The 115,343-nt window shown below is 44.9% G+C and carries 114 protein-coding genes, 2 tRNA genes and 2 pseudogenes (2 of these 118 cut by a window edge); 71 read left to right on the plus strand and 47 right to left on the minus strand.

The window, feature by feature from the left end; genetic code table 11:
- The 10 genes from ccoO to ttcA all read left to right on the plus strand — a co-directional run.
- A protein-coding gene (ccoO, locus tag F0265_RS15175) for a cytochrome-c oxidase, cbb3-type subunit II (protein WP_006962259.1) crosses the window boundary here: on the plus strand, positions 1-560 show its 3' portion. 61 nt of this gene lie to the left of the window's left edge; the window shows 560 of its 621 coding nt (coding positions 62-621); its start codon lies beyond the left edge, outside the window; the stop codon is at positions 558-560.
- Between the two features lie 15 nt (positions 561-575).
- Entirely contained in the window at positions 576-752 is a 177-nt protein-coding gene (locus F0265_RS15180) for a CcoQ/FixQ family Cbb3-type cytochrome c oxidase assembly chaperone (RefSeq protein WP_019275490.1), read from the plus strand.
- On the plus strand, positions 749-1,729 hold the full coding sequence (gene ccoP / locus F0265_RS15185; RefSeq protein WP_006962261.1) for a cytochrome-c oxidase, cbb3-type subunit III: 981 nt from the start codon (positions 749-751) through the stop codon (positions 1,727-1,729). Before F0265_RS15180 ends, ccoP begins: the two co-directional genes overlap by 4 nt.
- A gap of 90 nt (positions 1,730-1,819) precedes the next feature.
- A complete protein-coding gene (locus F0265_RS15190; RefSeq protein WP_171749529.1) occupies positions 1,820-2,299 on the plus strand; it encodes a FixH family protein in 480 nt (159 codons plus the stop codon).
- A gap of 9 nt (positions 2,300-2,308) precedes the next feature.
- Entirely contained in the window at positions 2,309-4,681 is a 2,373-nt protein-coding gene (locus F0265_RS15195) for a heavy metal translocating P-type ATPase (protein WP_171749530.1), read from the plus strand.
- A gap of 1 nt (position 4,682) precedes the next feature.
- The gene (gene ccoS, locus F0265_RS15200) at positions 4,683-4,847 is read left to right on the plus strand and encodes a cbb3-type cytochrome oxidase assembly protein CcoS (protein WP_006962265.1); all 165 of its coding nucleotides are present in this window, start codon (positions 4,683-4,685) and stop codon (positions 4,845-4,847) included.
- Positions 4,844-5,515 (plus strand): sulfite exporter TauE/SafE family protein, encoded by a 672-nt coding sequence (locus tag F0265_RS15205; RefSeq protein WP_065740080.1) that lies wholly within the window; start codon positions 4,844-4,846, stop codon positions 5,513-5,515. Before ccoS ends, F0265_RS15205 begins: the two co-directional genes overlap by 4 nt.
- A gap of 91 nt (positions 5,516-5,606) precedes the next feature.
- Positions 5,607-6,356, plus strand: coding sequence for an FNR family transcription factor (locus F0265_RS15210; protein ID WP_006962268.1), 750 nt, complete (start codon positions 5,607-5,609; stop codon positions 6,354-6,356).
- 129 nt (positions 6,357-6,485) lie between these two features.
- Complete coding sequence (uspE, locus tag F0265_RS15215; RefSeq protein ID WP_006962270.1) at positions 6,486-7,433, plus strand: universal stress protein UspE; 948 nt, start codon at positions 6,486-6,488, stop codon at positions 7,431-7,433.
- Positions 7,434-7,570: 137 nt separating this feature from the next.
- A complete protein-coding gene (gene ttcA, locus F0265_RS15220) occupies positions 7,571-8,503 on the plus strand; it encodes a tRNA 2-thiocytidine(32) synthetase TtcA (RefSeq protein WP_006962272.1) in 933 nt (310 codons plus the stop codon).
- A 61-nt stretch (positions 8,504-8,564) separates the two neighbouring features.
- On the opposite strand, the gene F0265_RS15225 is transcribed toward ttcA, so the two are convergent.
- Genes F0265_RS15225 through F0265_RS15235 form a run of 3 tightly spaced genes read right to left on the minus strand, consistent with a single transcriptional unit; the run spans position 8,565 to position 10,875 of the window.
- Positions 8,565-9,224, minus strand: coding sequence for a DUF2987 domain-containing protein (locus F0265_RS15225; protein ID WP_171749531.1), 660 nt, complete (start codon positions 9,222-9,224; stop codon positions 8,565-8,567).
- Positions 9,225-9,236: 12 nt separating this feature from the next.
- On the minus strand, positions 9,237-10,079 hold the full coding sequence (locus F0265_RS15230) for a glucosaminidase domain-containing protein (RefSeq protein ID WP_171749742.1): 843 nt from the start codon (positions 10,077-10,079) through the stop codon (positions 9,237-9,239).
- On the minus strand, positions 10,072-10,875 hold the full coding sequence (locus F0265_RS15235) for a hypothetical protein (RefSeq protein ID WP_171749532.1): 804 nt from the start codon (positions 10,873-10,875) through the stop codon (positions 10,072-10,074). Before F0265_RS15235 ends, F0265_RS15230 begins: the two co-directional genes overlap by 8 nt.
- Before the next feature lie 366 nt (positions 10,876-11,241).
- Here F0265_RS15235 and potA point away from each other — a divergent pair, with 366 nt between their 5' ends.
- From potA to F0265_RS15265, 6 genes are all read left to right on the plus strand, one after another.
- A complete protein-coding gene (potA, locus tag F0265_RS15240) occupies positions 11,242-12,375 on the plus strand; it encodes a spermidine/putrescine ABC transporter ATP-binding protein PotA (RefSeq protein WP_171749743.1) in 1,134 nt (377 codons plus the stop codon).
- Positions 12,356-13,216, plus strand: coding sequence for a spermidine/putrescine ABC transporter permease PotB (potB, locus tag F0265_RS15245; RefSeq protein ID WP_006962283.1), 861 nt, complete (start codon positions 12,356-12,358; stop codon positions 13,214-13,216). The genes potA and potB overlap by 20 nt, the downstream gene beginning before the upstream one ends.
- Positions 13,216-13,986 (plus strand): spermidine/putrescine ABC transporter permease PotC, encoded by a 771-nt coding sequence (potC, locus tag F0265_RS15250; protein ID WP_006962284.1) that lies wholly within the window; start codon positions 13,216-13,218, stop codon positions 13,984-13,986. Before potB ends, potC begins: the two co-directional genes overlap by 1 nt.
- Before the next feature lie 122 nt (positions 13,987-14,108).
- A complete protein-coding gene (locus tag F0265_RS15255) occupies positions 14,109-15,143 on the plus strand; it encodes an extracellular solute-binding protein (RefSeq protein ID WP_171749533.1) in 1,035 nt (344 codons plus the stop codon).
- Positions 15,144-15,316: 173 nt separating this feature from the next.
- Positions 15,317-16,354 (plus strand): extracellular solute-binding protein, encoded by a 1,038-nt coding sequence (locus F0265_RS15260; RefSeq protein ID WP_171749534.1) that lies wholly within the window; start codon positions 15,317-15,319, stop codon positions 16,352-16,354.
- Positions 16,355-16,434: 80 nt separating this feature from the next.
- Positions 16,435-17,229 (plus strand): GGDEF domain-containing protein, encoded by a 795-nt coding sequence (locus F0265_RS15265; protein WP_171749535.1) that lies wholly within the window; start codon positions 16,435-16,437, stop codon positions 17,227-17,229.
- A gap of 1 nt (position 17,230) precedes the next feature.
- Here F0265_RS15265 and cobB read toward each other — a convergent pair whose 3' ends face one another.
- From cobB to F0265_RS15315, 10 genes are all read right to left on the minus strand, one after another.
- Positions 17,231-17,968, minus strand: a complete 738-nt coding sequence (gene cobB / locus F0265_RS15270; RefSeq protein WP_171749536.1) for a Sir2 family NAD+-dependent deacetylase — start codon at positions 17,966-17,968, stop codon at positions 17,231-17,233.
- A gap of 214 nt (positions 17,969-18,182) precedes the next feature.
- Positions 18,183-18,599, minus strand: coding sequence for a hypothetical protein (locus F0265_RS15275; protein ID WP_021457232.1), 417 nt, complete (start codon positions 18,597-18,599; stop codon positions 18,183-18,185).
- Positions 18,583-19,629, minus strand: a complete 1,047-nt coding sequence (locus F0265_RS15280) for a formate dehydrogenase subunit gamma (protein ID WP_171749537.1) — start codon at positions 19,627-19,629, stop codon at positions 18,583-18,585. The genes F0265_RS15275 and F0265_RS15280 overlap by 17 nt, the downstream gene beginning before the upstream one ends.
- 14 nt (positions 19,630-19,643) lie before the next feature.
- The gene (gene fdh3B / locus F0265_RS15285; protein WP_006962293.1) at positions 19,644-20,252 is read right to left on the minus strand and encodes a formate dehydrogenase FDH3 subunit beta; all 609 of its coding nucleotides are present in this window, start codon (positions 20,250-20,252) and stop codon (positions 19,644-19,646) included.
- Between the two features lie 11 nt (positions 20,253-20,263).
- Positions 20,264-23,119 (minus strand): formate dehydrogenase subunit alpha, encoded by a 2,856-nt coding sequence (locus tag F0265_RS15290; protein WP_171749538.1) that lies wholly within the window; start codon positions 23,117-23,119, stop codon positions 20,264-20,266.
- 11 nt (positions 23,120-23,130) lie between these two features.
- A complete protein-coding gene (locus F0265_RS15295; protein ID WP_065740056.1) occupies positions 23,131-23,331 on the minus strand; it encodes a twin-arginine translocation signal domain-containing protein in 201 nt (66 codons plus the stop codon).
- Positions 23,332-23,391: 60 nt separating this feature from the next.
- The gene (locus F0265_RS15300) at positions 23,392-24,030 is read right to left on the minus strand and encodes a molecular chaperone TorD family protein (RefSeq protein ID WP_171749539.1); all 639 of its coding nucleotides are present in this window, start codon (positions 24,028-24,030) and stop codon (positions 23,392-23,394) included.
- A gap of 3 nt (positions 24,031-24,033) precedes the next feature.
- A complete protein-coding gene (locus tag F0265_RS15305; RefSeq protein WP_171749540.1) occupies positions 24,034-25,695 on the minus strand; it encodes a 4Fe-4S binding protein in 1,662 nt (553 codons plus the stop codon).
- Positions 25,696-25,877: 182 nt separating this feature from the next.
- Positions 25,878-26,357, minus strand: coding sequence for a DUF3306 domain-containing protein (locus F0265_RS15310; RefSeq protein WP_171749541.1), 480 nt, complete (start codon positions 26,355-26,357; stop codon positions 25,878-25,880).
- Entirely contained in the window at positions 26,347-26,811 is a 465-nt protein-coding gene (locus F0265_RS15315; protein WP_171749542.1) for a DUF3305 domain-containing protein, read from the minus strand. The genes F0265_RS15310 and F0265_RS15315 overlap by 11 nt, the downstream gene beginning before the upstream one ends.
- A gap of 181 nt (positions 26,812-26,992) precedes the next feature.
- On the opposite strand from F0265_RS15315, the gene fdhD reads away from it, so the two are divergent.
- Positions 26,993-27,772 carry a formate dehydrogenase accessory sulfurtransferase FdhD gene (gene fdhD, locus F0265_RS15320; RefSeq protein WP_171749744.1) on the plus strand — a complete coding sequence of 260 codons (780 nt, stop codon included), beginning with the start codon at positions 26,993-26,995 and terminating at the stop codon, positions 27,770-27,772.
- A gap of 129 nt (positions 27,773-27,901) precedes the next feature.
- Complete coding sequence (locus tag F0265_RS15325) at positions 27,902-29,791, plus strand: methyl-accepting chemotaxis protein (RefSeq protein ID WP_171749543.1); 1,890 nt, start codon at positions 27,902-27,904, stop codon at positions 29,789-29,791.
- A gap of 94 nt (positions 29,792-29,885) precedes the next feature.
- On the opposite strand, the gene F0265_RS15330 is transcribed toward F0265_RS15325, so the two are convergent.
- Positions 29,886-30,347, minus strand: coding sequence for a hypothetical protein (locus tag F0265_RS15330; RefSeq protein ID WP_171749544.1), 462 nt, complete (start codon positions 30,345-30,347; stop codon positions 29,886-29,888).
- A 163-nt stretch (positions 30,348-30,510) separates the two neighbouring features.
- Here F0265_RS15330 and F0265_RS15335 point away from each other — a divergent pair, with 163 nt between their 5' ends.
- Positions 30,511-31,401, plus strand: a complete 891-nt coding sequence (locus tag F0265_RS15335) for a LysR family transcriptional regulator (protein ID WP_171749545.1) — start codon at positions 30,511-30,513, stop codon at positions 31,399-31,401.
- Between the two features lie 39 nt (positions 31,402-31,440).
- On the opposite strand, the gene F0265_RS15340 is transcribed toward F0265_RS15335, so the two are convergent.
- Positions 31,441-31,992 (minus strand): cytochrome b, encoded by a 552-nt coding sequence (locus F0265_RS15340; RefSeq protein WP_171749546.1) that lies wholly within the window; start codon positions 31,990-31,992, stop codon positions 31,441-31,443.
- A gap of 430 nt (positions 31,993-32,422) precedes the next feature.
- On the opposite strand from F0265_RS15340, the gene F0265_RS15345 reads away from it, so the two are divergent.
- Positions 32,423-34,348, plus strand: a complete 1,926-nt coding sequence (locus tag F0265_RS15345) for a sialidase family protein (RefSeq protein ID WP_171749547.1) — start codon at positions 32,423-32,425, stop codon at positions 34,346-34,348.
- A 60-nt stretch (positions 34,349-34,408) separates the two neighbouring features.
- On the opposite strand, the gene F0265_RS15350 is transcribed toward F0265_RS15345, so the two are convergent.
- Positions 34,409-35,011 carry a short chain dehydrogenase gene (locus tag F0265_RS15350; protein ID WP_171749548.1) on the minus strand — a complete coding sequence of 201 codons (603 nt, stop codon included), beginning with the start codon at positions 35,009-35,011 and terminating at the stop codon, positions 34,409-34,411.
- A gap of 136 nt (positions 35,012-35,147) precedes the next feature.
- On the opposite strand from F0265_RS15350, the gene F0265_RS15355 reads away from it, so the two are divergent.
- From F0265_RS15355 to F0265_RS15370, 4 genes are all read left to right on the plus strand, one after another.
- Complete coding sequence (locus F0265_RS15355) at positions 35,148-36,029, plus strand: LysR family transcriptional regulator (protein ID WP_171749549.1); 882 nt, start codon at positions 35,148-35,150, stop codon at positions 36,027-36,029.
- Positions 36,030-36,233: 204 nt separating this feature from the next.
- On the plus strand, positions 36,234-36,758 hold the full coding sequence (locus F0265_RS15360; protein ID WP_171749550.1) for a hypothetical protein: 525 nt from the start codon (positions 36,234-36,236) through the stop codon (positions 36,756-36,758).
- Between the two features lie 182 nt (positions 36,759-36,940).
- Positions 36,941-37,513, plus strand: a complete 573-nt coding sequence (locus F0265_RS15365; RefSeq protein WP_171749551.1) for a YceI family protein — start codon at positions 36,941-36,943, stop codon at positions 37,511-37,513.
- Positions 37,514-37,661: 148 nt separating this feature from the next.
- Positions 37,662-38,483, plus strand: a complete 822-nt coding sequence (locus F0265_RS15370; protein WP_171749552.1) for an alpha/beta hydrolase — start codon at positions 37,662-37,664, stop codon at positions 38,481-38,483.
- On the opposite strand, the gene F0265_RS15375 is transcribed toward F0265_RS15370, so the two are convergent.
- Positions 38,452-39,357 (minus strand): LysR family transcriptional regulator, encoded by a 906-nt coding sequence (locus F0265_RS15375; protein WP_171749553.1) that lies wholly within the window; start codon positions 39,355-39,357, stop codon positions 38,452-38,454. The two genes, F0265_RS15370 and F0265_RS15375, sit on opposite strands and share 32 nt — an antisense overlap.
- Before the next feature lie 110 nt (positions 39,358-39,467).
- Here F0265_RS15375 and F0265_RS15380 point away from each other — a divergent pair, with 110 nt between their 5' ends.
- The gene (locus tag F0265_RS15380) at positions 39,468-40,337 is read left to right on the plus strand and encodes an MBL fold metallo-hydrolase (protein ID WP_171749554.1); all 870 of its coding nucleotides are present in this window, start codon (positions 39,468-39,470) and stop codon (positions 40,335-40,337) included.
- Between the two features lie 110 nt (positions 40,338-40,447).
- Here the strand turns inward: F0265_RS15380 and F0265_RS15385 are convergent, their stop codons facing one another.
- Positions 40,448-41,317, minus strand: a complete 870-nt coding sequence (locus F0265_RS15385) for a LysR substrate-binding domain-containing protein (protein ID WP_171749555.1) — start codon at positions 41,315-41,317, stop codon at positions 40,448-40,450.
- A gap of 106 nt (positions 41,318-41,423) precedes the next feature.
- Here F0265_RS15385 and F0265_RS15390 point away from each other — a divergent pair, with 106 nt between their 5' ends.
- Positions 41,424-42,137 (plus strand): AzlC family ABC transporter permease, encoded by a 714-nt coding sequence (locus F0265_RS15390; RefSeq protein WP_171749556.1) that lies wholly within the window; start codon positions 41,424-41,426, stop codon positions 42,135-42,137.
- Positions 42,127-42,435, plus strand: a complete 309-nt coding sequence (locus F0265_RS15395) for an AzlD domain-containing protein (protein WP_171749557.1) — start codon at positions 42,127-42,129, stop codon at positions 42,433-42,435. The genes F0265_RS15390 and F0265_RS15395 overlap by 11 nt, the downstream gene beginning before the upstream one ends.
- 48 nt (positions 42,436-42,483) lie before the next feature.
- Here the strand turns inward: F0265_RS15395 and F0265_RS15400 are convergent, their stop codons facing one another.
- The 7 genes from F0265_RS15400 to F0265_RS15430 form a co-directional block, all read right to left on the minus strand.
- Entirely contained in the window at positions 42,484-43,059 is a 576-nt protein-coding gene (locus F0265_RS15400) for a hypothetical protein (RefSeq protein WP_171749558.1), read from the minus strand.
- A gap of 2 nt (positions 43,060-43,061) precedes the next feature.
- Positions 43,062-44,639 carry an FAD-binding protein gene (locus tag F0265_RS15405; RefSeq protein ID WP_171749559.1) on the minus strand — a complete coding sequence of 526 codons (1,578 nt, stop codon included), beginning with the start codon at positions 44,637-44,639 and terminating at the stop codon, positions 43,062-43,064.
- 271 nt (positions 44,640-44,910) lie between these two features.
- On the minus strand, positions 44,911-46,392 hold the full coding sequence (locus tag F0265_RS15410; RefSeq protein WP_171749560.1) for an FMN-binding glutamate synthase family protein: 1,482 nt from the start codon (positions 46,390-46,392) through the stop codon (positions 44,911-44,913).
- Between the two features lie 114 nt (positions 46,393-46,506).
- Entirely contained in the window at positions 46,507-46,725 is a 219-nt protein-coding gene (locus F0265_RS24715) for a Lar family restriction alleviation protein (RefSeq protein WP_064487415.1), read from the minus strand.
- A gap of 13 nt (positions 46,726-46,738) precedes the next feature.
- Positions 46,739-47,278 (minus strand): winged helix-turn-helix domain-containing protein, encoded by a 540-nt coding sequence (locus tag F0265_RS15420; protein ID WP_171749561.1) that lies wholly within the window; start codon positions 47,276-47,278, stop codon positions 46,739-46,741.
- Between the two features lie 71 nt (positions 47,279-47,349).
- Complete coding sequence (locus F0265_RS15425; protein ID WP_171749562.1) at positions 47,350-50,415, minus strand: efflux RND transporter permease subunit; 3,066 nt, start codon at positions 50,413-50,415, stop codon at positions 47,350-47,352.
- 2 nt (positions 50,416-50,417) lie between these two features.
- Entirely contained in the window at positions 50,418-51,563 is a 1,146-nt protein-coding gene (locus F0265_RS15430) for an efflux RND transporter periplasmic adaptor subunit (RefSeq protein ID WP_171749563.1), read from the minus strand.
- 304 nt (positions 51,564-51,867) lie between these two features.
- Here F0265_RS15430 and F0265_RS15435 point away from each other — a divergent pair, with 304 nt between their 5' ends.
- The 3 genes from F0265_RS15435 (at position 51,868) to F0265_RS15445 (ending at position 54,459) form a co-directional block, all read left to right on the plus strand.
- A complete protein-coding gene (locus F0265_RS15435) occupies positions 51,868-52,614 on the plus strand; it encodes a TetR/AcrR family transcriptional regulator (RefSeq protein ID WP_043008128.1) in 747 nt (248 codons plus the stop codon).
- A gap of 318 nt (positions 52,615-52,932) precedes the next feature.
- On the plus strand, positions 52,933-53,700 hold the full coding sequence (locus F0265_RS15440; RefSeq protein WP_171749564.1) for an SDR family oxidoreductase: 768 nt from the start codon (positions 52,933-52,935) through the stop codon (positions 53,698-53,700).
- Positions 53,701-53,880: 180 nt separating this feature from the next.
- Positions 53,881-54,459: an isochorismatase family cysteine hydrolase gene (locus F0265_RS15445; RefSeq protein ID WP_171749565.1), complete on the plus strand. Its 579-nt coding sequence runs from the start codon at positions 53,881-53,883 to the stop codon at positions 54,457-54,459.
- Between the two features lie 97 nt (positions 54,460-54,556).
- Here the strand turns inward: F0265_RS15445 and F0265_RS15450 are convergent, their stop codons facing one another.
- Together F0265_RS15450 and F0265_RS15455 are read right to left on the minus strand one after the other, a co-directional pair.
- Positions 54,557-54,814, minus strand: coding sequence for a hypothetical protein (locus tag F0265_RS15450; RefSeq protein WP_065740036.1), 258 nt, complete (start codon positions 54,812-54,814; stop codon positions 54,557-54,559).
- Positions 54,815-55,075: 261 nt separating this feature from the next.
- Complete coding sequence (locus F0265_RS15455) at positions 55,076-56,668, minus strand: ABC-F family ATPase (RefSeq protein WP_171749566.1); 1,593 nt, start codon at positions 56,666-56,668, stop codon at positions 55,076-55,078.
- Positions 56,669-57,323: 655 nt separating this feature from the next.
- Here F0265_RS15455 and F0265_RS15460 point away from each other — a divergent pair.
- From F0265_RS15460 to F0265_RS15470, 3 genes are all read left to right on the plus strand, one after another.
- On the plus strand, positions 57,324-57,647 hold the full coding sequence (locus F0265_RS15460; protein ID WP_171749567.1) for a hypothetical protein: 324 nt from the start codon (positions 57,324-57,326) through the stop codon (positions 57,645-57,647).
- Between the two features lie 160 nt (positions 57,648-57,807).
- Positions 57,808-58,128, plus strand: a complete 321-nt coding sequence (locus tag F0265_RS15465; RefSeq protein WP_171749568.1) for a hypothetical protein — start codon at positions 57,808-57,810, stop codon at positions 58,126-58,128.
- Positions 58,129-58,188: 60 nt separating this feature from the next.
- On the plus strand, positions 58,189-58,434 hold the full coding sequence (locus F0265_RS15470; protein WP_171749569.1) for a hypothetical protein: 246 nt from the start codon (positions 58,189-58,191) through the stop codon (positions 58,432-58,434).
- A gap of 219 nt (positions 58,435-58,653) precedes the next feature.
- Here the strand turns inward: F0265_RS15470 and F0265_RS15475 are convergent, their stop codons facing one another.
- Entirely contained in the window at positions 58,654-60,048 is a 1,395-nt protein-coding gene (locus tag F0265_RS15475) for a BspA family leucine-rich repeat surface protein (RefSeq protein WP_171749570.1), read from the minus strand.
- 73 nt (positions 60,049-60,121) lie between these two features.
- Positions 60,122-60,363, minus strand: a pseudogene (locus F0265_RS15480) (ATP-binding cassette domain-containing protein); the annotation flags it as partial.
- A 428-nt stretch (positions 60,364-60,791) separates the two neighbouring features.
- Between F0265_RS15480 and F0265_RS15485 the strand changes: the two are divergent.
- Both F0265_RS15485 and F0265_RS15490 read left to right on the plus strand, forming a co-directional pair.
- Positions 60,792-61,493: a hypothetical protein gene (locus F0265_RS15485; RefSeq protein ID WP_171749571.1), complete on the plus strand. Its 702-nt coding sequence runs from the start codon at positions 60,792-60,794 to the stop codon at positions 61,491-61,493.
- A 6-nt stretch (positions 61,494-61,499) separates the two neighbouring features.
- Positions 61,500-62,269 (plus strand): annotated as a pseudogene (locus tag F0265_RS15490) (helix-turn-helix domain-containing protein); the annotation flags it as partial.
- Positions 62,270-62,292: 23 nt separating this feature from the next.
- Here F0265_RS15490 and F0265_RS15495 read toward each other — a convergent pair.
- The 6 genes from F0265_RS15495 to F0265_RS15520 form a co-directional block, all read right to left on the minus strand.
- A complete protein-coding gene (locus tag F0265_RS15495; RefSeq protein WP_171749572.1) occupies positions 62,293-63,036 on the minus strand; it encodes a hypothetical protein in 744 nt (247 codons plus the stop codon).
- Positions 63,021-63,542, minus strand: coding sequence for a sigma-70 family RNA polymerase sigma factor (locus F0265_RS15500; RefSeq protein WP_021457547.1), 522 nt, complete (start codon positions 63,540-63,542; stop codon positions 63,021-63,023). Before F0265_RS15500 ends, F0265_RS15495 begins: the two co-directional genes overlap by 16 nt.
- 7 nt (positions 63,543-63,549) lie before the next feature.
- Entirely contained in the window at positions 63,550-64,266 is a 717-nt protein-coding gene (locus F0265_RS15505; RefSeq protein WP_171749573.1) for a hypothetical protein, read from the minus strand.
- A 14-nt stretch (positions 64,267-64,280) separates the two neighbouring features.
- The gene (locus tag F0265_RS15510) at positions 64,281-65,078 is read right to left on the minus strand and encodes a substrate-binding domain-containing protein (protein WP_171749574.1); all 798 of its coding nucleotides are present in this window, start codon (positions 65,076-65,078) and stop codon (positions 64,281-64,283) included.
- Between the two features lie 132 nt (positions 65,079-65,210).
- Positions 65,211-67,238 carry a cache domain-containing protein gene (locus F0265_RS15515; protein WP_171749575.1) on the minus strand — a complete coding sequence of 676 codons (2,028 nt, stop codon included), beginning with the start codon at positions 67,236-67,238 and terminating at the stop codon, positions 65,211-65,213.
- Positions 67,228-68,676: a sigma-54 dependent transcriptional regulator gene (locus tag F0265_RS15520; RefSeq protein WP_171749576.1), complete on the minus strand. Its 1,449-nt coding sequence runs from the start codon at positions 68,674-68,676 to the stop codon at positions 67,228-67,230. The genes F0265_RS15515 and F0265_RS15520 overlap by 11 nt, the downstream gene beginning before the upstream one ends.
- Before the next feature lie 247 nt (positions 68,677-68,923).
- Here F0265_RS15520 and F0265_RS15525 point away from each other — a divergent pair, with 247 nt between their 5' ends.
- From F0265_RS15525 to F0265_RS15565, 9 genes are all read left to right on the plus strand, one after another.
- The gene (locus F0265_RS15525) at positions 68,924-69,742 is read left to right on the plus strand and encodes a substrate-binding domain-containing protein (RefSeq protein ID WP_171749577.1); all 819 of its coding nucleotides are present in this window, start codon (positions 68,924-68,926) and stop codon (positions 69,740-69,742) included.
- A gap of 6 nt (positions 69,743-69,748) precedes the next feature.
- On the plus strand, positions 69,749-70,447 hold the full coding sequence (locus F0265_RS15530; RefSeq protein WP_171749745.1) for an ABC transporter permease: 699 nt from the start codon (positions 69,749-69,751) through the stop codon (positions 70,445-70,447).
- A gap of 9 nt (positions 70,448-70,456) precedes the next feature.
- Entirely contained in the window at positions 70,457-71,173 is a 717-nt protein-coding gene (locus F0265_RS15535; RefSeq protein ID WP_171749578.1) for an energy-coupling factor ABC transporter ATP-binding protein, read from the plus strand.
- Positions 71,151-71,738, plus strand: coding sequence for a molybdenum cofactor guanylyltransferase MobA (gene mobA, locus F0265_RS15540; protein ID WP_006962328.1), 588 nt, complete (start codon positions 71,151-71,153; stop codon positions 71,736-71,738). The genes F0265_RS15535 and mobA overlap by 23 nt, the downstream gene beginning before the upstream one ends.
- Entirely contained in the window at positions 71,735-73,510 is a 1,776-nt protein-coding gene (locus tag F0265_RS15545; RefSeq protein WP_171749579.1) for a bifunctional molybdopterin-guanine dinucleotide biosynthesis adaptor protein MobB/molybdopterin molybdotransferase MoeA, read from the plus strand. The genes mobA and F0265_RS15545 overlap by 4 nt, the downstream gene beginning before the upstream one ends.
- A 51-nt stretch (positions 73,511-73,561) precedes the next feature.
- Positions 73,562-73,828: a DUF2960 family protein gene (locus tag F0265_RS15550; protein ID WP_171749580.1), complete on the plus strand. Its 267-nt coding sequence runs from the start codon at positions 73,562-73,564 to the stop codon at positions 73,826-73,828.
- 403 nt (positions 73,829-74,231) lie between these two features.
- Positions 74,232-74,774, plus strand: coding sequence for a TadE family protein (locus tag F0265_RS15555; RefSeq protein ID WP_095560197.1), 543 nt, complete (start codon positions 74,232-74,234; stop codon positions 74,772-74,774).
- Between the two features lie 3 nt (positions 74,775-74,777).
- Positions 74,778-75,326, plus strand: a complete 549-nt coding sequence (locus F0265_RS15560; protein WP_171749581.1) for a TadE/TadG family type IV pilus assembly protein — start codon at positions 74,778-74,780, stop codon at positions 75,324-75,326.
- Positions 75,327-75,337: 11 nt separating this feature from the next.
- Positions 75,338-76,729, plus strand: a complete 1,392-nt coding sequence (locus tag F0265_RS15565; RefSeq protein ID WP_171749582.1) for a vWA domain-containing protein — start codon at positions 75,338-75,340, stop codon at positions 76,727-76,729.
- Positions 76,730-76,741: 12 nt separating this feature from the next.
- Here the strand turns inward: F0265_RS15565 and F0265_RS15570 are convergent, their stop codons facing one another.
- From F0265_RS15570 to F0265_RS15580, 3 genes are all read right to left on the minus strand, one after another.
- Positions 76,742-77,215, minus strand: a complete 474-nt coding sequence (locus F0265_RS15570) for a GNAT family N-acetyltransferase (RefSeq protein ID WP_171749746.1) — start codon at positions 77,213-77,215, stop codon at positions 76,742-76,744.
- Between the two features lie 62 nt (positions 77,216-77,277).
- The gene (gene nagK, locus F0265_RS15575) at positions 77,278-78,186 is read right to left on the minus strand and encodes an N-acetylglucosamine kinase (RefSeq protein WP_171749583.1); all 909 of its coding nucleotides are present in this window, start codon (positions 78,184-78,186) and stop codon (positions 77,278-77,280) included.
- 142 nt (positions 78,187-78,328) lie between these two features.
- Positions 78,329-79,069, minus strand: a complete 741-nt coding sequence (locus F0265_RS15580) for a tRNA-uridine aminocarboxypropyltransferase (protein WP_171749747.1) — start codon at positions 79,067-79,069, stop codon at positions 78,329-78,331.
- 84 nt (positions 79,070-79,153) lie between these two features.
- Between F0265_RS15580 and F0265_RS15585 the strand changes: the two genes are divergently transcribed.
- Positions 79,154-79,942, plus strand: a complete 789-nt coding sequence (locus F0265_RS15585; RefSeq protein ID WP_171749584.1) for a sterol desaturase family protein — start codon at positions 79,154-79,156, stop codon at positions 79,940-79,942.
- A 102-nt stretch (positions 79,943-80,044) separates the two neighbouring features.
- Positions 80,045-80,782: a transporter substrate-binding domain-containing protein gene (locus tag F0265_RS15590; protein ID WP_171749585.1), complete on the plus strand. Its 738-nt coding sequence runs from the start codon at positions 80,045-80,047 to the stop codon at positions 80,780-80,782.
- A 24-nt stretch (positions 80,783-80,806) separates the two neighbouring features.
- Here the strand turns inward: F0265_RS15590 and F0265_RS15595 are convergent, their stop codons facing one another.
- A complete protein-coding gene (locus tag F0265_RS15595) occupies positions 80,807-82,840 on the minus strand; it encodes a methyl-accepting chemotaxis protein (protein ID WP_171749586.1) in 2,034 nt (677 codons plus the stop codon).
- Positions 82,841-82,935: 95 nt separating this feature from the next.
- Here F0265_RS15595 and F0265_RS15600 point away from each other — a divergent pair, with 95 nt between their 5' ends.
- Positions 82,936-83,448, plus strand: coding sequence for an NlpC/P60 family protein (locus F0265_RS15600; protein WP_171749587.1), 513 nt, complete (start codon positions 82,936-82,938; stop codon positions 83,446-83,448).
- Between the two features lie 2 nt (positions 83,449-83,450).
- Here the strand turns inward: F0265_RS15600 and F0265_RS15605 are convergent, their stop codons facing one another.
- Entirely contained in the window at positions 83,451-83,795 is a 345-nt protein-coding gene (locus F0265_RS15605; protein ID WP_171749748.1) for a DUF3802 family protein, read from the minus strand.
- A 354-nt stretch (positions 83,796-84,149) separates the two neighbouring features.
- Here F0265_RS15605 and F0265_RS15610 point away from each other — a divergent pair, with 354 nt between their 5' ends.
- Positions 84,150-85,016, plus strand: a complete 867-nt coding sequence (locus F0265_RS15610) for a fructosamine kinase family protein (protein WP_171749588.1) — start codon at positions 84,150-84,152, stop codon at positions 85,014-85,016.
- A gap of 283 nt (positions 85,017-85,299) precedes the next feature.
- Positions 85,300-85,503: a CPXCG motif-containing cysteine-rich protein gene (locus tag F0265_RS15615; RefSeq protein WP_171749589.1), complete on the plus strand. Its 204-nt coding sequence runs from the start codon at positions 85,300-85,302 to the stop codon at positions 85,501-85,503.
- 36 nt (positions 85,504-85,539) lie between these two features.
- Here F0265_RS15615 and F0265_RS15620 read toward each other — a convergent pair whose 3' ends face one another.
- On the minus strand, positions 85,540-86,154 hold the full coding sequence (locus F0265_RS15620) for a riboflavin synthase subunit alpha (protein WP_171749590.1): 615 nt from the start codon (positions 86,152-86,154) through the stop codon (positions 85,540-85,542).
- Between the two features lie 176 nt (positions 86,155-86,330).
- Between F0265_RS15620 and F0265_RS15625 the strand changes: the two genes are divergently transcribed.
- Entirely contained in the window at positions 86,331-87,701 is a 1,371-nt protein-coding gene (locus F0265_RS15625) for an MATE family efflux transporter (RefSeq protein ID WP_045984677.1), read from the plus strand.
- An 87-nt stretch (positions 87,702-87,788) separates the two neighbouring features.
- A complete protein-coding gene (locus tag F0265_RS15630; RefSeq protein ID WP_253809484.1) occupies positions 87,789-88,784 on the plus strand; it encodes a DUF3080 domain-containing protein in 996 nt (331 codons plus the stop codon).
- Here F0265_RS15630 and F0265_RS15635 read toward each other — a convergent pair.
- Entirely contained in the window at positions 88,774-89,631 is an 858-nt protein-coding gene (locus tag F0265_RS15635) for a DNA ligase (protein ID WP_171749591.1), read from the minus strand. The two genes, F0265_RS15630 and F0265_RS15635, sit on opposite strands and share 11 nt — an antisense overlap.
- Positions 89,632-89,921: 290 nt before the next feature.
- Here F0265_RS15635 and F0265_RS15640 point away from each other — a divergent pair, with 290 nt between their 5' ends.
- The 20 genes from F0265_RS15640 (at position 89,922) to F0265_RS15735 (ending at position 111,665) form a co-directional block, all read left to right on the plus strand.
- The gene (locus F0265_RS15640; RefSeq protein ID WP_171749592.1) at positions 89,922-90,239 is read left to right on the plus strand and encodes an STAS domain-containing protein; all 318 of its coding nucleotides are present in this window, start codon (positions 89,922-89,924) and stop codon (positions 90,237-90,239) included.
- A gap of 41 nt (positions 90,240-90,280) precedes the next feature.
- The gene (locus F0265_RS15645; RefSeq protein ID WP_006962354.1) at positions 90,281-91,120 is read left to right on the plus strand and encodes an OmpA family protein; all 840 of its coding nucleotides are present in this window, start codon (positions 90,281-90,283) and stop codon (positions 91,118-91,120) included.
- Positions 91,095-93,200 (plus strand): SLBB domain-containing protein, encoded by a 2,106-nt coding sequence (locus tag F0265_RS15650; RefSeq protein ID WP_171749593.1) that lies wholly within the window; start codon positions 91,095-91,097, stop codon positions 93,198-93,200. The genes F0265_RS15645 and F0265_RS15650 overlap by 26 nt, the downstream gene beginning before the upstream one ends.
- Positions 93,200-93,895 carry a chromosome partitioning ATPase gene (locus tag F0265_RS15655; protein ID WP_006962356.1) on the plus strand — a complete coding sequence of 232 codons (696 nt, stop codon included), beginning with the start codon at positions 93,200-93,202 and terminating at the stop codon, positions 93,893-93,895. Before F0265_RS15650 ends, F0265_RS15655 begins: the two co-directional genes overlap by 1 nt.
- 9 nt (positions 93,896-93,904) lie before the next feature.
- Complete coding sequence (locus F0265_RS15660; protein ID WP_171749594.1) at positions 93,905-94,705, plus strand: phosphate/phosphite/phosphonate ABC transporter substrate-binding protein; 801 nt, start codon at positions 93,905-93,907, stop codon at positions 94,703-94,705.
- 22 nt (positions 94,706-94,727) lie between these two features.
- Positions 94,728-97,028, plus strand: a complete 2,301-nt coding sequence (locus F0265_RS15665) for a response regulator (RefSeq protein ID WP_171749595.1) — start codon at positions 94,728-94,730, stop codon at positions 97,026-97,028.
- Positions 97,029-97,049: 21 nt separating this feature from the next.
- Positions 97,050-98,537, plus strand: a complete 1,488-nt coding sequence (locus F0265_RS15670) for a sigma-54 dependent transcriptional regulator (protein WP_171749596.1) — start codon at positions 97,050-97,052, stop codon at positions 98,535-98,537.
- Positions 98,515-99,582, plus strand: a complete 1,068-nt coding sequence (locus F0265_RS15675; protein WP_171749597.1) for a glycosyltransferase family 4 protein — start codon at positions 98,515-98,517, stop codon at positions 99,580-99,582. The genes F0265_RS15670 and F0265_RS15675 overlap by 23 nt, the downstream gene beginning before the upstream one ends.
- Before the next feature lie 99 nt (positions 99,583-99,681).
- A complete protein-coding gene (locus F0265_RS15680; RefSeq protein WP_171749598.1) occupies positions 99,682-100,884 on the plus strand; it encodes a glycosyltransferase in 1,203 nt (400 codons plus the stop codon).
- Positions 100,877-102,073 carry a glycosyltransferase gene (locus F0265_RS15685; RefSeq protein ID WP_171749599.1) on the plus strand — a complete coding sequence of 399 codons (1,197 nt, stop codon included), beginning with the start codon at positions 100,877-100,879 and terminating at the stop codon, positions 102,071-102,073. The genes F0265_RS15680 and F0265_RS15685 overlap by 8 nt, the downstream gene beginning before the upstream one ends.
- 10 nt (positions 102,074-102,083) lie before the next feature.
- A complete protein-coding gene (locus F0265_RS15690; RefSeq protein WP_171749600.1) occupies positions 102,084-103,535 on the plus strand; it encodes a lipopolysaccharide biosynthesis protein in 1,452 nt (483 codons plus the stop codon).
- Positions 103,532-104,923: an O-antigen ligase family protein gene (locus F0265_RS15695; RefSeq protein WP_171749601.1), complete on the plus strand. Its 1,392-nt coding sequence runs from the start codon at positions 103,532-103,534 to the stop codon at positions 104,921-104,923. Before F0265_RS15690 ends, F0265_RS15695 begins: the two co-directional genes overlap by 4 nt.
- Positions 104,924-105,003: 80 nt before the next feature.
- Positions 105,004-105,729 carry an acyltransferase gene (locus tag F0265_RS15700; protein WP_006962366.1) on the plus strand — a complete coding sequence of 242 codons (726 nt, stop codon included), beginning with the start codon at positions 105,004-105,006 and terminating at the stop codon, positions 105,727-105,729.
- Positions 105,729-106,844: a glycosyltransferase gene (locus F0265_RS15705; RefSeq protein WP_171749602.1), complete on the plus strand. Its 1,116-nt coding sequence runs from the start codon at positions 105,729-105,731 to the stop codon at positions 106,842-106,844. The genes F0265_RS15700 and F0265_RS15705 overlap by 1 nt, the downstream gene beginning before the upstream one ends.
- Positions 106,841-108,277, plus strand: coding sequence for a chain-length determining protein (locus tag F0265_RS15710; protein WP_171749603.1), 1,437 nt, complete (start codon positions 106,841-106,843; stop codon positions 108,275-108,277). The genes F0265_RS15705 and F0265_RS15710 overlap by 4 nt, the downstream gene beginning before the upstream one ends.
- 118 nt (positions 108,278-108,395) lie before the next feature.
- A complete protein-coding gene (locus F0265_RS15715; RefSeq protein ID WP_171749604.1) occupies positions 108,396-109,487 on the plus strand; it encodes a glycosyltransferase in 1,092 nt (363 codons plus the stop codon).
- Positions 109,484-110,668: a glycosyltransferase family 2 protein gene (locus tag F0265_RS15720; RefSeq protein WP_171749605.1), complete on the plus strand. Its 1,185-nt coding sequence runs from the start codon at positions 109,484-109,486 to the stop codon at positions 110,666-110,668. The genes F0265_RS15715 and F0265_RS15720 overlap by 4 nt, the downstream gene beginning before the upstream one ends.
- Positions 110,669-110,681: 13 nt before the next feature.
- Positions 110,682-111,320, plus strand: a complete 639-nt coding sequence (locus F0265_RS15725) for a sugar transferase (protein WP_038159104.1) — start codon at positions 110,682-110,684, stop codon at positions 111,318-111,320.
- 158 nt (positions 111,321-111,478) lie between these two features.
- Positions 111,479-111,555: transfer RNA gene (locus F0265_RS15730), tRNA-Val, on the plus strand.
- A gap of 33 nt (positions 111,556-111,588) precedes the next feature.
- Positions 111,589-111,665: transfer RNA gene (locus F0265_RS15735), tRNA-Val, on the plus strand.
- Between the two features lie 70 nt (positions 111,666-111,735).
- Here the strand turns inward: F0265_RS15735 and F0265_RS15740 are convergent.
- From F0265_RS15740 to F0265_RS15760, 5 genes are all read right to left on the minus strand, one after another.
- Positions 111,736-111,954: a hypothetical protein gene (locus F0265_RS15740; RefSeq protein WP_171749489.1), complete on the minus strand. Its 219-nt coding sequence runs from the start codon at positions 111,952-111,954 to the stop codon at positions 111,736-111,738.
- Positions 111,955-112,095: 141 nt separating this feature from the next.
- On the minus strand, positions 112,096-112,566 hold the full coding sequence (locus F0265_RS15745) for a DUF2127 domain-containing protein (RefSeq protein ID WP_006962373.1): 471 nt from the start codon (positions 112,564-112,566) through the stop codon (positions 112,096-112,098).
- Between the two features lie 171 nt (positions 112,567-112,737).
- Positions 112,738-113,532 (minus strand): NPP1 family protein, encoded by a 795-nt coding sequence (locus F0265_RS15750; RefSeq protein WP_171749606.1) that lies wholly within the window; start codon positions 113,530-113,532, stop codon positions 112,738-112,740.
- Positions 113,533-113,755: 223 nt separating this feature from the next.
- Complete coding sequence (locus tag F0265_RS15755) at positions 113,756-115,048, minus strand: lysine N(6)-hydroxylase/L-ornithine N(5)-oxygenase family protein (RefSeq protein ID WP_171749607.1); 1,293 nt, start codon at positions 115,046-115,048, stop codon at positions 113,756-113,758.
- Between the two features lie 75 nt (positions 115,049-115,123).
- A protein-coding gene (locus F0265_RS15760; protein WP_171749608.1) for a GNAT family N-acetyltransferase crosses the window boundary here: on the minus strand, positions 115,124-115,343 show its end. It continues 749 nt past the right edge of the window; only the last 220 of its 969 coding nucleotides appear in the window; its start codon lies beyond the right edge, outside the window; it ends in the stop codon at positions 115,124-115,126.

Consider the following 115,343-nt stretch of genomic DNA (forward strand, 5'->3'; position numbering starts at 1 on the left):
TTCTTATTGTTTTTGCAATTAGCTTGGGTGCTCTTGTAGAGATCACCCCGCTTATTTTCCAAAAACAAACCACTGAGCCTGTTGACAACCTACGCCCATATACAGCTCTTGAGCTGGAAGGTCGTGATGTTTACATCCGTGAAGGTTGTAACGTATGTCATAGCCAGATGATTCGTCCATTCCGTTCTGAAACTGAGCGTTACGGTCACTACTCTGTTGCTGGTGAAAGTGTTTGGGAACACCCATTCCTATGGGGTTCTAAGCGTACTGGTCCAGACCTAGCACGCGTTGGTGGTCGTTACTCTGATGAGTGGCACCGCGTTCACCTAATTGATCCGCGTGAGCTTGTTCCTGAGTCAAACATGCCTGGTTTCCCATGGCTGGCTGACAATGTTCTTGATGGTAAGAACACAGAGAAGAAGTTAACAATCTTCCGCGATCAGTTTGGCGTTCCATACACTGATGAGCAAATCGCAAACGCGTCTAAAGATGTAGAAGGTAAAACTGAGATGGATGCCATCATCGCTTACCTTCAGTCTCTTGGTCACGCAATGAAGTAATAAAGGGGTGAAATTATGGATATCGGTACTATTCATGGTATTTGGACCATAGTGCTTTTCGTGTGCTTTATAGGTGTAGTTTGGTGGGCCTACGGCAAGAGCCGTAAATCTCGCTTTGATGAAGCTGCGAACCTTGTTTTTGCCGATGAAGAGCAAACGCCCTCAAAAGAACAAGGAGTGACTAAGCAATGACTACATTTTGGAGTCTTTGGATAATCATCATCACAGTCGGTACACTGGTCGGCTGTGCTGCACTACTGTTTTGGTGCCTTAAAGATAAAATGGGCGTTGAAGAAGGTGCAGATATGGGTCACGAATACGATGGTATTCGTGAGCTAAACAACCCACTGCCAAAGTGGTGGACGTATCTGTTTGTGAGTACATTCGTATTTGCAGCAGTTTACTTCACACTTTATCCAGGTATGGGTAGTTTCAAAGGCGTACTTGGTTGGCAGAGTTCTGACCAACTGGTAACAACGCTTGAGGAATCAAAAGCATCTATCGCTAGAGCTCAAGAGAACAAAGAACTTGTGCAATACGCGAAAGAGCTAGACGATGCAGAAACTTACTTCGGTGAAGCTTTCAAGCGTCTAGCATATGTTGATGGTTCTTCTGAACTACGCCCTATTCCAGAAATTGCCGCTGATGAAGAAGCAGTAAAAGTAGGTCAACGTTTGTTCCTACAGAACTGTTCTCAGTGTCACGGCTCTGATGCTCGTGGTCAGAGAGGTTTCCCTAACCTAACTGATGATGCATGGCTGTACGGCGGTGAGCCTGAAGCAATCGTAACGACTGTAATGCAAGGTCGTATCGGTCAGATGCCTGCATGGAAAGATGCGCTAGGCGAACAAGGCGTTAAAGAAGTGGTTAGCTACACGCTAAGCCTTTCTGGACGTTCTGTTAACGCACGTGAAGCCGAAGCTGGTAAGGCTCGCTTCGTTGTGTGTGCTGCGTGTCACGGTACTGATGGTAAGGGTAACCCTGCTGTTGGTGCACCAGACCTGACCGATCAGGACTGGTTATTCGGCGGTTCACGCGCTGACGTAACTGAAACTGTAATGAATGGCCGTTCTGGTGTAATGCCAGCATGGAAGGACATTCTGGGCGAAGATAAAGTCCAACTTGTTTCAGCTTATGTCTGGAGCTTAAGCAACTCGGATAATAAGTAACATTTCAATAACGGCCCCTTTTGAAGGGGCCGTCTTTCCTTTACAGTTAAAGCCCTAATTTTTATTTAATTTTTTATTGAGAACTTTTGTATGGAAAAGCCTTGGTATAAGCAGTTTTGGCCCTGGTTTATACTCTCCTTAACGGTTGGAGTGTCTATATTAACTTTGGTTCGAGTCGCAATACTTACCAACCACTCAATTCACTTAGTGACTGAGGATTATTATAAAAAAGGTAAAGGTATTAACGTCGACATCACTAGAGTCAAAGTGACGAAAGAGTTAGGCCTTGATGCTACAGTTCGTTCCGAAGGTGACACTGTGGTGATTCAATTTGAAAAAGGCCAGTTAGAGCACTACCCTGCGATCACCGCTATGTTTGCTCACCGAACCCTTCCTGACCATGATTTCACAAAGCTTGTGACATCAGACGCTAGTGGTCAGTACCGACTTAAGCTTGATAACGAACTGCAAGGTCCATGGTTTATTGAGCTAACCCCACATGACGAGAAATGGCTAATCCAAGGCCGTGTAGAGTTCCCAGCATCGTCAGCAGTACAACTAACCAATTAAGAAACGTCTATGTGTAAATCCTGTTATCACTGCGGTGAAGATGTACCAGCCAACACGGATTTCAAAGTCGAAATTTTGGGTGACATACGCGATATGTGTTGTCCTGGCTGTGAAACGGTAGCTCAAACTATCGTCGATAGTGGATTGGTCTCCTACTACCAGTATCGAACAGCCCCTGCAGAAAAAGCGGATTTAGTGCCTGAACAACTTCAGGCACTGATTCATTATGACAACGAAGAAGTCCAATCTGAGTTTGTTAGAAACGCCGAAGACAAAGCCGAAGTGACCTTGTCACTAGAAGGCGTTTCTTGTGCCGCGTGTGCGTGGTTGATAGAGAAGCAAGTCTCAACTCGTACTGGCGTTCTCTCTATTCGAGTCAATACCACGACAAACCGTGCAATTCTGGCATGGGATAAAACCCAAACTAAACTCAGCGAACTGCTCTCTAGCATTCATCAGCTCGGTTACAAAGCTGCGCCGTTTGAAGCAGACAAACAAGAAGCCGCTTATCATGAATCCATGAAGCAATACCTTTATCGACTAGGTATTGCTGGCTTAGCAACAATGCAAGTCATGATGCTGGCTGTCGCACTTTACCTTGAAGTATTTGGTGACTTGGAGCCTGAGTTTAAAAGCTACTTTCGCTGGGTGAGTTTAATCTTCGCAACGCCGGTGATGCTTTACTCTGCCCTTCCATTCTACCTCAATGCATGGCGTAGTATTCGCAGCCGAACGCTGGGCATGGATGTTCCCGTCTCATTGGCAATGATCTTTGCTTACTTTGCCAGTTTGGTAGCAACAGTCACCGAGCAGGGTGAAGTCTTCTTTGAATCCATCTCTATGTTTGCGTTCTTCCTCCTCGTAGGTCGTTTTCTTGAGATGCGTGCTCGACGCAAAGCTGCCGCTGCCAGCGGTAACTTGCTCAAGCTCATCCCCGCCATTGCGACTAAGTTAGATGGCGATCAGGTTCCAGTTAAAACGCTTAAACTCGGTGACCAAATTCGCGTTCTTCCGGGCGAGCATGTTCCTGCAGACGGGAAGATCATCAAAGGACGTGTCCATATTGATGAGTCCATGTTAACTGGCGAGTCGGTGCCGGTAGTCAAGAATGTCGATGACTACGTATATGCTGGCACATTAAATGGTGAAGAGTCGTTCGAGCTAGAAGTGACTTCAACTAAAGCCGACTCGATGATTTCCAACATTGTCCGCTTACAAGACGAAGCGCAGTTGTCGAAGCCGAAAATCGCTCAAATTGCAGATGTTGTCGCTCGTTACTTTGTGGCGATTATTTTAGTAATTGCAGCAGGTACGTGGTTTTTCTGGCACCAGACTAAGCCAGATGACGCATTTTGGATCATGCTTTCAGTCTTAGTGGCTACCTGCCCTTGTGCGTTATCTCTAGCAACACCAACAGCATTAACCTGTGCTACCTCTCGAATGGGTAACCTAGGCATTCTTCTCCGTAAAGGGCACGTATTCGAAACACTCTGTAAGATTAACCACCTTATCGTTGATAAGACTGGCACGCTGACGCATGGCGACATCGTGATCAGCGAAGTAAATACCTTCTCTGATACCTCAAAAGAAGAAGCCTTAGCAATTGCAGCCTCACTGGAATCCCACGCAAACCACCCAATCGCGAGAGCTTTTAAGTCATATCAAAGCTTGGAAGTTCAGGTAAATGATGTAGAAAACATTATTGGCTCTGGCATTCAAGGTACTTACCAAGGCCAAAGCGTTAAGATCGGCAGTGCAAGCTTCATTTTGGGTGAGCAAGCACAAGCGGAACCTAATTCCGTGTATCTGTCCTTAGATGGCCAACATGTCGCTACCTTCACTTACCAAGACCCAATTCGAGCAGAATCTAAAACATTCATTGAACGCTTTAAGCAGGCGGGTATCAAGGTCACTTTGCTCACTGGTGACTCCCAATCTAACGCAGACGTCGTTGCCAAAGAGATCGGTATTGAGACAGTGGTTGCAGGTGCCAAACCTCAAGACAAACTGGAATACCTGCAAAACGTCGACGACAGCGATGTGACCATGATGATTGGAGATGGAATCAACGACGCCCCTACTCTCGCGGGTGCACATCTATCTGTCGCGATGGGTGGCGGTGCTGATGTGGCTAAAGCGTCTGCTGATATGGTTCTACTTGGCGATCAATTAGACCGTATTCTTGAAGCTCGTAAGCTCGCTCTGCAAACACGTAAGGTTATTCGTGAAAACCTCGCTTGGTCTCTCGGCTACAACGTTTTGATCTTGCCATTAGCCGTCGCAGGATTTGTTGCACCTTATTTTGCGGTTGTTGGTATGTCTGCGAGCTCAATTATTGTAGTATCTAACTCTCTACGCTTGCTCAAAGAACAAGGTAAATAAGATGGAAAGCCTTTATATTCTTATCCCAATCGCTATCGTTTTGGTCTGTGTCGCCATTGCAATCTTCCTCTGGGCAGTAAAAAGCGATCAGTTTGAGGATTTAGAGCGTCAGGGTCACAATATTTTGTTCGATGAAGATGAGAAAAACGAGAGCAAAACTAAATGACTCCAGACTGGTTAGGTGCCTTGCTGATCGGCGTTATCGGCGCGGGGCACTGTATGGGGATGTGTGGAGGCATTGCCTCCATGCTTACCATGGGGCAAGCCAATAGCTCGAAGTTGGTTCCTGTCTTCTACAACCTCGGTAGACTTATAAGTTATGCCATCATTGGTGCCATCGTCGGTGGTGCTATCTCTTCTATCGCTGAAGTCAGCACAATGAATAATGCGTTAACATGGTTAAGGCTAGGTGCCGCTGTGTTCATGATTCTATTGGCTTTCTATATCGGTCGATGGTGGCAGGGGCTGCTTTATGTTGAGAAGATTGGTCAGAAACTGTGGAAGTTCATCTCTCCAGCAGGTAAATCCTTACTGCCATTAAAATCCCCGCTCCATGCTCTTCCTTTTGGCTTTATCTGGGGCTGGTTACCGTGTGGGTTAGTGTACTCAACGTTAACTTGGTCTGCGGTATCTGGAAGTGCGTTAAATGGTGCTTTGATCATGTTGGCGTTTGGTGCAGGTACTCTACCTGCGATGCTGCTTATGGGCTTCGGCGCAACATATTTACACAAGCTGCAACAATCAACGATATTTCGTAACTTTGGGGCGTTATTGATCTTATCTTACGGGATCTACACTGCTTACGGTGCGGTAACTATATTGTCATTAACATGATATACCCCTGTTTTTCTACGGTTTTTTTAGCTACCCTTTAGTATTAATGAGTGCTAAAATATTGATGTATATCAAATCGTGAAAGGTTGTTATGATTTCTGAAAAGCCTGCAACAAAACGCATCCAATCCGGCGGATGTGCTATTCACTGTCAAGACTGTAGTATCAGCCAACTGTGTATTCCATTTACACTGAATGAGTCTGAACTTGACCAATTAGATCAGATTATTGAACGCAAAAAGCCAATCCAAAAAGGACAAGAGCTTTTTAAAGCGGGCGATGATCTTAAGTCTTTATACGCGATTCGTTCTGGCACAATCAAAAGCTACACCATCACAGAACAAGGTGACGAGCAAATTACCGCTTTCCACTTAGCTGGTGATTTGGTTGGTTTTGATGCCATTACTGGCGACCTACACCCAAGTTTTGCGCAAGCACTTGAAACTTCGATGGTGTGCGAAATCCCATACGAAATCTTAGATGACCTTTCAGGTAAAATGCCTAAACTTCGTCAGCAAATAATGCGTTTGATGAGTAACGAAATCAAAGGCGACCAAGAAATGATCCTGCTGCTATCTAAGAAGAATGCAGAAGAGCGCTTGGCGGCATTCCTATACAACCTGTCAACTCGATTCTCTCAACGCGGCTTCAGCCCTCGTGAGTTCCGTTTAACTATGACGCGTGGTGACATTGGTAACTACTTAGGTTTAACGGTTGAAACCATTTCTCGTTTGCTAGGTCGTTTCCAGAAATCAGAAATCCTCAGTGTTAAGGGCAAGTACATCACGATTCTTGATCATGATACCCTTATGGAACTGGCTGGCGTTTCAACAGAATCGTAATAACTTCAATGACGTAGCTCAAAACTGAGCTACGTCATACTTTTTTCACCTTCCTCACTGTTTTTCTAAAAATCTTCATCTAGCTAGGCTACATTAATCATATAACTCTCCCACTCCTAAGGAGTTACTATGAGTATCTATAACAAAATACTAGTTGTTGCTGACATCAATAAAGATGAACAACCCGCTTTAGCCCGTGCCATGCAGCTCGCTGCGAAAAGTCGTTCTCGTAGTCATGTGACTTTCTTCCTATCCATCTACGACTTTTCTTATGACATGACCTCAATGCTGTCTATCGATGAGCGTGACGCAATGCGGCGTGGTGTCATTGGCCAACGTGAGCAATGGATGCAAAACGTGGCTAAGCCCTACATTAACGAAGACATTGATTTTGAAGTAAAAGTCGTGTGGCACAATCGCCCGTATGAAGCCATCGTCGCTGAGACATTCGCAGGTAGCCATGACATTGTGATCAAGGGCACGCGTAAGCACGATGTTCTCGAGTCAGTGATTTTCACGCCGACTGACTGGCACTTACTCCGTAAATGCCCTTGTCCGGTGTTATTGGTGAAAAATGCAGATTGGCCTGAAGATGCCAGTATTCTCGCCTCTGTCCATGTAGGCTCTGAAAACGACACCCACTTAGGCTTAAACGACAGCATGGTCGAACAGCTCAAGAGCCTCACAGAACGCCTAGGTGCCCAACCCTATCTGGTTAACGCCTACCCTGTGACTCCTGCGAATATCACAATTGAACTGCCTGAGTTCGATCCGACAACCTATAGCGATGCCGTACGCGGCCATCACCTAACCGCAATGAAAGCGCTGCGCCAAAAGCATGGTTACGACGAGCAACAAACTATTGTTGAGCAAGGACTACCTGAAGACGTCATTCCTGAATCCGCTGAAAAGCTTAATGCAGCAATGGTTATCGTCGGAACAACTGGTCGAACAGGCTTGTCTGCTGTGTTTATCGGTAATACCGCAGAACACGTCATTGATAAAATCAACTGTGACGTTCTGGCTCTGAAACCTAAAGGCTATATCAGCCCATTAGACCCTAAAACAGCGGTATAACTTAGGACTTCGAATCCCCTCAAGGTAACTTGGGGGGATTTTTTATTGTCTTCTATTATTAGAACTGGCATCTGACTCATTTATCCGTATTATACGCACTTCATTTTGGTTTCATGATTGATTAAGACTGCAAGCGAATGACTGAGCAAACTCAAGAGCTAACAAAAGCTCAACAATACAACTTCAACAAGTTACAAAAGCGTATTCGTCGTAATACAGGCCAAGCGATTCAAGACTTCAACATGATTGAAGAAGGCGATCGCATCATGGTGTGTCTGTCTGGCGGTAAAGACAGCTTTACTATGCTTGATATTCTGATGAGTTTGCAAAAAAGCGCGCCGATTAACTTCTCGCTAATTGCAGTTAATCTAGACCAAAAACAGCCGGGGTTTCCAGGCCATATTCTTCCTGAATACCTAGAATCTTTAGGTGTTGAATACAAAATTGTAGAGGAAGATACTTACTCGATTGTTCAGGACAAGATCCCTGAAGGTAAGACGACTTGTTCTCTATGTTCTCGCCTGCGTCGCGGCATTCTATACCGCACCGCGAATGAACTAGGTGCCACTAAGATTGCTCTAGGTCACCACCGTGACGATATTTTGGAAACACTGTTCCTAAACATGTTCCACGGCGGAAAGATGAAAGGCATGCCACCTAAACTGGTCTCTGATAACGGTGAACACGTTGTTATTCGTCCACTTGCCTACTGTCGTGAAAAAGACATCATTAAGTTCTCCGACATGCGTGGTTACCCTATCATTCCATGTAACCTTTGTGGCTCTCAGCCAAACTTGCAGCGTCAGAATATCAAACAAATGCTAAACGACTGGGATAAACGCTTCCCAGGCCGCATTGAAAGTATGTTCCGTGCAATGCAAAACGTTGTTCCAAGTCACTTAGCGGACCATGAGCTTTTTGATTTTAAATCGATCGACAAAGACTCTGGTGTTATTAACGGCGGCGATATCGGTTTCGACAAAGAAGAAATGCCAAAGCAGCCTATTGTTGACGAAGATATGGTTCAGGAATTTGATCCTAGCTTACAACTTGATGTCACCAACATCTAAACGCATTTAGAATTAAAAAAGGGTCGCAGCAGCGACCCTTTTTGCATAAACACCCAGCGGATTAGTCCGCTTTAGGTAGGTAAGGCAGAACACGTGCTGTTTCTTGAGGCAGTGTCATCGTACCGCCTTCACCGATATCTGATAGTGCGACCTGCACTTTTCCATCAACGATGTCTTTGCTCGAACCGTTAGAGAATTCTACTTTTGAATTCAATTTATTAGCAAACTCAAGTGTCACCCCTTCTACATCTGGAGTAAACCAGCTTGCAAACATGCCACCCAAATCTTCAAGCATGGCCTGCATTTGCGGCATCAGCTTTTCTACATCAGCGTACGCGATCTCACCGTTAAAGGGTTCTTTCGTCATCACAACCATAGAGAAGTCACATCGCTGATCCATTGGCGTTTGAACAAAAACAAGTGGGTTAGCTGATTTAAGGTTGTTGTCCAGTGGAACAATCAATTCATGGTATGGCGAAGATTTCAGCTCTTCATAGTGTTCTTCTTTTTCCATCCACGCTTTCTCAATAACACAGTTTTGCTTTGTATCTGCATTAAGGAAGAAGAAACCAACTTTGACATCTTCATGCCCTTCTTTCACATTCTGCTTCATATGAGTGAAGAGCTTTGAATAGGTAAACATGTATTCTTGAGCAGAGACAGGTAACGCCGCAGCAGAAGTCACCGCGGCAGTTAAAAGGGCTAACGATAATTTTTTCATTGAATGTAATACTTATTTTTTAGTAAGGGTGTCTTCCCAGAACGCCTGATTGTGCCTGATCATTGCTTGTAAGTCCTTGACGTATGCCTCACCTCGCTCAGAGTATTTCAGCAGACCATTGGTCAACGCAATAGCAGCATCGGTATCCGTCAGGCTTTCACCTCTTAGATGGCGCTGGTAGCGAATCTCACGCAATTCTTCGTAGGCACGATTTCGGTTAACGTTCATAAAGTAGCCCTGTATGGACTGCTGTACAGAACTGAATTTTGCGACTTCATGTGTCATGCCCTCTCCCCGCTGTAACGGAACGAGACCACAACCCGAGCTATAACACCATTGGCCGAAATAATTGTTGGCTTGGGTGGCAAATCGTGACGTCCCCCAAGCAGATTCATTCGCGCCCTGCACTAGGACTAACGCTTCTGGAATAACGTCAACACGATGAAACATTTGATCAAGCCATTGCTGGCTAATTCCTTTGGAATCCAGCTCGACGTTATAGAGCTTTCCTAATCGCTTTGCATAACTCGTGTCATCATTGGAAAGCTGATCAGATTGGAAGTTAGCTTGTATTTTGTCTAATCGACTTCGCTCATTAAGAATTCGTTGATTTTCCAGAGCAATACCTGGGCGCAGATAGTCAAAAAATGTTTGTTTCTTTTCCGTCACATTGGTGATGGCTGAAAAGTCAGGCGCTTGACCTACAGAATGACCATCAAACGATATAGATTGCTCTGTCGTCTGGGCCTGCTTTCTACGCTCACGTTCCTGAGCTTCATTTTTCTCGTAGCTATAAAAACTACAGCTGGCGATTAGGCCAGCTGCAGCGATAGCAATGAATTCACTTTTACGCATTGAACACTTGTGAATCGTCGTCATTGTCATCCTCATCTTTCGGTCTGTCCGTTGCGACAACCTTGAGTTTGATACCGAACATATTGCGATAGATGATGCCCTTCACGTGGAAGAAGAACGGTAAAACAAAGATTAACCCCAGACCATAGAACATGGCTCCTGCCACGAACATTAACATAACCAATGAATAGATCCCTGCCAAAACAAAAATCTTTTTATTCACCGCACGTAAAGACAGTAATAAAGATTGCATTGGTGGGATCTGCTTCTCACAAATGAGAAGGATGGAATTGCTGAATGCAAGAGACAAATACATAGACAGAAACGGCAGGAGCATGCCTGCAATTCCTTGAAGCAATAAGCTAAACAAGGTCGCCAAAATAACAGGAACCGTATATTGAAGCCCTTTGCCAATATGGCGAGGCTTTGTTGATAAGCCAGCGGCATGGCTCATTGCCATTAAGCTAATACCTGCATAGATAGGTGCGCTCACTACTTCATAGCTGAAGTTTGCGACAAATATTGCTTGGATGATTCTTGGATCAAAGCCTTCAGGGTTTGTCACAGCATCAAGAATGATTGAAGGGTCACCGAGTTGCAGTTTTAACGCCACATAGAAAATCGCGAGTTGAACGACAAGCAAAATGATAATAGCGGGAGAAAACGACAAGAAGTTTTTGATCGTATGACCCCACGCTTCTCTGAAAACTTCCCCAGCTTTTAGTTCGTAGTTACCGGAAAGAGCACGTTCGACACTTCCACCTAAATTGAAATCTTTTTCAATGTCATTATTCATTATTGAATCCGGTGCTTAATGATTCTTCCACTAAGCTAACTTGTTGATTAAGAGTTATGTTGCGATATCCCGACATTATACTGAATCCTTTCCAAGTCCAAAATCGATTCACGCTCATCCGCTTGCTTTATTGCCTACATGGTTGATAATTGACCATTAAATGCGCAAGTAAAGCCAAAATTTGCCTTAGGTTTTCTATGTTTGAGGCATTAAATTTGTCTAAAAACAGTATGGTAAGGAATGTTTACTTTTACCTGCAAAATTTTTTGTGTTTCAAGGTAAGAAAATGCTTTGATTTCACACTTTTGGTGATTATGATGCGCGCCTCTAATTTGTGTAACTACGGGTCATTTTCTGTTGACCGATGTGGGAGAAAAACAGACGTTGAACGCTAAACAAGAAGCAGGACAACCAGTTATCCGTTTAACTGGCATCAGCAAAAGTTTCGATGGTAAAGAAATTATCGGAAATCTTAACCTCGATGTGAACCACGGCGAATTCCTAACGATTTTAGGCCCATCCGGTTGTGGTAAAACTACGGTATTGAGGATGATTGCTGGTTTTGAGGCCGCTGATAATGGCGACATCATTCTTGATAACCAGGATGTTACTCAAGTCCCTGCTGAACAAAGGCACGTCAACACTGTATTTCAAAGTTACGCCCTGTTCCCGCATATGACAGTGTTTGAAAACGTTGCATTTGGCTTGCGTATGCAAAAAGTGCCAGCAGCTGACATCGAACCGCGTGTGATGGAAGCGTTGAAAATGGTGCGCCTTGAGAAAATGGCTCAGCGCAAACCACACCAGCTTTCAGGTGGTCAGCAGCAACGTATCGCCATTGCGCGCGCTGTCGTCAATAAACCTAAGGTGCTACTGCTTGATGAATCTCTCTCTGCACTAGATTACAAACTCCGTAAACAGATGCAAATCGAGCTTAAACAGCTTCAGCGCCAGCTTGGCATCACCTTTATCTTCGTGACACACGATCAGGAAGAAGCTTTATCCATGTCAGACCGCATTATTGTTATGCGTGATGGCGTTATAGAACAAGATGGCTCTCCACGTGAGATTTACGAAGAGCCTAAGAACTTGTTCGTTGCCCGCTTCATTGGTGAAATTAACGTATTCGATGCAACCATGATTGAACGCATGGATGACAAACGAATTCGCGCTGAAATCGAAGGTGTGGAGTCGATTGTTTACTACGATAAAGAAGCACTAACCGGTGACAAACTACAAGTTCTGCTTCGCCCAGAAGATCTTCGCCTAGAAGAAATCAAAGAGTCCGAGCAAAAAGGGATTGTTGGCCACGTCACTGAACGCACTTACAAAGGTATGACGCTGGATTCTGTCATTGAACTGGAATCAGGCATGCGCGTTATGGTCAGCGAGTTCTTTAACGAAGATGATCCTGATGTGGACCATTCATTGGGCCAAAAAGTGGCGATTACTTGGGTTGAAAGCTGGGAGGTCGTTCTCAATGATAAGCAAGAAGCTTAATCTGCAGAACGCCATCATCACACTGGTCGTCGGTTGGCTAGCGCTGTTTGTGCTTGTGCCCAACCTAATGATTATTGGTACCAGTTTTCTGACTCGTGATGAAGCGAATCTAATTGAACTCACTTTCACGTTCGACAACTACATTCGCCTGATGGATCCGCTCTATGCGAAAGTGCTTTGGCATTCTTTCTATATGGCAATCATTGCAACTCTATTGTGTTTGGTGATTGGTTATCCTTTTGCTTACATCGTTGCGAAAATGCCTGAGAAATGGCGACCTATCATGCTGTTTTTGGTCATAGTGCCTTTTTGGACCAACTCACTGATCCGAACGTATGGTCTTAAGATTGTGCTTGGGACCCAAGGTGTCTTGAATAAGTCACTCATGGCAATGGAAATCATCGATAAGCCTATTCGTCTGATGTACACAGAGACGGCGGTGATGATCGGCCTAGTCTATATCTTACTGCCATTTATGATTTTGCCGCTCTACTCTGCCATCGAAAAGCTCGATAACACTTACATTGAAGCGGCGAAAGACCTTGGAGCAAACAAGTTTCAGACGATCACTAAAGTCATTCTGCCGCTTACCATGCCAGGTATCATCGGCGGATGTTTATTAGTACTTCTTCCTGCTTTAGGCATGTTCTACATTGCTGATCTACTCGGCGGGGCGAAAAACCTGCTTATTGGTAACGTGATTAAAAGTCAGGTTCTCAATGCCCGAGACTGGCCGTTTGGTGCCGCGACGAGTATCGCGCTCACTATTGCGATGGCGATCATGCTCTATGCCTACTATCGAGCAGGTAAGTTATTGAACAAGAAGGTGGAGCTAGACTGATGGGACGTACAGTTAGATTTAGCTTTATGGCGTTGGTGTATGCGTTCTTGTACCTGCCAATCATCGTATTGATCGTTAACTCGTTTAATGCCAATAAATTCGGCATGAAATGGGGAGGCTTTACCACTAAGTGGTACGAAACCTTAGTTAACAATGACAGCTTGATGCAAGCAGCTTGGCACTCATTGAATGTCGCTATTTTTTCAGCGACAGCAGCGACTGTGATCGGCAGCCTAACGGCCGTTGCCCTATTCCGCTATACGTTTAAAGGAAAAGGTGCAGTCAATGGCATGTTATTCGTTGTTATGATGTCACCAGACATTGTTATGGCGATCTCTCTGCTTGCGCTGTTCTTGGTATTAGGTGCACAACTGGGCTTTTTCACGTTATTGATTGCGCATATCACCTTCTGTTTACCTTTTGTTGTGGTTACGGTTTACAGCCGCTTAAATGGCTTTGATGTGAAGATGCTTGAAGCAGCCAAAGACCTTGGTGCTAGCGAATGGGTCATTCTCAAACAAATCATTCTGCCGCTGGCGAAACCTGCCGTGGCAGCAGGCTGGCTGCTGAGTTTTACGCTTTCTCTGGACGATGTCATCATCAGCTCGTTCGTGACCGGGCCAACTTATGAGATATTGCCACTCAAGATCTACTCAATGGTTAAAGTGGGAATCTCTCCAGAAGTGAATGCGCTGGCAACCGTCATGCTGATTGTGTCACTCATCTTAGTCGTGATTTCTCAGCTTCTGGCGAGAGAAAAAGTTAAATAGATTTGAATCTTCTTTCATGAAACAGAATGGCTTGATGTCATTCTGTTTTTCTATCGACCGCCGCTTATGCTCACGCGATTACTCAAGAGCATTCGGCAACGTTTGGTTTGGAGCTAACGTCAATGAAAAAATGGGCTACTTTTTTAGCTGGTAGTGCATGCGCGCTTTCACTGTTCTCAGGTTCAGTGCTCGCCGATGAAAACAAAGAATTGGTATTTATGAACTGGGGGCCATACATCAGTAGCAGCCTTCTGGAACAATTTACCAAGGAGACAGGTATTAAGGTTATCTACTCGACTTATGAGTCAAATGAAACCTTATACGCCAAGCTAAAGACACACAATCAAGGTTACGATTTGGTTGTACCTTCGACGTATTTCGTCGCCAAAATGCGCGATGAAGGTATGCTGCAAAAAATCGATAAATCGAAGCTAAGCAACTTTAATAATCTGGACAAAAACTATCTGGATAAACCTTATGACCCTAACAATGACTACTCTATCCCTCACGTAGTTGCGATAACCGGCCTAGCGGTTAACGCCGATATGTATGACCCGAACGATTTTCAGAGCTGGGCAGATTTGTGGAATCCAGAGCTTGAAGGTCAGGTCATGCTGATGGATGACACGCGTGAAGTGTTCCATATTGCACTACGCAAACTGGGTTATTCGGGTAACTCAACCAATCCGAAGCAAATCGATGAAGCTTACGCTGAGCTGCAAAAATTAATGCCTAACGTACTAGTGTTTAACTCTGATAATCCGGGTGCACCCTATATGTCAGGCGAAGTCGGCGTAGGCATGCTGTGGAATGGTAGTGCGGCGGCGGCTCAAAGTGAAGGTATGAACCTTAAACTGGTATTCCCTAAAGAGGGAGGAATTGGTTGGGTGGATAACTTTGCGATTTCATCCGGTGCAGTAAATGTAGATGCAGCGCATAAGATGATCGATTTCCTTCTAAGATCTGAAATAGCTGAGCAAATCTCTCGTGACACTGGCTACCTAACCGCCGTTGAAGCGTCGAACGCGAAGTTTAAAGATGTTGCCCCGCTCTTCCCTTCTCAAGAAGATCTAGACCGTGTTGAATGGCAAGATGCTGTTGGCGATCTGACAGTGAAATACGAAGATTACTTCATGAAGCTGAAAGCGGGTCAATAAGCATTCATTTTCTTCGAAATAGGCAGCATTAGCTGCCTATTTTCGTTATTGGCTGATATAATTCTTTTCTGTATGGTTTGTCGTTACGATAAACATCCTTACTCACGGCTTTATCTCCAAACATCGTCAGGGCTGACGGTTTACTGATTCAGCAAAAACAAAACGGAAAAAGAATGAAAAGTAAATTCTATGCAAGTGCACTTTGTGCAGCGACTTTAATCGCTTCACCTGCAATGGCTGCTGATCAAGAACTCTACTTCTACAACTGGTCTGAATACATTCCAAACGAAGTTCTTGAAGACTTTACGAAAGAAACTGGAATCAAGGTTATTTACTCTACCTACGAGTCAAATGAAAGCATGTACGCCAAGCTTAAGACTCAAGGAGCGGGTTACGATTTAGTAGTACCGTCTACTTACTTCGTTTCTAAGATGCGTAAAGAAGGTATGCTGCAAGAAATCGATAAGAAAAAACTGTCGCATTTCGCTGACCTTGATACGAACTTCCTGAACAAGCCTTTCGACCCGAACAACAATTATTCTATCCCTTATATCTGGGGTGCGACTGGTATTGGTATTAACTCCGACATGCTGGACAAGTCTTCCGTCACCAAATGGGATGACTTCTGGGACAGCAAATGGGAAGGTCAGTTGATGCTAATGGATGACTCACGTGAAGTTTTCCATATTGCATTGACTAAACTGGGTTACTCACCAAATACGACGAACCCAGACGAAATTAAAGCAGCCTACGAAGAACTGAAGAAGCTGATGCCAAATGTATTGGTGTTCAACTCAGACTTCCCAGCAAACCCATACTTAGCTGGTGAAGTGTCTCTAGGCATGCTGTGGAACGGCTCTGCTTACATGGCACGCCAAGAAGGTGCTTCGATTGATATTATCTGGCCCGAAAAAGGCACCATCTTCTGGATGGATAGCCTAGCGATTCCAGCAGAAGCGAAGAATGTGGATGCAGCTCATAAGATGATCGACTTCCTTCTACGCCCAGAGAATGCAGCGAAGATCGCTCTTGAAATCGGTTACCCGACTCCAGTCGCGACCGCTCATAAACTGCTACCGGAAGAATTTGCAAACGATCCAAGCATCTTCCCACCTCAAGAAGTGATGGACAGCGGTACTTGGCAAGACGAAGTCGGCGAAGCTAGTGTTCTTTACGACGAGTACTTCCAAAAGCTAAAAGTCGACAACTAAAACGTAAACTCGTTTTCAGTTATATACTTTATAAAGCGGCTCCGGCCGCTTTATTTGTTTTCTCATGGATAGAGGACGCTATGATTGTAAGGTACAAAAGATTCCTGACTGGCTTCTGCGTGCTTTCCGGGCTTGCGATACTGGTTACGACAATCAGCTATCAAACCAACCCTGAGTCTTATAGTGACCTTCTTTTCGAGGCGAATACTTTATTCGTTCTTCTATTTATCTATTCCATCTCTCGGGAGCTGTACCGTAGCAATACCTTCCTAAAATGGGGGCTAATACTGCTCGTTTTCAATCAAGCCTATGATATTTTGACGGAAATCCCCGTTTTAGACCAATGGACCGACAACAACGAATTTACTCATACTTTGATCGAAGATGGTGGGATTCAAATTGCTTACCTGCTAATTGCATTCGGCGTCACCCAGCTTTTTCGCCAAATGGGTGAACATGCTTACACCGATGAGCTAACGGGATTGTTTAACCGCAAAAAACTCTTCTCTATCGCTCGCCAGCAGTTCGATTTAATTTACATAGATTTAGACGGCCTAAAACAAATCAACGACACTCACGGGCACGCCAGTGGCGATTTAACCATTATCCGCTTCGCACAAGCAGTCAATGCATCGGTAAATCCAACGGATAAAGCGTTTCGCATCGGCGGAGATGAGTTTGTGATTGTGGTTGGCCCGGGAGAAGGTGAAGCCTTCATCGATAGAATCAAACAAGATCTGATTGAGGAGCAAGTCTTGTTTAGTTACGGCATTGAAGCTTCTACACCTGAAACCTTAAAAGAGAACCTGATAAAGACCGATAAAGCTATGTATGAAATGAAAAACTCTCAACGCAAACGCGCTGAGAGTGAATGAGTTAAGCGTGTTTAACGTCTGGCTCTTGCAACGCTAGTATCTCTTCGACCAATTTAGGTACTTCGACACTGGCCTTGCCATAGCGTTTTTCTTCAAACTCGCTCTCAACCGCACTAGGTTCAAGGTTGATTTCAAGCGTATGCGCGCCATGCATTTTAGCATCGTGCACAAAACCTGCAGCTGGATATACGACCCCAGACGTGCCAATCGAGATAAACAAATCGGCTTTTTCTAATGATTCGTAGATATCACCCATTCGTAAAGGCATTTCCCCGAACCAGACAACGTGAGGACGCATCTGAGAAGGAATCTGACAACAATGACACAAGTCACCGGTGTTAACTTCACCCTTCTCTTCAACAACCTGATTGGACTCACTACATCGTGCTTTCAGTAGCTCTCCATGCATATGAATTACATTCACACTACCACCACGCTCATGAAGGTTATCGATATTCTGTGTGATGATGGTTACTGTGCCCTCGAGTTCTTTTTCAAGACGACCCAAAGCGAGATGCGCGGCATTGGGCACTATACCCTCTTCCTGTAATTTTAAACGGCGCTGATTGTAGAAGTCTTGCACGAGATCTGGGTTACGCTCAAACCCCTCGGGCGTTGCGACATCCTCAATACGGTGATCTTCCCATAAACCATCCTGAGCTCTAAAAGTTTGAATCCCTGACTCAGCCGAGATACCTGCACCAGTAAGTATAACGACGTTTCGATACGGAAATTTCATACGACATTCCTTTCTCTTATGCTTTTTGCTAGCTTAGCACTTAGAGGTAAGCTTCAGAAGCTATTGGAATTAGACCATAGTCGCACCTGTTCAAGATCAACTGCATTTATGTGAAGTTACACAAAAACGCGACCCGAAGGTCGCGTTGAAATACACCGTATATTTTATCTTCACCAGAAAGATATCGCCCTGAAACCTTAGGGCGATATTGGGTTTAAAGGTTCGGTCCTTTATTGAATGAAAACGGCTGATTCGCCCGTAGTTTGGTCATACCTTGATACATACGTACAAACCAGACAGCAATCGCTATTGCCCCAAAGAGCATACCTACATAGGGAATGTAGTAAGCGATATCATCAATAATATGGTTCTGATACCAGTAATCATTCACGCCTTTCAAAACCCCATTAGACGTTGCGACAGTGATGATAAGAACAACGAAATAGATCAGATTGAGAAAGAAAGTACGAATCAAACCATAATAGTGTGAATCAATTACTTCTCCATCCTGACCTTTATCCAGCCTGTAACCCGCATAGACAATCGCTACAACACCTGAAATCAAGCAAGTAAGTGGCGTAAAAATACTTAGGATGTACGCTATCCAAATTCCTTTATGAGGTTTGTTCATTGGTTTGCACTCCTTTTACGCTATCAAGCTCCGAAGCTCCTTGGTGCTCTTTCGCCTTCATTTCCTCGTACCACAGGTCATGATGTTCTTTTGCCCAAGTTTCATCGACTTCGCCCGTCACCATGCCTTCCAGTGCGCCTTCCATTCCAAACAAACCAATGTAGATATGGAAAATAAAGCCACAAATCAGGATCTGAGCAGCAACCATATGGACGAGATTCGACATCTCCATATCACGTCGCGTTTGTCCGAAGATCGGGAAGTCCAGAACTAAGCCACTCAGCGCAACCGCGGTTCCAACTACGATAAGTAGCCAGAACAGAGCCTTTTCACCTGCATTGGAAAACTCAGCAGAAGGATGAGAGCCCTTGTGTTTACCGACCATGCCACCCAACTTCACAAACCAAACAAGGTCGACTTTCTTGAAGATCGACTTGCGCCACCATTTCACTAGTACGCAAATCAGCAGCACATAGAAGATTGGCCCAATGTAGTTGTGGTATTGCTTGGCCAACATAATGATGAAACCCCACAACTCTGATGGAATGTACGGCTTAAGGAAGTGTTTACCGTAAACCAACATCAATCCACTAAAGGCTAATGTTAAGAACGTAAACGCCATACTCCAGTGCAATGCTCGATCAAATCGAGACCAACGCTTGATTTTTTTACCTGTTCTTGGCGCACTGAGCATCAGAGGGCCAATCACGATGTACATCAGTGTCACGAACGCAATACTGCCAAAGATGGCGACTGCGCCTGCCGGAGACATCCACTTTTCTTTGAGAATGTACCAAGTCTGGCCGGGAGCACTGATCAGCATCCCATGCTCTGGGAATTGAGAAGTAGTGTAGCCCTCTTCTCCCTGACGAACCTGACGCCAGAAGTCCGCGCCAGCCAATTGAGACATTTCTCGTTGTGCAACATCAGCTTCTTTTTGCTCTGCCTGAGCAGGCAATGAAAAAGCAAACATTAATGCTGCCATGATCGACAGCATTAAAAGAGATGCACGTTTAAACATTGAAAACATGACCATCTCCAACGTTAGCTTTTGGTGGCGTCGTAAGACAGGTCATTACCGTTCGTCCAGCCTGCGCCCTTCGCGCCACGCTCAACTACACGTTGACGGAAAATGTCCGAGACTTTCTCTGCATCACCCGCTAGCAAAGCTTTCGTTGAACACAAAGACGCACACATAGGCAGCTTACCTTCAGCAATGCGGTTTGCACCGTACTTCTGACGCTCTTCCACTGACCCTGCTTCGGTTTCAGGGCCACCAGCACAGAAAGTGCATTTGTCCATTTTTCCACGCTCGCCAAACGCTTCCTGCTTAGGAAACTGAGGTGCACCAAAAGGACAGGCAAACAAACAGTAACCACAACCGATACAAAGATCTTTGTTATGAAGCACAATGCCATCTTCGGTGTGTTCAAAGCAGTCTGCCGGGCACACCGCCATACAAGGTGCATCAGTACAGTGCATGCACGCTACTGAAATTGAGTTCTCGCCCGGTTCACCATCATTTAGTGTGACCACGCGACGACGCTGAATGCCCCACTCAAGCGCATCATCATTTTCGTTCTTACACGCAGTGACACAGCCGTTACATTCGATGCAGCGCTTGGTATCACATAGGAATTTCATTCTAGCCATTGGTTAACTCCTTACGCTTTACGAATGTTACAGAGGGTGACTTTGGTTTCCTGCATCTGAGTGACAGGATCGTAGCCATAGGTAGTGGCAATATTGGCGGAATCACCAATGACGTAAGGGTCCGTCCCTTCTGGGTATTTATCTCGTAAATCTTCACCCTGGAACTTGCCACCAAAGTGGAATGGGATAAATGCCATGCCCGGCTTCACTCGACGTGTCACCATCGCTTTGACGTGAATACGGCCTTTCTCGGCACCTTCAACCCAAACCATGTCTCCGTCGCGGAAACCAAGATCATTAGCATCTTTCGGGTTCACCTCAACAAACATTTCTTGTTGGAGTTCAGCAAGCCAAGGGTTTGAACGGGTCTCTTCACCGCCGCCTTCATATTCGACCAAGCGACCTGAAGTCAGGATGATCGGATACTCGCCAGATTTATCCTGATCCTGAATTGATTTGTACATGGTTGGAAGTCGGTAGATAGACTCACTGTCATCCCAAGTCGGATAATCCTCCACTAAATCTCGACGTGGCGTATACAACGGCTCACGGTGTAAAGGTACGCGGTCAGGGAATGTCCAGACGATGGCACGAGCTTTCGCGTTACCAAAAGGAATACATCCGTGCTTAATCGCAACCCGCTGAATGCCTCCAGACAAATCTGTCTTCCAGTTTTTGCCTTCTGCCGCGGCTTTTTCTTCAGCGGTTAGGTCATCCCACCACCCCAGAGATTTTAACAACTTATCGCTGAATTCCGGGTAGCCGTCTTCAATCTCACTGCCTTTTGAGTAGCTGTCTTCCGCCAGAAGATTGTGGCCTTCATACTCAACACCATATCTTGCACGGAAGTTACCACCTCCCTCCGCAACTGGTTTGGAGGTATCATAGAGAATATGTGTCCCTGGGTGTTTCATTTCTGGGGTGCCCCAACACGGCCAAGGAAGTCCATAAGTATCACCATGTGCTGGGCCGCCTTCTGCCTCCAACGAGGTTTTATGGAAGGTGTGCCAGTTTTGCTGATGAGACTTCAAACGCTCTGGGCTTTGGCCGGTATATCCGATAGTCCACATCCCGCGGTTAAATTCGCGCGTGATATCTTCGATGACAGGCTGGTTGTTTTCGACTTTGACGTTTTTAAATAGCTGCTCAGCAAACCCGAGTTTCTTGGTCAGCAGATACATGATTTCGTGGTCAGGTTTGGAATCGAAAAGTGGTTCTACGACTTTGTCTCGCCACTGAATTGAACGGTTTGATGCTGTCACACTGCCGTGAGTTTCGAACTGCGTAGTCGCGGGAAGAAGGTACACGCCATCGGTGCGATCGTTCATGACCGCAGCTACCGTTGGGTAAGGGTCAACAATGACCATCATCTCCAGTTTCTTCATCGCAGTGCGCATTTCAACACCACGAGTCTGAGAGTTCACTGCGTGTCCCCAGTAAAACATTGCGCGGATATTATCCTTTTGCTCGATGTTGTCTTTGTTTTCAAGAACACCATCAATCCATCGCGAAACAGGAATCCCCATGTTGTTCATTGGCTTTTTGCCGCGGTATTCATTTTGATCGAAACGCTTCTGAACCCATTCGTGATCGAGCCCCCACACTTTCGACCAGTGCTTCCAGGCACCATCTGACAAGCCGTAATAGCCGGGCAAAGTATGCGACAAAACCCCAAGGTCGGTTGCGCCCTGAACATTGTCGTGACCACGGAAAATGTTTGCACCACCGCCGGATTTACCCATGTTGCCTAATGCGAGTTCCAACACACAATATGCACGCGTATTGTTGTTCCCTGTCGTATGCTGAGTACCGCCCATACACCAGACAACACAACCCGGTCGATTTTCAGAAAGCAGCTTCGCGGTTTGGTATACATCCGCTTCAGTCACTCCCGTCACACGCTCTACTTCTGCTGGCGTCCATTTAGCGACTTCCTGACGGATTTCATCCATACCAAAAACGCGCTGACGAATGAATTCTTTGTCTTCCCATTGATTGGCAAACACATGCCAAAGGATACCCCAGATAAACGCTACATCTGATCCTGGTCGAAGTGACACATAATGGTCAGATTTCGCAGCAGTGCGTGTTCGGCGTGGGTCTGCGACAACGATCTTACAGTTGTTCTTTTCTTTGGCGATTAAGATGTGCTGCATCGCTACAGGGTGAGCCTCTGCGGGGTTAGAACCAATGAACAGCATCGATTTGCAGTTGTGCATGTCATTGAACGAGTTGGTCATCGCTCCGTAACCCCAAGTGTTCGCTACCCCGGCAACCGTGGTCGAGTGACAAATACGCGCCTGATGGTCGACATTGTTTGTTCCCCACAATGAAGCCATTTTGCGGAACATGTAAGCCTGTTCATTGCTGTGCTTCGCACTGCCTAGCCAGTAGACAGAATCTGGACCTGAGTCTTTTCGGATATCCAGAATCTTATCGCCAATTTCTTCGATAGCCTGATCCCAAGAAAGCTTCTTCCACTTACCACCTTCCAGTTTCATCGGGTATTTCAAACGACGTTCACCGTGGCCGTGTTCACGCAAAGCTGCGCCTTTAGCGCAATGCCCGCCAGCGTTAAACGGGTGGTCGAATGCAGGCTCCTGACCTGTCCAAACCCCATCTTGAACTTCAGCGTAAATACCACAACCGACAGAACAGTGAGAACAAATCGTCCGCTTAACTTCGGTTTTCGCTTGAGGATCCACAGACTTTGCTTCTGCTTTTCTGATCATCCCTGGAGCAAACAATCCAGCGCCTACCACAGCGCCACCCGCCGCCAAGGAAGAGTTTCTCATGAATGCACGACGTGATACGCCAAGCGGGTTCCGTTCTTTGCTCACGCTGTCTGAGCGTTTGGTTAATTTCATTGCTCTGCTCCTTACAGCGTGTCGTAGTAATCACGAATATGTTGGGTTTCACGATAACCTTTTGATTTCGCGTTCTCTTTCTCCGGCTGTACAACTTCAGCCGCTGTCGCAGCATTGGCTGTTCCTGCAACGACAGCCCCGGCAACAGCAGCGGTAGTCAGCCCCTTTAAAAGGTCTCGACGGCTGGTATTAACATCTTTATTGTCTTTCATTTTGCTTCCTTACCAATAAGGTATCTGGAGACTGTTGTCTCTCTTCTCGACGTGAATGCTTTATCGCTGAGTCTGCTCGTATTCAGCGGCGTTTTTCACATCAACTCTTGAATGAGTTTTACCGCCCTTCACCTTTGCGCTGAACCGCACCTGTTCTAGTGTTAAGAACGCTTCGCATAGCTGAGCCACAGAAAGGTAAAAACGTGCGTGCTGAGCCCGCTTAACCTGATGAACAAAAGAGGTGAACCAAGGCGAAATGTGAGTATTGAAGAAATGTTGTTGATGAGAATCCTGCTCGCGTACAAGCACCGCCATCACTTCACACAAGGCTGAAATATGGTCTTCTGGTTCTTTGATGCTGTCTTCTCTCTCCAGACCTAACAACTTCAGATCATGGCGGATGTTGGCAAGCGGCTTCTCCATCAAAGAACCAGTACGATGCCACGATGCAAACGGAACGACTTCGCCACGGCCTATACCAATAAACAGTTCGTGATACTCGTCTTCAAGTTCTGAGGCATTTACATCGAGTGCCGCCTGCTTGAGAGCCTGCCATGCCGACTGCATGTCACTAGGCGCGTTTTCAATTTCCAAATCAGCCAAAAATTGCACTAAATCCACAGTAGGACATTGGCGATACAACGCTGATAACATCAAGTAGATGTCAGCTCTTAAAGTAAGTTGTTCTTCCACTTTCATCTCCTAATAGTTCAGCTGTTTGGTTGGATCGTCAGCCATCGCTTCAAACATATCGATGACTCGGCAGTCCTCACACATCGCGATACGGTTGAGCGCACTGTCATCATTAAAGTAAGAGTGACCGCGTAACTTATTCTGAAGCATATCGATCATAGATTGAGGCGCGAAAGGTTTATGGCAGCGTATACATTCCGCCGCCTTTTCTTCGTGAATCGTCGTAGCTGACTGCCGAGCAGCCGCATCCCAGTTCATTCGAGGCGTCATAGTGAGAGCGTTTTCAGGGCAGGCTTTGGTACATAGCCCACATTGAACACAGTCTTGCTCAACAAATTTCAGCGATGGTGATTGGCCGTCGGTATGAAGTGCTCTGGTTGGACAAACCGCAACACAACTCATGCACAATGTGCAGTCTTTACTTTCGCAAGAGATATTGCCGTAAGGCGCATTAGCAGGAAGCTCAACAAGAGTTTCAATAGGCGTTCGAGTCTGGGCGAGCGAATCAAGAGCGGTAAAAAGTCGCTGCCTTTTATTGCCTTGTAAATCACCGAGTGATAAATCAAACGAGTCAACACGCAATTGTGGGCGACTCTCACTTAGCGATTCCATGTAGAGAATATCGATAATGTCTCGTTCAATGCCGATTTGAGACAGTAACTCCTGCGCTGTGGCAACTTCATTTTGCAAAACGCGTAATATCGTCGCTGGCATACGCTTGCTTGCGGCAAACAACACTTGTGTTGCTCCATTGACCAAAGCTGCAAACCAAGAGTCGATACCTACCGACGGAAGATCTTCAACCACAATAGGAACAACGTAGTCCGGCAACACATTTAGCGCCATAACGTTAAAGTTTTCGTGACGCTCACTGCATATCAGTACAATCGGAGCAACTCCTCCAGCTTGGTGATAATTCGCCAAAGTACGCTCAATAAATTTCTGAGTCTCTTGAGGGTTCGGCAATGCATAGTGGATAGCTTCTGTCGGGCAAGCCGTTGCACACGTACCTACGCCCTGACACAAATACGGGTTGATTTCGATGCGATGACCCGTTTTGTCACTCCCTTCACTAGACAAAGCACCTGCGGGGCAAGCGTCAACACAGCGCTCACAGCCTTTAACCCCTCGCGAGCTATGCGCGCAGAGATCGGTATCCAATCGAAAAAACTTCGGTTTATCGAACGTCCCCATTAAGTTTGGGATCTCTTCCAGAGCATCCGCAAGCTTTGGATAACCTCTGCCTACAGGGAAGTAGCCCGGAACAGGTACCTCTTCACCCATACAGCTGTTAAGGCAAAGATCTAATACGATATCGAAGCATTGTTGGTTGATGGCGACCTGAGCCAGATTGCTGCTCAAGCCGTGGTTTTGTGTATGCACATCAAATGCGCCAAGAAACCCTGAGACTTGAACCTGATTGGCGTAGTAAATATTGCCATGGCTGCCAGGCTCACCATCAGTAGATAGCAGTGTTATGCTTCCCATTTGAGACAACTGCTCTGCGGCGCTTTCAATAATTGAAGTCGGCCCGATGATGAGTGTATGTCCCCCACTCTCATAACTGACCGTGGGAGGAATGAGGTTTGTCAGTTCAACGGTATTCTCAAACGCATAAAGACGCGCTTTACCATTCGCTGACTGAGATTGTTGTAATAGTTGTTTTAGCATTGCTCTGTTCCAGCATTAAGAACATGAATTTTGTTTTATTCGTTCATTAGCAATTGCTATACCAATTTTAATATCGTTAATTATCAGCCAGTTACAATTATTCTTCTTACTAGAAAACCGAATAAAAAAAGGGTGAGACATTTTGTCCCACCCTCGTAATTGATTGTTTAGTCAAAATGTACCTATTTTTTGTGTGGTATATTTTGTCCCATCTCATCGACATCGGTTTCAGCACTTAAATCACTTTCTGTATTCAAAGGCTGTTCAACATCTGAACTATCAGACTCCACGTCATTGGATTGTTCTTGCTCGTGATCTTGATTCACCCACTCCCGAAGCTTGGCGGCCACGTCGGTGGATAAACTCTTCACCGCTTTATAGTCGTGATCATAGTCATTGAGTCGGTCGACCTCACTGAACTCACCGGATAAGAACAGCTTTCTCAACGCCGCTTTCTTTACAGCTGATTCGGCTTCAGAGACCAATAACGCTGCCACACTCGTCTCTTCAGAGTCTTGTTCTAACTCGTTGTCTGTAGACCCATCGTCACCTTCGGCTTGCTCTACCACTTCTTCCGAAGGCAGCTCAGAGAGCGAAGCGTTCTGGTCCTGCTCTCCATCAAGCTTGCGTTTAGACCAACGCGATATAAAGCTACTTGCCACTTGAACGCCCCGCTCCTTTACGCTTTTTACGTCTTACTTCAAGCAGTTCACCATGACGACCAATGTACGCCTCAATCCAAGCTTGAACAGGCAATGGCATTTCATTAGATAACACCAGATAATCACCATCCATATACTGGCCAGCCGCACTCTGCGAAGCCGTCAGTGAAACGATATGAGGTTGTTCTTCACTGTCCACAGCATCCATGATCAAAAAAAGCTTTGGCTGTTGAGAACTCAGGTTGAAGCGGTAATCTGTTCTTTCATCTCTATGTAGCTGTAGCGTCGTTGTATTTTCGCTGTGACGGTCAGGTTGAAGATCAAACCCGAGCAGTTGCCACTGCGTTGTTGACCATATTCCTGTTGAGATTTCGTGGGACTTAAGGTCACAATTTATGGACCATACAGACTCAGATTTCTCTAGCTGAGCACCGACGATTTCTTGTTTTGACATATTTATCCGCTCAAATATTCATTTTGTTGCTTTCTAGCAATAACTGTACCTAAGGTCTGTGGTTGGATTACATGACGGGAACGGTATTTGCTTACTCCTTCATAACCACAAACGATCAGAAGCAGGAAACCTTGTAGTGAAACCTAACATCATCCGAACCAGTGAGAATCCGCTGCAGACCATGGAAGTAGAAGTCTGCGATGAATATGGTGAAAAAATTGTCAAACAGATCGCCTGTGAACGCCCTCTAACTGTGATGCTTAACTGGAAAGAAGTCGTCACACTGATGACATTAGGATCGCGCCCTGAGTCTCTTGTGCTTGGATACCTAAAAAACCAAAGCTTTCTCTCAGACCCAGAGTCACTTGAGTCAGTCATCATTGATTGGGAAACCCATAGCGCAGCGGTTATCACGAAAGAAAACACTGAGCATCTTGAAAGTGCACTAAAAAAGAAAACCGTTACTTCAGGCTGTGGTCAGGGCACCATGTACGGCAATGTCATGAAGCAGCTCGAGAACTATCAGGTACCACAAGTGAAACTCAAGCAATCCGAGATTTACTCTGCACTTGAGGCGCTCACCCACTACAACGACACCTACAAAAAAGCCGGTGCAGTTCATGGTTGCGCCATCTGCCGACACAATGAAGTGTTGTCTTTTGTGGAAGACGTCGGCCGACACAATGCCGTTGATACGCTGGCCGGAGAAATGTGGTTAGAGAATCAAAGCGGTGACGACAAAATCTTTTACACAACGGGTCGACTCACGTCGGAAATGGTCATAAAAGTAGCTCAGATGGGTATTCCAGTATTACTTTCACGCTCAGGTGTTACCCAAATGGGGTTAGATCTCGCCCAAAAGTTTGGAATTACGACGATAGCAAGGGCTAAAGGGCTGAGATTTCAGGTTTTCACTGGAGCAGAAAAAATCGAATTTGACGTAAAAGGTGATATGAAATGACATTTATAGTCGGCTAACTTGAAAAACACCTCTCTAGTGCTATTAGTTTTATATTCGCATTAATAATATTGTCATGAAGCACATAATTTTAGCGGATATTCAACGTCATTAGGCTACAGGGAGGTGTCCATGAACGGCTCACCGAATACAGAGCGGTTTGCTTTTTCTTTTTCCATTCGTGCCAAGTTAATTCTCATCAATTTGACTTTACTCGTTAGTGTCGGCTTGTACGCCTATTACGAACAAGCCAGCTTTAACAGTTTCGAATCTTTAGAGCATGCAGCCATAAACAACTTACAAAGCTCCGTCGATCTGCTTATGTTACGTCGTCACGAAAAGGATTTTCTTGCGCGTAAAGATATGAAGTACCCCCAACGGTTCGACAAAACGTTCGAGGAACTTTCTCAGCGCTTATCCGAGCTTGCTATCATTTTAAAGTCCCATAACCTTCATATGGAAGACCGTACTTCCACTATTGTCTCCACTCTCAACCAGTATCAAATTCAGTTCCACCAATTGGTGAATCAAGTCAACGCGATTGAAGGCGTCGATGTTTCTTCCAATTTCGTCTCAGAACTGGAGAACTCTAGAAAAGCATTAAAGGCAGCCGCGGCCGACAAAGACAGTTTTGCTTTGGAGGTGGAGCTGCTTGAACTGATGGAAGCAGATTATAGGTATCTCGCTAATACCAATAAAGAAACCAGCGCATCTCTCCTCGCCGCTCTCGATAAATTCTCAGCGAGTGAACATGTCCCTCAAGAACTTCAACCTGTGTTTACTGACTACCGACGCAGCGCAGAAAAATTAGTCGAAGCGTGTGAAATTCTAGGGCTGACTTCCAGCGAAGGGCTTAGAGGTGCGTTAAGATCGAACGTTCACAATACTGAACAGGCCATCAATGGACTTCAAACTGAGATAAGCCAAGTCATTTCTCAAAAATCCGCCGACATCAAAAGCCAGCTTTTCTTAATTGGTGGAGCAATTGTTGCCTTACTTTCTAGTATGTTGTTCCTCATCGGTAAAAGCATCTTAAGCCGCATTCAAGCCATCAACGTGCTTATGAAAAACATTGCCAGCGGAGATGGTGACCTTACAGTGCGCATGAATGCGAAAGGTGATGATGAACTCGCTCAGCTTGCTAACTCTTTTGACCGATTCATCTCCCAACTGCATGGCCACATTAAGGAGTTGGCCGATGTGATGTCAGTATTAAGTGAAAGCTCATGCAGCTCGGAGCATGCCGCCGTTAAAAGTATGAACAATGCTGAGCAGCAAAAGATTCAGTCAGAATCGGTTGCTACAGCCGTCAATGAGCTGGTAATGACCAGCAACGAGATTACGGCCAATATCGAATCTGCCGCGCAGAACGCCGAGAGCATGAAACATGAAGCCGACGGCGCGCTGAATGTCACCCACTCAACCAGTGACAGTATTCAGACTCTTTCGACGAATATTGAAGAGTCCCAAGCCTTAATCGAGGATCTAGCTGAACAGAGCAAAGAGATTAATCAGGTCATCGCGACCATCCAAGGAATTGCAGAACAAACAAACCTGCTTGCTTTGAATGCTGCAATAGAAGCCGCTAGGGCGGGCGAAAACGGACGAGGTTTTGCTGTCGTAGCCGATGAAGTCAGACAGCTTTCGTTGATGACGAACAACTCTACCCATCAAATTGAAACAACCATTCAGACTCTGACATCCGGTATACAACAGACCGTTACGAAAATGTCTTCAAGCTTAGAGCAGGCGCACCACACCAATACCAGCACCAAGGAAGTGGTCAGTGCGATTGACGCGATGACATTACGTATCAGCGAAATGTCAGACATGAATACGCAAATCGCGACCGCTTCTGAAGAACAATCTATGGTATCTGCGGAGATAGACCGCAACATCACTGAGATTGCGCATTTGGCAAGCGATACACACCAGATTGTTGCTGGCTCAGTTCGTTGTAGTGAACAAGTGTCAGGTGTTAGCCATAAACTGGAGCAAATTGTCGCTAACTTCAAATATTAATCGATTGATAGCTTTGGTCGTATCATTTGGGCAATGAAAATGATACGACCTTTTTTGTGCGCCAAGCTCACCAATTCGACTTTACGGATCTTCTTTACACTTGTGCATTCGCTAGGGCTTTGTTTCTGTTCAAATAGCCATAGAGACCAAACAAGATCGCGCCACCACTAAAGAACGTCATTAAAGTACCCACTGGAGGTGCTAAACCTTCTAGATCAACAAAGACAAAATACCCTAGGTCAGCTAAACCTCCGACCAATGCGCAGATAAACATCGCGGTTACATTCCCTTTCCAAACGTACACGCTACCTACCGTGGTTACTAAACCGAACCAAGCTAAGTTCCAGGAATGTTGTTTGAGCGTTGCTGTCACTATAGGCGTATACTCGGTCAGCATTCCAACCATCATTGGGTCTTTAGTTATAGCCTCAATGGTCAATGCCTGCTCACCTAGCGAGAACAGATAGATAAGTGCGGCACCCATGAAAAAATGGAACACACCCCAAACAGCCCATAGTACAGATGAAACTTTAAAACTCGTCGACATCTTCATCATCACTCTCCCCTTTATGAGTTTTCAATTTAACAAGCGACTCACTGCTTCTAGAGCGTCGCTTGTTGATGGGAAAACTATAAAATCGTTGACGATAAATAGATAACGAATAATTATATTCAACATGAATACTTAAAGTTATCATGTTTACCTAAAAGTGGTGTTTATGACGAATGAACAACTCAAAGCCTTTCTTGCTGTTGTCGAACAAGGGAGCTTTCGTAAAGCCGCTCAGGCTATCTTCAAAACTCAAGCTGCCGTCAGCGCATCTGTTGCTTCGTTGGAGCATGAATTCGATATTCTGTTATTTAGCAGGGATGAGTATCGACCTAAGCTCACTCATGCAGGTCATCAGTTTTACCTAAGTGCCAAGAAGACGATGGAACATTTTTCACACTTAGATAGGATGGGTCGGCAGCTTGGTAAAGGGGTTGAGCCAGCATTCAACATAGTTATTAGCGCTGTGTTTCCTTTACCACCATTACTTGGCAGCATAAAAACCATCAGCGACAGCTTTCCTCACACTCAATTTACCGTGTCGACAGAAGTGCTAAACGGTGTAACTGAGTCCATCGATGAAGGACGCGCTGATTTAGCTTTCGGACCTGACTTTGGCTTAGACACAACCTATGAAAAAGTACCAATATCCGAGGTTACCTTCATCAATATTGCCGCGCCCGACTACTTTTCTGAAGACTCAAAGGCTGAGATTTCTCTCGAAGACGCGAATCACTATTCGCAGATCATCGTACGTGATAGCTCAAGAAGCGTTGATAAAGCTTCCATCCATGTTGCGCCAAATACGGACTCATGGAGGGTCAATGACTTCGCGACCAAAAAAGAACTGATTCTAGCTAAGCTTGGTTGGGGAAGAATGCCTCAACATTTGATAGACCGGGAGCTTGAGAGCGGATTGTTGATACCTATTAGTGTAGAAGGCATCGCTACCTACTCTAACGCACAGCTGTTCATGTTTCGTCGTCGAAACCGTGCCAACGGCCCTGTTGCGAATCACTTTTGGCAGGAATTAAACCAAGCTTACTCACCTAAAAAATAACGCCGCGCGAGACATATGCACGGCGTCGCAATTTTGCAGTTATCGACCTAGCATTCGCAGCAGCGTTTTGTCTTTGTCGATTAAGTGATGCTTGAGTGCTCCGACAATATGAAGAACGATCGCAGCAGGTAAGAGTGTTTCGCCGATGAAGGAGTGGATAGTATCCCCAATATCATCAAGAAGCGGATAAATAACCAGACTTTCTCCTGGATTAGCTGGGTCTGGCGTGGCTGCTAAAAGATCTAAACTGAAAAAGTGTAAGCCATGCCCGCCGCCAATCGCCATCATCATGCCTGATAACGGCATAAGTAAGGTCGCAATCAGAAGTGCCCAATGCACTGCCTTACCACTTATTTTTTCAAACTGTGTGTAGTCTCCTACATGCTCTGGCCAGCCATTAGAGTACCGCCAGATAACTCTAGGAATGACGACCAATAAGATTGCCACACCAAACGAGGTATGAGAATCAAACAGCCATTGAATTCCGATGTCTTCCATAAATAGGCCTGACATCACCATATAGAGCATTAATACACCTACGACCCAGTGAAGTGTGATGGTAATCGATGATAGTTTTTCTTTGGTATCCATTTTCCTTTCTCCGCTAATGATAACTAGCAACAGGAACAAACTACTATTTACTACGTGAATGAAACATGAACACCTACCAGGGCAAATCGATTAGCCATTCACAGCCTTGCGTAACGCGGCCAATGCAACCAAGGCGATCGAGCTAACACTCTGCCTGCCCTCAACTAATAAGATCTTTACAGCAAGATCACACAATCACTTCCCTGCTCACTTCTTGTTCAATATTTGTGATCAATACACAAGTCCGACTGGTATAACAGGTATAGTGTTATTCATCCAAGTGCATTTTGCTTTGAGAAAACCAATGAAAGATCCATCACGATAAGATTATCTCGATCTAGCTGGTATAACAGGTATATCAGAAGGGGCTATTTTCTTATTACTTAAATCGTTCACATACAGTGAACCTATTCAATAACAAGGAATAAACATGAGAACAAAGATTGTGTGTGTTGCTACGCTAGGGCTCAGTTTCACGGCATTAGCAGGAAACGGAATTGGTCAAGAAGAGCAGGAAGAACAGTGGGTGTTTGAGAATGGGATGAACAACCCTGCCGCTAATGTTCCCAACTACGCCTGTTATAGAATACCCGCTATCGTCAAACTGAATAATGGCGAGTTGCTTGCGTTTGCAGAAGGCCGTGAGCACAGCTGCTCAGATCATGATGAAAATATTGATATTGTCATGCGAAAGCGCGATCAATCAGGACAATGGGGACCCGTTAAAATTGTGGCAGATCACGGTGGCAAAGTGACACGCAACCCAGCTCCTGTTGTCGATGAATCGGGCAATGTTCACTTAGTGTATAACGTCAATTATGACGCTCAAAACCCAGACAGTGATGATGCCGTCAGCGAAAGCAGCATCAATCAAAACAACAACCGCTACCGAGCCTCTGTCTATTACATTCGCAGCTCAGATAATGGTGAATCATGGACAGATTTTGCTTCACAGCCAGCTAACCTTGATGCCACCGTCCATCCTTATGCTGCTAATAGTTCCTATGAGAATGGCTTATGGGCATGGTATGCAATGACGCCTGGCCACGCACTGCGTTTGGATAACGGTAAACTGTTCTTCCCCGCCAACCATGCTGAATACAAACACGGGTTACCCGATGGAGAATATCGCTATTATTCACACGCGATTACACTCGATCCTACAACAGACACCTTCTCTCTGAATGACATCGTAGGCCCAGATACCAATGAAGTGATGGCAGAACAGCTCGATAATGGTTGGATATACATGAATATGAGAAACAACCATCGCTCTATTGGCGCTTATCGTGCTGTGACATACAGTAAGGACTATGGTGAAAACTGGATGGGAACAGAGTATGACCATATACCAGAAGAAGGGAGCAGCAATTATTGGCGTAATATCGGTTACGATCCTGCGTTGATCACACCTCGCGTTCAATCTTCCGTTCTGCGATTTTCGTCAGATAAAGGAGAAACCGGTGTGTCACGACTGTTGTTCTCTAATCCAGCCGATACATCAAGCCGTGTAAAAGGGACCATTCGAGTCAGCTATGACGAAGGGAAAACATGGAGTCACTCCTATCGCTACAACAGTAGCGAGTCGCAATACAGTGATCTGGTTAAAACGAACGACAATACGGTAGGTATTCTGTACGAAGAAGGTAACTCAGGTCACAATGGAATTTACTATATAGAAGCCAACCTTGAAAAAATCACTGGCTCCAAAGACGCATATATTCCAACCGTTGTTAGGGAGCATTACGCTGATGGACGCTCGCCAAATGATGGTCTGATAGCAGATGAAGATCAAACTGGGCTCGATCCACAAACTGGAGATTTAACCGTTAATGTTACTTTTACGTTAGCTGAGACCGCCAATACGCAAGATACTCAATTCTTAGCCCGAAAAGGTAACCCGTTGTCCCAAGACGCTGGATGGGGTCTATTCATTGAGGACGGAAAACTTAAGTTTCGCGCTGCGGATGCAGTAAACCGATACGGGGTACAAGCAACCCTTTCTGAGAATCTGAAAGACGCGAAACATACTATTACAGCGAAGTTTGATCGCTCACCGAGCAATGGAAACGAGCAAATGAGTTTATATCTCGACGGTGTGAAGCTTACCACTACGCCACTCTATGACTCGCTGACCAGCTCTGTTGATATTCAATCCGCAAACCCTCTTATCATTGCGGGCTCTGACCATCACAACATTCTCAATGGATTGGTTTATAGCTACCAAGTTTATGAGCATGGATTAGATTCGCAAACCATTGAGAAATACTCATTATCTAACCTTAAGGACTACAACTTCTCTGATTTCTTCGATAACCCAGAAAACAACAACTTCGAAGATTTCTTTAGCGAATAACTCGAACCTTGTTAAGCAAAGAGCCTCACGAGAGGCTCTTTATTAGATAGTCACAGTGGCTTACACAAAATCTAAAACGTCTAACGTTTCTCCATTGGCACTACCTTCGATTGATGCGACGTACGCTTTAGCGGTGTCGTCAGCAGAAAGGCCAGAGGTTGGATCCATACCCATCATCTCCATGGTTTCCTTAACAAAGACAGGGCTAACAACATTAATACGAACATCACGCTCTACTTCCAACGCAGCCGCTTTGGTAAACGACTCTAAAGCGCCGTTAGCCATACTCAATGTGACCGAACCCGGCATTGGCTGATGCGATAGCACACCTGATGTTAAAGTGATTGAACCGCCATCAGACAAATACTTCTGCCCTACTCTCACCAGATTGATTTGTCCCATCAATTTATTGCCAAGTGCAAGTTGAAAGTCTTCATCTTTAGCTTCGTTTAACGAAACAAAGTTAGCTGCCCCTGCTGTACTCACAATAGCGTCCAATGTTCCTACTCGATTAAATAGCTCCTCAATCGACGTCTTTGAAGACAGATCAACCTGAACATCTCCTTCTTTGTAACCTGCACGGATAACCTCATGTTGAGTTGATAACTGTTCAACAACCGCTTTACCAATGGTGCCTGTTGCGCCGATAACCAAAATTTTCATATCTTCTCTCCTAAGCCATTATTAAGTTTCAAACCTTTCGGCTGCCGACTGCTACTTGGCAAACCGTAGTTGATGAAGAAAATATAATTCGATAGTCTGTGCACGTAAATTGAAGATAATTGCAAAGGATGCTTGCATGAATGCACAGGACTTAGATTGGAATGACATTCCTTTTGTGTTAGCCGTTTGCGAGACAGGCTCACTCTCTGCTGCGTCGAGAAAACTGGGAGTGAATCACTCGACCGTCTTTCGCCGTATCGAAGGCGTCGAGTTAAAACTTGGCGTCACACTCTTTGAGAGATTGCAGACTGGCTATGTCATGACCGCTGAAGGAGAAAAATTTTTCCATTACGCTCAAGAACTACGAGAAGGCGTTGACCGCATTCACAGAGAGCTGGGCGGTCAGAATTCCAGACTCGAAGGCCAACTCACCATTACGACCACAGACTCTCTGATGTATACGCTGGTGGATATCTTTAGAGGATTCCAATATGCCTATCCAGATGTCGAACTGTGTATTTTGACTGGTGCGAAAAACTTGGATTTGGTTCAGCGAGAAGCCGACATCGCTTTACGACCAACACGAAACCCACCAGAACACTGGGTTGGACGGAAGCTCTCCGAAATATCTTACGCTACCTATGCCAGTGACAGCTGTATCGAAAGTATGGCTGACAATGAACCGGAGAACTTTCGCTGGTTAAGACTGATCGACAACCTCAATCAGTCATCGATGAACAAGATCGTTCACCAACTCAAACACGCTGATGCTCCAGTAACGATTTCAAACTCATTGATGGGAGTTTATGAATTTGCTGTCTCGGGCTTCGGCATTGCCGCTCTGCCATGCTATTTGTGCGAAGGTCACCCTAACTTGCATCCTATACACAGGGACTTGAGCCAATATGACAGTGAACTATGGCTGCTGGCACACCCAGACATGAGGCGTAGTGCGAAAGTTCATGCGTTCTTCGAGTATGCGACACCATTAATTCGAGAAAAGTTTGCCCAACGTTGAGTACTCGTACACCAAACCGCATTGGTCTAGAGCTAGACAAGATAATGTACCACCCCTGAGTAAAACTCAGTTCAATTATTCTTAAAAAGTGATAATTATTAGTTACATAGTTTTGATCTTATTATCACAGCAATACCTTTTCATTCTTTTGAATTATATGAAATCAATTTAATATTTTCTCGAACAATAAAAAGGAATGAAAACATGAAACTCGTAACAACCACTCTCGCCCTTGCTGCAATTTCTTTTAACGCACTTGCTTCTTCCGAACTTCCATCCGTTGTTTATCTGGATGGCGTAGCCTACCCATTGGTTGAACTGGATTCGAAAAAGACCACTAACAACAGCGTTGAACTCAATATCACTCAAAAGGAACAGCAGCAAATCAAACAGAAAGGTTTTGCGGAAATGGCCGCTGCCTACAATTTCAGCTGTCGTATCACCATTTCTAATAACCACTACTTTACAAATCTACAGCCTCAAACTGCCACAATTGCGCATTCTTTTGAACAAAAGTGTGCCAATAAAGCCGCAACGGCAAGCTTGACGAATCTGTCAAACGCCTCACTGGATTTATACCTGTTCGATTACACGGGAACAACGATCCTGGCGGGGCCAATGAGAAGCATCACTGCATACCCGGCCAATGGCAACTATCACTGGATCGTATTTAACAAATCAACGGGGAGCCGTGGTGACGGTTACGTAAAAACATCGAATCGTATCTAGTTCATAACTTAGTAGTTGTTTCAGCCTGGTAGTTATCTATCAGGCTGTTGTCTTTTAGGCCTTATACGCCTGCTCAATATTCCATCGAAAAAAGCATAAAAATCTATCGAATAAATTCATTATTGCCTTATCACCTTTGGGATTACTATGAACCCGAACACTTATCTAAAAGGATTACAATAATGAAAAAAGTTCTACCTGTTATAAGTCTTGCTCTGGCTCTATCGTCTGCTCATTCATTTGCAGCAGATAAATACCAACTGGATCCCGCACTCTCTTCCGTCAGCTTCGCAACGATTAAAAATCAGTTTGTTGTGGAACCTGCAACAATTAACACTTTATCGGGCACGTTTGACAGTAGTGGTCAGTTTGAAGTGTCGATTGATTTAAAAGGTATCCAAACAGGCATTCCAATTCGCGATAGTCGCCTGAACGAGCTGTTCTTTGAATCAGCCAAGTTTCCGGCGGTAACGGTAAGCGGTAATGTTGATACACAATCATTATCTGACGCACCGCAGAAATTAACAGTGCCTGCGCAGGTCACCCTTTATGGACAAACCAAAACCATTGATTTTCCAGTCGTAGCGTTCAAATCAGACGGTCACGTAATGGTGAGTTCGCTTTCTCCAGTTATTGTCGGTGCTTCTGATTTTGGTATCCCTGCTGAAAACCTAACAAACCTTGCTGCCACAGTCGGTGGTATTAAGATTTCAGACCGTGTGCCGCTTAACCTAACCCTGACCTTTAAGAAGTAATTCACTGACGAGCAGCGACAATGTCGCTGCTTACTTTTTTTGCGGAATTTCATCTCATCATATACAGCGATTATTGCTCCTGCTAAATTGAAACACATTAGTAACTTCTCCCTCGCACGCCCTACGGATAGTGAATAGCGAAAGCGTTATGCCAAATTACGATCACGAATTTAATCTGCGTCAACGTCATCCATTCGGGCGATGGCATTTACTGAAGAATGAATGGCAAAGCACTCTCGCCCGACAGCACTTAACGTGTAGTTTGGATATTGAATATGGCCCGACACCCGGACAAAAGCTGGATGTTTTCCCAGCTAATACGCCGGACGCTCCTGTATTGTTCTTCATCCATGGCGGATATTTTCGTGCACTGGATAAACGTCAATACAGCTATTTAGCTAAACCATTTGTAGATGCAGGCTGCACTGTCGTACTAATCAATTACGACCTAGCGCCATCTGTGTCAGTCGCGCAAATAATCGATCAGAACCTAGCCGCTTTTGATTGGGTGAAATCCCATATACACAATTGGAATGGCAACGCAGATAACATCGTCATTTGTGGTCACTCAGTGGGGGCGTTTCTCGCATCCAAGATTGCAGAGCACAGACATATTTGCTCGGAAGAGAACTCACTTTCAGGTTTGGCCTTGTTAAGCGGTGTGTACGATCTCACCAAAGTGAAAGACTCGTACCTTAACGACTCATTAAACCTAACTATGGAAGAAATTGAAGCAAGCCCTATCTTTTCACCTGTCGCAGGATTTCCACCCACCCTGGTTGCAGTCGGAGGAAATGAAACCAACGAGTTTATTCGTCAATCTGAACACTATTTCGCAAAATTGGAAGCAGTGAAGGTAGAAAGTGAATTCCACAATTTGGATACTCACAACCACTACACTGTATCTAGACTTTTAGCGTCACCTGACAATGTTATCTTTAAGAAGATTTTGGCGTTGTTTGCCATTTAGTTTGTTCGAAGTCACTCTGTAGAAAATCAATTAAAGCTCTTACCGTCGGTGACAAGTGCTTTCGGGAAGAATACAAGGCATACACCTTCATCTGCTGTGGCCGCCATTCAGGGAGTATTTGCACAAGCTTACCACTCGATAAATGTTCATCAGCTAAGTACCTAGGCTGAACCGCTAAACCAGCCCCGTTAAGTGCTGCATGCAATAGCACGGTAGCCTCATTCGCGGTTAGCTGACAATGCACTTCCACCGCTTTGTGCTCGTCACCTTTACTCAAATGCCAAACATGACGTTGGAAGTTTTTGTACCCTAAGCACTGAAGTCGCGATAAATCTTCCGGTTTACTCACCTGAATGTGCTCAACATAACTCGGAGAGGCAACAATCACGGAGTCACATACGGCTATCGGCTTGCCAATCAAAGACGGATCTGGGTTAGACGCGATTCTGATTGCCAAATCAATTTGGCTGTCTGCCATATCTGTCACTGAATCTTGAAGATCGATATCGATACTGACCTTGGGATGCAACTTCATAAACGCAGCAATCGCAGGTATGAGCTGAGAAAAGCCAAATGACATACTGGTCGCAACTCTCACCGTTCCTGTTAGTTCATCACCAGTGTCCGTTGTCGCGGTTAGCTTATCAGCCTGCTCCAGCCATTGTTCGACCTGCTTGAGACAAGATTCCCCTGCGGTGGTCAGAGACACTTTTCGAGTCGTCCGGTGTAGAAGCCGCACACTAAGCCAGTCTTCCATCGCTTCAACGTACCTAGTGACCATTGGTCTCGACATATCCAGCCTATCTGCTGTGGCAGTAAAACTGCCCGACTGTGCGACATCGACAAATACCTTAGCAGCGGTAAGTCTATCCATCCATATGTTCGATTTAAGAAACAATGTTGTTAACTTTGAGGTATTTTTCCGGTCAGGTCAATTTCCTATCATCCTCTTGTCCCAACACAGCCCTGTTAATGGAGAGAACGATGAAAAGACTTACCCTACTTGCTGCTTCGATGCTGATCGCGACGAATACTTTGGCAGCTGAGCAATCAAACCTCACTTTTGATGTTTACAACGCTGATCAAAACAGTTTCTACGTTAATTCAACGCTCATTATCGGCGAAACTGAGGTTATGGTTATCGACACTGGATTCACCAAAGCAGATGCACTTCGCATTGCAGCCAAAGTGCTGGATACAGGTAAAACCTTGAAAACGATCTTTATTAGCCAGGCGGACCCAGATTATTACTTTGGTGCAGAAGTACTGCATAGCTTGTTCCCAGAAGCGCAAATCATTACAACGCCTGCTGTAAGAAAAGTTATCGAGGAAAAACTGCCGACCAAACTTAAGGTGTGGGCGCCGCGCATGGGCGATAACGCTCCGGTAACACCTTATATTCCTACAGCATACACCGCCTCTAGTTTAACCATTGACGGCCATACCATTGAGATTCATGACACTGATGGAGATATTGCCCACCGACCTTATCTTTGGATTCCATCAGAAAAAGCCGTACTGGGTAACGTTTCAATATATGGCACGAACCTCCACCTATGGATGGCAGATGCCCAAAGCGATAACAACCAAACGCTTTGGTCTAAACAACTGAAGGAAATTCAGTCACTGAAACCAGAAATCGTTGTCCCGGGCCATATGATCTCAGGCACTGAGTTAAACGTGAGTTCCGTTCAATATTCTCAGCAATATCTTCAGGACTTTAAGCAAGCTAAGAAAACGACCAAGAACAGCGAGCAGTTGATTGAAAAAATGAATGAGAAATATGGAGATGCGGCGCTGCCTGTTGCTCTCAGCATTGGAGCAAAAGTCCATAAGGGAGAAATGGAGTGGTAAGAAGCAATTTATGGTAAGAAACAATGTGTGGTTGGTGCTTCAGCACCACCACATCAACGGAGATAATTGAAAATCAAGCGTATTTCAATCTCTCCCGCACTCTATCGATTTTAGCGAACAGACGCTGTTTTCAACGTCTTGACCAGCAAATCATGAAGATAGTCTACGGCTCTGGAGCCTTTTGATGCTTTGCTACGATAAACAGCGACTTCCATTGGCTCCAATGGGCCCAATCCATGTTCGTGCCCCAATACTTCAAGATGCTCGGGCACACTACACTGGGTAAACATCGCTACAGCAAGCCCGCTCTCAACTGCTGCAATTTGTCCAGCAACACTGGAGCTGTTGTAAACCACTTTATAAGGCCTGCCATGCTGAGCCAAAGAATTGATTGCACTGCGCCTTGCGAGACTTGAGCTTTCATAAACAGCAATAGGCAGAGTTTCTCTGCGCCAAACTTCAAATTGTGGCGCTCCAACCCAGACCATGGGCTCCTGAAAAAGCAGTGTCCCCCTACTGGCGTTATCTCTTGAAACCAAAGCCAAATCCAGATCGTTACTTTCAACTCTAGGAATCAATGAAGTGGACTGCTCACAATCAAGTTCGATTTCAACGCCCGCAAAGCGAGAAGCAAAGTTTCTTAATATGGGAGTTAAATACTCAGCAGCATAGTCTTCGGGCACTCCTAATTTCACCTGGCCGACTAACTCATTACCATGAAAAGCAGCCTGCGCTTCCGAATGCAAATCGAGTATGCGTCTAGCATAACCCAGCAACACCTGACCTTCTTCAGTTAAGTCGATGCTTCGACTACCCCTAACGATAAGCCTCCTACCCGTCGCATTTTCCAGTTTTTTCAGATGCATGCTCACAGCAGATTGTGAACGATGGACACTTGCCGTGGCATTAGACAAAGAGCCCGCGTCAACAATGGCTACAAAACTCTTTAACCAGTCAATTTGAAGATCTTGATTATTCATTATTCGATTTTCGAATGGATTATTTCTGAATTATGCGCTTTTCGATTTCATCATTCCAGTTTACTGTTTGATTCACTTTGCATCACTCATAAAAATGGCTAACTCCATGCTCGAAAAAGAATTAAAACTAGAGTATCAATCCATACAACAAGGCTTCATCAGCTTACTGCCGATCTCAATATTCGTTGTAGTCTTTGGCACTGCATTTGGTCTGGCGGCCGTTCAGGTCGGGCTGAGCGAATCTTCTTCTTTGTGGATGAGCACGCTGGTTTTTGCTGGCGCATCTCAGTTTGGCGCGTTAGATCTGTGGGGAACGCATGTCCCTGTTTTTCCTTTAGCTATCACGGTATTTGCCATCAATGCCCGCCACCTTCTTATCGGCGCCACACTGTATCCTCACATTAAAACCATGAAGGCTTTGCCACGTTACGGCGTGATGTTACTCGCTTCAGATGCCAACTGGGCGATGTCGATGAAGGCGTTTGCTAACAACGAGCACTCGAAAGGGCTAGGCATTTTGTTTGGTGGCGGTCTCGCGATTTGGATTTTCTGGATTATCGGCACTTGGATCGGCGTTTATTTTGGTAACGCGATTCAAAAACCATCCGCTTATGGCATTGATATGGTCATGGGGTGTTTCCTGCTTACCATGGTGCTTGAGGGTAATAAAGACAACGGCACTTACATTATCTGGGCGTCTGCGGCGCTCTCATCCATTGCCGCATATTTGTATCTGCCAGAGAACGCTCACGTGATTGTTGGTGCTTTAACCGGAGGCATTGCTGGTGTGCTTGTAGGAGAAAAGAAAAATGAACATTGAGACAACGGATCTAGGCACCCTGGCGATCATAGCGGTTATGACCATCGTCACCATTATTACTCGCTGGGGTGGCATCTATGTGATGTCTTACATTCCCATCAGCCAGCGCGTTCAGCAGTTTATCGCCGCTATGTCGGGTTCAGTGTTAGTAGCGATTATAGCGCCACTGCTTATTACCGGAGACATGGGCGCTAAGGTCGCCTTGCTGGTGACGGCTATTGGCACACTGGCCTTTAAACGACCTCTGACATCCATCACCCTTGGTATTGTGCTGGCAGCTTTAACGAGAACTTTTTAGCGGCACTAGGTAGAAAAAGAGCCTTATTTAAGGCTCTTTCCATTGGAGTCAGGTCGTCGCTGCTTTCAGGTTTCTAAACCATTTTTTAATCGGTTGGACAATCCAGTATCGCGAAATGAAGAGCCCAATCTGGAACAGAATATACTGACGCCGGCAGTAAAGCATACAGACATAATCAAATTTCTCAGTTGGGCCTTCAAACAGGATATTGGGGTAAATATACTTTTGTCTTTCAGCGACTTTTGGGTTGCGGGCACCTGACATGAAGTAGCGCTTCTTCATACGATACGCGTCCCAGCTGGCATAGATAAAGACAAAACCGCGCTCAAAATCAGATAGTTCTCGCTCTACCCAAAGCCCTCCACCTTCAACAATGTTTTCCGTCGCGTGTTGGAGAGGGTGAGCTTCCATGTGTTTTGGTAAATCCGCGATATAAACCAAAGGGTTGTCGCAGTTGACGGTATACCCTGCGCACATCTCTCCTTTTGAGTCGTAAAACGCGCGAACACACGTTCGGCTCTTCAATTGCTCTATCTTGCTCGTATTGCCTGATATGGATTGATAGTGCTTGGCAAACTCCAGAAAATCACTGTCTCTGGAAAGGCGTTTGCTCGGTAAGATCATTCTTAACTGTCCTCCGAAAATTGGTAAGAAACCGCCATCTGATAACGGCCCGGAGAAACAATGTCATCGGGATCAAACGCGGCTTTAATACGGCTGCGCAGTTCTAATGCGTCTTGCTCCAGCTCGAAGTCACTATTGAACGGCATTTCATCAACGGCACGTCGATAGCACGGCCACTGGTAGCGTCGATATAAGGCGCGCAATTTACGTACTAAGTCTGTCGCTCTGGTAACTTCATCCGGATTACCTGAGTCGTAGTAAATACTGATAATCGCCTGACACAGGTAAGCATTGACGGCGGTTAACGTGACACCAAATTCAAACCCTGCTTTGTCGAAGGCTTGCTGTGACAAACGCATACATTTTTCAACGTCTTCGCCCGCCATCGGCAACGTAGGTGCAACCCAATAAAAGCCAGCCCCGTCTTCCACTGGGTTCATTTTTTCCGGAATATTTCCGCGATAGCGCCAATAACAACCTTTGAGTGCCAAATCTTTAGGGTTCCCCTCTAGCATCGCCATCATCTCAGTAAAATCATTGAGACTACTCTGCAAACGCCGGTACACGGGCAAGCTCCCAAGCAAACGACTGGCACTGATTGCTATTTGGTTCATTTGTTTCAGCTTTGCCAAGCTAACTACATTTACTTTAGCGATGGGTTTAAGCAGTGCTTTTACACGTGCGGCTTTAGCTTTTGCTACTGCCGTAGTGCCTGTGATCACAAACGCACCTGACCAAGGAGATAAGTTGTATTGGTTGCACAGCGATTCAATATCCGCTTGGTTCGCACCATCACTCGTGCTCCATTTGGTAAAATCGAATCGTTCCATCATGGTGAGCATTCGGTAGGTGTTACCTAAGTGAGGCAAACCATCAATGCTGCCTTCTGATTTCAGGCGGCGCATGATATCGATATAGGCAGATAAATCATTCGCACTTTTAAGGCGTACTAAACAACGCAAGCTCGCTTCTGGCCTAAACATCAGTTCGAACTTCATTTTGCTGATCACTGCGATATTGTTCTGAGTGAACAACTCGTGAAGATTGGCAGCAAGGCCCGCTCGACCACAATATCGCGCGCTCTGATTTAGCTTCATCACCTTGCCACTGGCTAAGATTAATTCGCTAATCGTAAAGTGCTGGCTTCGGTTACCAACAGGACCATGACCAAATCCCCTCTCTAATATATTCCCCATCAGACTGGTATCTGGCCCTGCTCCCGTGCAATCCAACATCCATGGCGTATGTTTGAGATATCCAGACACTTGACCTTGTGTTACACCCGGCTCGACCTCAATAACTCCAAGCTCTTCATCAAAGCTCAGTATTCGATTCATGCCGCTAAGATCGAGTAACGTACAACCATCACTGGCAGGCGTTTTGTAACCATACCCCCAGTTGTTGCCTTTCCCGACAGGATAAACAGGCAGTTTTTTTAAATACGCCTGTTCAATAACTTGTTGCAGCTCCATACCATTTTGAGGCTGAAGAATTTGCGGGACGATGCGTGAATGATGGCCAAGGCCACTGCGCAGTTCGATTGGCTGATGCAAATCAACCTGTTCCACAACAGATGACACGTGTAGCTCCTTTACTGGTGAATAATACGGCTATCAAGGAGTTACTCGATAGCTTTGTCTGCTGTTTCAATTAGGAGCAGAATTATCTCAGCAGCTTAAATATCAAACAACACACATATCTGCGGGGTGAATGCATTCAGCAAAAACAAGTAGGTAACAACATTCATATTGACCAGGTAAATACAACAAGAAAAACGGCAAAAGTGATTTATGGAATGGAAGTTCATGAGAGAAAGAGAGTGTGCTCATTTACACAATGAGCACATTGAGGCTATCGGTGATGTTGGTACAACTCATCCAGCGCGACTGATAATCCGTCTTCTTTGACAATGCGGATATGTTCGCGAGCTAAATCGCGTGCATTGGTCACGCCACATGAGTGAGCGATCAGGCCAATACCGTAGTGGATGTATTTGTTGTAATTTGCGACACGCTCCATTTTGTCTTCAACGTTCAATCCTTGTTGCAGGCGCACGTCATGAGTGGTGATGCCTGTCGGACACGTGTCTTTATTGCATTGCAGCGCCTGAATACAGCCCAGTGCAAACATGTGGCCTCGAGCAGAAACAACAAAATCGGCACCTAGAGCGATCGCCCAAGCTACTTTGGAAGGCGTAATGAGCTTGCCAGAGGCAACCACTTTAATTCTCGGGATTAGACCACGCTCATTAAGTAAATTTACTACTAGAGGCAGACTTTCTTTTAACGGCAGCCCAACGTAATCCATGAGTGGTTGAGGCGCGGCTCCGGTACCACCGTCAGCGCTATCAATCGTAATGAAATCGGGGGCACTGTCATGGCCTCGCTTTTCTATTTCATCGAGAAGATCTTTGAACCATACTTGTGAGCCAATGACACTTTTAAAGCCAACGGGTTTACCCGTCACTTCTCGAATACGATGGATCATATCAAGTAAATCACCCACATTACGGATATCTTTATGTCCGTTTGGGCTGATGGAGTCGTGCCCCTGAGGGATACCACGAATTTGAGCAATTTCAGCAGTAACTTTGCGCCCGGGTAGCATGCCGCCTTTGCCCGGTTTCGCTCCCTGACTGATTTTTATCTCAAACATTCTTACATTATCATGTGCGGCCAGTTCTCGCAGTTTGTCATCAGAGAGCTGACCATCTTGATCGCGAACACCGTACTTAGCTGTCCCGATCTGAAACACAATGTCGCAGTCACCTTCCAAGTGATACGAGCTTAAGCCACCCTCTCCCGTGTTCATCCAGCATCCTGCGATCTTTGCGCCTTTAGACAAGGCTCGAACCGCAGGCTTTGATAAGGCACCAAAACTCATTCCGGAGATATTGAAAATCGATGACGTGGTATAAGGCGTTCGGCAACCTTCACCGATGGTGACCGCAGCCGGGGATACAGCGTCTTCCTCTAACGTGGGAAACGCGCAATTCATAAACATGATGGTGCCCGTCGCGTCCAGATTGCGGGTCGAGCCGAAAGCTATCGTACGATCAACATTTTTCGCTGCTTTGTATACCCAGCTACGTTCTGCACGATTGAATGGCATTTCCTCTCTGTCCATAGCAAAGAAATATTGCCTGAAGAACTCTCCCTGTTTCTCAAACAAGTAGCGAAAACGCCCAATGACAGGATAGTTGTGTCGAATGGCATGTTTGTGCTGGCGTTTGTCTGCAACGTACATGTACAAAACACTGATTACACCAAGCCCAATCGCGATAATGAAAAGCCCTGAGAATAGATCGATCCCGATGACAAAAAATTCACCCATTTTATGCTCCAGTAGTCTTTGCATTTTCTATTTGTATAGACCGTCTTCATCAATATAGTTGACGATCTGGAGCAATTTGAATTTTTTCAATCAATTAGCGGTTTCAATTCGTGATTAAGTAACTTGATCTAAAACGCTCTGTTTTCTCGCCGGCATCTTTTCCGATCGTAAACCTTGGTCTTCAACTCTGGTATTCCAAATGTAAACTGGGCCACTGCTTGCGCAATCATTGCAAATAATATGGTGTTCCAGCTCGTTAGAGTTCCACGCGCTCGGCTTCATTTCCTTTACCAAATGCGTGCTTCCACAGAATGGGCAGGGTTTTAAGTTCATGTTCAACCTTTGATTACAGAATGTTGAGTATTTCCGCTGCAGTACTCTTAAACGCGAACAGCAAAAACAATGCAAGAATGAAGAATTCGAAGCGCAGTAGTATTGAGTTCACCACCAAAAACTGAGGCTGGGCGATACCTTTTATACCTCGGTTTTCACGCTTTTCAGTCTGGCTGTTTTCGTTGCTCGACTCGCTAGCTTCTGACGGATTGACTGCACTTAACGTGATGACTGACGCAATAAACTCGTAACCAGACTTCGGAACTGTTTTGATAAAGGCTGGAGACTTAGTAGAGTCGTTGAGCGCTTTTCTTAACGTCGATACTGATTGAGTCAAACTGGAGCTATCGACAAAAATCTCTCGCTCAATCCAGAGCACTTCGATTAACTCCTTACGCTGAATCGTTCGATGACTATGCTCGACAAAGTAATCCAGTAAACGACATTCGTTTGAACCTAAAAGGATGTCGCTATCGTCGCCTTCGATGTAGCTCAGCGTGTTTTTCTTAGGCCTAAAGAGAAATTGATTGCCAATGTTATAAACTCTTTCCATCGCAATTTAACCTAGCACAAGTAAATGAATGGGAAAGAACGGTAGGAAACCATTACCTACCGTCCAGTTTGCTATACAGCGTTAGCTTCTGTCGTCAGCGTTCGCTGTGGTTCACTGACTTTGTTTTTATTGAAATCTTCAGCGATAGCAAGGTACACAGCGGGTAACACGAACAAGGTAAACAAGGTGCCGATAATCATGCCTGCGACTAATATGATGCCTATGCTGTTTCGTGCTTCTGCCCCGGCTCCTGTCACCAGTACAAGCGGGAAATGCCCTAAAACCGTTGCTGCGGTCGTCATTAATATGGGTCTTAGACGAATCTTTGCCCCTTGAATGACAGCTTCCAGTTTCTGGTGGCCCTGATGTTGAAGTTCATTGGCAAATTCAGTAATGAGGATGCCATTTTTAGCCACCAACCCGACTAAGGTGATAAAGCCAATCTGGGCATAGATGTTCATACTCGTCAGCCCGAGAAAAGCAAACGACATTGCACCAGCTAACGCCAAAGGTACTGACCCTAACAATACAACCAGAGGTGAGCGGAAGCTGTTGAATTGAATCGACAACACCATATAGACAACGAACAATGCCACAGCCAGTACGGTAAACAGGCTGTTACCTTCTTGCCTTAGCTGGCGACTACTGCCTGCATAGTTGACTTGGTAACCTTTCGGCAAAATGTCACTCGCGGTTTGTTCCAGTAGAGTAAGCGCTTGATCCGGAGTCACTCCAGGGACCAATCCACCTAAGATTCGGAATGAGTTGAGCTGATTGAATCTTGAAATGCTGCGTACATTAACGGTCTGCTCCAGCGATGCGACACTACTTAGAGGCACAAAGTCTCCTGCGGGCGTTTTGATCTGGAGATCAAGCAGTGATTCACTGGTTGAGCGAGACTGCACATCGACCATAGGAATCACTCGATAGGCTTTCCCGTTGCTGTCAAAACGCGTTACCTCTTGTTCAGACACCATTAATGAAATTTGGTCTGTCACTGCTTTGGTTGTCAGGCCAAGATCCACCATTTTCTTATTGTCGAAGTTTAGCCGAGCGTGTGGCATATCAATTTTCAGATCGGTATCGACGAACATGAATTTTCCGCTTTGCTGCGCGGCTTCAAGCAGTTGATACGCGTACTGAAGCATGTTCGCGTAACTGTCTTGAGATTGAATTACCATTTCTACATCAAATTGTCCCGCAGTAGGCAATGGCTTCGGCATGGTTGGATAAACGCGAAGACCCGTAACATCTTTTAACGTAAAGTAAATGTTCTGCAGCATATCCGACACCGAGTAAGCACGCTCTTCATAGGGAACAAAATTAATCCCACTGAAACCACCTTGCTCAGTCACGGTTTGCCAGACGATGTCCACACCTTCCATCGGTAAAATTGAGCCGACAGCCTGCTGCATGTACCGATTGTTATATTCCAGTGCTCCACCTGATGGCGCTTCTGAAATTACAAAGATAGAGCTTTGATCTTCAACCGGTGCGAGCTCTTTCTGGGACAACAAATAGAAAGGAACGGTAAGCAATGACAACACAACCGCTGAAAACAGCATCGCTCTGCGATGAACAAAGACACCACGTAATGCAGACTCATAAGCCGTCGATAAACGCTCAAATACAGAGTTGATCTTCTGTGTCAGCTTGCCCTCTTGGCCTTTTTCTGGCGACACATAGGCGCTCATAATAGGTGACAACGTAATGGCGACCACGCCAGAGAACAACACCGCAATCGCAAGCGTGAACGCAAATTCTTTGAACAAAGCACCGGATAGACCACTAACAAAACCTATTGGCGCAAACACGAGTGCAAGTGTGATCGTCATGGAGAAAATCGGGCGCAACAACTCACGTGAGCTGATCAAGGCAGCCTCAATACGCCCTTTCCCACTGCGCATATGGCGAGCAACGTTTTCAACCACAACAATCGCATCATCGACGACAAGGCCAACAGATAGGACGATGGCTAGAATGGTCAAAAGGTTGAGTGAAAAGCCCGCCATTGCCATCGCAGCAACACTGCCCAAAATGGAAATCGGTATCGTGATCAAAGGAACTAATGCGGTGCGGAACGACCCCATCAGCAGCAAGATCACAATGCCCACTAAGAGTATTGTTTCCGCCAGCGTGGTAAAAATTTCACGCAGTGCATCACGCATGTACAAAGTACCATCATAACCAATCGTTATCGCTGTGCCTTGTGGTAAACGCTCGTTAACGACAGCCAACTGCTGGTATAACTCGTCACCAATTGTGATTTCATTTGACCCCGGAGAAGTGACAATGCCAATAAAGACAGACTCATTCAGGTCAAGACGCGCCGTGTCAGAGCCTCGGTCTTCACCCATTTCTATTCTGGCTATGTCCCCCAAGTGAACCACTGTATCGCCATTTTTCTTGATGATCAGATCTCGAAAGTCCTTTGCATCCCGCTGCAGGGCATTACTCATGATGCTGATGTTCTGAACATCATTTTCCGCACTGCCCAGCGACGCGATAACATTGTTATCGTTCAGGGCCTGATGAACCTCTTGCGCGCCGATGTTCAAGCTCGCCATTTTTAGAGGGTTCAGCCAAACTCGGATTGCAGGCTTACGGCCACCTAATACATCTGAACTTTGCACACCTTCAATCGACGCGAACCATGGCGTCACATTTCGTTCCAGATAGTCAGTCAGCGCCGGTCGATCCATGGTTTCGCTTGAGACGTTCAGGTAGAAGGTCGCACTTGGTCGATCAACACGAGCCACTGAGACACTCGGGTCTTGTGCCCCTTCAGGCAATTCATACGCTATCTGGCTAAGCCTTGAATTCAGCTCTGCAAGTGCATCCGTGCTGTTTTCATTCAGTTTCAGCCACGCGGTTACTTTACTCACGCCCGCGGTGGTCGAGGAGTCAACATAGTCAACACCAGGTACACTCATCGCGACCTTTTCAATTGGCTCAGTAATAAAGCCTTTAACCACGTCAGACGAAACCCCGACGTATTCTGTCGTGATAATCAGAGATGAGCTCTCAATTTGAGGAAACTGAGAGATAGGCAATCGAGAAGATGCCATTAACCCTGCGATTGTAATCACCAATGAAATGACAATCGCAAACACAGGTTTTTTAACAAACACATCCATGTTTACTCTCCAACCTTAGCCACAATAGATACTGGATCGCTTTGCTCTGGGGACTTCGTGCGTACTAACAGGCCATCATAGAGCTTGAACGCGCCTGCAGCCGCAATGCGCTCACCTTCTTCGATACCATTCAGAATGAATTTTGCGCCTTCTCTTTCAGCAATGACCTCTACAGGGCGGCGGTTCGCACGAAAAGCGCCTGAACCTTCACCTTCCTCAGACAAACTGACAACGTACGCGCCATAGAGATCTTGGTTCACTGCTGCAACGGGTACTCTATATACGTTCGCGTCCGCACTGATAGGAATCTGAACTTCCATTGGCGTATTCGGGGCGTAGTCGACCTGTTTTCGACTAATTTGAGCACGGTACTTTAGGCTTCTTGACGTGTCAGAAACACGAACGTCACGAGCAATGACATCTGCGATTTGGTAGGCTGCCTGACCAAACGCGTCAATGTGTCTCACCTCCACTTGATCGCCGACGCTTAAACTTGGATAAAACTGAGGCACGCTGAACTCGATCCAATTGTACTCTGTAATCCCTACAAAGCTGGTGAGCATTTCATTCGCAGAAACGTAATCCCCGACTTTGACGTTATGCATCCCCACCATGCCGGTGAAAGGGGCATAGACTGACTTTTTCTCAATCGTTGTTTCAAGTACGTCAATTTCGGACTGAATTACAATCAGATCCGCATAAGCTTGATCATGCTGTTCTTGACTGATCGCGTTGGTCTTAAGAAGTTTTGTTGAGCGTGTGTAGACGGACCGTGCGTGCTGTTCACGTGCTTTAGCTGAGCGAATACGTGCTTGTTCCTCGGATATATCGAGTTGGAACAAGAGATCGCCACTTTGTACACGCTGACCAGCCATCGAACCAACATGCGAGACTTTCCCTGAAAGCTCAGTAAAAAGCTCTGTTTGCAATGGAGAAACTGTATTTCCCAACACACTGACCGTAGGTACGTATTCGGCCCTTTCTACATAAGCCGTTTCCACCACCTCATAGTGCTCTGGAAAAGATTCCGCGATAGCAATCGCTGTCGTGATTTCTGAATATTTGAAGTATGCCAAGCCACCTATCACTGCGGTTAGGCCAGACGCGGCAAAAAGCCACGCTTTGATTGAAGACCGATTTTTTCTCATAACCTCACCGTTATTATCTGTACAACCCACTTATGAAACACATTCGAATATCATTCGAATGTGTTTCAAATACTAATTTTACAGATTTATCTTGTCAAACCATAGCGAGGCGGATAGTCATAAAAGAAACCGTGAGGAAAATAATTTATCTTTTAGATAACAAACAGATAGAGCCTTATCATTGATATGAAAAATATATCAATTGACATTAATTGCTACTTGAGTACAGCTTTGAGGTAAAGATTGACTCGTCCAATCAGATTCTTTAGCATTCAAGCGAATGTTATTCGAATGAAGATCCAATATGCCCGCACCAAGACACTCATTTGCCGAACAAGAACGACTCGTGCTAGACGCCGCCGCTCAAAGCATCTTAGAAAGTTCACTGATTGATTTTAAGATGTCCAACATTGCTAAAAATGCGGGCTTGTCCATGGGGTCGGTATATAAGCATATTCAGTCCAAAGAGGATGTGCTTGTTGCACTATCTGTGCGTTTGGATAAACAAGCCACTGCCGCTGTAAAAGAAGTCTTAAGCCTGCCGTACTCTCTCCCTACGAAGATTGTTGCAATTAATCTTCTTTCCGAAAAAGCCATGTATCTCTACCCTTTCGGTTATCAATTGATGACAATGCTCAGTAGCCAGGATTTATTGGCCAAAGCATCAGAAAAATGGCTGAATAAGCTGAGCATTGCAGCAGAAGAAATTAGGCTTTGTTTTGAACAAGCACTTCGACAAGCTATTCAATCCCAAGAACTGCTTTGCAATGAAGACGAGCAAGAATCACTCATCGAAGAGTTCTTACTCCTTAACTGGGCAATCAGTATCGGTTTTCCGCAAATCGTTAATCACCCACATGACGTCTCAATCACAGAGTCAAAGCGAAACGTTAATATTCCACTTTCCCTTGAGCACCCGTTGATACGTGCAACGATTCGTATGACCAATAGCTACCCTTGGAAACATCCCGTGTCTATTGAAGAGTTATCAGAGATTGAACAAATTCTTCAGTCTCGTGGTATGAGAGAAAATAGCGAACCTAGTGCGTAAAGAGCCTCACATGAGGCTCTAATCAGAACTGACATTTGCATAAATACCCTGTCAACTTACTGTAGCACAAATCAAACTTTCAACACTGTTGACTTTCCCTTTACACCCATAGTGAAATCTCGGTTAAAATATTGTTTTAAAATAACTAAACCCATTTAGAACATTTTATATTAGTAAGCGTTAATCAGTCGTCAAAATGTAAACACCACCACTAAAATGCAACAAGCTCGTTACATACCTAACTAACAGTAGTGGATTACGGGCCCTATCACACTAGAGATTTACCATCTTCAAACACTCACCTATTGAAGGAATATTATGAAACTAACAGGAAAAAAAGCGTTCATTACTGGAGCAACTTCAGGCATCGGCTTAGCTATTGCGCGTCGTTTCTTTGAGGAAGGCGCAACGATTGCTATTAACGGACGAAATGCCGAAAAGCTGGAATCAATTAATAGAGAGTATTTCTCGAACAAAGCGCTCGAAGTGGTCGCAGATATTTCCAAAGTCGAAGATATTGCCTCCGCGTATGATTTGCTTGGAAAAGAGTTTTCTGAACTGGATGTATTGGTTGTCAATGCAGGGGCCTATCAGCTAAAGCCGTTTACAGAAACAACTGAACAAGACTTTGACGACATGTTTGCACTCAACGTTAAAGGGGCTTTCTTTACTATGCAATATTCAGCGCCACTATTGAGTGAAGGAGCATCGGTTATTTCAATTTCCTCTGTTGGTGCAATACATGCCAGTTGGAACCAAGCGCCTTACAACGCCTCAAAAGCTGCTATCTCTTCTCTAACTAAAAGCTTTGCCTGTGGACTCACTCATAAAAAGATCCGCGCCAATACCATTTCACCCGGCGTAACCGAAACTGAAATTTGGGACAAGGTTGATTACCGAGACCAGGTTGATCTAGTTGCTAAAGACGGGATTCCTCTCGGAAGAAAAGGCGCGGTCGAAGAAGTGGCTGGCGCTGCGCTATTCCTTGCCAGCGATGACTCTGCCTTTATGACCACCAGCGATCTGATGATGGATGGCGGCGTCACTTACATCAGTGACCCAGAGGAATGGGGCCATAAGCAGTAAACAAGTAATTCCATTTTAAAAGAGCCTCGTCTGAGGCTCTTTTCGTTTTTGGAATCATCGGTTAAATTTTTTCCATTTTTGGAAATTAAAGTTTAACACCATTATTTCATCGCTCGATTCAATACTATCGCTAATCAATCCACGCCCACCTTCAAGCCAGATCATGTTTAGGAGATTCCTATGTCTAAAGCGATCCTAATAATCGATTTAATCAACGATATTGTTCATCCCGACGGAAAGATACCAAGTTGTGCTCAGCTTGCTAGTGAGATGGAGACAATCACTAATACCAATCATGCATTGAACTATGCGAGAAAAAACAACTGGTTAGTGGTTCACATCAAAGTAGGTTTTGATGCCAACTATTCGGCGCAGCCCAAGTCCTCGCCTGTATTTGGTAAGGCAGATCAGTATCGAGCATTACAACTGGGGAACTTTGGTACCGAATTTCATAGCGATGTCGACGTTCGAGAAGATGATTCGATCATTGTGAAACCAAGAATTAGCGCGTTTTACAGCACACCATTAGAGGCCACGCTACGAGCTAACCATGTGACACAGCTGTATCTTGCGGGTGTAAGTACAGAATGGGCAATTCAATCCACAGCCAGAGAAGGTCATGACCGAGACTATAAAATCACCATCTTGGAAGACTGTTGTGCCGCCTCTTCAAAAGAAGCTCACTCCACTTCCCTCGCTATGCTCAGTCGCATTGCAGACATAGCCACAGCTTCGGATTTATCAACAGAAGAACTGTAAGCGGCTATCTACTTTGTAAAGGAGCTTGTTCAAGCTCCTTTAAGGCATGATAAGTGACTTTTGACCCAGAATCATAAGTCACAAATATCCCCACCACTTAGTCACACATGACAGTAATGGTAAATCGGTCAGACGTCGTCGACGTTGATTTTACCGTATACGTTGACGGGCAGTAACTTAGCTCTTTGTTCCATTGAGCAAAGCGCTGAAGGTTCGTTGACTCGTCAAACGATTCTTCATCTGTGTAGGTGACTTGGACTTTTCCATCGACTACTTTTTGCGACACTTCTGCGGTGTATGAAGAAGCACAACCTGCAGCTACAGCAACACTTAACAAGACGAGTAATTTTTTCATGAGAGACACCTTTCAGTTTGGCCAGCTTAGCGCTGACCTTGGATAAACTTCGGACATTAGCCAATGCAACTGAAAGTATCTCTATCCCTTTCGCTAATCTACCATTTAGAGAAAGCTTTATGATTAATAATGCTTAACCATTCTTAACTCTTTGAAGTAAAAAGCAGAAGTAAGATTTGGAAGGTAAGTTTCGTTGTGAATAAGCCATAAAAAAAGCTCCATATCTATTATGGAGCTTTTTGCTTTTGTGACGTCAGCTAATTAACCGTCAATACCACGTGATTTCAGGAATTCAGCATACGTTCCTTTGAAATCAGTGATCTTGTTGTCTTTGATTTCAATAATGCGCGTAGCCAAAGAGTCAACAAACACTCGGTCATGCGAAACGAAGAACAAGGTACCTTTGTATTGCTCAAGCGCCGAGTTCAACGACTCGATGGATTCCATGTCCATGTGGTTAGTTGGCTCATCCATTAACAGCATATTTGGTTTATGCATCATGATTTTACCAAGCAGCATTCGACCCTGCTCACCACCAGACAGCACCTGAACAGACTTTTTGATGTCGTCTTGAGAGAACAGCATACGCCCAAGGAAACTGCGTACAACCTGCTCATCTTCACCTTCTTGACGCCACCGGCCCATCCAATCCATCAGATTCATATCTTCAGCAAAATCTTCAGAATGATCCTGAGCGTAATAACCGATGTTGGAGTTTTCAGACCATTTGAACTCACCGGTACGTGGCTCACGTACACCTGCCAAAGTGTTTAGTAAGGTTGTCTTACCTACGCCGTTTTCACCGATAATCGCAACACGCTCACCCACTTCAAAAATCGCATTGAAATCCGAGAACAAATCGTCTTCGTAACCTTGAGATAAGTTTTCAACAATTAGAGCATTACGGAACAATTCTTTAGACTGTTCAAAACGAATAAACGGATTCTGTCGACTAGACGGTTTAACTTCTTCTAGCTGTATCTTGTCAATTTGCTTAGCACGAGAAGTTGCCTGCTTAGCCTTCGATGCGTTAGCAGAAAAGCGCGCAACGAATGTGTTTAGCTCTGCAATTTGGGCTTTTTTCTTAGCGTTATCAGCCAGTAAACGCTCACGAGCCTGAGTTGCTGCAACCATATACTCATCATAGTTACCAGCAAATAGACGCAGCTCACCGTAGTCTAGGTCAGCCATATGAGTACATACCGAGTTTAAGAAATGACGGTCGTGCGAGATGATAATCATCGTACAGTTACGCTGATTCAAAGTTTCTTCAAGCCAGCGAATAGTGTCCATATCAAGGTTGTTCGTAGGTTCATCTAAAAGCATCACATGAGGGTCTGCAAACAATACTTGAGCTAAGAGCACACGCAGCTTCCAACCCGGTGCCACTTCACTCATAAGACCAAAATGCTGCTCTTCTGGAATGCCTACTGCAAGCAGTAACTCGCCCGCTTTAGCCTCAGCCATGTAACCATCCATCTCAGCGAACTCAGTTTCAAGATCACCAACGCGCATTCCATCTTCATCGGACATTTCGGGTAGAGAATAGATGCGGTCACGCTCTACTTTAACTTCCCACAGTTCTTTGTAACCCATGATGACAGTGTCGATTACTGTGTACTCTTCATAGGCAAACTGGTCTTGATTTAGCTTTGCAATACGCTCATTTGGATCATAAGAAACGTTACCCGATGTTGGCTCCAGCTCACCAGATAGAATCTTCATAAACGTAGACTTACCACAACCGTTTGCACCAATTAAGCCATAGCGGTTACCGCCACCAAACTTAACAGAGATGTTTTCGAACAAAGGTTTCGCACCAAACTGTTGTGTAATATTTGCCGTTGTAATCATGTTGGGAAATGTCCTTGGATGGATTGGCGTTTTCAAAAGGCGGCTATTGTGACATTAATCACGATAATCTCATAACCTTTTAAGCTTCCTAAAATAATTTTTATACCAATCCAGAGGCATCAAACACGAAAATTGAGGAATAAATCTGCTTGAAATTTCATTGGCAAGTATCACGAATGGGTTCAGCGTGATTTGAGCGTTTTTCGCTCACTCAATTTAACCATCTATACGGCTGTTATTTTTATTCATCCGTTCGTAATGTGTACAAATACCAAGAGAGTTGAGGTTAGCAGCGACCACAGCAGTCAGAGCTAGGTATCTCGGTGAACCAGTGAAAATTATGACTTACGGTCAATGTCTAGTCTCTGGCGGCTCTTTAAGAACAAAGAATAAGTAAGGAAAAGAAACAATCTTTTCATGGCAGAGATGCCATTTATCTCACTCGAAAGTTATGACCATTGAGGTTCAATGTCGAGTAGACGTGAGGAGTTTTAACTTTTGGAGGAATACAGATGTTAAGACCTAACGGTTCAATGACTCTGATATCCGCAATCAAAAACACCACCAATTACGGTGGCGTTGATGAGAGTGTATATCATTGTCTAGGTAACACCTCTATCAGCGTCACCACTAGACGACAAGAAAGAGGTTATCGATGCATCAAATCTTAGACGTGCAAACGATTGAACAAGCCCAGAGACTGCTTGAAGAATTAGGATTAGTTATCGAGCATAGCGAAACGCATGAGCGATATGTTGAAGGTAAGGCTTTACTAGAAGCTATGGGCTTAAGTTTTGAGTCTAACTTTAGAGTGGTAATTGGCAGAGTTATTGAGAGTAATTCTTTAGTGGAAGGACGAGACTACGTAGCAGTTCACCCTCCCAAATTTACCGTAACAATGATGTTACGGCGAAAAAATCACTCCACAATGCAAAGGCTTATGTCTTCACGCCTATGGCAGCAGCTAAAGCTGTCCTGAGTGCTCCTACCAAGAAAGGGATGATAAGCGTGAGCTAGTTCTTAAGCAGAACATCACTCAACGAGTTGCACTAAAAACGGGAGCGGAGTCCACGTCACACGAAGAAGCTGTTGATGCTGCTCATCTTGGTTTAACTGGCAAGGCTCATGAACTGATGAACATGCGCAAACCATCGCAACGCATTCAGAGACTTCTAGATAAAAGCAAGACAATTGATGACGTGGTTAACACTCTCATTAACGCGACAGCCAATAATCCCAAAGCTTCTTACGATGACCGTGTACGTTTTGCCAATAGTCTAAGACACGCGGTTAACCAAGTGTCTGAAGAACTTCTGACATCGATGATTAAGAGTAAGTCCACGCTTATATCTAATCATTTGATTCAGAGAAAAGCGGCAGACAATGCCATTCTCAAATATGAAAGACGGTTAGCTCGTCAACAACATTCGCTGGTCGAATCCAAATTACAACAACAGTAATATCGAATGGGGTGCTAGTCGCCCATTTTCGTTTTCAGTCGCTTTTTATCGGAGGTGTAGATGAAGTATGTCCCAATGCTGGCAGGTAAGCCGATGACACTGCCTGAATATGTGCGGTTATTCGGTCGTAAGCCAAAAGACTTAACTTACAAGATGAGGCACAGATATGGCGCTACGCAAATGAAGAAGCTCTGGTTAACATGTGAGAAATTTAGAACACTGGCCATAGAAGAAGTGGCAGACCTTCCAAGAACGGGTAAGCATCATTTAGACAAGTCTATTCATGACGCTGATAATATCAATTAGTCTAAATGCAATCTGTCAGTTTCGTTACCACGATGTGACTAGATCTGACAGGTTGCGCTAAACTGGTTCTGCCCCATTGTGTGTTGGCACTGTATCCTTTTGATGCCTGTCCCAATTAGATCCATCCGTTTATCATTCCGCTTATTTAGAGAAAAAAGTATGCACGCAAAGGCACATACTTTATAAGTGATTTAACTATAGGAAATGTAGATAGAAAGATTAAAAATCAGAAGCTTCAGGATCTACGTATATAATAGAGTCACGAGCCCAATGGGATAAATCATAAGAGAAGGAGTCTGCACCATAAAGCATTCCCCACATTGTGCTAATGTTTCTTATATCCCAATCTCTTATGTCCTGATTGAAAGATTTGGCGCCGTAGAACATGGCATGAGTATCATGTATTCCCGAAACATCCCATTTGGATATGTCTTGGTTAAAGTTCTCCGCTCGATAAAACATACGTTTCATTGAGCCCACAGAACCTATATTCCAAGACGAGATGTCGCCATTAAATTTACTTGCTCCACGAAACATATTCGACATGTCTCTAACACTCGTTGTATCCCATTCTGATAAATCGTGGTTGAATTTTCTCGCCAGATAAAACATGTAGGACATATTTTCAACATTGCTGACATCCCAGAGATTTATGCTTTGATCAAATGATACAGCACCAGCAAACATACCTTCCATCGTCTTCACTTTGCTTACATTCCAGCTTGAGATATCCTGATCAAAAGACTTTGCTTTAGCAAACATCCCATTCATGTCCTCGACCTTGCCAACGTCCCAGTTTGAAATATCTTTGTTAAAAGAGCTGGCACCACCGAACATGGTTCTCATGTTGGTCACATTAGAGACATTCCACTTTGATAAGTCTTGATTAAAAGACTCAGCTTTCTGAAACATTCCCGCCATGTTGGTTACATTACTCACATCCCAATTAGAAATATCTTGGTTAAAGGAATGCATTTCATGAAAAAGCATACTCATGTCTGTGATTTCAGAAGTATCAACGTTTGATATATCTTCTTTGAAGAAGAGCATATGCTTAATATCGTTGACAGTAACCTTCATTGGAAGAAATTTGGGTTTATGCTCATCCGTTAATGCAGAAGTCATTTTACCATCGTCGTAATTAAAAGTTATATATTTGGCGACATTTGAGACATTCCAAGCCGTCAAGTCCTGATTAAAAGCCCTAGCCGCAAAGAACATAGCCGTCATGTCCTTCACATTACTCACATCCCAACTCGATATGTTTTGATTGAAAGAGTAAGTAAAGCTAAACATACCATTCATATTGGTAACGTTACTTACATCCCATCCAGAGATATCCTGATTAAATGCTTTAGCTTCATAAAACATATCGGACATGTTAGTCACGTTACTCACGTCCCACCCAGAGATATCTTGGTTAAATCTTCGTTTATGAGAAAAAAGACTACTCATGTCTTTTATTTCAGAAACATCTACCTGAGTAACGTCTCTACCTGCTTTGATCATTTCAAGCAATTCTTGCCGATTAAGCGGATGTGTTGGGGTTGGTTCTTTTTCGCAGCCTACCAGTAAAAATAATCCTATTAAAAGAATTGGCTGTAACTTCTGCATTATCTTCCCTTATTCAATAAAACCTAACCTATTGTAAATTCTACTATAAAAACAGACGAAGCTTTCTATATACAAGAAGCACACGCAGCTTCCAGCTAGGAGCAACTTCGCTCATCAACCGTAATGCTGCTCTTCTGGTATACCAGCTGCTAAAAGAAGTTCACCTGCTTTTGCGTTAGCCATGTAACCGTCCATCTCAGCAAACTCAACTTCAAGCTTAGCAACACGCTCATTTGGATCGTAACTAACGTTACCCCCTGTCGGGTCTAACTCACCTCTTAGAACCTTCATGAAAGTCGACTTACCACAACCGTTAGTTAAAGGGCGCTTTTCTTACGTGGTTTAAATTGCTTGCCAGCTACTTAATTCGACGCAACGTCCGCGATACAAGACTGCACTCTCTGGATCACGATTTGCGCTCACCAAGAGTTCAGAGCTATTCTTCATAACGAACATCATTCACGTTTTGCAAACTTTCGATCAGTTGAAATACATAAGCAAAAGATTACACTGCTCAATAGAATAACGTCAATTCCGTGAATCGAAGCTCAATGATTTTATTTGGCAATTTAAAACAAAAAATACAAACCTTTATGATTATAATAAGTTGCATTTAAAACCTGGCAATATTATTAAAAAATCCGGATAAATACGCTCTATTTTAACCATATCCATGGTGATTTTGCGTTTTATTTTAAACTCAGGTATAGAATCTTTACTTTTAGGTATAAGATGGAAGTTTAATGCAGAGATTGGTACATATGCTTTCTAGAAAGTTCTTGAAAAACTTGTTTGTCTTTCTTCCATTTTTATTGTTTTTCATTGGGTATACTGAACCAGCCCAAAGCTCAACAGTAAGATCATCATACATTCAGATTGCGGAAGCGTTAGTAGCTGATAGAGAAACAACTAGCAACGGCAATATTAGAAATCAAAATCTCTACGAAGCTTGCATTACTTCTAGTAAGGCAAGTGATAAGGATGCTATAGCTCGTTGTGAACTCAAAAGGATACAGTACACAATTAGAAACTCACACAATATTGAGGCAACTGACAAAAATATTTCTGAAGTATGGGACAAGGCAAATGACATGTACGGTTGGTGTATGGCCCGATACGTTATGACAGAGTTTAAAGGCTACGACATGGAAAACCACCTTAAATCCTGCTTTGTTAAGAGTGCTACTGTCGCTGCTCAAGATCTAGATAATGACACAAATAAGGTACATAAAACCTCATCGTCTCTAATCGATGAGTTTTTAGAAAATAAAACAACCTTAGGTCCTAAACTACCTAAACAGATATCGTCTGCGATTACAACCGCAACCTCGAAGTGTGAACTAGAGTTAAAATATAAAAAAAGCGAAAACTATTACAATGATTTTTTGTTTAGATGCATTCAATTAGAATCAAAGTACATTTCATATATGGATAAAAATAATTAAGGAGTCTGTGGTGATGCAGGCCTCGTATGTAGATGTTGTGGTATTTCTAGGCCAACATTACGCAAGTGGAGCAAGCGATACAAGCAGTGTGGAATCGCTGGTCTAGAAAGTCAGAGCAGACGCCCTCATTCACCTCCAGATACCAAAGTCACTGATGAGCTAAGAGCACTGATCCTTACCATGCGTTAGAAGCGCAATATAGGGGCGCGGCGTTTACAAACGGATTTAATCCGACTTCACCAAATAGACCTAAGTACCGCGACACTCCATAAGGTTGTATCTGAAACATCAGTCAAACCCATCGTCACTTTCCGACGCCAAAAAGATTTCCAAAGATATTAACGCCCAATTCCTGGCGATAGAGTCCAGATGAACACTTTTAAGATAGCGGCTAAAATTTACCAATATACAGCTATTGATGACTGCTCTCGCTATCGGGTTCTAAGGTGCTACTCTCCGCGCACAGCAGCAAACACAGTCGGCTTTATTGATTGTATCGTGGAAGACCTATCCAGCGCATTCAGACTGACAGAAGTCGTGAATTCTTTGCTGAGAAAATCCACAGACAACTCATGATTTATCGAATCAAGTTTCGCCCAAATAAGCCTGGCTCACCTCACTTGAATGGCAAAGTGGAACGTTCGAAGAAAACAGATACAAGTGAGTTTTATCCGACCATAGAGGTCTCTCAGCACTACCAGATCAAGAAAGAGCGGTTTCAAGAGCAGAATTACAAGCTCGATCTTCAGCTAAGAAAACTGAAAGCATCTCTATGAATCACACATTTTATTGCTTCCTCCTATCCTTCACTTAACTCGACGCAATGTCCGCGATACAAGACTTCACTCTCTGGATCGCGATTTGCGGTCACCAATAGTTCAGAACTGTTTTTTAACGCCTGCCATTCTGTAGGCGACATATAACGAACGTCATTCACGCTTTGCAAGCTATCGATCAGTTGGAGTTCACCACTCTCGGAGTTTCTCATCCACACCATCGCCCTATCCATCGGAACTTTATCCATGTTTAGATTGCGTTGCATGCGCAGACTTGATTGACCGGGTTTATCGCCCTGATATGCCACCAGCGCAAAATGATTCTTCTGGGTGTCTGAAGACATCATGGCCAAATAACTCACAGGACGTACCTGAGCGGCTTCAATGGGGAACGGGTTTTGCAACAAAATCGGTTGCAGCCAAACACCCGCAAACAAAGAGAGCGCCATACCTGTTGGTAGCCACCACCAACGTATACGCTTTGCCCCACGACTAGGACTAAATGTTTGCTCAGCGATATTTTTCCAAACCCGTTTTGGTGGGCGTTTTAAGCCATGTTCAGACGATCCAAGTTCTGTGGAAGGATTTAGACCAGATAAATGCTGTTGCCACTGTTCTACATGCTCCCACCACGTCGGGTCTGCTTGCATCAAAGTTTCCAACCTTCGTCGTACCCGAGGCGTTTGCGTCCCCAAGACGTATTCACTGGCCAGCTTATCTCTTAGCTCAGAGTTCTGGTAACGGCGGCTCGTTAATCGGTCAGACATCGTTTCAGCTCCTGTAGCCCACGGCGAATCCAAGACTTTACCGTGCCAAGTGGTGTTTTAATGTGTTGGACGATCTCCTGATGGCTCATCCCGTGTTGGTACGCTAGCACTATCGCATTTCGCTTCTCTTCGCTGAGTGAATGTAAACAGCGATCGAGCCCAGAGTCTGAAGTCGATACAGCTTGCCGATCAACTTGATCCAATGACTTTTCCAGCGGCTCTTCTCCTCGCCTGCTACGTTTCCTGACTTCATCAATAGCAAGGTTCCTCATACTTTGACACAGCCACGCCCATGGATAATCTAATGGGTATCGGTGGTCGCTATACCAAAGTTTAACGAAGCCTTCCTGAAGTAATTCCGCTGCGACTTGCTCGTCTTTTACAACACTACAAATCAAGCTGAAAAGTTTTGTGCTGGTTAACTGATAGAGCGCTTCGAAAGCCTCCCGGTCTCGAAGCGCTACTTTGGAAAGCAGTAAACCTATTTGCTGTTTATCTGTACTCACACTTTCCTCATTGGGTAACAAGGTGCCAAACGTTTTTCACACCATCACCACTGGTGTCACCCGGATTCTGGTCTTTAAACCAACGATAAAGCGGCTTTCCCTCAAATGTCCATTGGTATGAGTGATCTTTTCGCTGCGTAATCCCAAACCCTCCGGTTAATTTTAGGCTGTCGATGCCTTTCTCGGTCAGCTTAGAATCAACGTATGCAGGCGGCCATTTCACTTCGCAATCCCCATAACACGCTGACTTGTTCAATTTGTCTTTATCGAAGGTGTAGAGTGTTTGGTTACTGCTATCGACCAAGAAGCGACGCTTGCCATCGTTAAACAGTTTAATCGTCACATCGTCTGCTCGGGCAAGTGGCCACACACCTTTGACACCTGCTCCCGAAATATCCCCCGGCTGCTTATCTTTAACCCATCGGTACAGTGGTTTTCCTTCTAATGCCCACTGTTTGGCGCCATCTGCACGAACAATCTGGCTAAAACCTGCCTGACCCGCGAACTGCATACTATTGTGCCCTTCAGCCAATAGTGGTGGCCATAACGCCTCACAGTCTCCCTTACATACCGATTTCCCGATTGGGTCCTTAGCAAAAGTGTAAAGAGATTTACCTGTATCATCCGCGTATACCTCGCCGAAGCCAGTATCGACTGTCGATGCTGACGCCATGGCGTAGCTGGTTGGAATGAGCATTAGTGTTGAAACGAATAGTGCTTTCATTGTTGTTTTCCTTATTATCGGGTCCAGCCTTCGCGGGTGAAAAAGGGACTACCTTCGCTGCTATTGACAAAGTTGATGAAGTCTTGAGTTTGTGGGTCTGCCCCTCTCGTTTTAGCCAGGGTTAGATCACGGTAGATGCGTCGCTCTGGCTCTATTTCAACGTAGTCAACCTTGTCCGCATGATTAAGAGGCCAGTGAATCCATGTAATCCAAGCGTCCGCGTTCTGCTGTTGAAACGCTTTAAAACTCGCACCACTGCCCTTGGCGTACGCAATGATCTTCTCACGGAAATTTTGCACATCAGCCAGTGACCCCGTTCGACCTGCAACATCTTCCCAGACACCTGTTCCAGAGGTGTTGTACACGCCTAGTCCTTCGGTGACGACAATACGTGCGGGCTTATCCAGTAAATCTTTAATCCCCGAAATGTTTTTGGGGTTGCCTTTTGGAACTGCGATAACGGCACGGCGAAGGTACACAGGCTTCACATCCTGATTGGTGATGAAAGGATACGTTTCAACAAAGGCACTCATTGACTGTTCAGAGGAACCAAAGATTAGATCTGCCTTCTTTTGTGCATCCTGAGTCCATTTCGACTCAGGGCCAGCAATCACATTGACCTGTACGCCACTTTTCTTGGTAAAAGCTTCTGCAGCATGACGTAAAGCGGTATCAGGGCCTCCTGGTCCATAGACGTTAATCACATTGTCTTTAGGCTGATGCGTGATGCTTGCATCGAGCTGAGGTGACGCCAATGCTGATGCACTTGCAATTAGCATGGCTAGGCTAGTCAAAGTCAGGTGACGCTTCATGTCTTCTCCTTAAATAAACGACAGTTTCAGACAAGAGACGTACGGCGATTCAATTTGGATGCAGTAAAAAGAAAATATTTTCAAAACGTGTCGGCGTTGGACGATTTTACCCAGCGCCGACACTGGAGATGATTACAGATTGGTGATTTTCAAAGATGTGTCGGCGCGCTGTGGCAGGTATATACTGAACTTACTGCCTATGCCCCATTCAGACTCAGCTTTGAGTTCCCCGCCAGTTTGGCTAAGAATGCTCTGGGAAACGGATAAGCCTAGCCCCGTTCCCTCCCGCTTCGTCGTATAAAAAGGTGAGAAAATACGCGCTAAGTTTTCGGGTTTAATACCACAACCTTCGTCAGCAACGTGAATGATGGCGCCTAACTCCTGACCGTTTTCAATCCAGTCTTCACTGCTTATCGTCAGAGCCCCTTCTCCATTCATCGCATGAATGCCATTCATTTCAAGGTTGACCAGAATTTGCAGCAGTTGATGGCGATTAACCTCGACAGAGTTTTTGGCTTTAAGATCTGTGACGAATTGTACCGCACGCTTTTTAGAACCCGTTTTCACCAAAATGATACTTTCTTCGATAATCGGGTTGATGTGCTGCCAAGTGATCTCGTCTTGTACTCCACCTTGGCGACTGTATTGCAGCAAACTTCGGGTGATATTCCTGACTCGATCAATCTGAGCGTGGATCGCGTCAATTTCCTCTTGTACTCGCTGAGAATCGTTACCTAATTCAAACTGCATCAATTCAACGTTGCCAAGAATAACCGCTGTGGGGTTGTTAATTTCATGGGCGATACCAGCCGTCAACTCGCCTAGTGCCGCCAATTTTTCATTAATGACCAATTTGTCCCGGGTCTGATTAAGCAGTTGAATATGAAGTTCCAACTCTTCTGTTTTTTCTTTTAGGCTCGCCGTCCGCTCCTGTACTTTTTCTTCCAGCTCTCCTGCAGCCGCCTTGAGCTCATTCTTTCTTTGGTTGAGCAAATCGAGCATGTTATCAAACTGTTTTGCCAGTTGCGCCAACTCGTGATTTTCATCGAGCCCAAGCGGACCAATGCGCGTTTCTTTCCCCAGCTGAATCATCTTTACGACGCGGTGAATGTGCTCGATTGGATTGAACAAATCACGCGACCCTCGATAAACCATTAACCCAGATACCAGCAGCAGAACTAGAGTTGTAATGGAGATTTCAGCAATGTTGGTCATATAAGCTTCAACAAATGGCCACAACAAATACCCGGTATAAAGCATGCCAATAACATTATCGTATTGGTCTCGAATCGGCTGATATGCGGTTATATACCAAGCATCATAAACATAGGCTCTGTTTACCCATTCCTTGCCTTCATGAAGCACCGTTCGATTAACCTGAGGTGATACGCGAGTACCAATCGCACGACCGATTCTTCCTTCACTGTCGAGAGGAACATTCGTGCTGACTCGAAGGTCATCAAGGAAGACTGTCAAGGTGCCAACTGGGCGCAAGCTGTCTTCTTTTGTTGGATATATCAGGTCACGAATTTGATCGACCAATACCGTGCTGTTGTTGAGCAGCAATCCTCCATCAAGAAAACCAATGATGTCATTATGGCGGTTGTAAATCGTAATTACTGTACGGCTGACCAGCCCTCGACCTTCGACTCGCTGACTTTTCAGGATCGGAATTTGCGCTCGTCTGGCCAATTCAGGATCAAGCCAATTCAGCTCATCTTGTTCTAAGACATCAAAGAACGACTCCTTACGAGTCAAATCGAGATAGCGGAACTTTTTTTCAATCGTATCAACGCGATGAAATCGAAGAAAATCCAACTTATAACGCTTCTTTTGCTCGGAAACCCAACGTTCAAACTCTTGGGTGTCACCGACTTGCTTCACTCTCGATACAAACCCATAAGACTCAGCAAACGCCTTAACGTGATTGGCTTGTTTTTCTTGTATCAATTCAATGCTATTTTGCGCCACACCTAAGCGCTCAGAGACATCAAGCAATGCACTCTGCCATGTGTAGTGAATTGACCAGTAAACTGTAATTCCAATGAGAGCAATCAATGTGAGTAGGATTGGCGCAGAAGTCAGAAACATGAGGCGATATCGAACCATGGTTTTGAATCGATAACGCCATTTGGACCACAAGCCGCCTTTACTCGGCATAGTTAGACTCCGCCATTTCCCACTCTTTAAATTTGCGCTCTAGTGTTTTGCGCGCGACACCTAAATCACGTGAGGCCGCGGATTTGTTTCCGTCGTGGTAATCAACCAGTTGTTGAATATGCGCTCTTTCAACTTCCTTGAGCGACCAGCTATTGGGGTAACCTTCTTTGGCTCCGCTATCATCAGGTAAGTCCAGCACAGCACTGCCGCTAGATACAGTCACAGACACATGCGTTTGAGGCAGGTATCCATTCACTTCTCGCCAATAATGCGCCGGAGGTTTACCAAGTAAAATACAACGTTCAATCAAGTTTTTAAGTTCACGAATGTTGCCCGGCCAGTCATAGTCGTTCATCGCGATAATATCTTCATGCGCCCATTTAGGGTCAGGCATACCCAATTCAGCCGCTAATAAACGGGTAAAGAAAGGCACTAAATCGAGCAGGTCAGCTTTGCGTTCTCTAAGCGGTGCGACGTCGATTTTAAGCACATTCAATCGATAAAAGAGGTCTTGGCGAAAATTACCTTTCGACACTTCCTCTGCCAAGTTTCGATTCGTTGCTGCCACGACTCTTACGTCAACGCTGATCTCTTTTTCACTGCCCACGGGGCGAATCGTTCGTTGTTCGAGAACACGCAGCAATGCCGACTGCATTTGCAATGGCATCTCGCCAATCTCATCAAGAAACAAAGTGCCGCCGCTAGCAACTCTAAATAACCCTTCGCGGTTTTTTTTCGCACCAGTGAAAGCACCGGATGTATGACCGAACAGTTCACTTTCAAGTAACTCGGGCGCTATCGCACCGCAGTTGATAGGTACAAACGGCCCTGTTCGCTGACTCGCATCGTGAACACCACGAGCGACCAGCTCTTTACCTGTGCCGGATTCACCTTCGATTAATACGGACGCACGTGAAGGGGCAAATTGGGTAATAAGCTGTTTCAGTTGGCGCGTCTTTTCTGAACTGCCAACCATGTCAGTTTTGATAAGGCGCTTGAAGTCATGTTTTAGTGCGTATTGAAGCCGCTCGTTCAAACGCTTATCCATGCAGCGTTGTACGGCTTTGAGCATCTGATCAAGGTTAAAAGGTTTGAGAATAAAATCGGACGCGCCGAGCTTAAGTGCTGAAATTGCCGTTTCCAAATCGGCATAACCCGTCATGAAAATCACATCTGACTTTCGGTCTTCGTCGTTAAATGCCTCTTCCCAGTCGATTCCTGAGCGCCCCGGTAAGTTGATATCCAGTATGATCAAATCATAGTGGTTAACGACCCTAAGCGACTCCGCTTCCTCAATACTCCCCGACGTGTCCACTCTCGAAAACCACTTGCTGAGTGCTTTCTTGAGAATCGTCTGCATTCCGACTTCATCATCAACCACTAATACGGAAAATGCTTGATATTGCGCCACTTTACTGGGATCTAACGTTGGGGACATATTGACTCATTACTCATTTTTATAATTGGGACAGAGTGTACCAAGAAAATTTAGGACGACGAGAATTAACGTGCGACATTTTGTCCCACATCAAATTTGCAAATACTATCTCATTGATATTTAAGATAAAGGTATTTAGTGTTTATTGGCATCAAGATTGCTATTCATAGGCGTTAAACATAAAGCCCTCGATAGATCGCTCAGAAGCGGTCGTTTGAGCAATAAAGTTAGTACGGAATGAATAGCCATGAAAGCAACAACTTTTACCATTGCAGCGGCGTCTTTAGCCTTTATCAATTCTTCAGCCTTTGCGGCGGATGGCAGCCATCACATTCGCTTGGCGACCACCACCAGTACCTACCATTCTGGACTGTTGGATTATTTACTCCCTCAGTTTGAAAAAGAAACGGGCTACCAAGTCGATGTCATCGCTGCGGGCACGGGGAAATCACTCAAAATGGGTGAAAATGGCGATGTCGATTTAGTCATGACTCACGCCCCTAAAGCAGAAGCCAATTTCGTTCAAAAGGGTTATGGCGTCTTACCTCGTAAACTCATGTACAACGACTTTGTAATTGTCGGACCAGACGCTGACCCAGCCAAGGTTCACGACTCACACGACGTAGCGGAAGCGTTTAAGCACATCGCTAATATGAACGCGACCTTTATTTCCCGTGGCGATGATTCAGGCACACACAAAAAAGAAAAAGGGATTTGGCAACAGACCAAAGTCGAACCAAACTTTGGCGGCTATCGCTCAGTGGGTCAGGGAATGGGCCCTACCCTAAACATGGCGAATGAGATGCAAGGCTACACCATGACTGACCGTGGTACTTGGCTGGCGTACAACAATAAACTCGATCTCAAGATCCTGTTTCAAGGCGATCAAAAGTTGTTTAACCCTTATCAGGTAATTCTGGTGAATCCAGAACGTTACCCAAACATCAATTATCAAGGGGCTAAAGTTTTCAGTGATTGGTTGGTCAACCCTAAAGGCCAAAAGCTGATCAACGATTATAAGTTGCATGGTAAACAACTGTTTGTTGCCAATGCAAACGAAAAGTAACCCGTGATGAACTTAGGGCAGACAACAATAGACGCCTTGGCGTTATTGGCCAGCTTTGATCGGGAGCTATGGGAGATCGTAGCGGTCTCCTTCAGCGTCTCCATTACGGCCATTTCACTGGTTCTACTGCCAGCGATTCTGTTTTCTTTCATTCTTGCTTACACAGATTTTCGCGGAAAGTGGATTTTTTTGTCGTTGGTCAATACGTTACAAGCAGTTCCAACCGTTGTAATTGGCCTACTCCTCTACATGATGTTATCTCGCTCAGGCCCTCTCGGGGACTGGCAAATGCTGTTTACCCAGCGAGCGATGATTGTAGGCCAAATGTTGATCGGCTTTCCGGTTCTGGTCTCTATGATGCACGGTGCGCTGCAATCCAGTGATCGCCGCGCTGTCGAAACGGCCATTACACTGGGAGCATCCCCTTCACGCCTTGCGGCGACCATGATTTGGGAAACAAGGTTTCCACTCATGGCAGCCACTATCGCAGCGTTTTCACGCATTGTGACTGAAGTTGGCTGTTCCACTATGGTGGGCGGAAACATTATGGGGATGACGCGTAACATCCCAACCGCGATCGCAATGGAGAGCCATAAAGGCGCTTTCGCCCAAGGCGTGGCTCTTGGCATGGTTCTACTCGCGCTGGCACTTGTCCTCAACTTTTTCCTCACCAGTATGCGCGGCAAAGGCTACCTCAGAACGTAAAGGCGAATTATGACCATCAAAATCACGGCACAAGATATTTCGATGCGCTTTAAAGTACGGGTACTCTTTCATATTCCCTCTTTGAGCATTGGTCCAAACGATGCCATCTACCTAAAGGGCGACAACGGGGTTGGAAAAACGACGCTACTCAAAATTCTGTCTGGTCTGGCGAAGCCCACAACTGGGCACGTCAACGCCCCCTATGATACTTGGGTTAAGCGATTTTTTAGCCGAACAGGAAGAAAAGACGTCATCTATCTGCACCAGTCGCCTTACCTGTTTGATGGCACGGTTTATCAAAACGTCGTCTATGGCATCAGATACCAACAAGAATCACCTAAAATTAAGCGAGCTCAAGTTATTACTGCGTTACGCATGGTAGGCTTGGAAACTTTAGCGGATGAACATATTTCTGTACTTTCGGGCGGCGAGAAACAACGCGTTGCGATGGCCAGAGCCTGGATACTCAAACCATCGATTCTTTTGATGGATGAGCCCAGTGCATCTCTCGATCAAGAGTCCATTGATCGGTTGGTGATAATGGCAAAAGATCTTCTGGCTCGAGGATCAAGTATCGTTGTCACTAGCCATCAAGAAAATGCACTGACAGACTTATGCCGCAGGCAGTGGTGGATTAAAGATACGACTCTGATAGAGTCGCCCCTGCTACACGTTATTAAAGATACAAGGCAAGAGAACACTTATGCTTCTTCCAACGCAAACTAGTTGGGTTATTTTAGCTGGCGGTCAGGCCAGACGTATGGGCGGAAAAGACAAAGGCCTTATTGAACTCGACAATAAGCCTTTGATTCAACATGTATATGAACGGCTGTCCACACAAGTCTCTGACATCATGGTCAATGCAAACCGTAACCAGGATACCTATTCAAAGTATGGTGTCGTGGTCGGCGATAAAATCAAAGGTTTCCCTGGCCCTATGGGCGGTATTCACGCAGGCCTAGCGGCTGCAACTAAAGACTGGGTAGGGTTTGTTCCGTGCGACAGCCCACAAATCAGCATGGATTTGGTCGCTCGTTTTTGCTCTGCAGTTAAAGAAGATTCAGACATTCTGGTCGCCCATGACGGTGACTATCAGCAGCCCGTCTTCACGCTCTACCACAAGCGTGTACTGCCGAAACTAACCGCGTTTCTTGAACGTGGCGATAGAAAAATCATTCTTCTTTATAAAGAGTGCAAGACGCACTACGTGGACTTTAGCGATGCGACGGATTGTTTCGTTAACCTGAACACCCCTGAAGAACTGGCACAATTTGGAACCATACATTCATGAAACACTCGCTCCCTATCCCAATTCTGGGGTTTGCTGCTTATTCTGGAACCGGTAAAACCACGCTGTTGGAAACTTTGTTGCCAAGATTAACTCAGGCAGGATTACGCATTGGTATGCTAAAACACGCACACCATAATTTTGATGTAGATAAAGAAGGCAAAGACAGCTTCCGACTACGTAAAGCTGGCGCCTCTCAGATGCTCATTTCATCTCGTAATCGATACGCGTTAATGACTGAGACTCCCGAAGCTGAATCTGAATTTGAGTACCTACTTAGCCGCTTCGATACGGACACGTTAGACGTCATCTTGGTTGAAGGGTGCAAAAACATCGCCTTTCCAAAAATCGAGCTGCACAGAGAAGAAGTGGGCAAACCTTGGCTGCACCCTAACGACAGTAACATCATCGCTATCGCAGCAGACACGTATGTTGAAGATGTATCCCTGCCTCAGATGAATATTAATGATCTTGATGCAATCGCGCGTTTTGTTTGCGACTACGTCAAGCCCGAGAAGCGAGAGCAACCCGTTAAGACTTCAGGCTGTTGCGACACTTTGTCTCCTGCATTTCTTTCTGTCAGCGAAGGGCAAGACAAAATCCTTTCCTCAGTTCAATCCCTGACAGACGTGGAAACATGCACTATTGAGCAAAGCTACGGACGCGTGCTCGCCAGAGATGTGAACTCGCCAATTAATGTACCTCAATATACTAACTCTGCAATGGATGGCTATGCCATTCGCAGCGATGATCTGGAAAGAGAACAATACACCGTCGTTGCTGAAGTGCTTGCTGGGCACGCCTACGACGCGCCTCTTCACAAAGGTGAAGCGGTAAAAATCATGACTGGTGCGCCAACGCCAGAAGGTGGGGACACCGTAGTAATGCGTGAGCAGGCAAACCAAACTGGAAATCAGGTTTCTTTTGCGGGTGCATCAATTAAAGCTGGCCAAAATGTTCGTCAGGCTGGTGAAGACCTCTCAGTAGACAGTGTGGTGTTCAGCCAAGGAAAAAGACTAGAGTCACCTGAAATGGGGATGATCGCCTCATTGGGTTTTGCAGAGTGCCCTGTTTTTCGCCGCTTGAAAGTCGCGGTGTTCTCTACGGGCGATGAAGTGCAGGCGCCGGGAACCGAACAAGCTCCGAATTCTATTTATGACTCCAACCGCTTTACCCTACTTGGCCTGTTAGAAAAATTGGGCTGTGAGATCATCGACCTTGGTATCCTCGAAGACAATGAACAGAGCATGACGGAGGCCCTGCAAGCAGCCTCGGCTCAAGCGGATGCCATTATCACGTCAGGTGGTGTTTCTGTCGGTGATGCCGACTTCATCAAACTCGCTTTAGATAAATTGGGCAGCATTGACTTTTGGCGCATCAATATGAGGCCGGGTCGCCCGCTGGCCTTTGGTCAGGTGAACGATAAACCCTTCTTCGGCCTACCGGGTAATCCCGTAGCCGTGATGGTGTCGTTCATTAACTTTGTTGAGCCTGCGCTGCGTAAAATGCAAGGAGAGCAAGTTTGGCAGCCATTGAAAGTCAACGCGGTCGCACTTGAAGACTTACGTTCTCGTCAAGGCCGTACCGAATTCAGCCGTGGCGTTTATGAGATAGATCCTCAGGGACAATTGACCGTCAGAAGCACAGGGAAACAAGGTTCTGGCATTTTGCGCTCAATGAGTGAGGCCAATTGTTTAATTGAAGTTTCGCCAGCGATCGATACAGTAAAAATCGGAGAAAGCGTGACAATCATTCCTCTTCAAGGCAGAATCTAGCGCAATCAAAGGCCAGCTCAGCTGGCCTCATTTATCTTAAGAGAAAGACATATGGCTCGCACAATCCTATATACCTATAAGGCTGAAGACAAAACGCTGACTTTTTCATATCAGCAACATCGTAATATTCATGAAGCAGTGGCCGAAGCAGAAGGTATCGATATTTCCGAGTTCCTTAAGATGGAACAGCAGATTGAAGCGGTGTCAGATACTAAGGCAATGCGCAATTACCGCGACAACCACTTTAGAAAGCTAGGCTTTGAAAAAATCACGCTTCAACAGAAGCAAAATCTCGGTGTTGGTAAGAAAAACAAGTAACCAATGCAGGAGCCCCGCCAGTTGGGCTCCTTTCCTTTCAGAGCATCTGAACGAAAGTATGAGTTAGATTGTCTCCCCTTCGTTCCTGCTTCCCCAGAAAACACGTTTATACCTCTCAATCCTGAAAACTTTTTGTTCTTTCACCTAGACGGGATATATTCCTTTATCAAACTATAATCTTCTCCATAACATCTAATATACTGAACAACTAAAGTTTATTTTCAAATCTATCAACACAAGCCTTTCTTACCTACCAGATTTGCACTAGAGCACCTAGTCTAACCCCCAATTTACCACTGGAAATTGGGCCAAATCAGGCTATACCTACTACATTGGCCTTTTTCTGATTTGAGGCTCAACACATTTGTGTGATTGACTGTTTTTAGGTTAAGTAGGTGTGAGTATGAGATCGAACATCCATAACTCAATACAGGTACAAACTGGCAAGTCAAATTGCAGAATCAATTCGTCTGAAAACAAGCCACACCGCCCAGTACGACATCGCCGCAAGCAATTTGGTGGCTCTATTGTCGAGTTTGCCCTTGCAGCAAGTTTCTTCTTCGCTATTTTCATGACCATCCTTGACCTTTCGGTATACGGCTACGTCAAACTGACTATGCAGAATGCGGTCCGAGAAGGTGCACGTTACGCCGTCACAGGCCGTTCAGACCTAGACCCTGATGGCAACGGTGATCGTGAAGCGGCCGTCATTCAAATGATCTCTGACGCCTCTAACGGCTATCTAGAACAAGTGATGAATGTCGACGACATACGTGTTGAAGATATCGATGGCAACGCTGTCGCATCTTTTGGTAGTGCCGGTGACATCATCGCGATTCATTTGGACTGCGAATGGCCTGCTGCCAGCCCACTCACCTACCCATTTGTTGAAGGTGGTAAATACCAATTTACCGTCAGTACGGCGATGAGAAACGAGGCATTTTGATTTATGCGTATATCTAGATCTCTCCCCAAAAAACAAGGTGGCTTTGCCGCCGTTGAAATGGCGCTAATCACACCTTTTATGTTGGTCTTGATTGGGGGAATCATTGAGGTGACGCAATTGTTGCAATCCAACAGTGTGATGATAGGGATGAGCAGAGAGGCCGCAAACTTAGTCTCGCGAACCAGTACCAATACCCCGGATGAGATTATGACTTTGGTCGCGACAACATCTGCGCCATTAGACATGAACAGTGATGGGATTATGTACATCACGCTGGTGGTTGGGCAAGAAGCTGCGGATCCATATGTTAGCGAACAATATGTGTGGAGTAACTCGGGGCTAGTTCATAGCAGCTCAACTTGGGACCAGTGTACGACTTGGACAAATAATCAATGTGAACTGCCTGACCCACTTCCTGAGCTGACTGATTTTCCAATCACTTTGGCAGATAACGAATCCGTTTATGTGGTTGAAATACATTACGAATATACGCCATTGACTAACTATCTATACGACAGCTCATTTGTGATGAGCGATTTTACCTACTTATAAGGACGAAGTTTATGCCTTTCAAACAACGCTTAGCGAGCATACGTAAGTCAAAAGGTTTGGTGGCATTAATATCTGTAATAGCCGCACCTTTCCTAATCTTGGCAACAGGGACAGCTATTGACAGTGGTCGTGCCTTTTTAGTCAAAGCCAAATTATTCGCCGCTGTCGATGCCGCTGGTATTGCCGCAGCACGGGCGGTCGCGGAAGGAGAAGACGCCGCCAGAGATGCCGCCATTAAGTTTTTCAATGCTAACCTACCGTCGGACTACCATGACAGTACAACTCCAAGCCCAACAGTCACATTCGGCTATGATGCGTTTGGTAACATTTCCATTGATTTGTCCGTATCTTCTGAGGTCAGTACGACGTTCTTAGGTGTGTTTGGTCACAGTACTTTAGCAATAAGTGCCTCGGCACAAACCGTGCGCCGCCCCGTTGACTTGGTGTTAGTTGTCGATAACACCACTTCTTTGATGCTAGGTTCAATTGGTGATGTGACAGACGATGTCGTCGCCCGCTCTAAGGACTTCATTACCAATTTTAATGAGAGCTTTGACCGAATCGCTCTGGTCAAATACGCCTATGGTGCCGAAGTCCCCGTTGCCTTCCAAAGCTCCAGAGGCCATAGCCGCAGCGACATCACAACCGAGATTGACGCGTTCGATTTTGGTAGCCTCTCCAGCCTGCAATACACGAATTCTTCAGAAGGTATCTACTTAGCATTAGATGCTCTGAGGAATGTAACCGATCCTGCGAATCTAAAAGTCATTGTGTTCTTTACTGATGGCGCGCCAAACACCTTTGCTTCAGAGTTTGATTTTGTTGGCACCAGCACAAATTACACTGGCTCGATACGATCTAGTGATGGGTCGAGTGGTACGCCAAGAGGGCTGTGGTATCACGATGCCATTGCCACTCAATTACCAGGAGCGGGCTATGAAGGTAGCGATATTGATGACTATATTGCCGAGCTGCCTGACTACTACACCGCCCACAGCGCTAGCGCGACTGAATTCAATATACTCAACCCAAGCCACCCTGACCGCCCTGTTACTCAATACAATCCAAGCACACACTCTGCCAACGATCTCTACATTCGTGTTAATCGTGTCGCTCGAAATTTACTTGAAGATATCGCAACAGCAGCTCGTGGTGAGGATATATACGTGTTCACGTTAGGTTTAGGCTCATCTCTCACTTCGTCAACCGGACCGGATAACGAGCAAGGGGAAGATCTTCTGATGCGTATGGCGAACGACCCTAGAATGCTTGATGATGCAGACTTAGCGGGTGATTTCAGAGCCGATCAGCTTCAAGGGGTGTACTGCCACGCAGTCGATGAGGAAGCATTGGGCCCATGTTTTGACGAAATGCTAGACGTCATTATTCGTCTGACTCTATAGATCTACTTTTGGTTAAAGGGGCTTATTCATGTAGATGAGCTCCCAACTCTCTCCGTCGAATTCTCGAACGCCTTGCTCTCTCTTCACTTCGACAAAACCTAGGGACCGATAACAGCGAATAGCAGAATGATTGTGGCTAAACACGCACAACGTGATTTCACGATATCCTTGGTTTCTAGCTTCTCCAATTAACGCTTGCAACATTGTTTTCGCTACTCCCTGCCCTCTAAATTGAGGAGCAACAAAGACCCGACAGATACGAGCAATATCATTCGAATGACGATATAGCTCGACGAAGCCAGCCGCTTGGCCCTGATGAGCGTACAAATACGGTTCAACCTCAGCCTGCGAGCAATGGGCATCGACGCTTTCAACCGTTAATGGATACTGATAAGCAGGTCCACCCCACAGGTAGTTAAGCTCAGCGGAATCGATCCAGTCGATAAGCTGATTATAGTGTTCTTGTTGAAAGGCGAGCAAAGTCATTGTGATTACCATAAAAAAAGCCTGCCTAAGCAAGCTCTCAAATTTACTCAATCAAATCAAGATTATTTGATGTTGAGGAAGGCAGCACCACGCACACCACCAGAATCGCCATGTTTTGCTTTAATAATTTTCGGACACTTAGCAACAGACAGCAGATACTTAGGCACACGCTTTGGCATTTCTTCGTAGATGAGTTCGAAATTAGACAACCCACCGCCTAGCGCTACAACATGTGGATCGTTAGCGGTAAAGATATTAGCAAAGCAAATCGCCAATAACTCCATAAAGCGCTCAACGTGTTCGACCGCTTTCACTTCACCTTCCTGATGAGCATTGATGATATCAATCGCTTTCTTCGCTTCACCGTAATAGTGTTCGTAAATTAGCTCAAAGCCTCGACCTGATAAGTAGCTGTCCAGACAACCTTTTTTACCACAGCCACAACCTAGTAGCGGCGCGTTATCTCCCAAGTGGAACCAAGCATCAATCGGTAAACGCATATGGCCAAGCTCACCCGCTACGTGGTTACGACCAGAAAATACTTTACCGTCGTAAATCAATCCACCACCAAAGCCAGTGCCAAGAATTAGCCCCATAACCGAAGGCTCGTCTTTAAGCTCTTCATCCCATGCTTCAGATAGTGCAAAGCAGTTCGCATCGTTTTCAATCTTAACGCTACGGCCTATTTGGGCTTCAAGATCAGCGCGAAGTGGCTTGCCTTTAGCCGCAGGCACGTTGACCGTCAGAACGGTAGCATCATCGGCGTCTTCCATTCCAGGTAGACCTAGACCGATCTTGCCTTCGCAGCCAAACTGTTTGTCATACTTATTCACCAGTTCAGCAATCGTGCTCACTAATAAAGAATAGTCTTCCGTTGGCGTTGGTACGCGCTCTGTGGCAACACGCTCTAATTGTTCATTAAACGCACCAAATTCAATCTTAGTGCCTCCAACGTCAAAGCCGTAGTACATCGTATCTCTCCCAGAAACAAATATAAAAAAGTCAAAATCGGTTCATTATCCACATTGGTACGCCTACAATCCGTGACGTGGAACGAATTTAACCACTACCTAGGCTTAACTGTGCAGACTATCGCCAACAAGCCCATTATTTTCAGACTGAATTCTCGTTTTTCATCTTCTGAAGATAATGTTGCAGCTGTGGTCGGTCGAAATTTGGCTTAATTCGGGTCTTGCTTAACAGGTAGCTTTCTTTAAACACATCAAACCACAGTTTAAGCGTTTGCGCCGTCTGCTCTTCACCCAGTTGTTCAAGTACCAATGTGGCGACTTCTGCCGTAGCAAGATGTTGCTCATTGTCAGAACGTCTCATGACATATTGAGAAATTGATTCTGGCGACACTGACAAAACAGGAAGCGCATTCAGATATGGCGATTTTCGAAAAATGCGCCTAGCTTCTCTCCAGCTTCCATCAAGAAAGATGAGTAGTGGTTTTTTACCACCACACTGCTGACGGGCGTCTTCTCCAAGCAAGCGAGACTTATCTTCAACATATTCATCAGGAAACACAACGATGGGCTGATAGTTTTCATGATTGATCAACGACAGCATCGCCTGATCGGGTTCTGTGCGACTCCATTGATACACATAACCTTCTTTTACCGTATCAAGGATAAGCCGCCCAGTGTTGCTTGGCTTGAAGACTTCATTTTCAGACACTAGCAGCATCACCGCCACCGAGCTGGAGACATCTGGCTGGTAAGCACAGATACAAAAGTGTTCAGCTACCTGACAGTACTGACAACGCTGGACTTTACAGCCTCTTGCATTGAACGGCTTAGTCGAGTGCTCTAGGCGATGCTGATAGAGGCGGTGAAAAGCGTGGATTCTCATGTAAGTTGATGGATAATGATAAAGGGTGCAGAGTTTACCTTGAGACAAATCCGTTGCAAGTTCCATGTGGGAGAAAAACCTCGTATGCAGAATCCAGATCTTATCCGCCTAAGCTTTTTTCTTTCCGTGCTCATTCTGTGTGGATTGTGGGAGTGGCTAACTCCACGAAAAAAGCTGACTCAGAATAAGCTCTACCGCTGGATGAACAACCTTGGCTTAGTCGCGTTTAACTCTGTCTTTCTCGGCATTTTTATGCCAGTGCTGGCCTTTGAGGCAGCAAACGTTGCTATCAAACAGCAATGGGGATTACTCAATCACCTAGATTTCCCCTTCTTAGCGGAAGTCATCATGTGTGTCATTTTTCTCGATCTGGCAATCTACCTCCAACATCTGGTCTTTCATAAAGTCCCTTGGCTATGGCGATTACACAGAATGCATCATGCGGATCAGGATATCGATGTCACAACAGGTAGCCGCTTCCACCCAATAGAAATCGTCCTGTCGATGTGGATTAAAATCGCACTTGTGGTCGCTCTAGGTATCTCTCCTCTCGCAATCATCGTGTTTGAAATCATTCTCAATGCAAGCGCGATGTTTAATCACAGTAACGCCAAGCTACCATTCAAGGTGGATGCCGCTCTGCGCAAAGTGATTGTCACACCAGACATGCATCGCGTGCACCACTCAGTAATAACTCGAGAAACCCATTCTAACTTTGGTTTTTTCCTCTCTATCTGGGATCGCTGGTTCGGTACTTACATCGCTCAACCTGAGCGTGGCCACGATGAGGTCAAGATAGGCATTCCATTGTTCCAACGCCCACGAGAGCAATGGCTGGACAAGATGCTCACGCAACCCTTTAGGGAAAATTAACCACAACTTTATCTTCGGTAACAGAAGAGAGTCGGCACATCGAGACATGATCTAGAATTAGGCTAAGGCGCTTTATCAATACACCATTCCATAGGAGCTTAAATGAAGCTAATCTTGGCCTTGATGACAATCTACTCCACCTCCCTAGTCGCTCAAACCGTCACTATTGCGGCCGACGAATGGTACCCTATGAACGGTGATATCAAAGCTGGTGAAAGTGGGTTTATGATCGATTTGGCAGATCAAGCACTTGCACTTAAGGGGATGAATATTGAGTATCGCGTGATGCCTTGGGAAAGAGCGATACTGCAAGCAAGAGGCGGATTGATTGACTGCGTTGTTGGTGCTTCTGTTGACGACGTGCCTGACTTCATTTTTGGCCAAGAAGAGTATGGGTTGTACGATACAACCTTTTACGTCAGACACGATGACCTGTGGCGTTACCAGTCAAAACAATCTTTGACTGACAAAAAAGTGGGGGCGATATTAGGATACGCTTATGCGCCCGAGGTGGATGATTGGCTCGAACTGAACGCAAAGAAAATGTCGGGTAATAAAGCGCTAGATAAAAACATAAAAATGCTGCTTTCTTACCGACTTGATACAGTCATTGAATCCAGCGCTGTTATGCGAGCCAAATTAAAACAGATGGGGCTTTCTACTGAGGTGATGCCAGCAGGAAACGTTGGGCACCCCACCAAGATTTATGTCGCCTGCGGCCCCAATAGCGATCGTTCGCAGCTAATTGTCGATGCACTCGATGAAGGTATCCGTACTCTCAGGTCTCGAGGTGATGTTCAACAAATCATGCAAAATTATGGGTTAACTGACTGGAAATAACGGATACCAGTCAGTGTTCCATATCTAATTCGCTAAGTTATACTTGTGCAGCATAGCTTGTTGGTGACCTGCAATTTCCGCAACGTGTTCTGAGTTTTCAACCATTGATTCGAGCTGAAGCTTGGTTTGTTCTCCCTGCTCCGATACATGAGTAATGGACTGGCTGACATCCGCCGTTGCCCTCTCCTGTTCTTCTGTCGCAACAGTAATTTGCTCCACTCGAAGGCGGATCTGATTAACCGCTTTCTCAATCTCTTCAAAGGTACTTTTTACTTGTTCACTGGACTCCAGAGCAAACGTCATTTCCTCACGACTAGCTGAAACTGCACTGCGTGATTTTTCTGCCGCAGCCACCAATTCACTCATACGGTCGCGGATGTTTGACGTCTGCTGCGATGTATCACTGGCCAGTTTACGTACTTCGTCAGCAACCACAGCAAACCCTCTCCCTTGCTCTCCTGCTCGTGCAGCTTCAATCGCAGCATTGAGCGCCAGTAGATTGGTATTTTCTGCAATACCAGAAATCATATCGACCATTTCACGAATTTGTTTCACTCGATTGTCCAGCTCGACCATGGAATGTTCATTCATGTTGAGTGTGTCTTCTAAAGACTGGAGCCTGACTTGGTTTAACTCAATGACTTTCACCCCATTTCCAGAATACTCTGCCGCTTGCTGAGATTCGCTATATGACTCATTGGTCACGGTCGCGATTTCTTTTATCGACGCTTCGAGCTGCGTTACCGTCTCAACCATACTGGTTAGAGATTCGTTCTGGCGAGCCAAGCTCAAGTTGGATTGCTCCGCTGCATCATGACTGATTTCCGCTGTTTGATATAGCGTTTCGCAGTTTCGCGTCACGGTCGAGATAGAGTCGCGAGTTGATTCAATGACCTGATTAAGTTTGCGCGCTACTTCTTTCATTTCAAATGGCCCAAGCAAAGTAACCGTGCTGGTAAAGTCATGCTCTGTTAGCCTGTTCAGGCTACCAATGATGTTTTTCAAGCCTCGATTAATCCAAGCTCGTAGAGAGACCCAAGAAATAACGATAATAGCCACCAATACCAAACTACTAATAATCAGTACTGTATTGATGGAATGTATCGTGTTGCTCACGACACGTTTACTGTCATCAATTAGGGTTTCCGCTGTGTGGGAAATGTTGTTAAGTAATTGAATGGTGTCATTGGCCAAAACCGCCGCTTGGGCTAGCTGAGCTCTCTGATTTTGCGCCAGCTCTAATTTCTTCAAAATTTGCTTTAGCACCCCTGATTCAGAAAACCCAGCCTGAACCATATCGTATGGGGCAACTAAACTCGCAAACTCTTTAACTTCAGGGTGCCATTCTGAAAAATCATCAAACGCGAGATTAATCCCAGCGATACGACTGCGCATTTCCTTGTACTCTTGCATTGCTTTATCTAGGTCCTTCTGCATCATCAGAACCAGAAATGTGCTTTCCATAGAGCTCGCGCTGGCAATAAATCGATTCGCCGCATCTGAAGATTCAGGGTTATCAACCGCAAGAAAGGAACTGATTCGATTCATTTCTGGGCCTATTGAGCTCAAGCCATAGCGGAACTCTGTCACTTGCGAGTCTATGTCTCCCTGCATTGTCAGCAGTGATTGCTGAGTTGAAAGTATTCTATTGGTGATACCGGATAACGCTTCGATATTCTCTCTAAGCTCAGATTCTTGTTGTTGTGATATGGCTTGATTGAATTCCGAAGAAATCACAAAGACTTGTTCAACTAACGTCAACGTTTCATCGATATTTTTAACGGTTTGTTCCTTGATCGTATTAAGACCTTCAATATCACTAACTTGAGAGCCATAACCGAGTTGTTTGACTTGTTCCAAAATGGCCTGTGTGAGCTTTGCGTTGGTCATTGCAAGGGGAAGGGCTTGATCTGAAAGCGTCTCAAATTGAGCGCCAACTCTCTCAATCCCTTTAATACTGGTGACAGATAAGCCAATGACCAGTATGGTGATCGTTAAGAACACAGCACTGATAGTTTGAATGAGCGAGAGTGAGAAACTCGTCTTTTGCTTGGGCATAATTTTGAACCGACATCATACAAAAGTTTAATCAGTGTGCGATTCTATTTAGATAATATTACATATAAATGTCATTAAGAGGTGAAATAGGCACCATGAATAGAGTTGCGCCGCAATTTTCAATCACTTTGTTAATTCTCCTCTTAGCAGGGTGTTCCAATTCCCCTTCTCCACAAGATTTCAATGAATTAGATAGCGCTAAGAACATTTCTTCCTATGAAAAAGGCGTGCAACAAGAGTTTCTTGAGGTCTATAAAGATTGGAAAGGCGTTCCTTACCGCCTAGGAGGCAACACCTACAGCGGTATTGACTGTTCCGCTTTTGTACAAATGGCATACAGAGAAGCGCTGAACATTCAATTACCACGCACCACATTGGCACAGGTAAACGTCGGTGATGAGTTGAGTTATGAACAAGTTCAAGTTGGAGACTTAGCCTTTTTCAAAACGTCAAGAAAGGTTCGTCATGTGGGTGTGTATATTGGTAACAAGCAATTTATGCATGCTTCAACATCAAAAGGCGTCATGATTTCTAGGCTGGATAACCCGTATTGGGCTTCAAAATTTTGGCATTTCAGACGGGTTGCCACGCCGCCTGCGGTGAATTGAAATCAGTCGTATTTGGCGACTGCGGAATCAAATAGGTTTTTGACCAGTGCGATGTACTCATCAAGGAATGTAATCTGATCGTTTGTTGCAGGTTTAGACCAAACACCCGCTAATACTTCCCCTAAATCTTCTACTACTGAATCTGCTTCTTTAAGCAATTGGAAGCGAACACTTGAGTGTAGTTCTGGATTCTGCTCAAAAATGGCCATGATGTTACTTGCTACCATATCGGTAACCACATCTTCGACACTTTCAGCACCTGTGTCTCCATCGTCAGATGAAAAGACATCAAGATTAAAAGCCAGATGCTCAATGAGTGCTAGGTAGCCATCGGTTTCAACAACCACTGTCGTTCTCCATTTCATTATTCTGTTTGCGAGTCACTTTCTAATACTAAGACATATCAATGAGTTTTCACAACTCAACTCGACTCGGATGCTGATAAAATTCGAAAGTTGTTTATACCTTAGTTGAAGAGTTTGGTTTAATTTCCAACTGATTGCTTTGAACTAGGATCAACTTTTATCAGGACTAAACTATTTTACTAGTTTATAGGCTCAATTCGGATATGACAAAGTTCACAAATTGATAAGCTTAATGAATCCACCCACTAAATGATTGAATTTTTTGCAGTCTGATTCAGAATTAACCAATTCCTTATTCTACAATGTTAATACTCAACTGCTGAAACGGGTCTAGATATGTGGCAAGCCATAACTGAGCAACTGTCTGAAGCATTAATGTTTTCTTTTGATATTGTCGAGAAAAGCCGCTTACACGGCGGTGATATCAGTGACTGCTACATGATAAGCGATGGCGAGCAGCGCTATTTTGTTAAGGTCAATCTGCGAGATTTTTACCCCAAGTTTGAAATAGAAGCGGAAAATATCCGAATCTTACGAGAAAGCTCCACCGTTTCCGTTCCTGAACATATTCTTACTGGCAAGAGTAAAGAGCATGCCTTCCTCATTCTGAATTACCTCCCGACCAAACCGCTCGATGATAGCAGTAACAGTTACAAATTTGGCCAACAGCTTGCCAAGCTCCACCAATGGGGAGAGCAGAAAGAGTACGGGTTTGATCAGGATAATTTCATTGGTTCTACTATGCAGCCCAATAAGTGGGACAGAAAATGGGGGCGTTTTTTTGCTGAGCAAAGGATTGGGTGGCAACTTCAGTTAATGAAAGAGAAAGGGGTCACTCTGGTAGATATCGGTGACTTTACCCATCTCGTAAAAGACAGATTAGGTAACCACAACCCTCGCCCGTCGTTACTGCATGGTGATCTCTGGCACGGCAACGCAGCAAACTCAGTATTTGGCCCCATTTGTTACGACCCCTCCTGTTACTGGGGAGATCGAGAGTGCGACATTGCGATGACCGAGCTGTTTGAAGGCTTCCAACCAGAATTCTACCAAGGCTATGAGAGCGTTTTACCCTTAGATCTTGCCTATAGCGAGCGTAAAGACATTTACAATCTTTATCACCTACTCAACCACTACAATCAATTTGGTGGTCATTACCTAGATCAATGCGAACGCTTAATCAATAAGATACTTACATATTAAATTGTAGGAATTCTCTTATTTAACAACAAATTAGAAGCAACTAATCAGAAAATTGTCAATCCAAATCAAAACACCGAGCTCAGCCTCGGTGTTTTTTATTAGCTATCTCAAACTTTGTACTTAATTTACGTCTATTACTAACTTAACGACTTAAGATTAATTTGTCGGAGCCAATAGTAACGGATTGTACATACACAAGGTGGTGCGCCAAAGCGTGACCAATTAAACCGTAGGTATGTAAGGCTTGGGCATTGATCTCATCAAAGACGTAAGGAAGAGAGCTATGCGAAAATACACTGAGAAAAGAGTTACCTGCCCACATTGCGGGCACTCAATTGGTATCACGTTAGACGCGTCCAATGGCAGTCAGAATTTTTACGATGATTGTCCGGCTTGCTGTAATGCCATTCACCTGAGCATGATGGTTAACGAGCAACTGGATGAGATTGAACTCTACATCGACGCCGACGATGAACAAATTTTTTAAAAAAGCGCCGCAAGGCGCTTTTGTATTTCTGTATACTCAGCGTCTCTCTTTGACCGCTAGAACACGTTCGACTGAATCTACGATAGCCTGAGTCTGAGGATCAATTTCAACATTCACTTTGTCACCTTGCTGACGCTGACCAAATAAAGTTCTTTGCAAAGTTTCTGGAATTAAATGGACAGAGAAGCGATTACCTTCAACTTCGCCAATGGTAAGTGAACAACCATCTAGACCAATAAAACCTTTCGCTAACACATATCTCATCATGTCCTCAGGTAACTCAAGCCAAACCGTCCTGTTGTTCGGTGTATCGATCACTTCAACGATTTCGCTCACCATCGAAATATGCCCAGACATTGTATGACCACCAATCTCATCACCAAATTTGGCAGCGCGCTCAATGTTAACCGAATGACCAACCTCCAACTCACCAAGGTTGGTTAACTTCAAAGTAGACTGTATTAGATCGAAAGAAACATGTTCTCCGTCGATTTTGGTGACCGTCAGACAGCAACCATTGTGCGCCACCGACGCACCTATAGATAACCCATGACTCATTGATGAATCCAATCGAATTACATGAGTTTGAAACGACTCTTTCTTCTCGATAGCGATGACTTCCGCCATTCCCTGAACAATTCCAGTAAACATTGCAAATTCCAGCAGTTTTTCGTGGAGGTTAGTGTGACATTTAATTATCATTTAGCACAACAGCACCATGTATAAATTATCGATAACAGTGGTGCTCTCCTCTTTGATTTTCGTGTTGATTCCATAATTTGATTCTGCAGAAGTCAAAGCATCTTTGCTTTCATTGGAGTTTTTACGTGCATCGATATAAACAAGAAGCGAATAAGCTGATCAAACTGGCCACGCCCGTATTGATTGCTTCCGTCGCGCAGACAGGCATGAGCTTCGTCGATACCGTCATGGCAGGCGGTGTTAGTGCGACCGATATGGCGGCTGTATCCATTGCATCAAGTATCTGGCTGCCTTCAATACTATTTGGTGTTGGTCTACTCATGGCATTGGTCCCGGTTGTCGCTCAGCTCAATGGCTCAGGCCGACAGGTTAAGATTCCGTTTGAGATTCAACAAGGTGCCGCGATGGCATTGATCATCTCTATTCCCATTATTGGTGTGCTTTTTCAGACTCAAAATATAATGGGCTTGATGAATGTCGAACAGCTAATGGCCGAGAAAACCAACGGTTACATGCATGCTGTCATTTATGCTGTGCCGGCCTTTTTGCTTTTCCAAACGTTACGCAGTTTTACTGATGGTATGTCACTCACAAAGCCTGCAATGGTCATTGGCTTCATTGGGCTGCTGTTCAATATCCCGTTAAACTGGATTTTTGTTTACGGTAAATTTGGTGCCCCAGCACTGGGTGGTGTGGGCTGTGGTGTCGCAACAGCCATTGTTTATTGGCTAATGTTGTTTATGTTGCTGTTTTATGTCGTGACGTCCAAACGTGTGGCCCATATCAACCTGTTTGGCCAATTCCACAAACCTCAATTGAAACCTCTTGTTCGTTTATTCAAGCTAGGCTTTCCAGTTGCAGCAGCGCTATTCTTTGAAGTTACCCTATTTGCTGTCGTTGCACTCTTGGTTGCACCACTTGGATCATTGATTGTTGCGGCGCACCAGGTTGCAATTAACTTTTCGTCATTAGTGTTTATGCTGCCGATGAGCATTGGCGCAGCGACCAGTATTCGTGTCGGCCACAGTCTTGGAGAGAACAATGTTGAAGGGGCGGCAATCGCCTCTCGTGTAGGTGTCATTGTCGCGGTGTTACTGGCCTTATCAACGGCACTCTTCACGGTTCTGTTCAGAGAACAAGTTGCATTACTTTACACTGACAACCGCGCCGTTATCGAGATTGCTTTGCAATTGCTGTTATTTGCTGCCATCTATCAAGTTACGGATGCCGTACAAGTTGTCGCAGCCGGCGCTTTGAGGGGATACAAAGACATGGCTGCGATCTTCAATCGTACTTTTATCGCCTATTGGATTCTAGGCCTCCCGATTGGCTACGTTTTAGGAATGACGGACTGGATTGTTGAACCTATGGGCGCTCATGGCTTCTGGATGGGTTTCATTATTGGTCTTTCATCAGCGGCCATCATGCTTGGTCTGAGACTGCGCTGGATGCACAAGCAACCTGATGATATCCAATTGGAATTTGCCTCTAAATAACCCCAAAAAGGTCAGCAGTGCTGACCTTTTTTCATTTTCCTCGTAGACTAATAACAAGCCTTGATTGTTTCACTATTTATCACACCTATGCGTATCTTTGTTGTTTTGGTTTCCGTCTTGTCGCTTTCTGCTTGTGATTTTATCAAGAGCCCTATGGACGCTAGCCTCGACACCTATTTAAGCCGTATCGCCAATGTCCAAGATAGACCTGCGATGCCAATGCCGGATAACACCAATGTCTTACTGCCGACCAAACGAGAATTGCATGTTTCCATCCCCAGCATCAGCATAGGCCTGCTCGACAGTTATGAACTTCGAAAGTGCGGTTTATTCAATCTTGTGGCAGAAAAGAATTCAGTATTAGGTAAAGTTCAGGACCAATTTCGAAACTTCGATTACCAAGTCAAAGTGAGTTACGGCATAGAGCGCTGCCTAATGAGCCCTGATATTTCTGCTGCACTCAAAACACAATTAGCTTCAATCCAGCAGCAGAAGCTCAATCAATTACCAGCGCACTTCGCCAATTTGGTGTTTTCGAGTGACGCAATGCGCCACCAGTTAGAAGCAACAGAGTGGCTATCTGTCGAACAAGGCAGAGGCAGCACCCAAGTCATACAAGCGCTCAATCAACTGGACTCCGGATTTTCAGCCAGTAAAACACTGGATTACACCAGCACCTTAAACGCACTTACGCCCTATCAAGAAGTCTTGGAAAAAAATGCCGTTTTAGGTCCGCTCAGCTATTCAATGCTCAACGCTGGAAATAAGCTGAGCATCATAACCCAACAGCTAAAAACTTATGATGAAACCATCATATGCGGCCAAGGAAGAAACACGACTAAGTTTCGCTATCTCAGAAACGTGTTTAATGAGTTTTTCATTGGCGACATACAACCCTACCTCGCCAAGATTGATAGCATTTACAATGAACTCAACCCAATGATTGACTTTGTCGATACAGGCCACGCCAACTATCAATACCCGATCAGGCAGTATCACCAAGCCTTCAGGGCTGCAACCAAAGAACATGTTGAGTATTGGCAAACCTTATTCAAACGTTGTGGAGCGTCTCCTACTCGCTAATATGTTCTGGCCTTTCTCTCATATAGCGCGCAAATTTAGGAATACCGTTTTGCGTGTAACCGTTGTATCTAAATGTGATGATTGAACCAAGTTTAGGGGGCTGGCGACGCTGTTCATCAGTAAAGCCACTGCCTATATAAAATTCTAAGCCTGAATCCAACTGAATAAGTAGTGCGCCCATCTGCCCGCTGAACTTTCCCTTTCCGGCTTTATAACCCACAACTAAACCTTCAGCATCCTGATGCTTCTTCATCTTCAGCAAATCACTACTACGACCAGCTTGGTAGCGGCTTGTGATCTTCCGTAACATCAATCCTTCGCCTTTTTGCTCGCTGACGTTGTCTAAGTAATGAAAAAGCTCCTGCTCAGAGCGAATCGGCGTATGCTCAATTAATTTGATGTGTGGTGCGTCGATAGAGTCCACCAGATAACGAATATTGTAATAGCGCTTTTGATAGTCTCCCGCTGCTTGCGGCATATCAAACAGCATGAAATCAATCTGCTTCCAAGATGGTTCAACGGGTTCTTTATCTAAAACCGTTTGTTGCACAATATGGAACTTGCCCCTCCCTGCCCACAACTCTCCTTCCACGGCATAATCTGGTAACGGTTTAGTGAACCAGTCAGGAGCATGGATGAGCTTTCCGCTGCGGGTCGTCAATTGAGTGCCATCCCAAATCGCTCGGATGCCATCCAGTTTTTCACTTTTCCAGTAGTCTTCAATGTCCGCGCCGTACTCGTATTGATTGGCCTGAACCAAAGGCATATAACTTGATGAGTGGCTGTCTGACCAAGCTTTGCATGATATAGCAACTGCAATTGCGACACTGGTTAACTTAATTTGCATCCCTAACTCCAGATATTTTCATCCGAAGTGATTCTCAAGGCTCAATGCATAAGTTCAATCAATGCCAGCTAACAATACGAGTAACATCAAAAGTTCTTTCCTCCTACAGATGTATCAATTACAGCCTCCAGCGCCATTTTTCATTTATAGACATGATTCTCAGTCTGAGAAAACACGTTTCTCAAATTGAGAAACGTAAGAACTATGAATTTAACCAATTGATTTTAAAGTGCATATTTTTTGGCACACAAAGTGCCTTATCTAAGAAAACTATCTGAGGAGATATCGTCATGGAACTACGTAAAATTGAACTAACAAATGAAATTCTGACCCTTCAAATTGATGGCAACTTAGATGCTGACGGCAGTCGATACGCTCAACAGCACATTGATGAAATTATCGCTGATCAACATAGCGAAGTTGAAATTGATTTCCGCAATGTTCGTTTTCTTGATTCTTCAGGTGTTGGTGCACTGGTTTACCTATACAAACGCCTAGTCGAGCGCGAGCGTCAGATGCGCATCGAGAATGTCACTGGCCAACCACTAGAAATCATCAATCTGCTTCGTATCGACAAAGCAATCCCTGTGAACTCTCGCACTCACTAAAACAATAAACGAGATTTCACCCACTAACAGAGGAAGTTGGCATGGTTAATTACATCAAACACATAGCCCTAATTGTACCTATAGTAAGCTCGATTGGTTGCAGCAGTTACCCCGAAGAGGGTCGCGGAGGCCTTGCTGAGCAGTACATCCAATCTAATTTCACTCCGGTCATGCCAGACGAGCCTCTTGGCCCAGAGCATGGTCTGCGCTTCGATTGGCAATTAGCAAAACTCCACCTTGATGCACTCATTCGTGAAGGTGCTCGTTGGTGTTTCCCGGCAGCTGTCGTTCAGGCTCTTGAAAAACAGAATCGAATTGCAAGAGAACTAGAAGGTGGTTTGTTATTAGACGCCGCCAACGACATCGTTATTCAGCGTAAACGCCTGGATGAACTTGAGAGGCAGCTTGATTATGTGACATCTCAAGCTAAATGTGTCCCACCACATGATGAGTTTTCTTTCCAACAACAATTGGCAATCATCGACAAGCTCTACAACCTGCTAAACGTTGATAATCAGTTTGCGTTCAATTCTACAGAAGTGAACCCCAAATATATGGGTCATCTTGCCCAAGCAGCCAACATTCTGCGAGAGCATAAGTCACTAAACCTAACAGTCACTGGTCATGCCGATTCGGTTGGCGATGAACTCCAGAACCAGCAGCTCGCAATGGGCAGAGCAAAACAAGTGAAACGCTACCTGACCATATTTGGCCTTGAGCCGAAAAGAATAGAAGCAAAATCGCTTGGTGAATCTCTACCTCTTTTCGAAGGTGAATCAGACGGAGTTCGACTCACAAACCGTAGGGTTAGCATCGAAGTCGTTGAAACCAACGAGCTAGCAGAAAACAAGTTGAATGGAGGCTATTATCATGTGGAATAAACTCATATTAATCACCCTAGCATTCCTGTTTGCAGCTTCCGTAAATGCTGAGATGGAACGAGTTCAAGTCGGTGACATGATTCAGGTGAATCTACCAGGCGAAGAAACATTAAATAAAGGATTCCCAGTTGATAAACGAGGCCGAATCAACCTACCTGAAGTGGGAGCACTATACGTCGTAGGATATACAGAGAACCAGCTTCAGCAGTCAGTCCTAAATGCACTAAGCAAAGTTTATCGAGATCTTTCTACTGCATCGGTTTACATCTCAGAGCAGCAAGTTCTTATCTCTATTCAGGGGTACGTAAACTCTCCCGGCGAATACACTTTATCGAAAAGTGCAGACGTTCAAATGGCAATTCACGCTGCTGGTGGATTACGTTCGGGTGCGCAGTTAAATAATCTGCTTCTTAAGCGCGGAAAAGACAAATTTCCTTTTAATTACAAAAGCTTTTTAGATACAGGTGATGAGTCCCTGCTACCTAAACTCAAATCTCTAGACACTATATTTGTACCAGCTTCACCCTTGGTGGGTAACATCGAGCAACAGTTTGATGCCAGTAAGTTAGCTAATTCTGGTGATAGTGCTGACAACAGAACTGCGATCAAGGTATTTGGTGAAGTAAATGCACCGGGTTCTTTCACTTTCAAAAATACTGCAGATTTGGTTGATATCCTCATGCGCGCCGGCGGAGTGACACGTTACGCTTCTGTGGAGCAGATTCGTGTTATCAGCAATAACAAGCCTCAGATTTTCAATCTGAAAGAGTACTTAGACAGTGGGGATACTTCTCTACTCCCTAACCTTCAACCAGGCACTACGATTTTCGTCCCTAAACAGGAAGAGGAAATCCGCGCAGGTTCGAACGTTATCTACATCATGGGTGAGGTGAAGAGCCCTGGCGCCTACGAAGGGAAAAAAGGCGCTTCGTTTATGGACATTCTGGCCAACGCTGGCGGTCCAACCCGTTACGCAGAATCTCGTCAAATTCGCCTTATCAAAGCGAATGGGCAAGTTATCAAGTTTGATTTAACGGCTTACACAGAAGGTTTGACTACCAAAGCTCCACCTCAAATCAATCCCGGTGATGCGATATTTGTTCCAGAGAAAACCGACATGAATGAGAAGTCGTGGCTAAAGATCTCGCCAGACCGTGCTGTTAATGTCATTGGTGAAGTGGTTCGCCCAGGACGCATCGAATGGTCTGATGAAATGGACATGATGCACCTGCTGGCACATGTTGGAGGGCCAACTCTCCGAGCCGACACGTCAAAAATAGAAGTGGTGACACCTAACGGAAAAATGAAGACGTTCAATCTTGACGAGTTCATTTTAAATGGAGCACCTATGGCGGATCTGCCTGTCATCAGCGCTGGTACCATTATTCGTGTCCACGATTTACCTCAGGATCCATCTGACAATAAATCACAATGGGTACGCCAGAGCTCAGATGCTTCTATATACGTCTTCGGTCAGGTTAATGCTCCGGGCCGCTACCGCTTTACAAAAGAAATGCATTTTCTGGACATCCTGTCTGCGGCTGATGGTCCAACTAAAGATGCCGATATCCATAACATAAAAATCACTCACAGAGACAAAACCTATTCAAAAGTCAGCAAACTTAACTTGTCCCTATATTTCGAAACGGGGGATGAGAGCCTTCTACCAAAGATAACCATGGGTGACACCATTTACATCCCTGAGAAAGATAAGATTTGGTTGGATACCAGCAAAGAGTCAACTGTTCGAGTGCTGGGTGCAGTTAACAGCCCTGGTCGCTATGTCTTTGATGACAACATGACGATTCTGGACATTCTAGCTGAAGCTGGTGGCCCCTCTGATCGTGCATATTTAGAAAAGATTTCAATCGTTAATATGTCCTGCTGCCAAGGACAAGCCCGTACCTTTGACCTAATAGACTTCAGCAAAACTGCCAATATTTACAAGCTCCCAGTGCTTCGTGCAGGTGACACGATTTACATCCCAGACCGCAGCGAAAGCATTCTTGAAAGAGCACGAGTAGGCCTTGAAGACATCCTACGATTGACAACCACCATCGTATTGATAGGAGCGCTGTAATGATTATTCCTGCTACATTAACCGAGGTAGAGCAAATCTACCTCGCGGCCGAATTGGCCGAGGCGCGTTCAGTTTGTCTCACAGGCTGCAATTCAGGTGACGGTGTCACGTCAATTGCATCTGCTTTGGCGGAAAGATACTTACTCGGTGGGCATAAAACACTTCTGGTGGATCTGAACTTATTCCATCCTGCGTTTGAACCTGCACTAGTCAACGCTGACCAGGGTGATGACATAGGTGTGTTACTGGAACATAAATCATCCCACCAGCTTTTCACTGGCTTACCTGTACCGGAACAGACTTCGACGCTTCTAGCTTATAAAGATCCAAGTGTTTTGAGCAACTCAGTAGATAAATGGTTACAGCACTACGATAGAGTCATTTGCGACACCTCGCCTCTGCTTCATGTAAACCGAGGGAATATACCCGCTCAAGTCGTCGCCAGCGCATGTGACCAAACAGTATTAGTGGTCATGGGAGGGAAAACATCAACCGGTCAAATCCAGAAATCACAAGAGCTCCTCCAAAGCCCGAAAATCTCACTACTAGGCTCCATCTTGAACTTGAAGAACCAAGCAACACTCGGTCAGGAAATGGCAAGAGAGATAAGAAGACTGAGGTTTCTTCCCCAATCATGGAGAGAAAAATGGGCACAAAAACTCCTTACTAACGAGTTTCTGGCTCATTCAGCCTAAGGATTGATTATGAAAAAATTTACTTATCTTGCTCTGCTTACACTCCTCTCAGCGTCCTTACAAGCTGAATCACTTACTTTTGGTGTTGTTCCCCAGCACTCTGCGAGCAAGCTTGCCAAACAATGGGCCCCTATCATCGAGTACCTTTCCGAAAGAACAGGGCAAAAGATCATATTTAGCACGGCATCTGACATTCCAACGTTCGAACAACGGCTGAAAAACGGGGAGTATGATCTCGCTTATATGAACCCCTACCATTACACCGTCTTCAGCGAATTGCCTGGCTACAAAGCGATTGCAAAAGCTAAAGACAAACGGCTTAAAGGTATCATTGTCGTCCGAAAAGACAGTGATATTTCCAAACCTGAACAACTGCAAAATGCAGAACTTGCTTTCCCCTCACCTGCAGCCTTCGCGGCAACTGTATTGACTCAAGCCTATCTGAAACAAAGCGACATAACGTTTGAGCCGTCTTACGTATCATCTCATGATTCCGTCTACTTAGCTGTCGCAAAAGGCTTCTTCCCCGCAGGTGGCGGAATAATAAGAACCTATATGGCGTTACCTGAGGAAACTCGTGATCAACTGACTCCGATTTGGACCACCAAAGGGTATACCCCCCACGCTATCGCAGCTCACCCCAATCTCGATAGCAACGTGAAAAGCAAAATTCAACAAGCGCTTATAGAGTTTGACGACTCCCCAGAAGGCCTCGCTCATCTGGAGAAACTTAAACTCAAGGGGTTTGTTTCGGCACAAGACAGTGATTGGAATGACGTTAGAGCGCTCAACATTACACTATTGGATTAGTCATCGACGGGAGTACCTTGCTATGTCATTTAGAATGAAAACCATACTTGGGATCGCCTTTATTGAGGTCGTTATGCTGGTAGCGCTCACATTCAGCGCAATGAGCTTTCTCTCCAACTCAAATGAAAAACAACTTATCCAACGAGCCAACTCAACTGCTTCCATGTTCGCCCACGCAGCCAAGGATGCAATGATCTCTACCGACATTGCGACTCTGGATGACTTGGTAAAAGAATTTATGACCATAGAAGACATTGCATATATAAGGGTGATGCGTGGTGATAAAGAGCTCTCATGTGATGGGGATAAAGCGCTGCTACAACGAATGATGTCTGTTGATTACAGATTAGATTCCGTCAATGATGGAATCTTCGACACTCAGGTTCAGGTCACTAGCGGAGGTGCAAACTATGGCACTATAGACATTGGTTTCGAAGTCTCCGCCATCAACTCTATGTTGACCAGCGCCCAGAAAGCAATAATAGGTATTGCTTCCATCGAAGTCGTATTGGTAGCAATCTTTTCGTTCTTCCTTGGAACCTACTTAACCAAAAGCTTGGTCAAGCTTATAGAGGCAGCGAATACCGTCAGTGAACAAGGGCCTGGTTTCCAGCTTAATGATCAGTCTAAAGACGAGCTGGGGGACGTAGCACGAGCATTTGACGATATGTCTGTAAAACTCGAAAAAAGCTATCATGATCTTAAGAGCGCTCGCTTTGAAGCAGAACAGGCAAACGATTCGAAAAGTCGCTTCTTAGCCTCGATGTCACACGAAATTCGTACACCGATGAACGGTGTGTTGGGCATTTTGAACATTCTTGAAGAATCAAAACTCTCTCGCGAACAGAAAAAACTAGTCAACACAGCAACTGAGTCAGGCCAATTCCTCCTTAGTATCATCAATGACATTTTGGATTTCACGCGAATGGAGTCCAACACACTACGATTAGAACACAAGCCGTTTAATTTTCGTCAATGTGTCGAAAATGTTGTTGAAACATTTCAACCATCAGCGAAAGTCCGCTCTATTGACCTGAACTGTATTCTTGATGGTTCAGTACCCGCCAATGTACAAGGCGATGAAAACCGCGTTAAGCAGATCCTTCACAACTTGATTGGTAATGCAATGAAGTTCACCAAAGAAGGCAGCGTGACAATTCAGGTACACGCAGACACCCATGAAGGAAATCAAGTCAAAATAGTTTGCAGAGTCATAGACACCGGTGTCGGCATCAACCGCAGCGCAATGGATTATCTGTTTGATGAGTTCACCATGGTCGATCAAACCTATTCTAGAAGTCAGGAAGGCTCCGGGCTGGGTCTTGCTATATGCAAACGCCTATGTGAGTTGATGGACGGTTACATTGAGGCAGAGAGTACGCCATCAATTGGCAGCACTTTCTCCTTTTCAATCAAACTGGAACTCGCAGACCAACTCATTAGCTCAACTCACCAGAGCCAAAACAATACCGAGTTGCTGGTATCAGATGCCAGCATATTAGTGGCAGAAGATAACAAAGCGAACCAATTGGTAATAAGCGAGATGTTTAAACGCATGGGGCTCTCGATGGACATCGCAGAAAATGGTCGTCGTGCCATCGAGATGGTCGAACAATACCATTACGATCTTATCTTTATGGACATATCTATGCCAGAGATGGACGGAATGGAGACCTGCAGAGCCATACGTTCAATGACTGATGAGAAGACATGTCAGATACCTATCATTGCACTGACAGCCCACTCTTTATCTGGAGATAAAGAGCAGTTCCTCGATGCAGGGATGAACGACTATTTGTCAAAACCGATTCGCTTGTCACAACTAATTGAAAAAATTAATCTATTCTTAAGTGATGGCGCGATCAACTCTACTGAAAAATCTGATAATTTAGAGAGTGAATCGCAAACTCTTACGCAGGCTGTAATCAATCATTCTATGAATCAGGACATACAAGTGGATTTAGAACTCGTCGACGAAGAAGTCTTAGAGCAAATGATAGAAGACACAAGTGCTGATGTTCTTCCTATGCTAATTGATCATTACATCGAAGAATCTAATGAACGCTTAAGAAAGATTTATCAAGCAATGGAAGACCGAGACAAAGAGACACTAGAGTTTGAAAGCCACACATTAGGCAGCTCTTCTCTAGCGTTAGGAAATCGAGTCTTGTCCAATCTTGCACGAAAGATTGAGTGTATGTGTTTGGAGAATCATGAACAACAAGCATTTGAACTCTCTGAAGAATTAAAAGAGCTAGCTGAAAAGTCGCTCGCTGCTCTTGAATATAGAAAAACGCTGGGCTTCATCGAACCAGCTGGCTAGATACAACAAGGATGACGTCACATGAGAGCAAAAGTACTACTGATTGAAGACTCCACATCTCTGGCAGTCCTTTACAAACAGTACGTAAAAGATGAAGCGTTTGACCTGTTTCATGTTGAAACAGGTCGTGATGCCAAAGCATTCATAGAACGAAACGTACCACAACTTGTGATTTTAGATCTCAAGCTTCCGGACATGAACGGCGAAGATATCCTGGACTGGATCAACGAGAATCAAGTACCAACCTCCGTCGTCGTTGCAACCGCACACGGTTCCGTGGATATCGCGGTAAGCTTGCTTCAGAAAGGGGCTAAAGACTTTCTCGAAAAGCCGATTCAGGCAGACCGACTCAAAACGTCGATAAACCTCCACTTACAGCAAGCTAAACTCGAACACTTAGTCGAAGATATCGAAGCGAAATTCGACAGAAATCGCTTCCATGGATTCATCGGCTCTTGTCTACCTATGCAGGGCGTATACAAAATCATCGACTCTGTTGCACCAACAACAGCGAGTGTCTTCATCATTGGAGAAAGCGGCACCGGTAAAGAAGTATGCGCAGAAGCAATTCACAAAGAAAGTAAACGAAACGATAAACCTTTTATCGCCATCAACTGTGGTGCTATTCCTAAAGATCTTATGGAAAGCGAAATTTTTGGCCATGTAAAAGGTGCATTCACAGGGGCGACTACGGACAGAAAAGGCGCGGCATCTTTAGCTCATGGAGGAACGCTCTTCCTTGACGAGTTATGTGAGATGGAGCTGGAAATGCAGAAGAAACTGCTACGTTTCCTGCAGACAGGTACTTTTACCCCACTCGGGGGCTCGAAAGAAATGAAGGTCGATGTGCGGATAATCTGCGCGACCAACCGTGACCCGTTGTTAGAAGTTGAAGAAGGCCGATTCAGAGAAGACTTGTACTATCGCATTCATGTTGTGCCGATTGAGATGCCTCCTTTAAGAGAGCGTGGGAATGACATCACAACACTAGCGACTCATTTCCTTAAACTGTTCGCTAAAGAAGATGGTAAGAAGTTTAATGGTATCAACCGAGACGCGGAATCTTTGCTCAAGCACTACTCCTGGCCTGGTAATGTGAGACAACTGCAAAATGTCATTCGCAATATAGTTGTTCTCAACGACGAATCAAAGCTCTCTGTCGCTCACCTTCCTGATCAAATTTCAAAAATCAATAAATCGGCTAAGCCCAGAGCAGTCCAAGCAATAATCCACCACGAAGCTCCTGCTCAAGCGTCACCAGTAGAAGCGGTGGAGACGGCAATACAAGCATCAACTCCAGTGATAGAAAGTGTTAACACGCAAAGCTCTACGCCGGTAACAATACGTCCAATGTGGCAGGTAGAGAGAGAAACCATTCAGCAAGCAATTGATTTTTGCGATGGTAATGTCCTCAACGCAGCGGTATTGCTCGAGTTGAGTCCATCAACCGTTTATCGTAAAAAACAGGCTTGGGAAGCCGAAGAAGATGAGCAGCAATACGCGGATTGATGTTTGGCTAGTCATCGATAGCCTGACGTTTGGCGGCATTGAAACCTACGTGCTTGAGCTCGCTAAAGGGCTCAAGCTTCACAACACAAATGTTGAGGTGTTGCTGGTAAAACGGTATCAAACGCGTTCTCTCCTCGTAGAAAAACTGGAAAAAGAAGCGGTCCCTTACCAGTACTTATCTGACCTGGCCACTCAACCTTTGTTCGCACTTATCCAAAAAATTAAACAATCACCAACGGCTCTTATCCATGCTCATGGGTACAAAGCTAGTCTGCTGTCTAAATGTGCACGTGTTTTTACCGGAGCCAAACAAATAACAACCTATCACGCTGGCGAAACACCAACAGGTAAAGTCTGGGCTTATGATTTTATCGACCGCTACACGGCGCTTATTTCTACGCTCTCACTTGCCGTCAGTGAGAAAGTGAGTCAAAAGATCCCTGCTACCACCCTTAGGTTGAATAATTTCATTGATGATTCAAGGGCCTGTGTGAGCACAGGAGAACAGATCGCCTTTGTTGGTCGCCTAAGCCATGAAAAAGGACCAGACAGGTTCATTCGATGCGCTAAAAGCCGCCCAGATTTATCCTTTCACATCTATGGCTCAGGTCCGTTAGAGCCAGAGATTTCTCAATTAGCGCCGCAAAATGTTCAACTCCATGGTCATCAAAGCAACATGGATGTGGTATGGAAACACATAGGCGTACTTATCATTTGCTCTCGATTTGAAGGCTTGCCAATGGCGGCACTTGAAGCCATGTCCAGAGGGTGTATTGTCATCGCGTTAAGGGTTGGAGACCTTCCTAAACTGATTACCAGTGGTCAGAATGGATATTTGGTCGATACGGCTGCTCAGATTCCTGATGTTTTACGAACTCTAGAACAGTTAACAGACGACGAAAGACAAAAGATATCTAAGCAAGCGATTTGCACAGTTCGAGAACAATTTTCCTCTTCTGCAATCATTCCTAAATTGCTACAACTCTACAAAAAATCTGGTCGTCAATCTGATTCTCATATTGAGAAAAACACTCTCATAAAATAGTTAAATTATTTTTTATATACTTTTCATAAAGTTAGCCAGCCTTAAATCTTGGCATCTCAATTGCGTTGTTCCTCGTATAAATGGCAAAGGGGAATAACAATGAAGAAAAAAATACTGTTTGTTCACTACGGAAATGACTGGATTCGCGGAAGCGAGCAGTGCCTCATTGACCTAATGGAACAGTGCTCTGACCAAGGGTTCTCTGTACATCTATGGACCAATAACTCTTCTTTGCACCGTTATGCCTTACGCAACAACATCTCATCCGAAGCCGATGCATTCCCTCTCCTACTTGGCTGGCTCGCCCCCAGATTTGATTTTCTAGGTTGGGGCTACCTGGTCCGTAAAGCATGTAAAATCCTCCAAAGAGAAAGCATTGACGTCGTTCATGTCAACAGTGGTGCTCCATGTCAATGGATGGTACTCGCAGCTCGAATCAAACAGGTTCCAATGGTGGCTCAGCTTCACAGCCCCTATCCTGCTAGAGACCGATTAACATTAGGCCTGCATTTATCCCCACACATCATCTCTGTCAGTGAATATGTTGCCAGCCAGCTCAAATCTGAGGGGTACCCTCGTGAGCATTTGTCAGTCATTCATAACGGATTGCATGTTTCTAAACTCGACGAGCAACAGACTGTCGAAACAAAAAAAGTACTCGGCATTAACGACGACGACTTCCTTTATGCGACAGTCGGTTCTCTAATTCACCGCAAAGGTATCGATCGGCTTATCGTAGCGTTAAGACATTTGAACTTTGAATATCCGAATACACACCTTTTAGTCATTGGCGACGGTCCACTCAGAAACGAGCTAGAAAAACACGCCAAGAAGTTGTATTTGGAAAACAGGGTTCACTTTGTCGGTGAACAAAACAATGCAGTAGGTTGGTTAAAAGGCTGTGATGCCTTTGTAAGCGGTGCTAGAAGCGAAGCTTTTGGACTCGTTATTGCTGAAGCCGCTGTCGCCAAGATTCCAGTTGTGGCACCTTTTGAAGGTGGTATCCCAGAGTTTGTTCAACATGGCGAGACCGGTATTCTCTACCCCAACAGTGGTGTGGGTCCATTAAGCAAGGCAATGAGAGTATTAGTCGACAACCCTGACTTTGGGCGACAACTCGCCAGTAATGCCAGTGAACACATCGGAACCAAATTCAATGTTTCGCTATCAAGCCATCGTATCATCGGTGTTTACAAGAAAATTATGGTATCCCACCAACCTTCAGTCTCTTTCTGGCGCACATTTATTCCGCTAAAAACCTATTTGGCAAAGCGCATTGCTATGGGAGGTCAGCATGGTTAATTCAAACGTGACAAAAACACTGATCTTCGACCCAATAACATTCAAAGGCGGATCAAAAATCGCCACTGTCGAAGCGTTAAGTTTGTGTCGGGCCGATATCAACCACTTTGTTATCGCCACAGCTGATACGGAATTCTGGAAGAGCTGTAAGCTTACAGCATCACACTCAGTAGATATAGTTGCACTGCCTCTTATAAAACCATTGGCTAAGCAGCATTACGGCCTCCTATATTGGCTAAGCCAGTGTTATACCGCCCTATGCCTTCTATTTTTCTTGATCAAGTACAAGAGCATTGACAGAGCTATCGGTGCATCTGGGCCCGGTATGGACATGCCACTTTACATTGTAAAGTTATTAAAAAACATTGAATTAGTTCAGTTTATTCATGGACACGTTGGAAACTCAAGGTCTATCGGTTACTGCTTAACTGTTGCTGACAAAGTGTTTTATCTGCCCTCCTGCAGACCAAGTATTTCTGTCGCGCTGAGAACATATCTGGAGCGCAAAACGTCCATAGAAGACTCAGGTTCCCTTGTGGAGATGTATTTGACGTCTCGCAAATACCATACCTTCGTTAACGGTTTACCCGAGGACAGATGGCCAACACGTTGCCAAACAGATTTCCCCGTCTGCTTTTGGGCTGCATCTTTATTAAAATGGAAAGGGCTGGACTTGTTTGTCGAGGCACTTAAACATGCTGCACATATCAAACCAATCGCATCTAACATCTGTTACATCAGGCCCGTTGATACAGCCATTCCGACAAGTACCGCGCCCGTTGTAATTAAATACACAAATTGGTACCAAGACCCGCAAGAATTAGACACGATTAGAAGCCAATCCAACATCTTTGTTTCCACCAGCCACAAAGAACCGTTTGGTTTGTCCATTTTAGAAGCCTTAGCTGCGGGGATGTGTGTCGTTATCCCTCAAGATGGTTCTTACTGGGATAAACGCCTGACACACAATCTCAACTGCATCAAATATTTACCTGATGATGCTAACTCGTTGTGTGATGCCCTATTATATGCCGTTAAAGATCGCACCAACTTCAAACGCTGTATTGATAATGGAATGATGATTGCTGAAGAGTATAGAGCAGAACAGCGCTACTTAGACTTTGTTAAAACCATAGACCCTAATCCGTACCTAAAGCTATCTCGTGAGCCTAAACCTCAGAGCCACTAAGGAACATGTTATGCGACATAGAATATTGCAGTGGTTTAAACAAGACAACGTCACCAGTATGGCGCTCTATGCTCTGAGCCTGCTTATGATGAAAGGGACATCACTACTCATGCTCCCCTTCATGGCAAGTTACTTAACACCATCACAGTTTGGCCACCTTGAATTACTTTCTATCACCACTGTTTTTTTCAGCCTGATGGTCGGTTTAGCAATGCACGAAAATCTTTATCGCTTCATTGGTACGATAAAGGATACATCAACTCGCTTTGCTCGAGTATGCGAATTGTACTCCAGTTCTTTTTCGACATCCTTGCTACTCGCAGGGGTATTATTCGCAGGTTATTTTGCCGTGTCTCATGCAGCGTTAACCATCAACACTGAACAAATGGCACTGATAACGATCGTAGTAATAGTTGAGGCCCCTCTCGCAATCTGCTTAGCTTGGTTAAGACTAAACAACAAGGCGGTAACTTTTTTCAAAATCAGTTTTGTTACTTTGCTCATTCAGGTCTCTCTGGTCATTTTGATACTCACCAACAATCCAGATGTTACTTTATTATTTAGCGTTGGCGTTCTGTGTGCTGTACTCCAGGTAACTTATCTCCATTTCCACAACAAGCTTTCTTTCAAACTGCCTACACTTGTTCACTACAAACGCTACATCCAATACTCGTTCCCTTTGATGTTATCAGCCGCAGTCGCATTTGGACTTTCTGGTGCCGAACGATGGATCATTGCCGAAGCGCACACATTAGAAACCTTAGGTATCTATGCAGTTGCCGCCAAATTTGCCCTTGCGTTGGGGATTCTGATTCAACCCTTCCATATGTGGTGGATGCCAAAGCGCTTCGAAGTACTTGAAACCCTCGGCAAAGAAAAAGTCGCGCTTAACACTCAACACGGCATTATCGCTTTGTGTTTCCTGAGTGTCATTGTTATGTGGATGAGCCAATGTTTTATCAGCCTTGCGCTACCCAGTGACTACCAATCTGCAGGTCAGCTTGTTGTTCTGTGTATCGTAATAATGTTGCTCAAAGAAATGGTAGAAATGCTCAATATCGGAGTGTTGTATGCAAAGCAGACAAGCAAGCTTTTTGTCATCAATATTGTTGCGACAGTAGTGGCACTCGTCAGTGCTTGGCTGACTAAAGAAACAGGCGTGACAGCTATCCTACTCTGCCTGTGTATGGGCCAATTTATTCGCCTTACTTTGATATACCACCTAAGCCAGTCACTATGCCATATTCCCTATAGATATGGCGCATTGTTGGCGTTTGTTCTTATTAGTTCAATATTCACGATCAGTGGGTGGTTCAATCATTCATTAGAAACGGCTGGGGTAATGCTTGTATTGCAACCTATGGCGCTAATCGCATTGCTGCACAAACTAAGATTTATTTCACTTTCTGCAAGTTCTGTCCAAAAAGCTCATCGTCATAATCATGTGGAGCGCACACTATGATACATGCAGATAAGCTTTATCCGGCCGTCATTACCTCTGGCGTGTGTATCTTTATTGCACTGGTTTGGAAGCTCGTCCCTCATCCCGCTGTTGCCATTGTGCTTAGCATGATGCCGCTTGGGATACTTTTCGTGCTAAACCAAACTTTTTGGTTGGTCAGCTTATTTGTCCTGTTTTCATTTTTCAGAATTCACGAAGCCATCCCTGCTCTTTACTCGCTAAAAATCCCTTTGTTACTTTCAGTCGGAGCCTTAAGTGCTCTGTTGTGGCATAGTTTAATCAGCAAAAATCTTCAGATGTTCTGGCATCAGAGCCTGACTTGGTTCGCAGTGTTTTGGCTGTTGGTGCTTGTTGGCGCCGTATTATCATCCAATCCCGGTTTAGCTATTACCTACTTCAAGTCGATCTATTGGAAGATCATCGTCATGACTCTGGCAATCGCATGGCTCGTAAATAGCGTTCAAAATGTCAAACGCATTAGTATTCTAATCGTATTAGCAGGAAGTCTGATTGCATTTGTAGCCCTATCCAACTCCATTAATGGCATTGGCCTAGTAGAAGGAACACGTGTCACCATTGGCCGTCAACTTGGTTCAGTTTTGGGTGACCCAAATGATTTGTCACTAGTGCTTATGTTCCCCCTTGCCTTTGCCATCAGTTTGATGACCACAAAAAATCTTGGCAGCGTTCGACTTCTAGGTTTAGTCGCGACGATATTGGCGTTGAGTGCTGTTATCGCAACCCAAAGCCGAGGTGGATTACTCGGTTCAATCGCGGTATTCGGAATATTCGGCTTGCGTATTATACGTTCGAAGTTTCTGCTCGCGTTGATTGGAACTATCGGTTTACTTGTTCTTTTTGCAGCAGCGGGGATTTCTGATAGACAATCAGGAGGCGCCGCTGAAGAAGGCATTGATGCTTCAGCGATGGGTCGGCTCTATGCTTGGGAAGCGGCATTTGGTATGGCTGTCGCCAATCCTTTAACAGGCGTTGGACTGAACAACTTCTACGCTAATTACTTTTTCTATAGCCCTCACTGGGACGGACTAAACCATGCCGTACATTCGACCTGGTTTGGTGTGCTTGCAGAAACAGGTTTCCTTGGCCTGATTGTATTCATTGGGTGTATTTACTCACTGGTCAAAACCAGCAAACAAACGCTGTCACTTCTAGATGCAGTGCCAGATAATTACTCTCCTTACCTTCATGCAACAGCCGCAGCAGTATACGCTGGCATTATGGGGACAATCGTGTCGGGCACATTCCTCACTCAAGGCTTTACCTGGCCTATTTATATCCTTGCCGCTCTATGCATCGCCCTGAATCGTATTGTTCAAAACCATTCTCAAAATGAGAATACGCAGAAGAACGACAAGATTCATATATAACCAATTGTTTTTAATAAGTTTAATTCTTGGCACGTTACGTGTAACACCTCCTATTGAAATATAAAAATGCGGAGGCGCTTATGCTGGCTACACACATTAACGAGGTCAAGATTTGGCTAAAAGAGAACCCGAACCCTGTTTATCGCAAATTGTTTGTCATTTTGAAAAACATTCGCGCTTGCGACCTTCCAACTCCAAGTATCTTCAATAAAACAACTGCTTTTCTCTACAACGGAAGCAAAGCCCTCTTTGCCAATATGGTTAGAATTCTGATTCACACGCCAGCCTTTAAAGGCCGCCTCACCCAATTTGGCAAACGACTTTATCTATTTGGTGGTGTTCCACTCGTAACCGGCCCCCTTAAAATTTATTTGGGAGACGACTGCAGGATCTCAGGACAAAGCACATTCAGCGGTCGCACCCAATCATTAGAAACAGAGCTTATCGTTGGCAATAACGTCGACATCGGATGGCAAACTACAATAGCGGTTGGTAAACGCATTGTTATTGGCGACAACGTAAGAATGGCCGGTAGAGCGTTTCTCTTTGGTTATTCTGGCCATTCTTTACACGCGGGGAAAAGAGCCTTGGGGGCTGGCGATAGTGAAAGAGACATTGGCAACATCACCTTAGAAAGAGACGTTTGGTTAGGTACAAATGTTACCGTCTGCCCGAACGTCACTATCGGTCAAGGTACCATTGTAGGAGCTGGCAGTGTCGTAACGAAAAGCCTTCCTTCCTATGTTGTTGCAGCTGGCAACCCCGCCAAAGTAGTTCGTAAACTAACGAGTAAGGAGATGGAATAATGCGTGATCTCATCGTATTTGGCGAAGACTTTGGAGGCTTACCTTCAAGTACACAACACATCGTTTCTCGACTAGCTGCAAATAGAAAAGTGCTTTGGGTTAACTCAATCGGCCTACGTCAGCCTAAGCTTAATAAAAAAGATTTTGCTCGTGCTTTCGCCAAACTACTAGGCCAAAGCAAAAAAGGCTACTCGTCGAAGAATGAGCAACTGAGTACAAATATCACTGTCGTAAACTTAAAAACTATCCCTGCTCCAAAATCTTCGTGGGCAAGGGAAATAGCAAAGTCTATGCTACTAGCTCAACTCAAGCCCATCATCGAAAAACTGGGGCTAGCAAAACCGATTTTGTGGACTTCTCTTCCGACTGCAGCGGACTTATGTGGCAACCTAGATGAAGCTGCGGTTGTTTATTACTGTGGAGACGATTTCAACTCGCTTGCTGGTGTTGATCATGAAACAGTGAGTAATCATGAGAAAAGGCTGGCTGAGAAAGCTCACCTTATCTTGGGTGCAAGCGAGGAAATCTGCAAAAAGTTTGACGGATTAAAAACCGCGCATATCCCTCATGGCGTAGACTATGAATTATTTAACACCTCAGTAAGCCGTGCTCGAGACCTTCCCTTAGACGGTAAGCCCATTGCTGGTTTTTACGGCAGCATATCCCAATGGCTGGACTATAAATTGATAGATCAAGTCTGTTTGGATAATCCTCACTGGAACTTCGTTTTTATCGGGCCATTGGAGCTAGATCATAATCCTTTGCCGAATTTTCCAAATGTATTTTACTTGGGCCCCAAACCACACCGAGAGTTGCCTCGATACAGTCAGCACTGGGATGCGAGCATGCTGCCTTTCTTGTTCAATGATCAGATTCAAGCCTGTAGCCCTTTAAAACTGATGGAGTATCTAGCAGCCGGAACACCTGTTGTTACAACGCCGTTTCCAGCACTTTCTCCTTATCGATCACACGTTAGTATTGCCAGCGATGCGAAACAGTTTAGCCAATCACTTAATCAGGTTCTCAGTATAGAAAACACTGATACCGAGATTGTTCGTCGCGACAGCTGGGATGCTCGAAGTCGAGTTGTCAATCAGCTTCTGGAGTCACTATGAATGAACTGAAACTGCGCTTTATCATTATCCTTAATGCAGCTTGGAGACAGAGGTACGTGATTGTTCTACCAATGCTGATCATGCCTTTTTCTGGATACTTCGTCGGGAAAATGGCTCCGGAGAAATACGTCTCCCATACCAGTATGCTGATTCAGGAAACGGCAAAAATGAACCCGTTTCTGGAAGATATCGCAGTTTCAACCATGCTCAAGGAGCGTTTGGCAGCTCTGAGTACCTTGCTCAAGAGTCGACATATTTTAAGATCCGTTGCCAAAGAGCGTGGACTGATTGACGATTCAATGTCCCCTTTTCAAGTGGATCAAGTCATCGCAGAGCTCGCAGCAAGCTTAACGGTTACTCAGCCTGGAAAGGATTTCCTTAAAATTCAGCTTTCTTCTACTCAACCTCAAGGCATGAAAGAACTATTAGAATCTGTCAGCGAGCACTTTATAGAGCAAATGCTGGCCCCAGAACGCTCTTCAATCAAAGATTCAAGTGAGTTTCTCACCATGCATATTGATAAGCGAAGAGAAGATCTCGACTTAGCAGAAACAGCACTTGCCGATTTTAAGAACAAAAACGCCTCCGTTACGCCTGAAATGCAAAGTCAGAGTCTTGCGAGGCTTGCTAGCCTGAAGCAAAACTTAGCCGAGAAAGAGGCGGAACTTGCTGGGGTTGAGCGGAGTCTGGGCTCACTCGATCAGCAACTGTCTAAAACCAACCCCGTCGTTGGTAAAATTGAAGATCAAATCATAGAAATTCGCAGTGAGCTAACTTTACTAAGAGCTAAATATACTGATAGTCATAGCGCTGTACTCGGCAAACAGCGGGAACTTCGTCGACTTGAAAACGAACGTTCGGAACTTCTTAAAGTTGAGCAGCCAAATATCAGCAGCGACCAGCTTTGGGATATCGCGAGTAGCAACACTTTATCTGACATCAGCCAAATTCAACCTTTGCTCGTTACCCAGTTACACAGCCTTCAGCTAGTGCGGGGAAGGTTTGAATCCCTGAGTGAAGAAACCAAAAGCTTGCGTAAAATGATTGAAGAACTTGAACAGCAAGCGAACCGCTTCGGCGACAACGCAAAAGACATGTTTCAGTTGCAGAGGGATGTTCAAATTAAAAGACAACTCTACGATGAGTTGATTCAAAGGTATGAGATGGCTCAACTTACAGGATCACTAGGTATTTTTGAGCAAAATAAGCGGGTCAAGATCATTGATTTACCTTATACGCCAAGTTCACCAGCTAACCTACCCATAGTCATATTCATTATCGCAGGGTTCGTCGCAGGTATTGGCCTAGGCTGTGGTATCGCTACGCTCATTGAGCTTTTTGATACTTCGGTTCGAAGCGCGAGTGAGTTGCAATCTTTAACAGGCAAACAGGTGATCACTGCAATTCCTAAAATAAAACCGTTTCAATCATAAAGAATCTCAAAATAAAACACCTCACACATGGAAACTTAAGACACTGTTATATAGGTACTTTTTTTTGGCACAGGTTATGCAATTTCTAATTTAAACCATCGCACACCAAGGAAATCGCATGACCAGTCAACCGAAAACAACCATACATGTTGTTCAGCATTTGGCACCAGGTGGATTAGAAACATTAGCCATCAACATGCTCAAGTTTGCTAAACCAGACGAGAACGTTTTCCTGATCAGTCTCGAAGGAAGTCGCTGCGAAACATTGGCAAACTGGCCTAGCTTAAAGAACGTTGAAGATAAACTTATCTTTCTAACCAAGAAGCCCGGTTTTGATTTTGAGGCGATATCTAAACTGCGTAAACTATTCAAACAAATTAAACCTAGAGTCGTTCACACTCACCACATTGGGCCTCTAATTTACGGAGCGACTGCAGCTAAACTGGCAGGTGTTCAACACATAGTCCACACAGAACACGACGCTTGGCACCTTAACAACCAAAAACATCTTCTGTTGCAAAGCCTTGCCTTAAAGCTATCCCGTCCTAATCTGGTGGCAGATGCTGGGCTAGTTAAAGAGCAATTAGATGAGAAGCTCAACTATGCCAATATCACAGTAATAAAAAACGGCATAGACTGTGAAAGATTCAAACCGGGATCTCAGGCACAGGCACGCTGTGAGCTTGGCCTACCTACGCATGGAAAAATCATAGGCTCAGCTGGGCGCCTCGAAAAAGTAAAAGGTCACGATATCCTTCTCAAGGCCCTCCCTCTCATTAATAGCAATGTGACTCTCGCTATTGCAGGCATAGGAAGCCAAAAGGACGCATTAGCACGACTGGCTGAAGACTTATCTATCTCTCATCAAATACGGTTTCTCGATTTAGTTGAGGACATGCCAACCTTTTATCGTGCTCTCGATGTATTTTGCATGCCATCAAGATGCGAGGGTTTCCCCCTTGCTCCACTGGAAGCTCAAGCGTGTGGCGTTCCTACCGTCGCGACAAACGTTGGTGGCACCAATGAAACGTTATGTCCTATAACAAGTCAGCTCGCGGAAGCAGAAAATAGTAGTGAGCTTGCTTTAAAGCTATCCCAAATGTTGCTTGAGTCCCCTCAATCCTCACCACGCCAGTTTGTTGTCAACAATAACGACATTCGAAAAATGGTGGATGCCTATAGCGCAATAACACAGGAGGAATACGCATGATTGATATGTCTATTGGAATTTTCTTCACAATCTGTGCTGGGCTCATCGTCTATCACCATGTCGGCTACCCTCTTGTGCTTGCTTGGTATTCTAAGCGCCACCCTGTGGAAGAAGTAAAGCCAATCGTACGTGGTTACAAGATCGCTCGTTCAGATAGACAATGTGCTGACATTACCATTCTTATCCCTGCATATAACGAAGAACAGTGGATCGCAGACAAAATTCGCAACTTAGCCTGTCTGGATTACCCGAAAGAACATTATAACGTCATCGTCGCTTGTGATGGTTGTACTGACAATACTGCTCAAGTGGCTCAGAACACGATTCAAGAAGCCATTTGCTGTGATACACATTTTGAAATTCGAGTATTTGAAGAGAACCGCGGAAAGGTTGCACTAGTGAATGAGCAGATGCTAACGATATCAAGTGACATTACAGCATTGAGCGATGTATCAGCTCTGGTTTCTGTCGATGCCCTGCTGGTCGCCAACCAGCACTTCAAAGATAAAACTGTAGGTGCTGTTAACGGACATTACCAATTGCTTTCTAGTGGTAGTGAAGGTGAAAGCAAATACTGGCAATACCAAAGCAGAATGAAACTGCATGAGGCGAGTTTGGGTAGCACACTTGGCGCTCATGGGGCTTTCTATTTGTTCAGAACTCACTTGTTTGAACCGCTCAAGCAAAACGTTATCAACGACGATTTCATCATTCCAATGGAGATTATCCGTAAAGGATATCGAGTGGATTACGACAAGGACATGATTGCATTAGAGCTTGAAGCAACCAACACCGACAACGATTTTAAACGTCGACTCAGAATTTCTGCTGGCAACATGCAGCAAGCCCTGCAATTGGCGGAATTGTTTTTGCCACGATACAAAGGCGTCGCTTTTGCTTTCTTTTCAGGCAAAGGTTTAAGACTAATAACACCATACCTCATGATTCTGTGTCTGGCGCTTTCTGTCGTACTTATTCACCATCCACTATTTTTCATCGCGACCATTGCACAGCTCGCCGTTTACTCAGTTGCGATTCTGGGGCATGTGTTCCCACACATATTTAGCCATAAATACTGTCAGTTAATCACATACATAGTAGCAGGACACTTTGCCAACCTAATTGGTGGCTTACGCTATTTGTTCGGTTTCGAAGCCACTCGTTGGACAAGAATTCAATGATAAGGAGCATCTTATGAGCAACGTATCTTCTTTATATTCAATCTGGTTAGCAAAACGTATCTTCGATTTTCTATGCGCTGTAATCGGGCTTTTGATGCTGTCACCCATCTTGCCCGCGATTGCCTTAGCCATAAAACTCGATTCCAAAGGGCCCATTTTCTATAAGCAGCTGCGTGTGGGCAAATCGACACCAGAACAAATGATGTTCTTTGAAATCATTAAGTTTCGTACCATGTATGTCGATGCAGAAACGCGTACAGGTGCAGTCTGGGCGACAGAGAACGACCCAAGAATTACTCCAGTTGGTCGTTTCCTGAGAAAGACACGCCTAGATGAGATCCCGCAGTTGTTTAACGTCATCCAAGGCGATATGTCATTGATCGGCCCACGCCCTGAACGCCCTAGCTTTTATAATAAGCTAGAAACGGCCATCCCTTACTTTGCTGACCGTACCTATGGAGTAATGCCAGGCATCACAGGGCTAGCGCAGGTTAATCAAGGCTATGACACCTGTATCGATGACGTTCGCAGAAAAGTCGGCTTTGACCATAGTTATGCCTTATCACTGCGTTCGCTAAAGTCTTGGATTCTGATGGATATCAGCATCATTACCAAAACACTCATCGTCATGGTCGACGGGCGAGGACGATAAATCAATCATTTAGAGGAGAGCAATCACGCTCTCCTTTTCTATTTTGGTATAAAAAAACGCCAATTCGATTAGTTGTGAAGCAAACAGTTTAAAAACCAATAATTTGCTCTTGCACGACCCAAAAAGTCTCGGTAATATCCATCTCGTTCTTAAGGAATGGGTCCGTAGCTCAGTTGGTTAGAGTACTACCTTGACATGGTAGGGGTCGGCGATTCGAGTTCGCCCGGACCCACCACTCCTTGCTTAAATGCACTAAGAACAAAAATTTGGGTCCGTAGCTCAGTTGGTTAGAGTACTACCTTGACATGGTAGGGGTCGGCGATTCGAGTTCGCCCGGACCCACCAAATTTTATAACAAAGCCCGCTTATAGCGGGCTTTGTTGTTTTTGGAGATACCTCATTAGATTGAGTTAATCTAATGCGCTTCTTCTAGCCTTTTTTCATTGTCGAGTATTGTAAACTCTTGGCTAGAACGCTCTACCGTGTTCTGATATCCATCATAAGAGCACTCTCCAATATCGTTTCGCGGACATATGGAAACATGATTCTTATCGATCATCTCTATTCCACAGTTCGGGCAATGTCTATCCATGGCAACCTCCTGACGTTGTCTGCCTTGTACATACAGGTTCATAACCCTGCACTAGTCACTCTAGCTATTTTCAGATTCGAAACCAGCGATACCGCTCTCGGGTTTACAGCTTTTTACACTCTATTACAGTATCTGCTGTACTCATCATCATGTTTGCATAACAAATATGATTTCCAGCACAAGCTAACTTTCTATTGCAAATTCAGGCTTGGCTTGTAACGTTCTTGCAATATAGGCAATTATCAAGAGATTAACGATAAGTATCACAGCTCCAATTATGCCCGGGTGATGAATCAGGCCATACACTTCGAAAGGCACGTAGATCACACAGCCTATCAGTGCTAGCCACTCCGTCCAACGAAGTCCTTTCCATAAGCCATAAGCCTCAACCCATCGAATAATCGTGTACGCCAATGCACCCAGCATAAACCATTGAACATTGCCTTGCGGAAATCGCCCCATCGCTTCTATAAACACACCTGGTAAATGATGGGCAGGGTTTAAATGAGCATGCAGCACTAAAGACTCAGCCCACTGCTGCAAATCTTTTCCAGCTAAAAGGTGTAATCCCAATGCTACCGCAAACGACAGCAGCCCTTTCAGTGCTTCGAGAATCGCAATCAGCTTTAACCCTGGTTTCGCTTGTACTTGCATCTATTCAACTTCCTCATGCAATACGTTGAGATATAATCCAACCGAAAGTAACACGTTGATTAATTGCTTCATGAAGATTGTGTCAATTTTTCAATTTGACCGAACATGCTGAATCACGCATAGAAGAAGATAAATGGCCTAATACGGATTAGGCCATTCTATTTACTACGTTTAATAAGGATTGGACGCTTCGACACTCTGCTGGGTAAATTGCGGGAACCCAGCTGGTCGCCACTGATTAATGTGAGTCAGAAAAGAGCTGTCTTTCACTTTGATTGACGCTTTTCCGTAGTCAAAACTATTGAGTTTATTGCGCATAGCTTCATTGGAGAGATTATCACCTGACAGTTCATACCAAGAAGTTATTGGCGGCGTTACAAACTGCCCATAGTGGTTTTCTGCAACCTCATTGTCTTTGGCAAAACGAATGCAATGAGTCAAAATACCATCCTTGTGGTAAACCACTTTTAGATGTTCGCCTTCCATTGGTAATTGTTCTCTTGGCTTAGTTTCCAAATCACCGTGACAGCTCACTGAACCATATGCGACAGTGTCATCAATGGTCCAGATAATGACCGATTCCCAGTCATGGCGATGGCCCCCTAACCCAATCCCCGGAATTGCCTGATCTTTTTCATAATAGGTGTCATAGGCTTGAGCACAGTACTCCTGCCCATCACTTCCCTGTATGCAAGCGTAACGGTGAAGAGTATTGGAAATATCGAGAAAGCCTGCATCTCTACAACTTCCATTGAGCGCACCAGATGGTTTCAACCCCGGATTCATTTCCCCATTGCGGCTTATCCCCGCAGCGGGATAGCAGCCATCACCATCCCAATCGAAAACAGGAACCTGAGCCGATATATCAATCAAACTGGGCAGTGCTTCATCCAATCGTGGGAGCTCTGCTGCATTGAGCGAAATAGGAGCGCTGAGTAGGACGGTAGTTATTATTTTCTTCTTCATAAAAGCCTCTGGACCAACGTTGTGTTTAAAATGGTGGTTTTACAACCAGCACAAACATAGGCACGATGAAGAAACAACCGTCAGAGCTCGCTCACAATTCTTTGATTCTTCTTAGTTATAAAGAATGTTTTTGTTTATTAAGCTCTTAATTATCAATAAGTAACCCAAAAAACAAAAAGGCCGTAACACTTTATGTTACGGCCCTTATAGTCTGTTTTATGCTTTAAGCTTCTTCTGCGACTTTTTCTGTTTCAAAGTTCGCGAATAGCGAGTCAACAATCTCTTTCGAACGCACTGCCAGGACAGAAAGCAAAGTATCGCTCAGACCGTGTGATGATTCACAGCAGCCTTGAAGGAATACATTCACTTTGCAAGACGCCTGCATTGGTAGACGATAATGACGCTCAACCTGCTTGTCCGACATTAGTGGTTCAAGTTTGTTCAACATTTGGTTGAACTGGTCGTAGCGATAGCCAGTAGCAAGGACAACCGCATCGTAGTCGTGCCAGTTTTGCTCGCTATGAATGCGATCGTTATAACGAAGTGCAATCTTACCTTCTTTCTGCCCTACTTCTTGAATATCGTGACAGCGTAGATGTTGGTGCTTGCCTTCGCCAGTCACGCGCTGAAGGTATAGACGCTCATAAATCGCGCTAAGCTCTTCGGTATCGACAACGGAATAGTTTGTGCCATTGAAGCGAGAAAGGATGGTTTTACGCTCTTCATCAGTGCTCTTGTATACGTGATCCGTGAACTCAGGATCAAAGATCTCGTTTACGAATGCACTGTCATCTGCTGGGTGTAGAGCAAAATTACGGTTCACTAAGTGAACTTCACCTTCTTCATAACGGTTTGTCAGGTCAACGAAGATCTCGGCAGCACTTTGACCAGCACCGACAACCGCAATCTTAGGTGTCTCCGTACCAGCATTAAACTGTTCACGCCACACCTTGTATTTCGATGAATGGATCACTTTCTCATCATTCAAGCCATTAAACAGCTCTGGAAGCTTCGGCATACCACCCATACCAATCAGTAGGTTTTTCGCAACACGTACTGTTTGGTTGCCGTTGATATCCGTTGAAACAACGCGAACTTTGGTAATTTCGCCATCGACTTCAATCGGTTCAATGTCGATAACGCGTTGTCCATAGGTCACGACAGAATCAAACTGGTTTGCAACCCAAGTCAGGTAGTCATTGAATTCGACGCGTGAAGGGTGCAAAGAGCCCAAGTTAATGAATGAGCTTAAGCGGTCATGTGAATGTAGGTAGTTCACAAAGGAATAAGGGCTGGTTGGATTGCGCAGCGTCACCAAATCTTTCAGACAAGAAATCTGCATTCGAGTGCCATCTAGCAACATGCCACCATGCCATTCGAAATGAGATTTCTGCTCTAGGAAGCAGTAGCTTAATTCTTGGTTCTGCGCCGTTTCTTCTAACGCAATCGCAATTGACAGGTTAGCAGGGCCAAAGCCCACGCCAAGCACATCATATTCCTTAATCTGGTCTGTCATTTTTGTAACCTCATGTTTTTCCGTTGAGCTCTTTGGCTCTCTATCCCCGAGACACCCTAAAACTGGGTCGCGATACTAAAAGCAATCGCTAAAGAAGGTATCTCTCAACTGACACATTAGAGCTGCCCTCTTATGAGGGAAGTCGAATTCTTTTAATTTGGCGAAACCGAATGTCTGCAGATAGCCAATCATCTTGGCGTTATCTGCTCTTGGTTCGCTGACGATTTTCTCTGTCCTTGGATCGGACAGGTAAAGGAAGTGGCATACTGAAGGAAGCCAAGCGGCCACCTTATGA

This window comes from Vibrio sp. RE88 (assembly GCF_013113835.1).
Classification (GTDB): domain Bacteria; phylum Pseudomonadota; class Gammaproteobacteria; order Enterobacterales; family Vibrionaceae; genus Vibrio.

Coding starts and splice junctions, on each gene's coding strand:
- F0265_RS15180 (WP_019275490.1), top strand. CDS start 576: ATGGATATCGGTACTATTCATGGTATTTGGACCATAGTGCTTTTCGTG.
- ccoP (WP_006962261.1), top strand. CDS start 749: ATGACTACATTTTGGAGTCTTTGGATAATCATCATCACAGTCGGTACA.
- F0265_RS15190 (WP_171749529.1), top strand. CDS start 1,820: ATGGAAAAGCCTTGGTATAAGCAGTTTTGGCCCTGGTTTATACTCTCC.
- F0265_RS15195 (WP_171749530.1), top strand. CDS start 2,309: ATGTGTAAATCCTGTTATCACTGCGGTGAAGATGTACCAGCCAACACG.
- ccoS (WP_006962265.1), top strand. CDS start 4,683: ATGGAAAGCCTTTATATTCTTATCCCAATCGCTATCGTTTTGGTCTGT.
- F0265_RS15205 (WP_065740080.1), top strand. CDS start 4,844: ATGACTCCAGACTGGTTAGGTGCCTTGCTGATCGGCGTTATCGGCGCG.
- F0265_RS15210 (WP_006962268.1), top strand. CDS start 5,607: ATGATTTCTGAAAAGCCTGCAACAAAACGCATCCAATCCGGCGGATGT.
- uspE (WP_006962270.1), top strand. CDS start 6,486: ATGAGTATCTATAACAAAATACTAGTTGTTGCTGACATCAATAAAGAT.
- ttcA (WP_006962272.1), top strand. CDS start 7,571: ATGACTGAGCAAACTCAAGAGCTAACAAAAGCTCAACAATACAACTTC.
- F0265_RS15225 (WP_171749531.1), bottom strand. CDS start 9,224: ATGAAAAAATTATCGTTAGCCCTTTTAACTGCCGCGGTGACTTCTGCT.
- F0265_RS15230 (WP_171749742.1), bottom strand. CDS start 10,079: ATGCGTAAAAGTGAATTCATTGCTATCGCTGCAGCTGGCCTAATCGCC.
- F0265_RS15235 (WP_171749532.1), bottom strand. CDS start 10,875: ATGAATAATGACATTGAAAAAGATTTCAATTTAGGTGGAAGTGTCGAA.
- potB (WP_006962283.1), top strand. CDS start 12,356: ATGATAAGCAAGAAGCTTAATCTGCAGAACGCCATCATCACACTGGTC.
- potC (WP_006962284.1), top strand. CDS start 13,216: ATGGGACGTACAGTTAGATTTAGCTTTATGGCGTTGGTGTATGCGTTC.
- F0265_RS15255 (WP_171749533.1), top strand. CDS start 14,109: ATGAAAAAATGGGCTACTTTTTTAGCTGGTAGTGCATGCGCGCTTTCA.
- F0265_RS15260 (WP_171749534.1), top strand. CDS start 15,317: ATGAAAAGTAAATTCTATGCAAGTGCACTTTGTGCAGCGACTTTAATC.
- F0265_RS15265 (WP_171749535.1), top strand. CDS start 16,435: ATGATTGTAAGGTACAAAAGATTCCTGACTGGCTTCTGCGTGCTTTCC.
- cobB (WP_171749536.1), bottom strand. CDS start 17,968: ATGAAATTTCCGTATCGAAACGTCGTTATACTTACTGGTGCAGGTATC.
- F0265_RS15275 (WP_021457232.1), bottom strand. CDS start 18,599: ATGAACAAACCTCATAAAGGAATTTGGATAGCGTACATCCTAAGTATT.
- F0265_RS15280 (WP_171749537.1), bottom strand. CDS start 19,629: ATGTTTTCAATGTTTAAACGTGCATCTCTTTTAATGCTGTCGATCATG.
- fdh3B (WP_006962293.1), bottom strand. CDS start 20,252: ATGGCTAGAATGAAATTCCTATGTGATACCAAGCGCTGCATCGAATGT.
- F0265_RS15290 (WP_171749538.1), bottom strand. CDS start 23,119: ATGAAATTAACCAAACGCTCAGACAGCGTGAGCAAAGAACGGAACCCG.
- F0265_RS15295 (WP_065740056.1), bottom strand. CDS start 23,331: ATGAAAGACAATAAAGATGTTAATACCAGCCGTCGAGACCTTTTAAAG.
- F0265_RS15300 (WP_171749539.1), bottom strand. CDS start 24,030: ATGAAAGTGGAAGAACAACTTACTTTAAGAGCTGACATCTACTTGATG.
- F0265_RS15305 (WP_171749540.1), bottom strand. CDS start 25,695: ATGCTAAAACAACTATTACAACAATCTCAGTCAGCGAATGGTAAAGCG.
- F0265_RS15315 (WP_171749542.1), bottom strand. CDS start 26,811: ATGTCAAAACAAGAAATCGTCGGTGCTCAGCTAGAGAAATCTGAGTCT.
- fdhD (WP_171749744.1), top strand. CDS start 26,993: ATGGAAGTAGAAGTCTGCGATGAATATGGTGAAAAAATTGTCAAACAG.
- F0265_RS15325 (WP_171749543.1), top strand. CDS start 27,902: ATGAACGGCTCACCGAATACAGAGCGGTTTGCTTTTTCTTTTTCCATT.
- F0265_RS15330 (WP_171749544.1), bottom strand. CDS start 30,347: ATGATGAAGATGTCGACGAGTTTTAAAGTTTCATCTGTACTATGGGCT.
- F0265_RS15335 (WP_171749545.1), top strand. CDS start 30,511: ATGACGAATGAACAACTCAAAGCCTTTCTTGCTGTTGTCGAACAAGGG.
- F0265_RS15340 (WP_171749546.1), bottom strand. CDS start 31,992: ATGGATACCAAAGAAAAACTATCATCGATTACCATCACACTTCACTGG.
- F0265_RS15345 (WP_171749547.1), top strand. CDS start 32,423: ATGAGAACAAAGATTGTGTGTGTTGCTACGCTAGGGCTCAGTTTCACG.
- F0265_RS15350 (WP_171749548.1), bottom strand. CDS start 35,011: ATGAAAATTTTGGTTATCGGCGCAACAGGCACCATTGGTAAAGCGGTT.
- F0265_RS15355 (WP_171749549.1), top strand. CDS start 35,148: ATGAATGCACAGGACTTAGATTGGAATGACATTCCTTTTGTGTTAGCC.
- F0265_RS15360 (WP_171749550.1), top strand. CDS start 36,234: ATGAAACTCGTAACAACCACTCTCGCCCTTGCTGCAATTTCTTTTAAC.
- F0265_RS15365 (WP_171749551.1), top strand. CDS start 36,941: ATGAAAAAAGTTCTACCTGTTATAAGTCTTGCTCTGGCTCTATCGTCT.
- F0265_RS15370 (WP_171749552.1), top strand. CDS start 37,662: ATGCCAAATTACGATCACGAATTTAATCTGCGTCAACGTCATCCATTC.
- F0265_RS15375 (WP_171749553.1), bottom strand. CDS start 39,357: ATGGATAGACTTACCGCTGCTAAGGTATTTGTCGATGTCGCACAGTCG.
- F0265_RS15380 (WP_171749554.1), top strand. CDS start 39,468: ATGAAAAGACTTACCCTACTTGCTGCTTCGATGCTGATCGCGACGAAT.
- F0265_RS15385 (WP_171749555.1), bottom strand. CDS start 41,317: ATGAATAATCAAGATCTTCAAATTGACTGGTTAAAGAGTTTTGTAGCC.
- F0265_RS15390 (WP_171749556.1), top strand. CDS start 41,424: ATGCTCGAAAAAGAATTAAAACTAGAGTATCAATCCATACAACAAGGC.
- F0265_RS15395 (WP_171749557.1), top strand. CDS start 42,127: ATGAACATTGAGACAACGGATCTAGGCACCCTGGCGATCATAGCGGTT.
- F0265_RS15400 (WP_171749558.1), bottom strand. CDS start 43,059: ATGATCTTACCGAGCAAACGCCTTTCCAGAGACAGTGATTTTCTGGAG.
- F0265_RS15410 (WP_171749560.1), bottom strand. CDS start 46,392: ATGGGTGAATTTTTTGTCATCGGGATCGATCTATTCTCAGGGCTTTTC.
- F0265_RS24715 (WP_064487415.1), bottom strand. CDS start 46,725: ATGAACTTAAAACCCTGCCCATTCTGTGGAAGCACGCATTTGGTAAAG.
- F0265_RS15420 (WP_171749561.1), bottom strand. CDS start 47,278: ATGGAAAGAGTTTATAACATTGGCAATCAATTTCTCTTTAGGCCTAAG.
- F0265_RS15425 (WP_171749562.1), bottom strand. CDS start 50,415: ATGGATGTGTTTGTTAAAAAACCTGTGTTTGCGATTGTCATTTCATTG.
- F0265_RS15430 (WP_171749563.1), bottom strand. CDS start 51,563: ATGAGAAAAAATCGGTCTTCAATCAAAGCGTGGCTTTTTGCCGCGTCT.
- F0265_RS15435 (WP_043008128.1), top strand. CDS start 51,868: ATGCCCGCACCAAGACACTCATTTGCCGAACAAGAACGACTCGTGCTA.
- F0265_RS15440 (WP_171749564.1), top strand. CDS start 52,933: ATGAAACTAACAGGAAAAAAAGCGTTCATTACTGGAGCAACTTCAGGC.
- F0265_RS15445 (WP_171749565.1), top strand. CDS start 53,881: ATGTCTAAAGCGATCCTAATAATCGATTTAATCAACGATATTGTTCAT.
- F0265_RS15450 (WP_065740036.1), bottom strand. CDS start 54,814: ATGAAAAAATTACTCGTCTTGTTAAGTGTTGCTGTAGCTGCAGGTTGT.
- F0265_RS15455 (WP_171749566.1), bottom strand. CDS start 56,668: ATGATTACAACGGCAAATATTACACAACAGTTTGGTGCGAAACCTTTG.
- F0265_RS15460 (WP_171749567.1), top strand. CDS start 57,324: ATGCATCAAATCTTAGACGTGCAAACGATTGAACAAGCCCAGAGACTG.
- F0265_RS15465 (WP_171749568.1), top strand. CDS start 57,808: ATGCGCAAACCATCGCAACGCATTCAGAGACTTCTAGATAAAAGCAAG.
- F0265_RS15470 (WP_171749569.1), top strand. CDS start 58,189: ATGAAGTATGTCCCAATGCTGGCAGGTAAGCCGATGACACTGCCTGAA.
- F0265_RS15475 (WP_171749570.1), bottom strand. CDS start 60,048: ATGCAGAAGTTACAGCCAATTCTTTTAATAGGATTATTTTTACTGGTA.
- F0265_RS15485 (WP_171749571.1), top strand. CDS start 60,792: ATGCAGAGATTGGTACATATGCTTTCTAGAAAGTTCTTGAAAAACTTG.
- F0265_RS15495 (WP_171749572.1), bottom strand. CDS start 63,036: ATGTCTGACCGATTAACGAGCCGCCGTTACCAGAACTCTGAGCTAAGA.
- F0265_RS15505 (WP_171749573.1), bottom strand. CDS start 64,266: ATGAAAGCACTATTCGTTTCAACACTAATGCTCATTCCAACCAGCTAC.
- F0265_RS15510 (WP_171749574.1), bottom strand. CDS start 65,078: ATGAAGCGTCACCTGACTTTGACTAGCCTAGCCATGCTAATTGCAAGT.
- F0265_RS15515 (WP_171749575.1), bottom strand. CDS start 67,238: ATGCCGAGTAAAGGCGGCTTGTGGTCCAAATGGCGTTATCGATTCAAA.
- F0265_RS15520 (WP_171749576.1), bottom strand. CDS start 68,676: ATGTCCCCAACGTTAGATCCCAGTAAAGTGGCGCAATATCAAGCATTT.
- F0265_RS15525 (WP_171749577.1), top strand. CDS start 68,924: ATGAAAGCAACAACTTTTACCATTGCAGCGGCGTCTTTAGCCTTTATC.
- F0265_RS15530 (WP_171749745.1), top strand. CDS start 69,749: ATGAACTTAGGGCAGACAACAATAGACGCCTTGGCGTTATTGGCCAGC.
- F0265_RS15535 (WP_171749578.1), top strand. CDS start 70,457: ATGACCATCAAAATCACGGCACAAGATATTTCGATGCGCTTTAAAGTA.
- mobA (WP_006962328.1), top strand. CDS start 71,151: ATGCTTCTTCCAACGCAAACTAGTTGGGTTATTTTAGCTGGCGGTCAG.
- F0265_RS15545 (WP_171749579.1), top strand. CDS start 71,735: ATGAAACACTCGCTCCCTATCCCAATTCTGGGGTTTGCTGCTTATTCT.
- F0265_RS15550 (WP_171749580.1), top strand. CDS start 73,562: ATGGCTCGCACAATCCTATATACCTATAAGGCTGAAGACAAAACGCTG.
- F0265_RS15555 (WP_095560197.1), top strand. CDS start 74,232: ATGAGATCGAACATCCATAACTCAATACAGGTACAAACTGGCAAGTCA.
- F0265_RS15560 (WP_171749581.1), top strand. CDS start 74,778: ATGCGTATATCTAGATCTCTCCCCAAAAAACAAGGTGGCTTTGCCGCC.
- F0265_RS15565 (WP_171749582.1), top strand. CDS start 75,338: ATGCCTTTCAAACAACGCTTAGCGAGCATACGTAAGTCAAAAGGTTTG.
- F0265_RS15570 (WP_171749746.1), bottom strand. CDS start 77,215: ATGACTTTGCTCGCCTTTCAACAAGAACACTATAATCAGCTTATCGAC.
- nagK (WP_171749583.1), bottom strand. CDS start 78,186: ATGTACTACGGCTTTGACGTTGGAGGCACTAAGATTGAATTTGGTGCG.
- F0265_RS15580 (WP_171749747.1), bottom strand. CDS start 79,069: ATGAGAATCCACGCTTTTCACCGCCTCTATCAGCATCGCCTAGAGCAC.
- F0265_RS15585 (WP_171749584.1), top strand. CDS start 79,154: ATGCAGAATCCAGATCTTATCCGCCTAAGCTTTTTTCTTTCCGTGCTC.
- F0265_RS15590 (WP_171749585.1), top strand. CDS start 80,045: ATGAAGCTAATCTTGGCCTTGATGACAATCTACTCCACCTCCCTAGTC.
- F0265_RS15595 (WP_171749586.1), bottom strand. CDS start 82,840: ATGCCCAAGCAAAAGACGAGTTTCTCACTCTCGCTCATTCAAACTATC.
- F0265_RS15600 (WP_171749587.1), top strand. CDS start 82,936: ATGAATAGAGTTGCGCCGCAATTTTCAATCACTTTGTTAATTCTCCTC.
- F0265_RS15610 (WP_171749588.1), top strand. CDS start 84,150: ATGTGGCAAGCCATAACTGAGCAACTGTCTGAAGCATTAATGTTTTCT.
- F0265_RS15615 (WP_171749589.1), top strand. CDS start 85,300: ATGCGAAAATACACTGAGAAAAGAGTTACCTGCCCACATTGCGGGCAC.
- F0265_RS15620 (WP_171749590.1), bottom strand. CDS start 86,154: ATGTTTACTGGAATTGTTCAGGGAATGGCGGAAGTCATCGCTATCGAG.
- F0265_RS15630 (WP_253809484.1), top strand. CDS start 87,789: ATGCGTATCTTTGTTGTTTTGGTTTCCGTCTTGTCGCTTTCTGCTTGT.
- F0265_RS15635 (WP_171749591.1), bottom strand. CDS start 89,631: ATGCAAATTAAGTTAACCAGTGTCGCAATTGCAGTTGCTATATCATGC.
- F0265_RS15640 (WP_171749592.1), top strand. CDS start 89,922: ATGGAACTACGTAAAATTGAACTAACAAATGAAATTCTGACCCTTCAA.
- F0265_RS15645 (WP_006962354.1), top strand. CDS start 90,281: ATGGTTAATTACATCAAACACATAGCCCTAATTGTACCTATAGTAAGC.
- F0265_RS15650 (WP_171749593.1), top strand. CDS start 91,095: ATGGAGGCTATTATCATGTGGAATAAACTCATATTAATCACCCTAGCA.
- F0265_RS15655 (WP_006962356.1), top strand. CDS start 93,200: ATGATTATTCCTGCTACATTAACCGAGGTAGAGCAAATCTACCTCGCG.
- F0265_RS15660 (WP_171749594.1), top strand. CDS start 93,905: ATGAAAAAATTTACTTATCTTGCTCTGCTTACACTCCTCTCAGCGTCC.
- F0265_RS15665 (WP_171749595.1), top strand. CDS start 94,728: ATGTCATTTAGAATGAAAACCATACTTGGGATCGCCTTTATTGAGGTC.
- F0265_RS15670 (WP_171749596.1), top strand. CDS start 97,050: ATGAGAGCAAAAGTACTACTGATTGAAGACTCCACATCTCTGGCAGTC.
- F0265_RS15675 (WP_171749597.1), top strand. CDS start 98,515: ATGAGCAGCAATACGCGGATTGATGTTTGGCTAGTCATCGATAGCCTG.
- F0265_RS15680 (WP_171749598.1), top strand. CDS start 99,682: ATGAAGAAAAAAATACTGTTTGTTCACTACGGAAATGACTGGATTCGC.
- F0265_RS15685 (WP_171749599.1), top strand. CDS start 100,877: ATGGTTAATTCAAACGTGACAAAAACACTGATCTTCGACCCAATAACA.
- F0265_RS15690 (WP_171749600.1), top strand. CDS start 102,084: ATGCGACATAGAATATTGCAGTGGTTTAAACAAGACAACGTCACCAGT.
- F0265_RS15695 (WP_171749601.1), top strand. CDS start 103,532: ATGATACATGCAGATAAGCTTTATCCGGCCGTCATTACCTCTGGCGTG.
- F0265_RS15700 (WP_006962366.1), top strand. CDS start 105,004: ATGCTGGCTACACACATTAACGAGGTCAAGATTTGGCTAAAAGAGAAC.
- F0265_RS15705 (WP_171749602.1), top strand. CDS start 105,729: ATGCGTGATCTCATCGTATTTGGCGAAGACTTTGGAGGCTTACCTTCA.
- F0265_RS15710 (WP_171749603.1), top strand. CDS start 106,841: ATGAATGAACTGAAACTGCGCTTTATCATTATCCTTAATGCAGCTTGG.
- F0265_RS15715 (WP_171749604.1), top strand. CDS start 108,396: ATGACCAGTCAACCGAAAACAACCATACATGTTGTTCAGCATTTGGCA.
- F0265_RS15720 (WP_171749605.1), top strand. CDS start 109,484: ATGATTGATATGTCTATTGGAATTTTCTTCACAATCTGTGCTGGGCTC.
- F0265_RS15725 (WP_038159104.1), top strand. CDS start 110,682: ATGAGCAACGTATCTTCTTTATATTCAATCTGGTTAGCAAAACGTATC.
- F0265_RS15740 (WP_171749489.1), bottom strand. CDS start 111,954: ATGAACCTGTATGTACAAGGCAGACAACGTCAGGAGGTTGCCATGGAT.
- F0265_RS15745 (WP_006962373.1), bottom strand. CDS start 112,566: ATGCAAGTACAAGCGAAACCAGGGTTAAAGCTGATTGCGATTCTCGAA.
- F0265_RS15750 (WP_171749606.1), bottom strand. CDS start 113,532: ATGAAGAAGAAAATAATAACTACCGTCCTACTCAGCGCTCCTATTTCG.
- F0265_RS15755 (WP_171749607.1), bottom strand. CDS start 115,048: ATGACAGACCAGATTAAGGAATATGATGTGCTTGGCGTGGGCTTTGGC.